The 115,343-nt window shown below is 45.9% G+C and carries 94 protein-coding genes, 4 tRNA genes, 6 rRNA genes and 1 riboswitch (2 of these 105 running past the window's edge); of the genes, 44 read left to right on the plus strand and 60 right to left on the minus strand.

Features of this window, described 5'->3' with window-relative positions; genetic code table 11:
• On the plus strand, positions 1–1,312 hold the 3' portion of the coding sequence (gene cpxA, locus OCU74_RS14920) for an envelope stress sensor histidine kinase CpxA (protein ID WP_087482847.1). The gene continues 92 nt to the left of window position 1, outside the view; only the last 1,312 of its 1,404 coding nucleotides appear in the window; its start codon lies off the left edge, out of view; the stop codon is at positions 1,310–1,312.
• Positions 1,313–1,424: 112 nt separating this feature from the next.
• Positions 1,425–1,901 (plus strand): tRNA (cytidine(34)-2'-O)-methyltransferase, encoded by a 477-nt coding sequence (locus OCU74_RS14925; RefSeq protein WP_087482846.1) that lies wholly within the window; start codon positions 1,425–1,427, stop codon positions 1,899–1,901.
• A gap of 21 nt (positions 1,902–1,922) precedes the next feature.
• On the opposite strand, the gene OCU74_RS14930 is transcribed toward OCU74_RS14925, so the two are convergent.
• Positions 1,923–2,399, minus strand: coding sequence for an FxsA family protein (locus tag OCU74_RS14930; protein WP_087482845.1), 477 nt, complete (start codon positions 2,397–2,399; stop codon positions 1,923–1,925).
• A 333-nt stretch (positions 2,400–2,732) separates the two neighbouring features.
• On the opposite strand from OCU74_RS14930, the gene OCU74_RS14935 reads away from it, so the two are divergent.
• The 3 genes from OCU74_RS14935 (at position 2,733) to OCU74_RS14945 (ending at position 7,169) form a co-directional block, all read left to right on the plus strand.
• A complete protein-coding gene (locus OCU74_RS14935; protein ID WP_234993644.1) occupies positions 2,733–4,613 on the plus strand; it encodes a GGDEF domain-containing protein in 1,881 nt (626 codons plus the stop codon).
• A 180-nt stretch (positions 4,614–4,793) separates the two neighbouring features.
• Positions 4,794–6,239 (plus strand): aspartate ammonia-lyase, encoded by a 1,446-nt coding sequence (gene aspA / locus OCU74_RS14940; RefSeq protein WP_087482843.1) that lies wholly within the window; start codon positions 4,794–4,796, stop codon positions 6,237–6,239.
• Between the two features lie 174 nt (positions 6,240–6,413).
• On the plus strand, positions 6,414–7,169 hold the full coding sequence (locus OCU74_RS14945) for a GntR family transcriptional regulator (protein ID WP_087482842.1): 756 nt from the start codon (positions 6,414–6,416) through the stop codon (positions 7,167–7,169).
• Positions 7,170–7,249: 80 nt separating this feature from the next.
• Here the strand turns inward: OCU74_RS14945 and OCU74_RS14950 are convergent, their stop codons facing one another.
• From OCU74_RS14950 to uxaC, 3 genes are all read right to left on the minus strand, one after another.
• Complete coding sequence (locus tag OCU74_RS14950) at positions 7,250–8,737, minus strand: UxaA family hydrolase (RefSeq protein WP_087482841.1); 1,488 nt, start codon at positions 8,735–8,737, stop codon at positions 7,250–7,252.
• A 9-nt stretch (positions 8,738–8,746) separates the two neighbouring features.
• Positions 8,747–10,207 (minus strand): tagaturonate reductase, encoded by a 1,461-nt coding sequence (locus OCU74_RS14955; RefSeq protein ID WP_200807794.1) that lies wholly within the window; start codon positions 10,205–10,207, stop codon positions 8,747–8,749.
• Between the two features lie 61 nt (positions 10,208–10,268).
• Positions 10,269–11,681 (minus strand): glucuronate isomerase, encoded by a 1,413-nt coding sequence (uxaC, locus tag OCU74_RS14960; protein ID WP_087482882.1) that lies wholly within the window; start codon positions 11,679–11,681, stop codon positions 10,269–10,271.
• 359 nt (positions 11,682–12,040) lie between these two features.
• Between uxaC and OCU74_RS14965 the strand changes: the two genes are divergently transcribed.
• From OCU74_RS14965 to OCU74_RS15005, 9 genes are all read left to right on the plus strand, one after another.
• Positions 12,041–12,568, plus strand: a complete 528-nt coding sequence (locus OCU74_RS14965) for a TRAP transporter small permease (protein ID WP_234993643.1) — start codon at positions 12,041–12,043, stop codon at positions 12,566–12,568.
• An 80-nt stretch (positions 12,569–12,648) separates the two neighbouring features.
• Positions 12,649–13,941, plus strand: a complete 1,293-nt coding sequence (locus OCU74_RS14970; protein ID WP_234993645.1) for a TRAP transporter large permease — start codon at positions 12,649–12,651, stop codon at positions 13,939–13,941.
• Positions 13,942–14,069: 128 nt separating this feature from the next.
• A complete protein-coding gene (locus OCU74_RS14975) occupies positions 14,070–15,032 on the plus strand; it encodes a TRAP transporter substrate-binding protein (protein WP_087482838.1) in 963 nt (320 codons plus the stop codon).
• Between the two features lie 176 nt (positions 15,033–15,208).
• On the plus strand, positions 15,209–16,978 hold the full coding sequence (locus tag OCU74_RS14980) for a protein-disulfide reductase DsbD (RefSeq protein ID WP_087482837.1): 1,770 nt from the start codon (positions 15,209–15,211) through the stop codon (positions 16,976–16,978).
• A gap of 203 nt (positions 16,979–17,181) precedes the next feature.
• Complete coding sequence (locus tag OCU74_RS14985; RefSeq protein ID WP_087482836.1) at positions 17,182–17,811, plus strand: response regulator transcription factor; 630 nt, start codon at positions 17,182–17,184, stop codon at positions 17,809–17,811.
• Between the two features lie 325 nt (positions 17,812–18,136).
• A complete protein-coding gene (locus OCU74_RS14990; protein ID WP_087482835.1) occupies positions 18,137–18,403 on the plus strand; it encodes a DUF4212 domain-containing protein in 267 nt (88 codons plus the stop codon).
• A 14-nt stretch (positions 18,404–18,417) separates the two neighbouring features.
• Positions 18,418–20,121 (plus strand): sodium:solute symporter family protein, encoded by a 1,704-nt coding sequence (locus OCU74_RS14995; RefSeq protein ID WP_087482834.1) that lies wholly within the window; start codon positions 18,418–18,420, stop codon positions 20,119–20,121.
• A gap of 543 nt (positions 20,122–20,664) precedes the next feature.
• Positions 20,665–21,783: a heparin lyase I family protein gene (locus tag OCU74_RS15000; RefSeq protein WP_087482833.1), complete on the plus strand. Its 1,119-nt coding sequence runs from the start codon at positions 20,665–20,667 to the stop codon at positions 21,781–21,783.
• A 26-nt stretch (positions 21,784–21,809) separates the two neighbouring features.
• Entirely contained in the window at positions 21,810–22,709 is a 900-nt protein-coding gene (locus tag OCU74_RS15005; protein WP_087482832.1) for a heparin lyase I family protein, read from the plus strand.
• A gap of 74 nt (positions 22,710–22,783) precedes the next feature.
• On the opposite strand, the gene OCU74_RS15010 is transcribed toward OCU74_RS15005, so the two are convergent.
• Positions 22,784–23,455: a 7-cyano-7-deazaguanine/7-aminomethyl-7-deazaguanine transporter gene (locus OCU74_RS15010; protein WP_087482831.1), complete on the minus strand. Its 672-nt coding sequence runs from the start codon at positions 23,453–23,455 to the stop codon at positions 22,784–22,786.
• A 352-nt stretch (positions 23,456–23,807) separates the two neighbouring features.
• Positions 23,808–25,091, minus strand: coding sequence for a dicarboxylate/amino acid:cation symporter (locus OCU74_RS15015; RefSeq protein WP_234993642.1), 1,284 nt, complete (start codon positions 25,089–25,091; stop codon positions 23,808–23,810).
• A gap of 421 nt (positions 25,092–25,512) precedes the next feature.
• Between OCU74_RS15015 and gmk the strand changes: the two genes are divergently transcribed.
• From gmk to recG, 4 genes are all read left to right on the plus strand, one after another.
• The gene (gene gmk, locus OCU74_RS15020; RefSeq protein WP_087482879.1) at positions 25,513–26,136 is read left to right on the plus strand and encodes a guanylate kinase; all 624 of its coding nucleotides are present in this window, start codon (positions 25,513–25,515) and stop codon (positions 26,134–26,136) included.
• A 113-nt stretch (positions 26,137–26,249) separates the two neighbouring features.
• Positions 26,250–26,522, plus strand: coding sequence for a DNA-directed RNA polymerase subunit omega (gene rpoZ, locus OCU74_RS15025; protein ID WP_087482830.1), 273 nt, complete (start codon positions 26,250–26,252; stop codon positions 26,520–26,522).
• 35 nt (positions 26,523–26,557) lie between these two features.
• A complete protein-coding gene (spoT, locus tag OCU74_RS15030; protein ID WP_087482829.1) occupies positions 26,558–28,672 on the plus strand; it encodes a bifunctional GTP diphosphokinase/guanosine-3',5'-bis pyrophosphate 3'-pyrophosphohydrolase in 2,115 nt (704 codons plus the stop codon).
• Between the two features lie 208 nt (positions 28,673–28,880).
• Positions 28,881–30,959, plus strand: a complete 2,079-nt coding sequence (gene recG / locus OCU74_RS15035; RefSeq protein ID WP_087482828.1) for an ATP-dependent DNA helicase RecG — start codon at positions 28,881–28,883, stop codon at positions 30,957–30,959.
• 69 nt (positions 30,960–31,028) lie between these two features.
• Here the strand turns inward: recG and envZ are convergent, their stop codons facing one another.
• The 4 genes from envZ to OCU74_RS15055 all read right to left on the minus strand — a co-directional run bounded on the left by envZ (position 31,029) and on the right by OCU74_RS15055 (position 34,030).
• On the minus strand, positions 31,029–32,339 hold the full coding sequence (gene envZ / locus OCU74_RS15040; RefSeq protein WP_087482827.1) for a two-component system sensor histidine kinase EnvZ: 1,311 nt from the start codon (positions 32,337–32,339) through the stop codon (positions 31,029–31,031).
• A 78-nt stretch (positions 32,340–32,417) separates the two neighbouring features.
• Positions 32,418–33,137 (minus strand): osmolarity response regulator transcription factor OmpR, encoded by a 720-nt coding sequence (gene ompR / locus OCU74_RS15045; protein WP_087482826.1) that lies wholly within the window; start codon positions 33,135–33,137, stop codon positions 32,418–32,420.
• A 92-nt stretch (positions 33,138–33,229) separates the two neighbouring features.
• Positions 33,230–33,709 carry a DUF4865 family protein gene (locus OCU74_RS15050; RefSeq protein WP_087482825.1) on the minus strand — a complete coding sequence of 160 codons (480 nt, stop codon included), beginning with the start codon at positions 33,707–33,709 and terminating at the stop codon, positions 33,230–33,232.
• A 12-nt stretch (positions 33,710–33,721) separates the two neighbouring features.
• On the minus strand, positions 33,722–34,030 hold the full coding sequence (locus tag OCU74_RS15055; protein WP_087482824.1) for a carboxymuconolactone decarboxylase family protein: 309 nt from the start codon (positions 34,028–34,030) through the stop codon (positions 33,722–33,724).
• Between the two features lie 101 nt (positions 34,031–34,131).
• Between OCU74_RS15055 and OCU74_RS15060 the strand changes: the two genes are divergently transcribed.
• Together OCU74_RS15060 and OCU74_RS15065 are read left to right on the plus strand one after the other, a co-directional pair.
• Positions 34,132–35,010, plus strand: coding sequence for a LysR substrate-binding domain-containing protein (locus tag OCU74_RS15060; RefSeq protein WP_087482823.1), 879 nt, complete (start codon positions 34,132–34,134; stop codon positions 35,008–35,010).
• A gap of 91 nt (positions 35,011–35,101) precedes the next feature.
• Positions 35,102–36,445 carry an aminotransferase-like domain-containing protein gene (locus tag OCU74_RS15065; RefSeq protein ID WP_087482822.1) on the plus strand — a complete coding sequence of 448 codons (1,344 nt, stop codon included), beginning with the start codon at positions 35,102–35,104 and terminating at the stop codon, positions 36,443–36,445.
• Between the two features lie 4 nt (positions 36,446–36,449).
• On the opposite strand, the gene OCU74_RS15070 is transcribed toward OCU74_RS15065, so the two are convergent.
• The gene (locus OCU74_RS15070; RefSeq protein ID WP_087482821.1) at positions 36,450–37,004 is read right to left on the minus strand and encodes a GNAT family N-acetyltransferase; all 555 of its coding nucleotides are present in this window, start codon (positions 37,002–37,004) and stop codon (positions 36,450–36,452) included.
• 571 nt (positions 37,005–37,575) lie between these two features.
• Here OCU74_RS15070 and OCU74_RS15075 point away from each other — a divergent pair.
• Together OCU74_RS15075 and OCU74_RS15080 are read left to right on the plus strand one after the other, a co-directional pair.
• Entirely contained in the window at positions 37,576–39,225 is a 1,650-nt protein-coding gene (locus tag OCU74_RS15075; RefSeq protein ID WP_159457478.1) for an RICIN domain-containing protein, read from the plus strand.
• Between the two features lie 259 nt (positions 39,226–39,484).
• Positions 39,485–40,921 (plus strand): 6-phospho-beta-glucosidase, encoded by a 1,437-nt coding sequence (locus OCU74_RS15080; protein ID WP_087482819.1) that lies wholly within the window; start codon positions 39,485–39,487, stop codon positions 40,919–40,921.
• A gap of 84 nt (positions 40,922–41,005) precedes the next feature.
• Here OCU74_RS15080 and OCU74_RS15085 read toward each other — a convergent pair whose 3' ends face one another.
• On the minus strand, positions 41,006–42,679 hold the full coding sequence (locus OCU74_RS15085; RefSeq protein ID WP_087482818.1) for a methyl-accepting chemotaxis protein: 1,674 nt from the start codon (positions 42,677–42,679) through the stop codon (positions 41,006–41,008).
• A 292-nt stretch (positions 42,680–42,971) separates the two neighbouring features.
• On the opposite strand from OCU74_RS15085, the gene greB reads away from it, so the two are divergent.
• Both greB and OCU74_RS15095 read left to right on the plus strand, forming a co-directional pair.
• On the plus strand, positions 42,972–43,451 hold the full coding sequence (greB, locus tag OCU74_RS15090) for a transcription elongation factor GreB (RefSeq protein WP_087482817.1): 480 nt from the start codon (positions 42,972–42,974) through the stop codon (positions 43,449–43,451).
• Between the two features lie 98 nt (positions 43,452–43,549).
• Positions 43,550–45,868, plus strand: coding sequence for a Tex family protein (locus OCU74_RS15095; RefSeq protein ID WP_087482816.1), 2,319 nt, complete (start codon positions 43,550–43,552; stop codon positions 45,866–45,868).
• Positions 45,869–45,963: 95 nt separating this feature from the next.
• On the opposite strand, the gene OCU74_RS15100 is transcribed toward OCU74_RS15095, so the two are convergent.
• Together OCU74_RS15100 and bioH are read right to left on the minus strand one after the other, a co-directional pair.
• Positions 45,964–46,440, minus strand: coding sequence for an ATP-dependent Lon protease (locus tag OCU74_RS15100; protein ID WP_200807792.1), 477 nt, complete (start codon positions 46,438–46,440; stop codon positions 45,964–45,966).
• Between the two features lie 153 nt (positions 46,441–46,593).
• A complete protein-coding gene (gene bioH, locus OCU74_RS15105; protein ID WP_200807795.1) occupies positions 46,594–47,358 on the minus strand; it encodes a pimeloyl-ACP methyl ester esterase BioH in 765 nt (254 codons plus the stop codon).
• Between the two features lie 86 nt (positions 47,359–47,444).
• On the opposite strand from bioH, the gene OCU74_RS15110 reads away from it, so the two are divergent.
• The 4 genes from OCU74_RS15110 to cysQ all read left to right on the plus strand — a co-directional run bounded on the left by OCU74_RS15110 (position 47,445) and on the right by cysQ (position 50,376).
• Entirely contained in the window at positions 47,445–48,146 is a 702-nt protein-coding gene (locus tag OCU74_RS15110) for a ComF family protein (RefSeq protein WP_087482813.1), read from the plus strand.
• 83 nt (positions 48,147–48,229) lie between these two features.
• Positions 48,230–48,817, plus strand: coding sequence for a Fe-S biogenesis protein NfuA (gene nfuA, locus OCU74_RS15115; RefSeq protein WP_087482812.1), 588 nt, complete (start codon positions 48,230–48,232; stop codon positions 48,815–48,817).
• 162 nt (positions 48,818–48,979) lie between these two features.
• On the plus strand, positions 48,980–49,558 hold the full coding sequence (nudE, locus tag OCU74_RS15120) for an ADP compounds hydrolase NudE (RefSeq protein WP_087482811.1): 579 nt from the start codon (positions 48,980–48,982) through the stop codon (positions 49,556–49,558).
• Complete coding sequence (gene cysQ / locus OCU74_RS15125) at positions 49,555–50,376, plus strand: 3'(2'),5'-bisphosphate nucleotidase CysQ (protein ID WP_087482810.1); 822 nt, start codon at positions 49,555–49,557, stop codon at positions 50,374–50,376. The genes nudE and cysQ overlap by 4 nt, the downstream gene beginning before the upstream one ends.
• Positions 50,377–50,387: 11 nt before the next feature.
• Here the strand turns inward: cysQ and OCU74_RS15130 are convergent, their stop codons facing one another.
• Genes OCU74_RS15130 through gspC form a run of 12 tightly spaced genes read right to left on the minus strand, consistent with a single transcriptional unit; the run spans position 50,388 to position 61,580 of the window.
• The gene (locus OCU74_RS15130; protein ID WP_143693314.1) at positions 50,388–51,152 is read right to left on the minus strand and encodes a type II secretion system protein N; all 765 of its coding nucleotides are present in this window, start codon (positions 51,150–51,152) and stop codon (positions 50,388–50,390) included.
• Between the two features lie 4 nt (positions 51,153–51,156).
• On the minus strand, positions 51,157–51,648 hold the full coding sequence (locus OCU74_RS15135) for a type II secretion system protein M (protein ID WP_143693312.1): 492 nt from the start codon (positions 51,646–51,648) through the stop codon (positions 51,157–51,159).
• 9 nt (positions 51,649–51,657) lie between these two features.
• On the minus strand, positions 51,658–52,869 hold the full coding sequence (gspL, locus tag OCU74_RS15140) for a type II secretion system protein GspL (protein WP_159457477.1): 1,212 nt from the start codon (positions 52,867–52,869) through the stop codon (positions 51,658–51,660).
• Positions 52,838–53,866, minus strand: a complete 1,029-nt coding sequence (gene gspK / locus OCU74_RS15145; protein WP_087482806.1) for a type II secretion system minor pseudopilin GspK — start codon at positions 53,864–53,866, stop codon at positions 52,838–52,840. The genes gspL and gspK overlap by 32 nt, the downstream gene beginning before the upstream one ends.
• Positions 53,853–54,491, minus strand: a complete 639-nt coding sequence (gspJ, locus tag OCU74_RS15150) for a type II secretion system minor pseudopilin GspJ (RefSeq protein WP_087482805.1) — start codon at positions 54,489–54,491, stop codon at positions 53,853–53,855. The genes gspK and gspJ overlap by 14 nt, the downstream gene beginning before the upstream one ends.
• Positions 54,469–54,831 (minus strand): type II secretion system minor pseudopilin GspI, encoded by a 363-nt coding sequence (gene gspI / locus OCU74_RS15155; protein ID WP_087482804.1) that lies wholly within the window; start codon positions 54,829–54,831, stop codon positions 54,469–54,471. The genes gspJ and gspI overlap by 23 nt, the downstream gene beginning before the upstream one ends.
• On the minus strand, positions 54,818–55,402 hold the full coding sequence (gene gspH / locus OCU74_RS15160) for a type II secretion system minor pseudopilin GspH (RefSeq protein ID WP_087482803.1): 585 nt from the start codon (positions 55,400–55,402) through the stop codon (positions 54,818–54,820). The genes gspI and gspH overlap by 14 nt, the downstream gene beginning before the upstream one ends.
• A 24-nt stretch (positions 55,403–55,426) precedes the next feature.
• Positions 55,427–55,876, minus strand: a complete 450-nt coding sequence (gene gspG / locus OCU74_RS15165; RefSeq protein ID WP_087482802.1) for a type II secretion system major pseudopilin GspG — start codon at positions 55,874–55,876, stop codon at positions 55,427–55,429.
• A gap of 46 nt (positions 55,877–55,922) precedes the next feature.
• Positions 55,923–57,146, minus strand: coding sequence for a type II secretion system inner membrane protein GspF (gspF, locus tag OCU74_RS15170; protein WP_087482801.1), 1,224 nt, complete (start codon positions 57,144–57,146; stop codon positions 55,923–55,925).
• Positions 57,146–58,648: a type II secretion system ATPase GspE gene (gene gspE / locus OCU74_RS15175; RefSeq protein ID WP_143693310.1), complete on the minus strand. Its 1,503-nt coding sequence runs from the start codon at positions 58,646–58,648 to the stop codon at positions 57,146–57,148. Before gspE ends, gspF begins: the two co-directional genes overlap by 1 nt.
• Entirely contained in the window at positions 58,623–60,650 is a 2,028-nt protein-coding gene (gene gspD / locus OCU74_RS15180) for a type II secretion system secretin GspD (protein WP_087482799.1), read from the minus strand. Before gspD ends, gspE begins: the two co-directional genes overlap by 26 nt.
• Before the next feature lie 33 nt (positions 60,651–60,683).
• The gene (gene gspC / locus OCU74_RS15185; RefSeq protein WP_087482798.1) at positions 60,684–61,580 is read right to left on the minus strand and encodes a type II secretion system protein GspC; all 897 of its coding nucleotides are present in this window, start codon (positions 61,578–61,580) and stop codon (positions 60,684–60,686) included.
• Positions 61,581–61,831: 251 nt separating this feature from the next.
• Here gspC and hslR point away from each other — a divergent pair, with 251 nt between their 5' ends.
• From hslR to OCU74_RS15205, 4 genes are all read left to right on the plus strand, one after another.
• Positions 61,832–62,218 carry a ribosome-associated heat shock protein Hsp15 gene (hslR, locus tag OCU74_RS15190; protein WP_087482797.1) on the plus strand — a complete coding sequence of 129 codons (387 nt, stop codon included), beginning with the start codon at positions 61,832–61,834 and terminating at the stop codon, positions 62,216–62,218.
• Between the two features lie 23 nt (positions 62,219–62,241).
• Positions 62,242–63,117 carry an Hsp33 family molecular chaperone HslO gene (gene hslO / locus OCU74_RS15195; RefSeq protein WP_087482796.1) on the plus strand — a complete coding sequence of 292 codons (876 nt, stop codon included), beginning with the start codon at positions 62,242–62,244 and terminating at the stop codon, positions 63,115–63,117.
• 342 nt (positions 63,118–63,459) lie between these two features.
• Positions 63,460–65,088 carry a phosphoenolpyruvate carboxykinase (ATP) gene (gene pckA, locus OCU74_RS15200; protein ID WP_087482795.1) on the plus strand — a complete coding sequence of 543 codons (1,629 nt, stop codon included), beginning with the start codon at positions 63,460–63,462 and terminating at the stop codon, positions 65,086–65,088.
• Between the two features lie 126 nt (positions 65,089–65,214).
• Positions 65,215–67,152, plus strand: coding sequence for an AsmA family protein (locus OCU74_RS15205; RefSeq protein ID WP_087482794.1), 1,938 nt, complete (start codon positions 65,215–65,217; stop codon positions 67,150–67,152).
• Between the two features lie 9 nt (positions 67,153–67,161).
• Here the strand turns inward: OCU74_RS15205 and OCU74_RS15210 are convergent, their stop codons facing one another.
• From OCU74_RS15210 to typA, 4 genes are all read right to left on the minus strand, one after another.
• Complete coding sequence (locus OCU74_RS15210) at positions 67,162–68,079, minus strand: bifunctional GNAT family N-acetyltransferase/hotdog fold thioesterase (RefSeq protein ID WP_087482793.1); 918 nt, start codon at positions 68,077–68,079, stop codon at positions 67,162–67,164.
• Positions 68,080–68,100: 21 nt separating this feature from the next.
• Complete coding sequence (gene dtd / locus OCU74_RS15215; RefSeq protein WP_087482792.1) at positions 68,101–68,535, minus strand: D-aminoacyl-tRNA deacylase; 435 nt, start codon at positions 68,533–68,535, stop codon at positions 68,101–68,103.
• The gene (locus tag OCU74_RS15220; protein ID WP_087482878.1) at positions 68,507–69,418 is read right to left on the minus strand and encodes a virulence factor BrkB family protein; all 912 of its coding nucleotides are present in this window, start codon (positions 69,416–69,418) and stop codon (positions 68,507–68,509) included. Before OCU74_RS15220 ends, dtd begins: the two co-directional genes overlap by 29 nt.
• A 230-nt stretch (positions 69,419–69,648) precedes the next feature.
• Positions 69,649–71,472, minus strand: a complete 1,824-nt coding sequence (typA, locus tag OCU74_RS15225) for a translational GTPase TypA (RefSeq protein ID WP_087482791.1) — start codon at positions 71,470–71,472, stop codon at positions 69,649–69,651.
• A 559-nt stretch (positions 71,473–72,031) separates the two neighbouring features.
• Here typA and glnA point away from each other — a divergent pair.
• From glnA to add, 4 genes are all read left to right on the plus strand, one after another.
• Positions 72,032–73,441: a glutamate--ammonia ligase gene (gene glnA / locus OCU74_RS15230; RefSeq protein WP_087482790.1), complete on the plus strand. Its 1,410-nt coding sequence runs from the start codon at positions 72,032–72,034 to the stop codon at positions 73,439–73,441.
• 315 nt (positions 73,442–73,756) lie between these two features.
• Positions 73,757–74,806 carry a nitrogen regulation protein NR(II) gene (gene glnL, locus OCU74_RS15235; protein WP_087482789.1) on the plus strand — a complete coding sequence of 350 codons (1,050 nt, stop codon included), beginning with the start codon at positions 73,757–73,759 and terminating at the stop codon, positions 74,804–74,806.
• Between the two features lie 128 nt (positions 74,807–74,934).
• The gene (gene glnG / locus OCU74_RS15240) at positions 74,935–76,338 is read left to right on the plus strand and encodes a nitrogen regulation protein NR(I) (RefSeq protein ID WP_087482788.1); all 1,404 of its coding nucleotides are present in this window, start codon (positions 74,935–74,937) and stop codon (positions 76,336–76,338) included.
• Positions 76,339–76,488: 150 nt separating this feature from the next.
• Positions 76,489–77,490 (plus strand): adenosine deaminase, encoded by a 1,002-nt coding sequence (gene add / locus OCU74_RS15245; protein ID WP_087482787.1) that lies wholly within the window; start codon positions 76,489–76,491, stop codon positions 77,488–77,490.
• 304 nt (positions 77,491–77,794) lie between these two features.
• Here the strand turns inward: add and OCU74_RS15250 are convergent.
• The 10 genes from OCU74_RS15250 to OCU74_RS15295 form a co-directional block, all read right to left on the minus strand.
• Positions 77,795–77,871 (minus strand) — tRNA-Asp (locus OCU74_RS15250).
• A gap of 92 nt (positions 77,872–77,963) precedes the next feature.
• Positions 77,964–78,079: ribosomal RNA gene (rrf, locus tag OCU74_RS15255) — 5S ribosomal RNA — on the minus strand.
• A gap of 81 nt (positions 78,080–78,160) precedes the next feature.
• A 23S ribosomal RNA gene (locus OCU74_RS15260) occupies positions 78,161–81,049 on the minus strand.
• Between the two features lie 318 nt (positions 81,050–81,367).
• A tRNA-Ala gene (locus tag OCU74_RS15265) sits at positions 81,368–81,443 on the minus strand.
• A 65-nt stretch (positions 81,444–81,508) separates the two neighbouring features.
• Positions 81,509–83,050 (minus strand): 16S ribosomal RNA (locus OCU74_RS15270).
• A gap of 361 nt (positions 83,051–83,411) precedes the next feature.
• Positions 83,412–83,527: ribosomal RNA gene (gene rrf / locus OCU74_RS15275) — 5S ribosomal RNA — on the minus strand.
• 81 nt (positions 83,528–83,608) lie between these two features.
• Positions 83,609–86,497, minus strand: a 23S ribosomal RNA gene (locus OCU74_RS15280).
• 317 nt (positions 86,498–86,814) lie between these two features.
• Positions 86,815–86,890 (minus strand) — tRNA-Ala (locus tag OCU74_RS15285).
• A 95-nt stretch (positions 86,891–86,985) separates the two neighbouring features.
• Positions 86,986–87,062: transfer RNA gene (locus OCU74_RS15290), tRNA-Ile, on the minus strand.
• Between the two features lie 62 nt (positions 87,063–87,124).
• Positions 87,125–88,666 (minus strand): 16S ribosomal RNA (locus OCU74_RS15295).
• Together the 16S, 23S and 5S rRNA genes with 4 tRNA genes alongside form the textbook arrangement of a ribosomal RNA operon.
• A gap of 560 nt (positions 88,667–89,226) precedes the next feature.
• Here OCU74_RS15295 and OCU74_RS15300 point away from each other — a divergent pair.
• A complete protein-coding gene (locus tag OCU74_RS15300; RefSeq protein ID WP_087481884.1) occupies positions 89,227–89,679 on the plus strand; it encodes an RNA recognition motif domain-containing protein in 453 nt (150 codons plus the stop codon).
• Here the strand turns inward: OCU74_RS15300 and murI are convergent.
• Together murI and OCU74_RS15310 are read right to left on the minus strand one after the other, a co-directional pair.
• Positions 89,633–90,442, minus strand: a complete 810-nt coding sequence (murI, locus tag OCU74_RS15305; RefSeq protein WP_087482040.1) for a glutamate racemase — start codon at positions 90,440–90,442, stop codon at positions 89,633–89,635. The two genes, OCU74_RS15300 and murI, sit on opposite strands and share 47 nt — an antisense overlap.
• Before the next feature lie 114 nt (positions 90,443–90,556).
• Positions 90,557–92,383 (minus strand): TonB-dependent receptor domain-containing protein, encoded by a 1,827-nt coding sequence (locus OCU74_RS15310; protein ID WP_143693253.1) that lies wholly within the window; start codon positions 92,381–92,383, stop codon positions 90,557–90,559.
• Between the two features lie 40 nt (positions 92,384–92,423).
• Positions 92,424–92,630, minus strand: a riboswitch (cobalamin riboswitch).
• 140 nt (positions 92,631–92,770) lie between these two features.
• Between OCU74_RS15310 and trmA the strand changes: the two genes are divergently transcribed.
• Entirely contained in the window at positions 92,771–93,880 is a 1,110-nt protein-coding gene (gene trmA / locus OCU74_RS15315; RefSeq protein ID WP_087481885.1) for a tRNA (uridine(54)-C5)-methyltransferase TrmA, read from the plus strand.
• Positions 93,881–94,278: 398 nt separating this feature from the next.
• Entirely contained in the window at positions 94,279–94,593 is a 315-nt protein-coding gene (locus OCU74_RS15320) for a hypothetical protein (protein ID WP_087481886.1), read from the plus strand.
• A gap of 237 nt (positions 94,594–94,830) precedes the next feature.
• Here OCU74_RS15320 and OCU74_RS15325 read toward each other — a convergent pair whose 3' ends face one another.
• Entirely contained in the window at positions 94,831–95,199 is a 369-nt protein-coding gene (locus tag OCU74_RS15325) for a YijD family membrane protein (protein ID WP_087481887.1), read from the minus strand.
• Positions 95,189–95,827: an HTH-type transcriptional repressor FabR gene (gene fabR, locus OCU74_RS15330; RefSeq protein ID WP_200807759.1), complete on the minus strand. Its 639-nt coding sequence runs from the start codon at positions 95,825–95,827 to the stop codon at positions 95,189–95,191. The genes OCU74_RS15325 and fabR overlap by 11 nt, the downstream gene beginning before the upstream one ends.
• A gap of 226 nt (positions 95,828–96,053) precedes the next feature.
• Between fabR and sthA the strand changes: the two genes are divergently transcribed.
• A complete protein-coding gene (gene sthA, locus OCU74_RS15335) occupies positions 96,054–97,454 on the plus strand; it encodes a Si-specific NAD(P)(+) transhydrogenase (RefSeq protein ID WP_087481889.1) in 1,401 nt (466 codons plus the stop codon).
• Between the two features lie 148 nt (positions 97,455–97,602).
• Here sthA and OCU74_RS15340 read toward each other — a convergent pair whose 3' ends face one another.
• The 3 genes from OCU74_RS15340 to OCU74_RS15350 form a co-directional block, all read right to left on the minus strand.
• Positions 97,603–98,421: a class I SAM-dependent methyltransferase gene (locus OCU74_RS15340; protein WP_390623631.1), complete on the minus strand. Its 819-nt coding sequence runs from the start codon at positions 98,419–98,421 to the stop codon at positions 97,603–97,605.
• Positions 98,422–98,525: 104 nt separating this feature from the next.
• Entirely contained in the window at positions 98,526–99,149 is a 624-nt protein-coding gene (lexA, locus tag OCU74_RS15345; RefSeq protein ID WP_087481891.1) for a transcriptional repressor LexA, read from the minus strand.
• A 78-nt stretch (positions 99,150–99,227) separates the two neighbouring features.
• Positions 99,228–99,590 (minus strand): diacylglycerol kinase, encoded by a 363-nt coding sequence (locus tag OCU74_RS15350; protein ID WP_087482042.1) that lies wholly within the window; start codon positions 99,588–99,590, stop codon positions 99,228–99,230.
• Positions 99,591–99,818: 228 nt separating this feature from the next.
• On the opposite strand from OCU74_RS15350, the gene plsB reads away from it, so the two are divergent.
• The gene (gene plsB, locus OCU74_RS15355; RefSeq protein WP_087481892.1) at positions 99,819–102,248 is read left to right on the plus strand and encodes a glycerol-3-phosphate 1-O-acyltransferase PlsB; all 2,430 of its coding nucleotides are present in this window, start codon (positions 99,819–99,821) and stop codon (positions 102,246–102,248) included.
• Positions 102,249–102,326: 78 nt separating this feature from the next.
• On the opposite strand, the gene ubiA is transcribed toward plsB, so the two are convergent.
• Together ubiA and OCU74_RS15365 are read right to left on the minus strand one after the other, a co-directional pair.
• Entirely contained in the window at positions 102,327–103,181 is an 855-nt protein-coding gene (gene ubiA, locus OCU74_RS15360) for a 4-hydroxybenzoate octaprenyltransferase (protein WP_087481893.1), read from the minus strand.
• Positions 103,178–103,723 (minus strand): chorismate lyase, encoded by a 546-nt coding sequence (locus OCU74_RS15365; RefSeq protein ID WP_087481894.1) that lies wholly within the window; start codon positions 103,721–103,723, stop codon positions 103,178–103,180. The genes ubiA and OCU74_RS15365 overlap by 4 nt, the downstream gene beginning before the upstream one ends.
• 165 nt (positions 103,724–103,888) lie before the next feature.
• On the opposite strand from OCU74_RS15365, the gene OCU74_RS15370 reads away from it, so the two are divergent.
• Positions 103,889–104,299, plus strand: coding sequence for a flagellar basal body-associated protein FliL (locus OCU74_RS15370; RefSeq protein WP_087481895.1), 411 nt, complete (start codon positions 103,889–103,891; stop codon positions 104,297–104,299).
• A 13-nt stretch (positions 104,300–104,312) separates the two neighbouring features.
• Here OCU74_RS15370 and glpG read toward each other — a convergent pair whose 3' ends face one another.
• The 6 genes from glpG to ftsY all read right to left on the minus strand — a co-directional run bounded on the left by glpG (position 104,313) and on the right by ftsY (position 109,909).
• A complete protein-coding gene (gene glpG / locus OCU74_RS15375) occupies positions 104,313–105,143 on the minus strand; it encodes a rhomboid family intramembrane serine protease GlpG (protein ID WP_087481896.1) in 831 nt (276 codons plus the stop codon).
• 32 nt (positions 105,144–105,175) lie between these two features.
• Positions 105,176–105,496: a thiosulfate sulfurtransferase GlpE gene (gene glpE / locus OCU74_RS15380; protein WP_087481897.1), complete on the minus strand. Its 321-nt coding sequence runs from the start codon at positions 105,494–105,496 to the stop codon at positions 105,176–105,178.
• Positions 105,497–105,889: 393 nt separating this feature from the next.
• On the minus strand, positions 105,890–106,744 hold the full coding sequence (gene rpoH / locus OCU74_RS15385; RefSeq protein ID WP_087481898.1) for an RNA polymerase sigma factor RpoH: 855 nt from the start codon (positions 106,742–106,744) through the stop codon (positions 105,890–105,892).
• A gap of 179 nt (positions 106,745–106,923) precedes the next feature.
• Positions 106,924–107,907 carry a permease-like cell division protein FtsX gene (gene ftsX, locus OCU74_RS15390; protein WP_087481899.1) on the minus strand — a complete coding sequence of 328 codons (984 nt, stop codon included), beginning with the start codon at positions 107,905–107,907 and terminating at the stop codon, positions 106,924–106,926.
• Positions 107,897–108,571 (minus strand): cell division ATP-binding protein FtsE, encoded by a 675-nt coding sequence (gene ftsE, locus OCU74_RS15395; protein ID WP_087482043.1) that lies wholly within the window; start codon positions 108,569–108,571, stop codon positions 107,897–107,899. Before ftsE ends, ftsX begins: the two co-directional genes overlap by 11 nt.
• Before the next feature lie 90 nt (positions 108,572–108,661).
• Positions 108,662–109,909, minus strand: a complete 1,248-nt coding sequence (ftsY, locus tag OCU74_RS15400) for a signal recognition particle-docking protein FtsY (RefSeq protein WP_087481900.1) — start codon at positions 109,907–109,909, stop codon at positions 108,662–108,664.
• 409 nt (positions 109,910–110,318) lie between these two features.
• On the opposite strand from ftsY, the gene rsmD reads away from it, so the two are divergent.
• Positions 110,319–110,921 carry a 16S rRNA (guanine(966)-N(2))-methyltransferase RsmD gene (rsmD, locus tag OCU74_RS15405; RefSeq protein ID WP_087481901.1) on the plus strand — a complete coding sequence of 201 codons (603 nt, stop codon included), beginning with the start codon at positions 110,319–110,321 and terminating at the stop codon, positions 110,919–110,921.
• Positions 110,922–110,945: 24 nt separating this feature from the next.
• Here the strand turns inward: rsmD and OCU74_RS15410 are convergent, their stop codons facing one another.
• The 5 genes from OCU74_RS15410 to OCU74_RS15430 all read right to left on the minus strand — a co-directional run bounded on the left by OCU74_RS15410 (position 110,946) and on the right by OCU74_RS15430 (position 114,868).
• Positions 110,946–111,533, minus strand: coding sequence for a YhgN family NAAT transporter (locus tag OCU74_RS15410; protein WP_087481902.1), 588 nt, complete (start codon positions 111,531–111,533; stop codon positions 110,946–110,948).
• A gap of 147 nt (positions 111,534–111,680) precedes the next feature.
• Entirely contained in the window at positions 111,681–111,923 is a 243-nt protein-coding gene (locus OCU74_RS15415) for a YecH family metal-binding protein (protein WP_087481903.1), read from the minus strand.
• A gap of 66 nt (positions 111,924–111,989) precedes the next feature.
• Positions 111,990–112,583: a lysoplasmalogenase family protein gene (locus OCU74_RS15420; protein ID WP_087481904.1), complete on the minus strand. Its 594-nt coding sequence runs from the start codon at positions 112,581–112,583 to the stop codon at positions 111,990–111,992.
• A gap of 861 nt (positions 112,584–113,444) precedes the next feature.
• Positions 113,445–113,816 carry a DUF4145 domain-containing protein gene (locus OCU74_RS15425; RefSeq protein WP_087481905.1) on the minus strand — a complete coding sequence of 124 codons (372 nt, stop codon included), beginning with the start codon at positions 113,814–113,816 and terminating at the stop codon, positions 113,445–113,447.
• 50 nt (positions 113,817–113,866) lie between these two features.
• A complete protein-coding gene (locus OCU74_RS15430) occupies positions 113,867–114,868 on the minus strand; it encodes an acyltransferase (RefSeq protein ID WP_087481906.1) in 1,002 nt (333 codons plus the stop codon).
• Between the two features lie 211 nt (positions 114,869–115,079).
• On the opposite strand from OCU74_RS15430, the gene OCU74_RS15435 reads away from it, so the two are divergent.
• Positions 115,080–115,343 carry the 5' portion of a Dps family protein gene (locus OCU74_RS15435; RefSeq protein ID WP_087481907.1) on the plus strand. The gene runs 207 nt beyond the window's last position, so only the first 264 of its 471 coding nucleotides appear in the window; the start codon lies at positions 115,080–115,082; its stop codon lies beyond the right edge, outside the window.

Consider the following 115,343-nt stretch of genomic DNA (forward strand, 5'->3'; position numbering starts at 1 on the left):
TCCCAGCCTTGATCCGAGAAAATCCAGAGATTTGCCCGGAGCCGAGCTTCACCGCCTGACCGAGGTCAAAGAGAATCTTGAGCTGACATTTGCCGGTGAACAGAATCTGGCCGTCATTCTGATGCAATTGTCCAACCGGGCAAACCGTCGCCCAAGACTTCATGGTGACGACCGGGATAGATATCATCTGTTTCTGACAGATATGGAGGGGAATATACTCACCCTTTCCGGAAATCAGGAAGTCAGAAGCCGGGCACTACAAAATTTTATTACTGGCATCGAATCTGTCGACCATCCTCAGCAACGACTTTATGGTCACTTCCTGATGACCGGGCCACTGCCGATTCAACTCGCCAACCGTTCCTTATTGTTATATGTCGCTTTTCCGGGAAACCGACCTCCACCTTTTTTCGTACGCCTGCTGGATAATCCTGTTTCTTTCTTACTGGTTGTCATGCTCATCAGCACCCCTTTACTGCTATGGCTGGCCTGGGCACTGAGCCAACCGGCCCAGAAACTGGCTCAGGCATCACAACGCGTTGCCCGGGGAGAATTTCAGGTCGATCACTCACTGGAACAGGGAACCGCTGAATTTCGTCAGGCCGGGAAGAGCTTCAATCATATGGTTGAAGCCGTCAATGGTATGATTTCCGGGCAACAACGGCTTCTGTCCGACATATCTCATGAACTTCGTTCTCCGCTCACGCGCTTAAGAATGGCAACCGCACTAGCAACCCGGAAGCAGGGAGAAAGTCCCGAACTGGAAAGAATTGATACCGAAGCTCAGCGTCTGGAACAGATGATCGGAGAGCTTCTGGAGCTTTCCAGAATGCAGCTCAACAGCCATATGAATCAGGAAATCCAGCCTCTTTCCAGTCTGTGGGAGACCTTACTTGAGGATGCCCTCTTCGAAGCGGAGCAAATGTCGAAAAAACTCACCTACACGGCTATTCCTGAACGCAAAATATCCGGAAACCCTCAGCTTCTGATGAGTGCTGTCGAGAATATCATCCGCAATGCTATCAACTATGGGAAAGACCAGATTCAGGTGACATTCCGCGATACGCCTCAGCAGTTGACTGTGATCGTAGAAGATAATGGTGAAGGCGTTCCGGACGATGAATTAGAAGATATTTTCCGGCCATTCTACCGAGTCTCGACGGCGAGAGACCGGCATAGTGGCGGTACAGGACTGGGTCTCGCGATTACCGAAAGTGCCATCCGGCAACATAACGGTCATATCGAGGCCAGCCGGAGTCCGATGGGCGGCTTGATGATAACTCTGACACTCCCGCTCAGTGATAAAACATGATGAGATAACCCTTCTGCGAAATTGCGCCCCCAGCCCCGAGTACACCACATTCGCATCCGGGACAGATTTGGGTATATACTTCCAGACCCCGAAAGTCACCAATGAATCCGTTATGTTTGAGATTGCCCTATACGAGCCGGAAATTGCACCAAATACCGGTAATATCATCCGCTTATGTGCCAACTGCGGAGCAACACTCCATCTGATTGAACCTTTAGGATTTGATCTGGAAGAAAAGAAAGTCCGCCGGGCCGGATTAGACTACCACGATCTGGCTCGAGTGAAGCGTCATCAAAACTATCCGGCATTTCTTGAATACCTGCAACAGGAACATCCGGTGCACCGGATCTTTGCCTGTACGACCAAGACAACTGGACATCACACCGATGCCAGCTTTCAGGAAGGCGATGTTTTACTCTTCGGTCCGGAAACCCGTGGGCTACCGGCAGAAGTGATTGATAACCTGCCGGCATCGCAACGTATCAGAATTCCGATGGTGCCGGATTCCCGCAGCCTTAACCTGTCGAATGCGGTTGCAATTATTGCATTTGAAGCCTGGCGGCAGATGGGGTTCAACGGCGCAGTGTAAACTCTTCAGCGCCGTTCAGGATTAATTCAATTTGTCATGCTTATCATGGTTGTCTTTACGATCAAACTCACCTTCATAAGTATTTCCCCGGTGATGCGACGTTTCATGCTCTCCGGGCCCGAACGGCTGCTGAAAATTACCCTGAACAGAGACTTTATCCATCAGTTTCCGGGCCAGTAAAGCCCGCGGCCCCGGCAGCAATACAACCATTCCCATCAGGTCGGTCAGAAATCCGGGCGTCAGCAACAATACACCGGCAACAGCCAGCAATACACCTTCGAGAATCTGTTGCGCCGGAAGTTCACCATCCTGTAATCGCTGTTGCATGGTCAACAACGTCTGTAATCCCTGACTTCGCACCAAAGAGGCACCGACAAACGCAGTAATCAGGACCAAACCAATCGTTGGCCATAATCCCAGAAACCCTCCAACCTGAATAAATAAACCGATTTCAATAATCGGAACGGCAATAAACAAAAATAAGATAAAGGGAAACACAGAGCCTCCTGTTATGGTTCCGGAAACCTGTCGAGTGTAACGAAATCCATCAACAAAGCCGACCCTTGTGTTTCACTTGCTTACTATTTTGAGAGATTCCCCGGCTTTGAAACGTCAGAAAGCAGACTTTCCCCGGGCCGTTTCTGGAATATCGGCTGGCGTTCATGGATTTTGTCATACACGATATAGCCTCTAAACTCACCAGAGGTGAACAAAATTTAACCGCAAAAGGTTCTGCACGCTCTGGCATCCTCACTAATCCTGATCTAAGTTTTAATAAAGAAATAGTCAGTTAGTCGCATAATGAACAGAGCCAAAAGAACAATAAAGAAAATGGTATTCCTATGGCTGGGTCTGGCAGTTATCCCTTTCGGATACTATCTCCACCTCAGCTATGAAGCACACCAGTTTTTTATTCGTCAGCTCGAAACTCAGAGTAAACAATATCTTGAACATGTCGATGCCAAAGCAACTCTGCTGAGCACCCGGATTCAACAAAACTTTTCCCAGCTCAGCCAGTCACCTCTGTTGCGTGACTTTGCAATCACAGGTAATCCTGTCTACCGCGATTACCTCAAGAACCAGTGGTATCTGACCGCTGCAAACGTGAAATTTTTCTACCAACTGCGTTATCTTAATAAACAGGGGAAGGAAATTATCCGTATCGACTATACCCCACAAATGAGCCATCCCTATATCGTGCCGGATAATGCGTTACAGAATAAAGGGAAACGGGATTATTTTTATTATGCGCAACGACTGGCTTCAGGAGAGCAGGGATATTTCGGTATCGATCTGGAAAGAGAGTTCGGTCAGTTGGTGATCCCATACAAACCCGGCTTCAGAATGATTTATCCTATCGATAATCAACAACAACGTCTGGGATACTTTATTGCTAACCTTGAAGTCCTGAGGCTCATTCAGGAAATCACATCCAATGACCTCGGCTACTCGATTGATTTTATTGACCAGAGTGGTTATTACATCCTCAGCGATAACAAAGAAAAACTTTTTGGCCGGCTGGTCAAAGAAAGAGAAAACTACAACCTTGCCTATGAAAATCCCAAACTCTGGGAATACATCCATCAGGCCTCCAAGCAGTCCGGCAGCTACCAGACACCCGAAGGTTTGTATGTCTTTCAGCCATTTCAGGCGTCACTATTTGGCAACGGTCATGATATGACTCTGCTGGCAATGTATCCTCAGTCACTCATCACACATGGTTTTGCTCAAAGAGACCGTGAAATCCGGACAGCAGCAACCACACTGTTCCTCTTTTTCGGTATCATTGCCGGTGTTTTTGCTCTGTTGTGGGAAGCTTATTTAAGAAACAGGCTGGAACAAACCTTCAATCAGGTTGTTCTTGATAACAGTGTTGCTGTCGCCCTCACGAATGCACAGCACATTATCCTCCGGGCAAACGTACGTTTTTGTGAACTTTTCAGTACCGAGCAATCAGAACTACAGGGAAAAAACATTCTCGACCTACAACCTTCTAAAGCTCAATATCACAATATTCTCAAACATCTCCGCACAACCGGTGAGTGGCAGGGTCAAGTCCATATCGGTGAAAACGATCCACCACATGTCTGTAAAGTGGAAGTCCGGGCTCTGGAAGGCACCGTCAGAAAAATCAGCCATTATGTTTATTCGTTCAGTGATATATCAGAGCATTACAATGCCATACTGGAACTCAAGGAGAGAAATGACCGGGACTTGCTGACTGCACTGTGGAATAAAAAGAAATTCAGTCAAACCCTGCTGCACTATTCAAGGTTACAGGAAAGATATGGTGATCAGCCTAAGAGCAGTCTGGCCATTATTGATATTGATAATTTCAAACGTATCAACGACACCTATGGGCATGCAATTGGTGATCAGGTGCTCCTTCGTCTCGCCAATCAGCTTCTCTCCATTTTACGCGATACTGATTTTGTCTCCAGAATCGGCGGTGACGAGTTTGCCGTTATCATTCAGCATGCCGATGTGAAAACATCGCAAAAATTGATGGTGCGAATCTGTCACGCCATCGAATCATGGCATGAATATGATACAACAGTCAGTATCGGTATTGCCGAAATCACGTCCAGTCACAACCAATCCTTCGTCAATGCAGATAAGGCACTCTATCGTTCTAAAAGAAAAGGAAAAAACTGTGTTTCTGCTCATGGAATCGAACAATTGACCGTTGTGCAAAACAATCAAAGCCAATAAAGTAGTCACCGGTAGTGAAAAAGGTGATCAAGTTACTTTTTTTATCCAGTAGACTCAGTATGATGTGCTACGCGTTTAGGTCGGATTTCCAAACGTTAACACTACCAGAATGGATTCTTTGAAGAATTAATCCCTATAAATTGATAACTACGAAGTTAAGTTACCTAAGGATCCTATACTATGGCTACCCTATCTGAAGCAGTCGCAGAAACCGCTACCCGTCTAGAAGAAGATTTACTCGGTGAACGTCATGTCCCTGCCGATGCGTATTACGGTATTCACACGTTACGCGCTATAGAAAACTTCAATATCTCCAATGTCACCATTTCAGATGTTCCTGAATTTGTTCGTGGCATGGTCATGACAAAAAAAGCGGCGGCACTTGCTAATAAAGAACTAGGAGTGATTCCAAAAGAGGTCGCATCATATATCATTCAGGCATGTGATATGATCCTCGAAACAGGGAAGTGTATGGATCAATTCCCGTCAGATGTTTTTCAGGGCGGCGCAGGAACTTCGGTCAATATGAATGCGAACGAAGTGATTGCCAACCTTGCTCTGGAACTGATGGGCAAAGAAAAAGGACAATACGATGTGATCAACCCTAATGATCATGTCAACAAGAGTCAATCAACCAACTGTGCTTACCCAACCGGGTTCCGTATTGCAGTATTTAATAGCGTACGAAAGCTGGTTAGTGCAGTGGGTTACCTCAAAGAAGCATTTGAAATCAAGAGCAAAGAGTTCGACAGCATCCTCAAAATGGGCCGCACTCAATTGCAAGATGCCGTACCTATGACTGTCGGTCAGGAATTCCACGCATGGGCGGTTACATTAAATGAAGAAATCCGGGCGCTGGAATATACTTCAAAGCTTCTGCTTGAAGTCAATCTCGGCGCAACAGCTATCGGTACAGGTCTGAACGCAGCAGAAGGCTATCAGGCTCTGGCAGTGAAACATCTGGCTGCGGTTACCGGATTAGATGTTGTTCCTGCAGAAGATCTGATTGAGGCAACATCTGACTGTGGTGCTTATGTAATGACCCATGGTGCATTGAAACGTCTGGCTGTGAAGCTGTCTAAAATCTGTAACGATTTACGTCTGCTTTCATCCGGACCAAGAGCTGGACTGAATGAACTGAATCTGCCGGAACTTCAGGCAGGCTCATCCATCATGCCAGCCAAAGTCAACCCGGTCGTTCCTGAAGTTGTCAATCAGGTTTGTTTCAAAGTACTGGGCAATGACAACACCGTTTCTTTTGCTGCCGAAGGCGGTCAGCTTCAGCTGAACGTAATGGAACCTGTGATTGGTCAGGCAATGTTTGAGTCAATTTCGATTCTGTCCAATGCATGTATTAATCTGCGTGATAAGTGTATTGACGGCATTACAGTCAACAAAGAAACCTGTGAGAACTATGTTTTCAACTCAATCGGTATCGTCACCTATCTGAACCCGTATATCGGACACCATGAAGGTGATATTGTCGGAAAAATCTGTGCTCAGACAGGTAAGAGCGTTCGTGAAGTCGTACTGGAACGCGGCCTGCTGTCCGAAGCAGAAGTCGATGACATTCTATCGGTAGAAAACCTGAGACATCCTCAATATAAAGCGAAACGTTACGAATAATTCTTCGTACTACGCCATACTGCGGTATCACCAGTGATACCGCAGTATCATCCCGTCTTCTGTTATCACACCCGCTTTTCACCCCTCGCCACGCACCCACGACAAACTTTATTAAGGCATCTGCCGCACACTATGTTAGACTAATTGGTATAACAAGTTGTAGACGATAGAAACATGGAACCAAACTGCAAGCTATACCAAAAAATCGCCAACCATTTTAAAACCGAAATCACTCAGGGTATTTATCAGGTCGGAGACATGCTCCCCGCAGAGCGCCTCATCGCCGAGCAGATGGAAGTCAGCCGGACGGTTATCCGGGAAGCGATGATCATGCTTGAAGTCGAGGGATATGTTGAAGTCAGAAAAGGCTCCGGTATCCGGGTCATCAATCGACAAATATTGCCAACGCCACCACTTACCGAATCGGTAACATCATTTCCCGACGCCAGCTTCATGCTGACATGTGGTCCCTTTGAGCTGTTGCAGGCCAGACAGTTATTTGAAAGTAACATTGCTGAATTTGCTGCAACACAGGCAACCAAACAGGATCTGGTCGCACTGATGAAAATTCAGGAACAGGCAAAACTGGATGACTACAGTCGGGATTCATACTGGGATAGCGAGTTCCATATTCAACTGGCACGCTGCACACAGAATTCAGTGGTCGTTTATGTGGCGGAAACCTTATGCAAGCATCGCGAAAATAATCCCTACTGGCAAAAACTTCACGAACATATTGAAGACAATCAGATTCGTAGCTGGTGCAGCGAACATGATGAAATCGTCAAAGCATTGGTACAGCGGGATCCGCAAGCAGCCAGACAGGCTACCTGGCAACATCTGGAGAATACCAAACAGATGTTGTTTGATGGTTCGAATGATGACTATGATCGCTTCCTTTTCTCCGAAAGCCCAATCACCACATTTTAAAACTGGTCATAATAATAACAGCATCAGTCCCTCTCGGGAGATGATGCTGTTATCGGACATGTTCTGAAAGCCAGAACATATCAGAGTGTAACGCCACTCTTAAACACAGCGATTTCACGAAAATCATTGTGCTCATTTCTTGTCTGCTCTCCACTGACGAAACGGGCAACCTGTACCACAAATTGTTCCAGAACGGTCGCCATAGGAACACCTTCAACCAACGTTCCGGCGTTAAAATCAATCCAGTGTGGCTTACGCCGGGCCAGATCGCTGTTGGTTGCCAGTTTCAGCGTCGGAACCGGCCCTCCGTATGGTGTTCCCCGTCCGGTACTGAATAACACCATGTGACAACCAGCCATGGCCAGTGCCGAGGTCGCAATCGCATCATTTCCCGGGGCACTGAGTAAATTCAGCCCCGGTTTCTGAATCCGTTCACCGTAACGAAGCACATCCATAACAGGGCTCTGCCCGGCCTTTTGCGTGCACCCGAGCGACTTCTCTTCCAGTGTTGAAATCCCGCCCGCTTTATTCCCCGGAGATGGATTCTCATAAATCGGTTGGTGATGATCGATAAAATACTGCTTAAAATCGTTAATCATGCTAACAGTCTGATCAAAGGTTTTCCGGTCAATACACCGCACCATCAGCAAATGTTCCGCACCAAACATCTCCGGTACTTCCGTCAGTACGGTCGTGCCGCCATGAGCAATCAGATAATCGGAGAAACATCCCAGTAACGGATTGGCGGTAATGCCGGAAAAACCATCCGAACCACCACATTCAAGACCGAAGCGGACCTCACTGAGGAAACCCGGCTGACGCTGATCCGTTAACATCCTGTCGTAGAGTTTTTTCAGCAACCCGACACCATATCCGACTTCATCGTCATGCTGCTGACAGACCATGAACTCGACCCGTTCCGGATCATAGTCATCCAGAGAAGCACGAAAAGCATCGATCTGATTATTCTCACAACCCAACCCAATCACCAGTACAGCCCCGGCATTAGGATGCCTGACCAGATTCTGCAACAGAATCTTTGTATTGTTGTGGTCTTCCCCGAGCTGTGAGCAACCATATTGATGGGTAAACACATGAACACCATCGATTGCCGAAAGATCAACTTCTGCCGCCAGTTGCTTTTTCATCATCTGAGCCATCGCATTCACACACCCGACCGTCGGAATGATCCATAACTCATTACGGATACCGACCTGACCATGATGCCGCCGGTAAATATCTACCGGTTGATTGGCAATAGCTGTTGTGACTGACTGAAATTCAGGCTGATACTGGTACTCATTGACCTGATCCAGATTGGTCCGGAGATTTTCCTGAGAAACATGTCCACCCTGTACAATATCTGTCAGTGTATGCCCAATCGGCGCCCCGTATTTCACGATCTGCTCTCCGGGACGGAAGGCTCTCAAAGCAACCTTATGTGCCTGTGGAATCCTCTCTTGCAGGGTAAATTCCAGTTCATCAATGTTAACCGTGAGGCCAGCATCCAAATCACACAGTGCGACAGCAACATTGTCATCCGGATGAATTCTTAACAGTGAACTCACAATTCCTCCTCAGGCATTTGCCAACGCTTCCCGCATTCCCATATGACAGATTCTTTCGACATGAGCAGCTACAGTTTCCGTAAGTCCGGGGACTTGAGTCAGGTCACATTCCCAGTGCTGGTGACAGCCGAGAACCCGTTCAACCAACGTGCGATAATCCGACTGCCCGACAGAAATCCGAGACCATTCAGAAGCAAAGAAGTCAATCCATTCTTGTTCATCATTGAGTGGAAATGCCGTTTCCTGACGCTCTCCGCGGTAAAAGACTATCAGCGCCGCCAGTGCAAAAGTCAGATAATGGGGCAACTTCCCTTGCTGCCGCTGAAAATTCAGAAGCTGAGGTAAAATCCGGGTCTTGAATTTACTCATGCTATTAAGAGCAATCGATAGTAACTGATGGCGGATATAAGGATTACGGAAGCGAGACTGTACATCCCGGGCAAAATCCTGTAATTCGTCGGCAGGCAATGTCAGTGTCGGAATAATCTCTGAGAAGATCACTTCCTCAAGATAGGCCGCCATCTGCGGGTCAGCCATGCTTTCGCCTACAGTCTCAAGTCCGGACAGAAATGCCACCGGCACCAAAGCGGTATGGGCACCGTTAAGAATCGCCACTTTCCGCTCTTTGTAAGGCTTTATATCCGCAACAACCCTGATGTTCAGAGCCTTTTCCGGAGGTAGCTGATCCAGACACAATTTCTCACTTAGCCATTGTGGTCCCTGAATCACAAACAGATAGAAATGTTCCGCACTCACCAGAAAGTTGTCCCGGTAATTCAACTGTTCCTCCAGTTGCGCAGCTTCTTCCCGCGGATACCCGGTCACAATCCGATCCACCAGTGTTGAACAGAATGTATTGGCAGTTTCGATCCATTCGCGAAACTCTTCCGGCAACTGCCAGTGTTTCGCGTAACGCAGAATGACAGATTTGAGGACTTCGCCATTGTAATCGATCAGTTCACAAGGAATGATGACCCAGCCTTTGTCTCCGGCTCCCGCAAAATGGTTAAAACGCTCCCACAGCATGCGAGTGAGCTTGGCCGGAAAACTTGCCGGAGGCGTATCTTCAATCTGATCGGATTCGACATACGCAATTCCGGCTTCTGTCGTATTAGAAAAAACAAACTGAATTTGCGGATTTTTCGCCAGCGTCAGCAACTGTGCAAAATCATGGTAAGCCGACAACTCTTCATTAATGGTATATATGACACGTGACTGAGAAACCGCGTGACCGGTGTCATCCAGTCCCCGGATCAGGGTCGTGTAAATCCCCTGCTGGGTATTCAGACTGGGCGGAACGTTACTGTCAATTGGCCGGATCACACTGACTCCCGAGTTCAGAGATGTACACTCGTTCAGTTGATCTATTTGCCAGTCGAGAAAAGCACGCAGAAAATTGCCCTCACCAAACTGGATGATTCGTGTAGGGTAAGAAGGGCCGGGAAAGTTCTCACGATTCAGCTGTTTCATTATATCTACCTGTATCTGGAGACAGCACCGACGTAACTGCCGGTACTGCCGAAAAAGGGCATTACCGACCGGTCATACCAAAATAGTTTTTCGCGTTGTGGTAACAGATATCAGACACAACATGGCTCAGGTGCTCAAAATCAGCCGGTAATTCACCATCTTCAACCCACTGACCAATCATCTGACATAAAATACGCCGGAAGTATTCATGCCGGGTATAGGAAAGAAAACTGCGGCTGTCAGTCAGCATTCCGACAAAACGACTTAACAAACCAAGTTGTGCCAGTTGCGTCAATTGACGTTCCATTCCATCTTTCTGATCGTTAAACCACCATCCGGAACCAAACTGGATCTTTCCGACCACACCTCCACCCTGAAAATTACCGCACATTGTCGCGATCACTTCGTTATCACGCGGGTTCAGGCAATACAGAATCGTTTTCGGCAACGCATCATCTCTGTCCAGTGCATTCAGCAAACGAGCCAGAGGCTCTGCAACCGGTGCGTCATTGATTGAATCAAACCCCGTGTCAGGTCCGAGCAGAGTAAACATTCGTTGATTATTATTTCTCAGGGCACCAATGTGGTATTGCTGTACCCAGCCCCGACGGGCATATTCCCGGCCAAGGAAAATCAGCACAGCAGTCTTAAACTGAGCCGCTTCCAATTCTGTAACTGGTCCACCAGCTAATCTTCGGGCAAGAATCTGATCCAGTTCAGATTCAGTGGCCTCAGCATAGCAGACTGTATCCAGCGCATGGTCACTGATACAGCAACCGTGATCGGCAAAATGTTGTAACCGCTTCATCAAAGCAGCACACAACGTCTGAAAATTATCAATCGATTCTCCGGAAACAGTTGCCAGAGTTTCAATATAGGCAGGAAAAGTCTCAAGATGGATGTTGAAAGCCTTATCCGGGCGCCAGCTCGGCAACATCTGTACCGGAAAATCGGCATCGGCGGCAACTTTGCGGTGCTCGCTCAGGTCGTCAACCGGATCATCGGTTGTACCAACCATTTCAACCTTCATCTTCTGCATGATGCCACGGGCACTAAATTCTGGTGTCGCCAGCATTTCATTGCATTCATCCCAAATTCGTTCTGCGGTCGATTCGTTCAGTACCACTCCAGTAATACCAAACGGTCTGCGCAATTCCAGATGAGTCCAGTGATAAATCGGGTTACCAATCGTAGCCGGAACCGTCCGGGCAAAGGCCAGAAACTTCTCTTTATCGGTTGCATCACCGGTACACAAACGCTCTTCAATGCCATTGCTACGCATTGCCCGCCATTTATAGTGATCACCTCGTAACCAGATGTCCGTCAGATTCTGAAAGCGATAATCCTCTGCAACTTGTCCGGGTGGCAAATGGCAATGGTAGTCGATAATCGGTAGCTCAGCGGCGACATCATGATAAAGACGTCTGGCAAACTCATTGTGCAAAAGAAAATTATCAGAAAGGAAAGTGGTCATCATCATCACTTAATTTGTTATACCAATTTAATTAAAAATACATGAAAGACGGTTTTGTTCAAACCTGAAAAGCATAAAAACCTCATTATATATTGAAATAGATCACATAAAATCATCATTCAAGATTATGTTTTGTAGTACAGATCCGATTTTTCTAAAGTTGTCATACAAAAAATGATGTTTTTTGATCTCCCCTTCATTTTTATTTCAACCAATATGTAATATATCTTACAAATAAATCACACCAATTGATAATTTTGATGATACAGATAATGAATTGTCGGTATCAGGGATAGTCTGAACAGCGATGTTCAGACGGGTGGCAGAAGATAGGCCGATGGATAAAGAGAGCTGTAGCAATGCTTGAACAAATCAATACATATATAGACAGAGGACTACGCCTGTTACTGACACTGTTCATGGCCGTCATGATCATTGCAGTGGTCTGGCAGGTTTTCACTCGCTTTGTACTTAATGATCCGGCTAATTTTACAGATGAACTATCACGCTATCTGCTGATGTGGATAGGGATTCTCGGTGGCGCGTATACCTTCTCGATTAAACGCCATCTGGCTTTGGAATTGTTACTGTCCCGGTATGAAGAACAAGGGAAACTCGTGTTAACGATTGTAACCAATCTGTTTGTTATTTTTCTTTCTAGCGTTGCCTTTATTTATGGTGGATATCTTTTAGTTTCATCAACCCTCAGTAACGGACAAATTTCTCCGGGAATCGCTATTGCCGGAAAACACCTGCTCGTGGGATACATTTATTTGGTTGTACCAATCTCAGGGGCGCTCATTACCTACTTCAGTCTTCTGGATATCTTGAAAGCGGTTTACCTCCTTGCAGGGAGTCGCACTCATAAAGTAAGCCACCTTTCGTAGCAGGATGATCAGTTATGACATTAATGGATTTATTATTTTCACAAGACTTTTTAGCCAGTGCACCGGATATATTTTACGATATGTTTCCAGTTCTTGTGCTGTTCGGGACACTAGCCGTACTACTGGTTCTCGGTGTCCCGATTGCTTTTTCCATCGGGATTGCAGCCTTCTTTACCATCTTTGTTGATTTTCCGGTAGATAAAGCAGCGGTTCTGGTTTCACAGAAACTGGCCAATGGACTCAACAACTTCGGGTTACTTGCCTTACCCTTTTTCATCGTTGCCGGTAACCTGATGAACCGGGGAGGACTGGCAAGCCGCCTCATCAATTTCGCCATGTTATTCGGTGGAAGACTGCCGGGCGCACTGTCACATGTAAACGTAATTGCCAATATGATGTTCGGGGCATTATCCGGTTCTGCGACAGCATCTGCCGCCGCAGTCGGCGGCATCATGAAACCATTACAGGAAAAGCATAAGTATCCGGCTGATTTTTCAACCGCAATCAATGTCTCATCCTGCCCTGCCGGCCTGCTAATCCCACCGTCGAACATTTTGATCCTTTATGCGCTGGTGAGTAGCACTTCCGTGCAATACCTGTTTATTGCCGGTTACATTCCGGGAATTCTCATGGGATTGGGGATAATGCTGGGGATCTTCTTACTCGGAAACAAATATGACATCCCGAGAGAAAACTATATTTCTCAGGAAAGAGCTAACAAAGTGATCTTTGATGCACTCCCAAGTTTAGGGTTGATCATCATTATTATGGGCGGAATACTAGCGGGAGTATTTACCGCAACAGAAGCATCCGCTATCGCGGTTATCTATAGCCTGCTCCTTGGTTTTGCCTACCGGGAACTCAAAGTCAAAGATCTTTTCCCAATTCTGGTCGATAGCGTCGTAACGACTTCTATCGTGCTACTGATGGTCGCCACTTCATCAGCAATGTCATGGTCGATGGCCAATGCCGATATTCCTGATTTCATCGCCGAATTTATTCTACAGGCTTCAAATAACCCCATCATGATTATGCTGCTGATGAATTTCATCTTACTGCTTATCGGCACGTTTATGGATATGACACCAGCAGTTCTGATCTTTACACCGATATTCTTGCCGATTGCCACGCAGATGGGAATCGACCCGATTCACTTCGGCATCATGATGGTATTTAACTTATGTATCGGCATCTGCACACCGCCGGTCGGAACCGCATTATTTGTCGGATGTAGTGTCTATGACACGACTTTAGGACAGGTCGTCCCCAAATTACTGCCTCTGTTCCTCATTATGATAATCACACTCACGATTGTCATTCTGGTGCCATCGCTATCTCTATGGCTACCGCATCTGGCGGGATACAACAGTTAGTAAGAACCTGGTAATCAGATCAGAACCGGCTAGTAACTAGATAAGAACTGCGGGCAGACAAAGAATCACGATAGCCCTGAGTCTGGGAGTGACCCAGAGAGCGACATGAAACAACATAGGACTGTGACATGAAAAAACTGAATCAACTACTCTTAGCTTGTACCGTTTCGGCACTAACCGGCGGTTATGTTCACGCGGCAACATTAAAGCTATCTCACACTTTACCAACCGAGCATCCGGTTCATCAGTCTCTGGAATCGTTTGCCAAAGAAGTGAAAAACCTGACGCATCTGCGGATCAAGATATATCCGAATGCAACCTTAGGTAGTGAGACTGAAAGCCTGCAAATGGTGCAAAATGGCGCGATTGCATTTACAAAAGTCAGTGCTGCAATTCTGAACACCTTTACTCCGGACTATAAGATTCTTTCTCTGCCGTACCTGTACCGGGATCGTGCCCAGTATGAAGCGGTACTCAACGGACCGATCGGTGAGCAGATTCTTGAGTCATCAAGAAAAGTCGGGTTCATTGGACTTGCTTTCCTTGATGCCGGCTCCCGTAGCTTTTATACCGACAAACCCATCAAAACACCTGCTGATTTAAAAGGATTAAAGATTCGGGTCCAGAATTCATCTCTGGCGATCGATACGATAAAGGCACTTGGAGCAACGCCAGTTCCCCTGCCATATGGTGAACTTTACTCCGCCATGCAGCAGGGAGTTGTCGACGGCGCAGAAAACAATATTCCTTCGTACTATTCATCACGCCATTATGAAGTGAAACAGGTCTTTTCCAGAGACGGACATACAACCGTGCCGGATGTCTTGATCGTATCGACCAGTACCTGGGATTCGCTGACGGACGAACAACGGAAAGGAATTCGTCAGGCAGCCAAAGAGACCGTCAAAATTCAGGAGGAGAACTGGAAAAATTATGTCAGCAAAGCAACTCAGGATCTGAAAAAACACCATGTAACATTTGTCGATAGTGACGTCCCCGCTTTCCAGGATGCGGTAAAACCGGTCTATGATCAGTTCCGCAAAAACAACCCGACACTGGTTCCGCTGCTGGAAAAAATTCAAGCCCTTTAATTGAACAAAATATCTCTTTTCTACACCGCTTCCTGAGAATGTCGTCAGGCATTCTCAGGCTTTTTTAGCTCTCAGTCCAATACTTGAGTATATCTGTCCGATATTTGAGTATACCTCTCGCATTCTCAGGAAAATTTGCGTTATGATGAAGTTATCCAGGTCAAAAATTTCTCTTTATGCGTACGATTTTTCTCATTTTGACATTGCTCATATCAGCCTTGTCTCCGCTTCAGGCACAGAAGTTCGATAATTCTTCTCCTTCCGTTTTTGCGCCTAGTCAAGAGCGATTCGTGACGGTCGATGAAGCTTTCCCTTTTCTGGCATATCAGCAAGGCAATCAGTTAACCCTGAGTTGGGAAGTAAAACCCGGCTACTATCTGTATCAACAACGTCTCAAATTCGATCCACAACAGGTCCGGATCGTTTCCACCAATATGCGTAACGGTGAGCCTCACCATGATGAGTTTTTCGGTGATGTGAATATCTATACCACACCACTTCAGGTAACGCTGGAACTGGCAGATGCCGGAGAAAATGCAGAAATTCAGGTCGGCTATCAGGGGTGTGCGGAAGAGGGATTCTGTTATCCGCCAGAAGTCCGGCACGTTCCGATCGCCCCACTCCCGGCTCCCACTGCAGCGCCGAAATCCACCGGAGTAACATTTCAGCCATTGCAGAAAACAGTCCCCCAGACAGAGCAGAACCGGCTAGCCAATTCACTGGGAGAAAATTTGTGGACTGTTGTCCTGTTCCTGTTTCTGGGTATCGGGTTAGCCTTCACTCCCTGCGTATTCCCCATGTACCCGATTGTCACCAGTATTGTTCTCGGTCAGAAAGATCTGAGTAAAAAACAAGCTTTTGGTCTGGCACTCATCTATGTACAAGGAATGGCCCTGACTTATACACTGCTCGGACTAGTTGTAGCGTCTGCCGGATTACAATTTCAGGCAGCATTGCAAAGTCCGGTGGTCCTTATAACGCTCAGCCTGCTTTTCATTCTGTTATCACTCTCTATGTTTGGCCTTTACACTATTCAGATGCCGGCATCATTGCAGACCTATCTGAATAATCTCAGTCAGCGTCAGTCCGGAGGCCGTCAATTGGGAGTGTTCGTTATGGGGGCAATTTCCGGACTGGTCTGCTCGCCCTGTACGACAGCCCCGCTTTCCGGAGCTTTACTCTATGTCGCCCAGACCGGAGACTTGATGGTCGGAGGAATTGCACTCTATCTGCTGGGTTTTGGCATGGGAATTCCGTTGATTATGATCGCGGTATTCGGACAGACTTTCCTGCCAAAATCAGGCCCATGGATGGAAAAAATCAAAGTTCTGTTTGGTTTTATTCTGCTCGCCGCCCCTATTTTTCTTCTGGAGCGGATCGTATCGGAATCATGGTCAACCGCGCTCTGGGCACTACTTGGCGTCAGCCTTTTCTTATGGATATTCCTGACTAGTCTTCGTTCGGCTGCCAGCACACTAAGAAAGACATTTCTGCTCGTACTTTCTCTGTCCGGGATTGCACTGTCTTTAACACCCGTTGCTCTGTACTCAGGAATAATTACTTCATCATCAGAATCCGCGGCTCTTTCCTTTGTCCGAATTCACAATGTGGATGAACTAAGGCAGCAGCTTGCTCAGGCAAAAGCCAGTCAACAACCAGTCATGCTCGACTTCTATGCCGACTGGTGTGTCGCCTGTAAAGAATTTGAAAAGTACACGTTTTCGGACCATACCGTACAACAGAAACTGGCAAATTACCGGCTGATTCAGGCAGATGTCACAGCAGACAACGCGCAGAACAAAGCCCTGCTGGATGAATTGAATGTACTTGGACTACCGACAATCAGTTTCTGGAATGCTTCCGGAAAAAGAATCACAGAAGCCCGAATTACCGGCTTTATGTCTGCGGATGAGTTTTTAGAGCACCTCACCTCATACGCACTTTGACACATAAACAACCAGAATAACTGGCACTGAATGGGCTGGAAACCCGGATAAATGATAATTTCATCAGCCCATGATGATGCGCTAATGCACTGAGATGCATTCAAAAAAGGGGATAGAGTTCAGAATTTTCGTGCTTCGATATTGTTCAAAAGTATAAACGGAACAATAATTTGGTTAATGACCTGTAAAAAGTACGAATTGTGATGGACTCGACCTATACCATTATCATCGCTGATGATCATCCACTATTCCGTAATGCCCTCTTTCAGTCTGTCCACATGGCAGTGAGTGGTGCAAACCTGCTGGAAGCTGATACGCTGGATGCTCTGCTCGCACTTCTGGCCAAAGAAGCAGACCCGGATCTGGTTTTACTCGATCTAAAAATGCCGGGAAGTAATGGAATGTCCGGTTTAATCCAGCTCAAAAACACCTATCCGGATTTACCGGTCGTTGTGATATCCGCCAGTGAAGAAACATCTGTCGTTGCTCAGGTAAAGAAACATGGCGCTTTCGGTTTTATTCCAAAATCCAGCGACATGCGAACACTGGTCAATGCGTTAAACAAAGTTCTCAATGGTGATCCCTACTTCCCCGAAGATCTGCCAGTCACCAATGAGGCAGCTAATGATTTAGCCGAGAAAATAGCAGCATTGACTCCGCAACAATATAAAGTATTGGGGATGTTGTCCGATGGTTTGCTGAATAAACAAATTGCCTATGAACTGAATGTTTCCGAGGCAACAATCAAGGCACACATGACCGCAATTTTCCGTAAGCTTGGTGTAAAAAACCGAACTCAGGCTGTGATTCTTCTGAATGAACTCAACGAATGATCCCAGACCATTTTACCTTCCTTGCTCAAAAAATCTGTCGTATTAAAGCACCTGATTTGTTTTGAATCCGGCTCAGACTAAGCTAATTACCTGAGAAATAACATACATTCTGTGTATATTTGTATATATACTTTTGGCTAATAATAATATCATTTAACATCTATTTTACATTCCTCCCTTTAGCTCATCCCAATTAACATACTGATTTAAATCAAAAACACTACCAGACTAAAGTTGCAAAGATCAAATAGCCACGACCTGCTATCTTGTACTGGTAACATTGTATTAACAAAATACATATAACAGAACGAGAAAGGAGACAGCTATGGCGTTTGAATCATCAGAACACGCACAAGCTTACTGGAAGGAAAATCTGGGAATCATGGGAACCTTACTGGCTATCTGGTTTCTGGTTTCTTATGGTGCCGGGGTTTTATTTGTAGATAGTCTGAACACAATTCAGTTCGGTGGGTTCAAACTCGGATTCTGGTTTGCTCAACAGGGGTCGATCTACGTCTTCGTCGCGCTCATTTTCATCTATGTCTGGCGTATGAACGCGCTCGACAAGAAATATAACGTCCACGAAGACTAACGGAGGAGTGACGTATGGATATTCAAACCTGGACATTTATCCTTGTTGGTCTCACCTTTGCCCTGTATATCGGTATTGCAATCTGGGCGAGAGCTGCTTCAACCAGTGAATTCTATGTCGCCGGTGGTGGTGTACATCCGGTCGCAAACGGTATGGCAACAGCCGCTGACTGGATGTCAGCAGCATCGTTCATTTCTATGGCGGGGATCATTTCTTTTATCGGCTATGACGGCGGTGTCTACCTGATGGGCTGGACCGGCGGCTATGTCTTGCTTGCACTTTGCCTCGCACCTTATCTACGGAAATTCGGTAAGTTTACGGTTCCTGATTTTATCGGTGATCGATATTACTCCAGAACCGCACGAATGGTGGCTGTATTCTGTGCCATTTTCGTCTCTTTCACCTATGTTGCCGGTCAAATGCGTGGGGTCGGTGTGGTCTTCGCCCGCTTCCTCGAAGTTGATATCAACATGGGAATTATCATCGGGATGGCAATTGTGTTCTTCTATGCTGTGATGGGCGGCATGAAAGGAATTACCTATACTCAGGTTGCTCAGTACTGTGTGCTGATTTTTGCTTTCTTAGTTCCTGCTATTTTCACGTCACTGATGATGACTGGTTCCCCTATCCCACAACTGGGATTCGGCTCAACGATCTCGGGAACAGACACCTATCTGCTTGACCGGCTGGACGGCCTGACTCAGGAACTGGGATTCACGGCTTATACTGACGGTTCGAAAAGTATGGTTGATGTGTTCTTTATCTGTGCAGCTCTGATGGTCGGAACCGCCGGATTACCACATGTAATTATTCGTTTCTTTACCGTACCGAAAGTATCTGATGCCCGCATATCTGCCGGGTGGGCGCTGGTATTTATTGCGCTGCTTTATACAACAGCACCAGCGGTTGCTGCATTTGCCCGGGTAAACATGATCAACACCATCAACGGACCGGATATGCAAGGCGTTCAGTCAGCTGATGCACCAAGCTGGTTTAAAAACTGGGAAAGCACCGGTCTGGTTTCATGGGAAGATAGAAACGGAGATGGACGGATGTTCTATGCCGGTGATGCCCGTAATGAAGTGAAAATTAACCGGGATATTATCGTACTGGCTTCACCAGAACTGGCAAAATTACCAAACTGGGTTGTTGCACTACTGGCAGCCGGCGGATTGGCAGCTGCACTTTCAACAGCAGCAGGATTACTTCTGGTAATCTCCACTTCGATCTCACATGACTTACTGAAAAAAGGCTTCAAACCGGATATGACAGACCGGCAGGAGCTGATGGCAGCAAGGTTTGGTGCCGCACTGGCTGTCATCGGTGCCGGTTATCTGGGAATCAACCCTCCGGGATTCGTGGCGCAGGTGGTCGCCTTTGCCTTCGGCCTTGCAGCGGCCTCCTTCTTCCCGGCCATTATTATGGGAATCTTCTATAAGAAGATGAATAAAGAAGGCGCGATCACCGGTATGCTTGCAGGTATTCTCTTTACGGCGGCGTATATCATCTACTTTAAGTTCGTCAATCCGGCGGCCAACACACCTGACAACTGGTGGTTCGGCATCAGTCCGGAAGGTATCGGAACTCTGGGTATGTGTCTGAACTTCGTTGTTGCTATTGCCGTGAATAAGTTTACGGCAGAAGTTCCTCACGATGTACAGGAAATGGTGGAATCGATTCGTTATCCGAAAGGAGCAGGTGCCGCACATGACCATTGATTTATGACCCGGCAGAGTGTGCTAGTTTCACACTGAAATTGCATGTAAATATGAAGCACTGAATATGAATATATTCAGTGCTTTTTCTTATATTTCAGTCTCACAATTGAGACTAAACCGTAAAAATTGTACACAAAAGCAAGATATTTGTTCAATAATTAATGTATGTGTAATTGATTTTGTTAATAATTACTGAATGAATATATCAATATATAATTAATTGCATATGATGCTGTTTCATTATTTTTAAACTTCCTTACAATCCGCATATGCATCTAGTATTGTCTCATAAATGAATTGTCGAATAACAATATAAAAAATAAGTTATTTCTTTATTTGTTTTTAATACCTATATGACATCCTGAACATATAGAAAAAGATTTTATAATTATTCAATTCCACTCTTATTATGGAAAATTCCATGATGAGCATATTTCTAGCCCACCGACCACTCATTCCAGATTCACACTGATGCAATAAGTGTACGCTGCTCAGGCGTACTTGAAGATCATCAACAACATAAAGAATGATAAGGAAATATATATGAAGAGTTATTCCTTAATAATTAAAACTCTCATCTTACTCTTGTTCACATCTGAGGCGAATGCATGGACAGAAGTCAGGGACTTCAACTTCGGCAAGTCTGGTGACATTGCGATCAATCCAACCTCTGGCTTTAATGATTTAGCAGGTGCTTCCAAAATTGTGAGACAGGACGACGGGAAACCAACGCTCGAAGGTCAGTCCGCCGTCGATATTCATGTCCGTAAAGGTGAAACCGGTTATGGTTCCTGGGGCGGAGACATGTACTTCCCTGAGTATATTCATAAAGGGGAAGAACTATGGCTGCAATTCTATCTTTACATTCCTGCTGACTATGAAATCGGCACACCAACAGGCTACCTCAAGTTCATTCGTTTACGTAATGTCATGCGCAGCCCGGGCAAGCCTCCAAAAGTGACCGGACATTTCGATCTTCTCTTTCAGAATCAGGGCTCAAGAGGCACCTTTGCCATGCTGAAAGAGGGGGAAAGTAATGTACTACGTATCGGTGATTCGGTATCACAGCCAATTCCCCGGGATGAATGGGTGAAATTCGAATTATATATCCGCCTCGATAATGTCCCGGAAAGCCAGGGGGGTACGGGTGTTGTCCGTTTCTGGATGAATGATGAACTGGTTGGTGAACGAAATGACATCATCACATTAGGAACATATGACCTGAAAACCAAAGAAGTATATGAAGATGCCTATTTTACCCGAGTCCTATTCTTTACCTACTGGAATAGAACGGCACCGAAAACCCAGTCTTTATATATGGACCATGTCTATATGACCAATGATACGACTCAGGTAAGAAACTTTGATGAAAACGGTAACCCATTCCTGGGAGAGATTCTCAACCCTGCACTCACGATTTCCTGGGATGCACCGGTAACCCGTACCGATGGCAGCGCGATGAATCCTGATGAAATCGGAGGTTATGAACTCCGTTATAAAGCGAAAACCGCAACTGAGTACACCTATATTCAGATTAAAGATACCAGCACCAGTCAATATCAGATTGCCGACATTGACGATCCTTCAGAGTATGTTTTCGAAGTCGCCGCATACGATACTCAGGGGATTTACAGCCGTTTTGTAAGCGCAAGCGTGAATTAATCTAAAAATATAATAAGGAAATATTTATGAAGACAAAGATTTATATTTTCATCAAAGCGTTTACCTTGCTGGTTCTCTCTTTTCAGGTTCTTGCCTGGACAGATACCCGGAATTTCAATTTCGGCAATGATGGGGATACCGCATATGATGCAAACGCTGGTTTTAATGATTTGGCTGGTGCGTCGAAGATTGTTAAACGAGGTAATGGCACTCCAACTCTGGAAGGATTCTCTGCGGCAGAAATTAATATTCGTCAGGGTGAAACAGGCTATGGCTCCTGGGGTGGCTCTATGTTCTTCCCTGAGTATATTCATCGGGGAGAAGAACTGTGGCTCCAGTTCTATGTGTATATTCCAGAAGATTACGTCATCAATACAGCTACGGGTTATCTCAGCCTGCTCCGACTGCGTAATATCATTGCCAGCCCGGATAAAACGAAGAAAGCGACAGGCTTCCTAGATATTATGTTCCAGAATCAGGACTCAACCCGAGGCACTTTTGCGGTTCTGAAGCAAGGAGAAAGCAGTGTCAAACGTATCGGCAACTCAGCATCACAACCGATTCCACGTGACCAATGGGTGAAACTTGAACTCTACGTTCATGCCGACAGCGTTCCTCAAAGCAAAGGTGGTCAGGGTATTGTCCGGTTATGGATGGATGATGAGCTGGTCGGTGAAGTGAGCGATATTGTGACACTTGGCATGGCAAACCTGAATACCAAAGAGCAATATGAAGATGGCTACTTTACCAGAGTGATGTTTTTCAGCTACTGGTTCGGTGGTGCTCCGAAAACCCAGAAGCTCTATATGGACCATGTTTTCATGACCAATGATGCCAATGTACCGGAATACCGTGATGCACAGGGTCATCTGTTCTTAGGTAAACGTCTTGCACGGCCAGTGATGGTTGCAGTGCAGGCAGACTAACGTTAAACAATGATTCAGCTTCTGCTCAGTTTTCTATTCAAAAATAGTGCAGAGGCTGAATCCTATCTTTTCACTCAGTTATTCACACCGACAACCGTAAACTCCGGATTGATCGCCGTCAGTTTCTTCACCAGATAGTTCAGCAGCATACCGTACATTGGTACAAACAGACCTAAACTAATCACCAGTTTAAATCCATAATCGACCATAGCGATTTCCTGCCAGTGTTGCGCCATAAACGGATCCGGACTTTGATAGAAAGCAATCCCGAAAAAAGCGACGGTATCTAATGCATTTCCGAACAATGTTGAACATGTAGGCGCGATCCACCACTGCTTTAACTGGCGTAGTCGATTGAAAACCTGTACATCTAAAACCTGTCCCAACAGATAAGCCATAAAACTGGCGATTGCGATTCGGGCCACAAACCAGTTCAGATGCGTCAGAGGATCGGTTCCCTGAAAGTGCCCTTCAAAAAACATCACCGACAACAGGTATGAAACAACCAATGCCGGTAACATCACCAGAAAAATAATCCGCCGGGCTAAAGATGCGCCAAAAATTCTGACCGTCAGATCCGTTGCCAGAAAAATGAACGGAAAAGTAAACGCACCCCAGGTCGTGTGATATCCCCAGACAGTAAACGGGATCTGGACCAGATAGTTGCTTGAAGCAATAATCAGCAAGTGGAATAAAACAAGATAGCTCAGCGCTTTACGCTGCTGTGCGATAGTAAAGTAATTCATGTTGTACCTTTTTCTTTTGGTTTGGGGTGAGGGAACCCAAATACAGTTTTCCGTAGCTTCCAACCCCAGTCTGTACGGACGAACTTCACAGGCTCAAAAGCGGGCGGCGATTATACAGCAATTCATACTGACTTCAAGATGAATAACATGGAAAGTATGGTGAAACACGATGAGGGAATAAGTAGATCAAGGGATAAGAGTGATCAATAGATAACAGTGATAGTGCTCTGGTCCGCCCCAGTGGGCGAACCGGAACACTTCACTAAATACAGACAGAAAACAGGCGATGTCTTTGACTGTAGCAATCAGCCCCTGCGCAGGTAGGTCTATGCAGGGGACAGAGATAAGATAATTATGAAAGTGAAGTAGCTGATTTCACTTCCTGTTCTTGTTCTCTTCCTTGTTCAGATGTTTGCTCTTGTCCTTGAGGATACTGAATTTCTTTTTCTGAAGCGCCAACCACAATAGAAGCGGCCAGGTCGCCAATCACGTTAATCGATGTTCTTGCCATATCCAATATGCGATCGATTCCCGCAATTAATGTTAAACCTTCTAAAGGCAGACCTACTGACGTCAATACAATCGACAGCATGATCAGGCCACCACCAGGAACACCGGCAGTACCGATCGCACCTAACGTTGCCGTCAGAATAATGGTTCCCATCTGTGCGAAGGTTAAATCAATGCCATAAACCTGAGCAATAAAGAGTGCACAAACTCCCTGATACAGAGATGTTCCCCCCATATTGATGGTTGCCCCTAATGGCAGTACAAAACTTGCAATCTTGTCCGATACGCCGAAGTTTTCCTTAATGGTACGGATACTGACCGGCAAAGTGCCCGAACTACTGGAAGTACTGAACGCAGTTGCAGCAGCAGGTAAGATGCCCTTCATGAACCGTAGTGGCGAGATTCCGGCAAATCCTTTAACGGTCAGTGCGTAGACCAGAGCCATCTGAATGACACAGCCAACATATACCGCAGCAATAACCTTAATCAGAGGAATCAGGACAGCTGCACCATTTGACGCGACCACAGGGACAATCAGGCCGAATACACCATACGGTGCCAACGACATGATAAAACCGGTAATTTTGTACATAATTTCAGCCACACTTTCGAAAAACGAAATGAATGGCTGGGCTTTCTTTTCAGGAAGAGACGTAGCACCCATCCCAAGAAACAAAGCGAAAGCAATAATTTGCAGCATATTGCCTTCAACGAGTCCTTTCAGTGGATTCTTAGGGATAATATTTAAAAATGTATCCACCAGACTCACACTTTCCACAGCTTTACCTGTTCCGCTGACCGGAATGGTTAATCCTGCTCCCGGCATAAAAATCGTTGCCAGAAACAGACCAATCGCCACAGCAAAAGCCGTTGTTAACAGATAGTAACTAAGTGTTTTTCCTCCGATTCTTCCCAATGTTTTGATGTCACCAATACTGGCGGCACCAACAATCAACGATGAAAATACTAAAGGGACAATTAGCATTTTGATCAGGTTGATGAATAACGTTCCGATGGGTTTAATATAGGTATTCGCAATATCCGGCGAACCCTGGAGAAGCAATCCAACCGCGACCCCTGCAGCAAGACCAATGAAGATTTTGGTGGTTAACTTCATTTTTTTCATGATGTTCCTCATTGTTTTTTATAGATGACATCGCCTGTTCATATCGTCTATAACTGCTTTTTTTATACGTCTACTAAAGTGGAACGATAGACTTGTCTATTGTATAGTTTGTGCTACACAAACTCGCGCGACATTATCACATTACTCAATAGCAAACCATGGCAGATTGTGACGAATCGGGGATTTTACACATTATTCCTCTTCAGCCAAACGATTCACTCAGAATAATCAACTGAACCTTATCCGGCATACTTGAGCAATCAGAACGGTTCGTGATACTCTTCGCCTCCATTTTCTGCCCGTATTTCTACTCAAATAAATCTCGGTATAACTTACACTATCGGTTTAAAATGAGTCAGACGGGTAAGCTGTCCGCTTTGTAATGATGTGTTAACTGATAGTAAGAGTGAAAATAGACATGATGGGTCAAGGTACGCTTTATATTGTTTCAGCTCCCAGCGGAGCAGGAAAATCCAGCCTGATTGCCTCCTTAATGGAGAAAAATCCGACCTATGCCATGAAAGTCTCTGTATCACACACAACCAGACAGCCCAGACCGGGGGAACAGGACGGCGTCCACTATCACTTTGTCGATAAAGCACATTTTAAAGACCTGATTGCCAAAGGTGAGTTTCTCGAATATGCAGAGGTCTTCGGGAATTATTACGGAACCTCTCAGGTCTGGATTGAAGAAACCCTGAACAAAGGAATCGATATATTCCTTGATATTGATTGGCAGGGCGCCCGGCAGATCCGTGAAAAAATGCCAGCGGCCCGCAGTATTTTCATTCTGCCACCTTCAAAAGAAGAGCTGGAGCGTCGTTTGAACGCCCGTGGGCAGGACAACGAAGACGTCATTGCCAAAAGAATGAGTGAAGCACAGTCAGAGACTTCTCACTATTCAGAGTATGACTACCTCATCATCAACGACGATTTTGATGTTGCATTGATGGATTTTAAAGCAATCATTCGGGCAGAAAGATTGAAGCAAGACAAGCAAGCTGCTAAATATAGCAGTATGCTGTCGGAATTATTGTCTGATTAACGAATGAGGCAATAAACCATCCGACGAAGTAACCCGTGAAGTTTACAATCTATTCCGTTCGGTTGTATAATTTCTGGTCATTTATAGATTTTTATTAACGATTTGGAGTTCTCATGGCACGCGTAACTGTTCAAGACGCAGTTGAAAAAGTTGGCAACCGTTTCGATTTGGTTCTTATTGCGGCACGCCGCGCTCGTCAGATGCAAACAGGTGGAAAAGATCCATTGGTGCCAGAAGAAAACGATAAAGCGACCGTTATCGCCCTGCGCGAAATTGAAGATGGTCTGATTACCAAAGAAGTTCTTGATGCACGTGAGCGTCAGGAGCAGCAAGAGCAGGAAGCCGCAGAATTGGCAGCCGTGAGCAGTATCGCTCACAACCGTTAATTCTTCTCTGGTTACACAACATACGGGCCTAAAATTTGTATCTATTCGATAGCCTCAAAGCCGTTGCCCAGGAATATCTGACAGAGCCTCAAATTGAGGCTCTGCGTCACTCTTATGTGGTTGCGAGAGATGCTCACGAGGGACAAACACGTTCCAGCGGAGAGCCTTACATTATCCACCCGGTCGCCGTAGCCCGGATTCTGGCAGAGATGCGTCTGGATCTGGAAACACTGCAAGCCGCACTTCTCCACGATGTTATCGAAGATACAGAAGTCACAAAAGAAGAGCTGGAAACGAAATTCGGAACGTCAGTTGCCGAACTCGTCGACGGCGTGTCGAAACTCGACAAACTTAAGTTTCGTGACCGCAAAGAAGCTCAGGCGGAAAACTTCCGCAAAATGGTGCTGGCCATGGTTCAGGACATCCGGGTCATTTTGATCAAACTGTCTGACCGGACGCACAATATGCGCACTCTCGGAGCTCTCCGTCCGGACAAGAAACGCCGTATTGCCAGAGAAACCCTGGAAATCTATGCACCGCTGGCACACCGTCTCGGGATTCATAACATTAAAGTCGAGCTGGAAGAACTCGGCTTTGAAGCACTCTACCCCAATCGCTATCGCGTGCTGAAGAATGTCGTCAAATCGGCACGGGGAAATCGCAAAGAGATGATCCAGCGTATCCACAGCGAGATCGAAGGCCGCCTTCAGGAAGTCGGACTCACCGCCAAAGTTGTGGGACGGGAAAAAAATCTTTTCTCCATCTATAACAAGATGAAAACCAAAGAGCAGCGGTTCCATAGTATTATGGATATCTATGCTTTCCGGATTATCGTTGATACTGCAGATACCTGTTATCGGGTACTCGGTCAGGTTCATAGCCTGTATAAACCGCGTCCGGGACGTATCAAAGACTATATTGCCGTACCAAAAGCCAACGGTTATCAGTCTATTCATACCTCAATGGTTGGTCCGCACGGTGTCCCGGTTGAAGTACAGATCCGGACAGATGACATGGACCAGATGGCCGATAAAGGGGTTGCAGCACACTGGTCTTACAAAGGCAACAGCGAACGCACCGGTACCACAGCTCAGGTCAAAGCCCAGCGCTGGATGCAAAGCCTGCTGGAACTACAACAAAGCGCCGGGAACTCATTTGAATTCATTGAAAACGTTAAATCCGATCTGTTCCCGGATGAGATTTACGTCTTCACCCCGAAAGGACGCATCGTTGAATTACCAGCGGATGCAACAGCCGTTGACTTCGCCTATGCGGTTCATACTGACGTCGGGAACACTTGTGTCGGAGCCCGGGTTGATCGAAATCCCTATCCGCTGAGTAAATCGCTGAAAAACGGCCAGACCGTAGAAATCATCAGTGCACCGGGCGCGCGCCCGAATGCAGCCTGGCTCAACTATGTGGTCACTTCCCGGGCCCGGACCAAAATTCGTCAGGTGCTGAAAACCATGCGCAGGGAAGAATCGATCACCCTTGGTCGGCGCTTGTTGAATCACGCACTTGGCGAACAGACAATTAACAGTATTGAACCGGAAAACATCCAGAAAGTCCTGTCCGAACTCAAAATGGAACAACTGGATGATATGCTGGCAGCAATTGGTCTGGGTGAACTAATGAGTATTGTCATTGCCCGCCGCTTGCTAGGCAACACTGACGATCTCACTGTCAATGAGAGTAACCGGCCGAAGCGGAAACTGCCGATTCGGGGAGCCGATGGTATTCTGCTGAATTTTGCCAACTGTTGTCATCCGATCCCGGATGATCATATTGTGGCTCATATTTCACCGGGAAAAGGTCTTGTCGTCCACCGCGAAACCTGTGCAAATGTACGGGGTTATCAACGTGAACCGGAAAAATATATGGCCGTCGAATGGTCCAATGATTACGAGCAGGAATTTATCACTGAGCTGAAAATCGACATGCTGAATCATCAGGGAGCACTGGCTGAATTAACCAATGTCATTTCTCAGACCGGCTCAAACATTCACGGCATTTCAACGGAAGAAAGAGACGGGCGTCTGTATACCATCACGGTATTACTGACAACCAAAGACCGGATTCATCTGGCAGGTATCATGCGTAGAATTCGCGTTATGCCTCATGCATTGAAAGTCCGCCGTAAGCGTAGCTAATCTCTCTTGCAGAAATCATCAACAGACATCCGGTCCGGATGTCTGTTTTCTGTCTTCGCGACAATTTACTTTCAGATGCCATGACCTTCTACCACAATTAATCGGTAAGAATGCGATCAACCTTGAACAAAAGCATAAAAAAACCTGTACAAAAAAACAGTTCAGTGGTTGAATATTTGACAACTCAATGCATTACGAACAATCGATCATGTCGCAATTGCTTTCAGCCATTCCGTTAACATCACTTTCAGGCGTCGGGGCCAAAGTCGCTGAAAAACTCAGCCGGATTGGCCTGAATAGCGTACAGGATCTCCTGTTCCACCTTCCCCTCCGCTATGAAGACAGAACCCGGGTTTACCCCATCGCCCAGCTCCATCCGGGTTTATGGTGTGCAACTCAGGGAGAAGTGATGCAGACCAATACGGTCTTCGGCCGCAAGAAGATGCTGACGGTTAAAATCAGTGATGGACATGGCTCACTGACATTGCGTTTTTTCAACTTTACAGCGGCGATGAAAAATAATTTTACCGAAGGGAAGTTTGTTCACGCCTACGGTGAAATCAAACGTGGCAGTATCGGTCTTGAAATCATCCATCCCGAATATAAATTCTACACACCGCAGAAACCCATCGATACAGAGGCCTGTCTGACCCCGGTTTATCCGACTACTGATGGTCTCAGGCAACTGACACTTCGCCAGCTCACCGATCAGGCTCTTGAGTTGCTTGATAAAGCCGCCGTACAGGAACTGCTGCCCGAAGGCCTGTATGATCACCAGATCTCTTTATCACATGCACTACACACTATCCATCGTCCCGCAGCTGATATCCAGCTGGAACTGTTTGATCAGGGGCGTCATCCGGCTCAGTTACGTTTAATCATGGAAGAATTGCTGGCACAGAATCTATCGATGCTGGCAGTCCGGCACCGAGGACAACAGGATCAGGCTCTGCCTCTTCCACCTGTCGAGAAATACAAGCAGCAGTTACTGGCACAACTTCCCTTCAGCCCGACCGGTGCTCAGGGTCGAGTGGTCCGGGAGATAGAATCCGATCTGGAAAAAACACATCCCATGATGCGACTGGTTCAGGGCGATGTCGGTTCAGGAAAAACGCTAGTTGCAGCCATGACAGCCTTACGGGCAATTGAACACGGTTATCAGGTCGCACTGATGGCACCGACAGAACTGCTGGCAGAGCAGCACGCGATCAATTTTGCCAACTGGTTCGAAAGTATGGGTCTGCGTGTCGGCTGGCTGGCCGGAAAACTGAAAGGGAAAGCCAGAGAGCAGGCTCTGGCTGATATCGCCTCTGGTGCAGTTCATATGGTGGTTGGCACCCATGCCTTATTTCAGGAACAGGTTGCTTTTCACCACCTCGCACTGGTAATTATCGATGAGCAACACCGGTTTGGCGTTCACCAGCGTTTGGAACTTCGGGAAAAAGGGGCCAAAGATGGCTGTTTTCCTCACCAATTGATCATGACCGCCACACCGATTCCCCGCACGCTGGCAATGACTGCCTATGCGGATCTGGAAACGTCAGTTATCGATGAACTTCCTCCCGGCCGAACACCTATTCAGACCGTTGCGATTCCGGACACCAAGCGAGATGATGTTATCGAACGGGTTCGCCATGCATGCCTGACAGAAGGAAAACAAGCTTACTGGGTTTGTACCCTGATCGATGAATCCGAGATTCTCGAAGCTCAGGCTGCTGAAGAAGTTACTCAACTGTTGCAACAACAGTTGCCGGGTGTGCGAATCGGTCTGGTCCACGGGCGAATGAAACCGGCAGAAAAACAGCAGGTGATGCAGGATTTTAAAGAAAACCAGCTTCATCTGTTGGTGGCTACGACAGTGATTGAAGTCGGAGTTGATGTCCCGAATGCCAGCCTGATGATTATTGAAAACCCGGAGCGGCTTGGTCTGGCCCAGCTCCACCAGCTCAGAGGCCGGGTCGGCCGGGGTTCCGTTGCCAGCCATTGCGTCCTGCTTTATCACCCGCCACTCTCGAAAACCGCCCAAAAACGACTGGGTGTCATGCGTGAAAGCAACGATGGCTTTATCATTGCCCAGCGCGATCTGGAAATCCGTGGTCCCGGAGAACTGCTTGGCACCAAACAAACCGGACTGGCTGATTTCAAAATTGCCGATCTGGTCCGCGATCAGCAACTCATTCCGGAAGTACAGCGTATCGCCCGGCATATTCACGATCGTTACCCGACCAATGCCGCTGCAATTATTGATCGCTGGCTTGGGGAACGAGATGTCTATGCAAAAGCATGAGAATCAAACTTTTTGCATCATACCCCAGAAACCAAAGAACGATGAATTATACTCTCCGAAAACGGATTCTTAACTTCGCTCACTCACCGGGAAACTAATCTGGACTTTTAAACCACCTTCGGAACGGTTGGTCATGGAAACACTGCCCTGATGCTGACTGACAATCCGCTTCACGATTGCAAGCCCAAGCCCAGAACCTTCGCTGCCCCGGGCTGAATCTCCCCTTGTGAACGGCTCGAATACCTTATCCATCTGAGCTTCACTAATACCTGGGCCATTATCTTCCACACAGATCCACACCAGACGACTATCTGCCGTCATCCCCGAGCTTACCTTAATCCAACCATTGCCATAACGCATTGCATTCACAATCAGATTACTCAGTGCTCGTTTTATCGCGATGCTGTGACCGAATGCCGGTTTGATCGGCTCAGCCAGTTCGGTGATGACTTCACCAATCCGGTCTCCGGGCTTCGCAACCTCCAGTATCAGATCATTAACAGCCACCGGTTGAAAAGTCTGCGCATCAATCGGTTTAAGATAATCCATAAACTGACTGATGATCTCATTACACTCTTCAGTATCACTGATAATTCCTTCTGCCAGATAACGGTCTTCAGGAGACATCATCTCGGTTGCCAGACGGATCCGTGTCAGTGGTGTGCGCAAATCATGGCTGATACCAGCCATCAACAGCGCCCTGTCCTCTTCCAGTGCCTGAATCCCTTTTGCCATTTGATTGAACGTCCGGGTAACAGAACGAATTTCTGAAGAACCTTTTTCAATCAACGGTGGCGGTATTTCCCCCCGACCGACAGCTTTTGCGGCTTTCTCCAGCCGGATTAACGGCCGGTTCTGCCAGCGAATAAATAACCAGCCACCAAATAAAATCAGGCTGGCCATCATCAGGCTATTCCAGAAGAGTGGCAGAAAGTCCTCTTCCTGCAATTCCGATAAAGGGATCCGGAACAACACTTCAGGAAGCGCATCGATCTTCATCCACAATACATAGCTATCAGCACCAAGACTCATCCGGACATCGGTCGGCGATCCCAGTTCATGACTCATTTCTTCACACATTAAATCAATCGACGTAGCCTGCTGATAAGCATCCTCCGCGCTACCATGTGCTGGGTGAACTGTCACACCCAACTTCTCCAGAACCTGACGTCGCATCAGGGCATTCAGTGGAATATCCTGACTCTTACCCATCGTATCATCCAGTACCAGTCGGATTTCATGGCTCAGAATTTTATTAAACTGTTGCAGACTTGGCAGTAGTGCATAGTGGAACACGGCGTAATAGGAGTAGAGCTGGTTAGCAACCAGTAAGACAAGAAAGAGTAAAATCGTCTGAGTAAAAGAGCTGCGGGCACGCATCAGTAAACTCCGGAATCATTGTAAAGCGCCAGAATCAACCGGCGTCTTACAATGTTAAGATGATCATAGGTCAATAAGTCAGGTCAACTGACCATCTGGAACAAAAACATATCCCAGTCCCCAAACCGTTTGAATATAACGGGGTTTCGCCGGATCGGTTTCCAGCATTCTACGTAAGCGGGAAATCTGTACATCGATAGAACGTTCCATCGCCGAGTATTCCCGTCCTCTCGCCATATTCATCAGTTTATCCCGAGACATCGGTTCGCGGGGATTGGAAACCAGCACTTTCAGCACCGCAAATTCACCGGAGGTCAGCGGCATAACTTCATCTCCCCGGAACATTTCCCGAGTCCCCAGATTAAGCCTGAACTCACCAAATTCAACCAATGATTCTTCAGCGCTCGGCGCTCCCGGCAGTTCAATCACCTGACGACGTAACACGGCTTTGATTCGCGCCAGCAGCTCCCGGGGATTAAAAGGCTTAGGCAGATAGTCATCGGCACCGAGTTCAAGCCCGGTGATGCGATCTTCTTCATCTCCTTTCGCCGTCAGCATCAGAATCGGTAACTGACTATTAGACTGGCGCAGCCGTCGACAGATGGACAGCCCATCTTCTCCCGGTAGCATTAAATCCAGTACCATCAGGTGGAAATTTTCACGAGCCAGTAAGCGATCCATCTGTTCGCTGTTCGCAACACTCCGGACTTGATACCCCTGATCCGAGAGATAACGCTCCAGCAACGATCGCAGCCGGGCGTCATCATCTACCACTAAAATCTTTTCACTCTCCTGCACGCATCACCTCTGTTCATCTGATACGAATTCTCTCATTTCAATGTATCACTATTTTTCTGCCGGGAGCGAAAAGAATTGTTAGCGTTTATGTCTTATCCGTGGGCAACATAACCGATCCGGTAATACTGACCACTGACCGCCGTTTCAAGTTGCTTCTCCAGCCAGTGAACCCGCAGAGATGTCCAGTCCCGACAGTCGAAGCCACACACGTCGCCTTCCGTGTCGGTGACCGTATCAAACAGAGCCAGCTTCCGGGAGTCATCCGGTAAGATCGGCGCCTTATCCAATAGCCAGGTCTTTACTTCAGGTCGGCCAAACTGCTCACATAATGCTGCAAAACCTTCACTACGGAGGAATCCTTGCATCGCTTGCGTATCCCGCCAGACATAAAACGGAGCATAACTATTGATGGCCGATGGATAATCCGCATCCTCTTTGACTGAAAAAAGAAATGCTTTAAACAGCAGACCCGGATAACCATCAAGCAGATGTCCTTTATCACGAATTCTGTTTTCAATAGATTCCATCGGATAGTCCGACGGCAGAATAATTTTATATTGCATGGCGATCATAATGGTTAACCCTCACTCTTTATTCAAACGATCCAGATTCAAACGATCCAAAGCCGTTACTGCGGCTGGCCAGCCGGCATAAAATGCCAGATGAGTAAATAATTCACCTAACTCAGCCTTACTCAGCCCGTTTTGCTCCGCCCGCTCCAGATGAAACGGTAATTGTTCACTTCTGCCCAATGCAGCCAGAACCGACAAGGTAATCATGCTGCGCTCCCGGGGATTCAGTTGCGGACGTTCCCAGATATCAGCAAACAGTATTGTTTCTGTAAGTGATTTCAGTCTGGGAGCGTATTGGAATATGTCATCGATAGATTGCATGGTTTACTTCTCCTCTTGAAATACAGCCTAATCGTGTCATGATTTAATAGAACTAAAAATCAAAACATTCAGGACTAATTATCCTGAATTTAAGGATAATCATGGCAAACTACCAGACACTGGACTTACAGGCTCTGCGCACTTTTGTACTGGGAATGGAACTGAATAATTTCGCTTTGGCAGCCAAACGGTTGCACCGTTCCACTTCCGCTGTCAGCGCTCAGTTAAAGAAACTGGAGGATCAGAGTGGATTAACACTGGTCAGAAAGGAAGGACGTCATCTGTTTCCAACCCCCGCGGGTGAGCAGCTACTCAGCTACGCCAGACGATTACTGGCTCTTAATGATGAAGCAATGCAAGCCATACAAGCGATTGACCTTGCGGGGCAAGTTCGTTTCGCGATGCAGGAAGACTTTGCTGAAGGTTTTCTTACCCGAATCCTTGGCAGCTTCAGCAGAGCTCATCCACTAGTTCAGCTTTCGACAACCGTTGCCAGAAATAGCACACTGATCTCAGGGATTCGTGAAGATCAATATGATCTTGCGCTGGCCTGGAATGGCGGAGCCAAAACTCCTTACTCGGAAACGGTGGCTGAAATCCCGCTACACTGGCTGGGTCAGCCGGGTTTCCCAGTAGCAGATATATTAGCGCAGGGCAAACCGCTGCCGTTGGTCATGTTCGCGCCACCATGCCAGATCCGCAACAATGCCATTCAGGCACTCGATGCAGCCAGAATACCGTGGCAGGTAACTTATACCAGCCACAGTTTACATGGTATCTGGGCAGCTCTGGAAGCAGGACTTGGCATATCGGCCCGCACCGCGCTTGCTCTGCCACCGTCGCTGACCATACTCAACACACTTCCACCTTTACCACAACTGAGTGTCAGCCTGCATCAATCACGGGAAGAAAGCCCTCAACCAGTTAAAAGGCTGATTGAAATCATCAGACAACAGCTGGAAAATATTCCGGCAGGATAGATAGTCGCGGTGTTTTCACGACACAAGTTTTCATTCCTCAAGGAGTCCAGTACACTAGGTCGCTGAGACTAAATGGAGCTATAGGTATTTTGTGAGCGAGGCCAAGTTTAAACAGATCGCCCAGACGATCATATCCAGAATTGTGGAAGGCCATTATCCACCGAATTCGAAACTCCCACCTCACCGGGTGCTGGCTGACGAACTGAATACCACGCCGGTCACAGTCGCCAAAGCCTACAAGCTACTGGCTGAACAAAACCGGGTCGAATCATTTGTTGGCCGGGGAACGTTTGTTTGCGGCGAATCCAGATTGTCACAGGCTATTCATGTTTCCGAGGACGAATCTGAATTCAACTTTTCTATTCTTCAGCCTTGTCTGAGCTATAACATCATGGCGTTGCAGGATGCATTTCAGAAAGCAGCAGGTCATATTACCCCTCAGTTGATCGGATATGCTGAATACTCAGGCCACCAGCAGCACCGGCAGGTCGGTGTACAATGGGCGGCTCAATATGGTTTGTCCGGAGGAACAACACAAAACACACTCCTGACTGATGGCGCCCAGAATGCCCTGTCTCTGCTCATTGAAGCACTCACTAAACCCGGAGACACCATTGCAGTTGAATCTCTCACTTATCCGGGAATTCTGGCGATTGCCAGCCTGATGAGACGTGAAGTTGTCGGTGTTGAGATGGATGAACACGGTATGATTCCTGAAGCCTTACAGCAAGCCCTGCAAACTGCCAGACCCAAACTCGTCATTGTTATCCCTTCACATCAGAATCCAACCGGGATCAACATGCCTCCTGAGCGCAGAGAGTCCATTGCCCGAATCATTCGTGATTCCCAGACATGGCTCATTGAAGATGATATTTATGGATTCCTGAATCCGGAACCTGTTCCGGCCATATGTAACTGGATTCCGGAACAAGGTTTCCATGTCACCAGCTTATCCAAAGCTATCAGTCCGGCACTACGCTGTGGATTTATCAAAGTCCCCGAGAGCCAAATCAGTACTATCAATGCACATATCCGGGCTGGTATCTGGCTTTCTTCTCCCTTTAATTATGAAGTTGCCGCAGAGCTGATGTCATCCGGTCAGGCATTTGAACTTGCGAAACAGCAGCAGTTGCTGGCACAGCAACGCCAACAGATTGTCCGGGAGATTTTACAGACAGAGACCTCATCTCAGCAGGGCTATCATGTCTGGCTCAGACTGCCACAACACTGGCCGCAGGAACGTTTCGTTTTAGAAGCCAGCAAACGTCATCTGATGGTCAGCAGTGGCAGCTACTTTGCCGTCCGGCAACCCACCGATCATATTCGGCTTTCGCTCATGTCGATCAATTCGGAACAGCGCCTTCGCGAAGGCTTGCACCAGTTGAAAGCCCTGATGGAGACAAATATGACAACCGAGTTCCCATTTCAGGTTTAGGCATTCACCGAACCATTTTTATCCAGCGGATGGCTGGTCTCTGACGGTGTTTCCCCAGACATTCATACTGACGGAATCCGATAGACTGTAGTAGCGCCTGAGAAGGCAGATTATCATGGTAGACATCTGCCAGAATAAAGTCGACGTCATGCTGCTCAATCAAAGACAGCAGTAAACCGACAGCTTCCCGGCCATAACCCTGCCCCTGAAACAGCGGTGTAATCCAATAACTGATAAATACTTCTTTTGCATGGACACCGTAAGCAACACTACCAATTAAGCCATGCTCCGTGTGCCAGACTCCGAATCGTCGGTCCTGATTAGACCCTTCTCCACGAATAAAAGAACAAGCGCGCTGTAGTGTATGGATCGGTTTCAGTCCCAGATTGTCCCAGACAGGTTTGGAGAACAACGTCAGTAAATAGTCAGCATCAGACAGTTGTAAAGCCTTGAGGTAAAGTATGCCGGTATGGTCAGCTTCCCTGCCGCAAGCACAAGTCTTGCGCTTGCGAAGCAATGGATGTCCGGTGACTGAATCACAAGCAAAAGCTTTCATCATGAGTTATTTCCTCATCAGAACGATCACAGTTACATTCTCACAGCAGATAAACATAAAATCTCCGGTCAATCGATTAAGACATCATAAAGAAAAGAGTCCTGTTACTTTACAATTACATTATTCACCCTCCGGACTCAGGAAGTTGTTGGGTTTCTATGATGAGTTGGTATTTTTAAATTACAGACAAATATCATACTGGCACATATCTCTCTCCAGTACAGGTTTTGTATAAAAGATGTCCAACATCATAAGATATTCCGCAGACAAATGTTTCAGAAAAAATGAAATACAATGCATATAAAAATAATTCTATTGAAATGAAACCGATATTTTCTATGCTAATTCACACCTTGAATAACTCGCTTGTTTTTTAAGCATTTTTTACTACTCTTTGCCCGCATTGTCGGTTATTTTTTAGGCACCCCTCGATGAGTGATGACACTACCAACAACAGCTCATCATTACTCATCAGCAGCATGATCATCCCGGGTACTCAACCAGAAGTATCCATCTAAATTCGCGATTTGATGGAATGGATTTACCGACACAAGCAAATGAGGATTTCAGAACAATGCGAAACTCCAAAAAAACGGGTTACCGTCTTACCACACTACTCTTTACCAGCCTGTTACCCCTTAGTCTGCCTCAGTTCGCTATGGCAGAAACTGTCCCTAATGGCACGATATCACCTATCGTTGATGTGAATTCCGGTTTATGTTTGGGTGTAAAAGGCTCATCAAACTCTTCCGGCGCGCAGTTACAGATCCAGAACTGTAATGGCTCAGACTATCAAAGATGGCAAGTTTCACTGGATTCATCAAACTGGGCAACGATCAAAAACGTTGGCAGTAACCAGTGCATTGATGTGACCGATGGCTCAGCCGAACCGGGTACAAACCTGCAACAGTGGGGCTGTAGCGGAGCAGATTATCAGGCCTGGAATATCAGTGCTCAAGGCAATGGTCAATATGCCATTATATCCAAATACAATGATTTAGCTGTCGATGTTTATGGAGCCAGAACAGACAATGGCTCACGGGTCGTACAGTACACATGGACAGGTGCCGATAACCAACGCTGGACATTCCCTGGCTCCGGTTCATCTTCCTCCGGTTCAACCAATACAACCAATACACCATTCGGGTTTGCAACAGGCACAACCGGTGGTGCCGGTGGTCAGGTTGTCACCGTATCCACACCAAGTCAGCTTGAGAATGCAATCAAGGGGAATGATGCGAAAATCATCCGGGTTAATGGCATCATTGATTTCCGTGGAACCCGCACCACTTCAGCAGGCTGTACTTACTCCGATAACTACTGTAGCTACAATGGAAAACAGGAAAAAATTCTCGACCGGTTAGGTTACTGTGATGGACGTAGCACCTACAACATTACCTATGATGCAGCCGGACCAAGTGGTATGCGTGTCGGTTCAAACAAAACCATTATCGGTGTCGGTTCAAGATCAGGTATCAAAGGCAAAGGATTCTATCTTCGCGATGGCGTCTCCAATATCATCATCCGTAACCTGTCTATCACTGACATCAATGACGGACTGATTTGGGGCGGCGATGCAATCACTGTGGATAATGCCAGCCGCATCTGGATCGATCATAACTATATTGCCCGCATCGGACGTCAGATGCTGGTAACCGGCTGGGGCACAGCAAAACAGATGACCGTATCAAATAACTATTTTGATGGTACAACAGATTACGGCCACTACTGTAATGCTAAGCACTACTGGACAATGCTTCTCATCGGTGAAAACCAAAGTATTACTCTGGCAAACAACCGTATCAGAAACACATCCGGACGTGCGCCGAAGATCGATAGCGGTATTGTTCATATGGTGAACAACTACTTTGATGGCAACTATGCCGGTGGCCTGAGTGGTGGTGATACAAACATCATTATGGAAGGAAACTACTATACACGTTCCAGTGGCTTCTCTCCGATTGATCAAGTGAAATCAGGAACACTATTTGCTCCACTCAGCTCAACTCTCGGACAAGCAAATTCCAGCTGTTCAAATGTACTCGGCCGCTCCTGTGTCGAAAACTACGATGAAAACGGACAGAAAAAATTTGCCATCAGCGGTAACGTTATGAGTGCAGTCAACTCAAACGGTAGCTGGCGCTCAGGAGTCAGAGCAACAAGACCGGTCAGTACTTCTGCGGTACGTAGCTTCAACTTTGGTCCTCAGGGCAATATTAACTAAGGCAAGCTCAATTCAACTGAACATCACTGCGATGTCAGACTCCACCTCAGCAGACCACATATCTGCTGAGGTGTTTTCTATTCTGTGTCCGCACATTTGAGCCTGTTTTCTTTTCCCGCAGTTACAGCAATCTCTTCAGACAGGTGAATTAGCAGCCAAAATGGAACCGGTTACAGAAACCGGTTCCATTCAGGACTCAATTCTTCTATACTGAGTCCCGACAGATGACAAATTCATATGAAAACAGAGGTATAGACGAATGGGACAGAATAAGTTTCCGGATAATTTTCTGTGGGGCGGCGCAGTCGCAGCTCATCAGGTTGAAGGTGGATGGGATCAAGGCGGCAAAGGCCCGAGTATTGTTGACGTTTTGTCAAAAGGTGCTCACGGGGTTGATCGCATCATTACCGATGGCATCGAAGCCGATATCATGTATCCGAATCATGAAGCCATCGATTTCTACCATCGTTTTAAAGAAGATATCGCCCTGTTCGCCGAAATGGGGTTTAAATGTTTTCGCACATCAATCGCCTGGACACGGATCTTTCCGAACGGTGATGAAGAAACACCGAATGAAGCTGGTCTGCAATTCTATGATGAATTATTCGACGAGCTGCTCAAATACAATATTGAGCCGGTTATTACTCTGTCTCACTTTGAGATGCCACATCACTTAGTGAAAACATATGGTGGCTGGCATAACCGTAAAGTCGTTGATTTCTTTGTACGTTTCAGCGAAGCCGTCATGAGCCGCTATCAGAAGAAAGTGAAATACTGGATCACCTTTAACGAAATCAACAACCAGATGAACTGGAAATATCCACTATTCGGCTACTGTAACTCTGGTGTGATTTATCCGGAATTTGACCACCCTGAGCAAGCGCTGTATCAGATTGCTCACCATCAGTTTGTTGCCAGTGCGAAAGTTGTGAGTCTCGGCCACAAAATCAATCCGGATTTCCAGATCGGCAGTATGATCCATATGATGCCGATTTATCCGGCTACCTGTAAACCTGAGGATATGTTGCTGGCTCAGGAAATCATGCGCCAGAAATACTTCTTCAGCGATGTACAAATTCGCGGTCACTACCCGCACTATATTAAGAAAGAGTGGGAGCGCAAAAACATTACCGTTGAAATGCACCCGGATGATGAAGCAACACTTCAGGCCGGTTGTGCCGATTATCTGGCAATCAGCTACTACATGACCAACATTATTGAAGCTGAAGATCAGAAAAACGATTCTGAAAACGTATTTGGCGACAAAACAAAACTTAATCCTTATCTGAAAGCCTCAGAATGGAGCTGGCAGATTGATCCTGCGGGCCTGCGTTATGCGCTTTCCGAACTGTTCGAACGGTATGAAAAGCCAATCTTCATTGTCGAGAATGGCTTCGGTGCAGTAGACCAGCCAGAAAATGATGGCCTTGTGAATGATGACTATCGAATCACCTATCTTGGCGAACACATCAAAGAAATGAAGAAAGCCATCACTTTAGACGGTGTTGATGTGATGGGTTACACACCCTGGGGTTGTATCGACTGTGTATCTTTCACTACCGGCGAGTATAAAAAACGTTATGGTTTCATCTATGTGGACCGCCATGACGACGGTAGCGGAGACTTTTCCCGTTCGAAGAAGAGAAGTTTCGACTGGTATAAGACCGTTATTTCCTCGAACGGAGAAACTATCTAACCGAGGTCTCATTCAATCTCTTTTTCCACATTGAAAAAACCGGTCTGAATACAGACCGGTTTTTATATCAGCTCGTCCCGCTCGTTAAACCGTAAACCGATCGACTAACGACTTCAGTTCTCTGACCTGATGACGCAGGTCGTCACTCCCTTTACGGTTTTCGTCCGCCACACCGGCAACCTGTGAACTCTGATCTGAGATAATGACCACCCGTTCAGAAATTTCCTGACCAACCTGACTCTGTTCCTCAGTTGCTGTAGCAATCAGGGTATTCATATCCATAATCATACTGACTGAATTCAGGATCTCTGTCAGAGCACGACTTGCCAGATTAGCTTTTGTCACCGTATCTTCACTTTGAGTACGACTATCCTGCATGGACTGTACCGCTTCATGGGTCGCGTCTTTCAACTGTTCGATAATGCCATGAATCTCTCCGGTACTTTCCTGTGTCCGGCTGGCAAGTTTTCTGACTTCATCAGCAACAACCGCAAATCCCCGGCCCTGATCTCCGGCCCGGGCAGCTTCAATCGCCGCATTCAGTGCCAGTAAGTTTGTCTGTTCAGCAATGTCCTGAATCACATCCAGAGATGAGGAAATACCTTCCACATTGTGCTCCAGTTTATCCATGACCATGCCGGCAAACTCTAATTTTTCAGCTAATACGGCTACGGAATCAACTGCAGATCCCACTGTTTCCATCGCTTCTTTGGCTTTTTCATCAGCAGTTTCAGCAGCAGTTGCAGCACCGGATGCATTCTGTGAAATCTCCCGGGCAGTTGCCGTCATCTCAGTCACAGCTGTTGCAACCTGTTCGGTTTCTTCTCTTTGCGTACTTGATAAATGATCAACCTGGTTGGCTCTGCCAAGTATCTGCTCCGTTTCTTCACCAATCACATCACTACTGGCTCTCAATTGGCGGATAATATCCTGCAGATTAGCAACAAACTGGTTGAAGTTCTGACTCAACGCCGCATATTCAGGGATCTGATAAGCTTCCATCCGAGCGGTCAAATCGGCATCGCCACTGGCGAACATTTCAATAGAATGATCAAATCTTTTCAGTGGCAGCAAAATACTGCGGCTAATCAGCAACGTAAAGACAGCCACAAGGCAGACCATCCCGCCACCCACAGAGATCATCCACCACAGACCTTTTTTCATTTCCTGATCAGAAATTGATGCCATCTGTTTAGTGGTTGCTTCTACATCATCGATATAGAAACCCGTACCGATGATCAAATCCCACTGGGGTTCGTAAACAGAATAACTGAGTTTTTCACTGGCTTCTTTCTCGCCGGGTTTCGGGAAGAAATAACTTGAATATCCTCCGCCCTCATTCTCTTTCGCCTGACGAATCAGATTCTGGATCAACAGATTTCCTTTCACATCTTTCAGATCCCAGAAATTTTTACCGATTCCGGATTTCGATTCACCCATAAAGATACGAACACCTTTACTGTTATACCCAAACACATAACCGCTCTTACCAAAGTGAATCCGGGACAATTCATCAATGACCTGTTGCTGATCAGCCTGACGAGCTTTTAATGATGCCAGAGAGGAAGTCACAATATCGATGTACGATTTTAACTCCGATCTTTTTTGTTCAGAGAGTTGCTGATGAATCAACTGCTGCTGGGTATGGTTGAGTGTTGAGATTTGCTTGTATGCGATAAACATCATCCCTAAGGTGATGCATAACAGGGGAATCATTGAAAGGGCATAAACCCGGAATTTAATCGTTAGTTTGGACATAACACTTTCCTCAGTATCCATTCTGACAAAAGCCTATGACGTCGCAGTGAAAGTGTTATTTTTATCGTTTCACAAAAGTATACTACCTCATGAAATACATTGTTATTGTCAGTTTTGTCACACTGCCGCACAACAGTGATATATTAAAGATAGATGAATATTGAGTAATACGACATCATTGACTACCGTAAATTTTTGGTCACATTACACAAACAGCCATTAACCTTTCTGCTGTTTTTCGCTAAGGTATCAGCCCATCAATGAAACACTCGCAGAACCAATCCAGCCGCTTATGAAAACAAATCTGATTACCCGTGAAGGCTATAATCGCCTCAAACAAGAGCTCGATTTTCTCTGGCGGGAAGAACGCCCGGAAGTCACCAAAAAAGTAACCTGGGCTGCCAGTCTGGGAGACCGCAGTGAAAATGCAGATTACCAGTACAACAAAAAGCGCCTCAGAGAAATTGATCGCCGGGTCCGTTACCTGAGAAAACGTCTGGAGCAGGTCAAGATCATCGATTATTCACCACAGCAGGAAGGAAAAGTGTTTTTTGGTGCCTGGGTCGAAATTGAAAATGACACGGGTGAGATAAGACGATTCCGGATTGTCGGGCCGGACGAAATCTACGGCGACGTTAAAGACTATATCTCCATCGATTCCCCCATGGCCCGGGCCCTGCTTAAAAAAGAAACTGATGATGAATTCACCGTTGAAACCCCACAAGGCCCGAAAGAGTGGTTCATCAACCAAATCGAATATACTCAGGATTAGATACATTGATCTGGAAATCCCGGAGCGTTGCCCCCATATTTGCTGATATTATTATCCGCCCCTGATGGCGGATGAGCTAACTAAAGAGAAGAACACGGATGAGCCAAGCTATCTGTCATACTATCGCTTCAGAGCTGAATGTCCGCCCTGAACAAGTTATTGCTGCTGTTAACCTGATTGATGATGGTAGCACCGTACCATTCATTGCCCGTTACCGGAAAGAAGTCACCGGCGGGTTGGATGATACCCAGTTGCGAACACTGGATTCGCGCCTCTCCTACTTGCGGGAAATGGATGACAGACGTCAAACCATTCTGAAATCAATTCAGGAGCAGGGAAAACTGACCTCTGAGCTGGAGCAGGAAATTCTTCAGGCTGACAGTAAAACCCGTCTGGAAGATCTCTATCTTCCGTACAAACCTAAACGCCGGACAAAAGGTCAGATTGCTATTGAAGCCGGTCTGGAACCGCTAGCCGATCAGTTATGGGAGCAACCTCAAACATATCCGGAAGATGCGGCACAGGCGTATCTTAATCCCGACAAAGGGATTACCGATACAAAAGCTGCTTTAGACGGTGCCCGCGCGATTATGATGGAACGCATCGCCGAAGATGCCAACCTGCTGGAAAAGCTACGTCATTATTTGCTCAAACATGCCGTACTGGTCTCAAAAGTGATCGACGGAAAAGCTCAGGAAGGAGAAAAATTCAAAGACTACTTCGACCATCAGGAGCCCATTAGCAAAGTCCCGTCACATCGGGCGCTTGCGATGTTACGTGGTCGTAATGAAGGGATTCTGTCACTGGCGCTCAACGCTGATCCGGAACAGGAAGAAGGTGGTCGCGGCTCTTACTGTGAAACACTGATTGCTCAGCACTACAAACTTCACCTCAGTGATGCTCCGGCTGATTCATGGCGTCAGCAGGTTATTAGCTGGGCATGGCGCATCAAAGTATCCATGCACATGGAAACCGAATTAATGTCGGCCATGAAAGAACGAGCCGAAGTTGAAGCGATTGATGTATTCGCAACGAATCTGAAAGACTTGTTGATGGCTGCCCCGGCAGGACCACGGGCAACACTGGGACTGGACCCGGGTCTGCGTACCGGCTGTAAGGTGGCTGTCGTTGATGCAACTGGAAAAGTACTGGCGACAACAGCTATCTATCCTCATCAGCCACAGAAACAGTATGAAAAATCAATTGAGATTATTGGTAGTCTGATTCGTCAGTTCAATGTTGATCTGATTGCTATCGGTAATGGGACGGCTTCCCGAGAAACCGACATGTTTGCAGCAGATCTAATCAAACGCGGTAACCTGAAAGTACAAAAAATTGTGGTCAGTGAAGCCGGCGCATCGGTGTACTCTGCATCGGAACTGGCAGCCAAAGAGTTTCCTGATTTGGATGTATCGCTGCGCGGGGCGGTTTCTATCGCCCGGCGTTTACAGGATCCTCTGGCAGAATTAGTGAAGATCGACCCGAAATCAATCGGTGTTGGCCAGTATCAGCATGATGTGAATCAGTCACTGCTGGCAAAACGTCTGGATGCCGTCGTCGAAGACTGTGTAAATGCGGTTGGTGTAGATGTCAATATGGCTTCTCCGGCACTGCTGACCCGGGTCGCAGGATTATCGGCGACACTCGCTGAAAATATCGTTGCTTTCCGTAACGAAAACGGCCGCTTTGAAAGCCGGAGCACGCTGAAGAAAGTTCCACGCCTCGGTCCAAAGGCTTTCGAACAGTGTGCCGGATTCCTGAGAATTATGAACGGGAAAAATCCGCTTGATGCTTCGGCCGTTCACCCGGAAGCATATCCGGTTGTTTCAGCCATTGCGAAGAATAATCAGCAGGAAATGAAATCACTGATCGGCAATACGGAATTCCTCAGAACCCTGAATGCGAGGGATTACACCGATGATCACTTTGGCCTTCCTACTGTGACCGATATTATCAAAGAGCTGGATAAACCCGGCCGGGATCCACGACCTGAATTTAAAACAGCAACATTTGCCGATGATATCCATGAGATCGCTGATCTGGAGCCAGGAATGGTTCTCGAAGGGGTTGTCTCCAATGTCGCCAACTTTGGTGCATTTGTTGATATTGGTGTTCATCAGGATGGACTTGTCCACATCTCTGCATTGACGGACCGGTTCGTTTCCGATCCGAGAGAAGTGGTCAAAGCCGGAGATATTGTTAAAGTAAAAGTCATGGAAGTAGATGTCGCGAGAAAGAGAATCGGCCTCTCAATGCGCCTGTCAGATGAACCCGGTCAGGCCAGTCGCCCGGCAACACGTAATCAGACATCTTCCCGCGCCTCTCAACCTCAGAAGAAGACACGCCGTGAAGCTCCGGCGTCAAATAGTGCCATGGGCGGAGCATTTGCTGCGGCCTTCGCCAAAGCCAAAAAATAACCGTACTGCACGTCTTATCTCCACAAAAAAACGCCCACTTCCGCAGAAGTGGGCGTTTTTATTAAAGCAATATTGCCTGCCACAGTAAAATACGGCTACAACACTGCTATCACTTCCGAAGGTGTGTTTGGAGCAATGGCATGTCCATAATGATATTTAATCACAGTCCGCCTTCGCGCCATCTTCCCTTCGGTTATCGCAGCATCAATGATGTGTTTGGGTAACCGGAACCGTATTGCATAGCCTTTGCCCTGATCTTTACTGTAGGTCGATAATGCCAGCAATCTGAAAAGCCGCTCAAGCTCATTTTGAGCTTCTTCCGCATGGGAAGAATCAATCTCCTGTTCCTGATCTGAATCAATCTCATACTGAGGATGCTCCGCCGGTTCCCAGGAAGATCGCTTGCGCCGCTTATCATCGGTTTTCAACCGACGCTCTGCGTTGGTCTTTTCCAGTTGTACGGTTGGTACGACAGGTTCTCTGACACGATTATCATGTTCAGCCTGTTCCGTCTGCACATTCACCGATGGGGCGATAAGTGGCACACTTATATTATTTGGTGACACAATCATTGCCGAAACCTCCTTCAGCATCGCCCAGCCCATCCGGTTTTCTGAGAAACCTGATGAGTTAGAACCTATATCGACTCAACCATTTAAACATTTAGCAACAAATGGTGATATTTTAAACAATATGACAGAATACTGACATTCGCCAAACTTTGCCTACTGACTGAACAGCAAGATCTGCTGACAAAAGTGCTCGGTTTCCGTCATAAAAGGCGCATGCGAAGACTGTGTAAAAATATAGCATGTACTATCCGGAGCCAGAGTATCCAGCTTCCCGGCAATTTGCACTGGAACTAAACCATCCAGCCGGCCATAAAGACGAAGCATCGGCACAGAAATTTCAGCCATCTGTGCTCGAAAATCGACATCAGCCAGCATTTTCAGTCCAGCCATCAATGCTTCCGGTTGCGGTGCCGGACGGGAGAGCACCATTTTTTTCAATTGCTTCACATCCTGCCGGGCTGTTGGACTTCCCATCGCCTGAAGTGCCATGAAACGCTCGATGGTAAGCTGAAAATCGTCGACCAATTGTTCAGTAAAAGCAGTCAAGACCTGAGGTTGAATTCCTTTCCAGCCTCTTTCCGCAGAAAACTTTGGAGAACTGGCGACTGTCACCAACTTACTCACATAATCGGCGTGATGCAGTGCCATATGCGTTGCCACCAGCCCACCCAGTGACCACCCAACCCAGATTGCATTTTTCGGTGCCTGCTCAATCAGCAGCCCGGCAATTTCTTCCAGTGTTGCGGCATGTGTATGTGCGCTATGCCCATACCCCGGTAAATCAACCACATGAACCCGATAGGTCTGTTTCAGGATCTCAACAGTGTTATGCCAGACGGCACCATTCATTCCCCATCCATGAACCAGAACTAAGTCGCTCCCGTTTCCTTCAACCTGCCAATACAAAGATGCAGTCATGTTCACATTATCTCCAACAAAACTCATACATTTGTCGATCATCTCTCCGGCATAATCTCACGACTCGGTTTATGGATGATCAACACATGTTATATCAACGAATCAAACAAACTCTTTTTAGCAGCGTTCCCCGACTATGTGCGTTATGTGGACTTCCTCTAGCATCCGGAGAATATGACTGGTGCGGCACCTGTCTGTCATACTTTCAACCGACACCCCGTTGCACACGATGCGGTCTGCAGATGCCATTTTCAACACCGCAGTGCGGGCGCTGTCTCAAATCCCCACCACTCTGGAACCACCTCTATTGCCTTGGTGATTATGCCTATCCTCTGACTCAAATGATCCATCAGATTAAATACGGGCGTCAGTTTTGGCATATTGATTCCCTTGCTGCTCTTCTGGCTAAATCTATTCCTTCTCCGGCACCGTTGCTCCTCCCTGTACCAATGCACTGGCAACGCTATCTGCATCGGGGATTCAACCAAAGCACCTTACTCACACACAGTCTTAGCCGACATCTGGGTGTCGCCTGTCAAACCAGACTACTACAACGTATCCGCTCAACACCACCACAGGAAGGACTACATAAAACTGAAAGAGAAAATAACCTGATGCAAGCATTTACTTTACGCAGTTTACCACCAGTCAGGCATGTCGCTATTGTTGATGATGTGGTAACGACCGGCAGTACCGTCAGTCAGTTATGCCAATTATTACTTGAAGTTGGAGTCGAATACATTGATATTTATTGCTTATGCAGGACTCCTGAATATCACAATCAATAATTACCGTAAAAAGGATTGGATCTCTGATTTCTCAGGAGTAAAATGGTGAATTAATAGCCTACAAATTTACTCAGGTATTCGTCGTGTCAAATTCTATTACTATTACTGAATCCGCCCAGGAACATTTCGTCAAACTTCTCGCGCAACAACCGGAAGGAACGAATATCCGGGTATTTGTTGTCAATCCCGGAACTCAAAATGCTGAGTGTGGTGTTTCTTACTGCCCTCCGGAAGCCGTAGAGACAGCTGATACTGAAGTCTCGTTTCCGGGATTCTCTGCTTATGTTGATGAACTAAGTCTGCCATTTCTGGAAGATGCCGTTATCGACTTCGTTACTGACAAAATGGGTTCTCAGTTAACGTTGAAAGCACCTAATGCAAAAATGAGAAAAGTTGCTGATGACGCCCCATTACTGGAACGGGTCGAGTATGCCATCCAGACTCAGGTCAATCCGCAGCTGGCCGGTCACGGTGGTCATATCCAGTTGCTGGAAATAACAGAGGACGGTGTTGCGATTATTCAGTTCGGTGGTGGCTGTAATGGCTGCTCAATGGTTGATGTCACGCTGAAAGAAGGGATTGAAAAAGAGCTGCTGGAACAATTTTCCGGTGAGTTGAGTGCGGTGAAAGATTCCACAGAGCATGATCGCGGGGAACACTCGTACTACTAATTTGTAAAATATGGTATGTCAGAAAAGTCGATGTCATGGCATCGACTTTCTATTATGTGACTTTTGTTGGTAAAACTACTGTGAATATCGACAGACAAGTGTTTTCATCCCTATAAGTTTTTTCATATAGTTAAGCTATAGATATCACGGAGGAGTATCGGCATGACGTCCAAGCAGAGTCCTGAGATCCTGAGCATCACAACTGTTGCCAAATCGCGCCTTTTTACTGTGGAATCTCTGGATTTACGTTTTTCAAACGGTGAAGAACGGACCTATGAACGTATGCGTCCCAGTGGACGCCACGCTGTGATGATGGTTCCTGTCACTGCTCAGGGAGATATTCTTCTGGTCCGAGAATTCGCAGCCGGGACACAACGCTACGAGTTAGGCTTTCCGAAAGGATTGATTGATCACGGAGAAAGTGCAGAAGAAGCAGCTATACGCGAGCTCAAAGAAGAAGTGGGATTTGGTGCCAACAACCTGACCTATTTAAAGGAAGTCGTGCTTGCACCTTCTTATTTTTCGGGTCATATGACACTGTTCATCGCGCAGGATCTCTATCCTGAACAGCTCGTCGGCGACGAACCGGAACCGTTAGAAGTGATTCGCTGGCCTCTGTCTCAGGCCGAGGAACTTCTGACACATCTCGATTTTTGTGAAGCCCGAAGCGTAACGGCTCTTCTCCTGACCTTACGTTATATGAAACAGAATAACCTACTCCCGGAGGCAAACGCACTATGAACCGGGATCACTCACACTTATTACCTCAAGTTATTGAAATTGCCCGCTCTGCCGGGCAACTGATTCTGGATTACTACCAAACAAAATCCTATGAATCATTTACAAAGTCCGATGAGACACCAGTGACCAGTGCAGATTTGGCAGCTCATAAATTTATTACGGAAAAGCTTAAGTCTTTAACACCATCTATCCCGGTACTTTCCGAAGAAGCTGCAGATATCAGTCTGGAAAAACGTTCAGAATGGTCACAATACTGGCTAGTCGATCCACTGGACGGAACTCAGGAGTTCATTGCCCGTAGCGGAGACTTTGCCACAATCATTGCTTTGGTCGAAAATAATCAGCCGGTATTGGGAGTTGTTTACGGCCCCGTATCCGGAGTCACTTATTACGCCTGCCGGGGCAAAGGCGCCTGGAAAATACCAGACATGTCAGAAAGTCTGCGGATCCGTACCCATCACCACGAATTTCCCGGACAATCGATCTCTATCGCAATCAGTCGTCGTCAGAATATCAACTGGATAACAAACCGTCTGAGTCCTGCATGGAATTACGATCTCATTCCGCTCGGTTCGGCAGCATTAAAAGCCTGCCTCGTTGCAGAAGGGGCTGTTGACTGCTATCTGAGACTGGGGCCAACTGGAGAGTGGGACACTGCAGCAACGCAATGTATTGTTGAAGAAGCAGGAGGAAGGATCCTCAGTACCCAGTTATCACCTCTTTCTTACAATCTCAGAGAAACACTGGAAAACCCCAATTTCATTGTAATCGGGGATCCTAATCTTCCCTGGAAAGATATTTTAATGCATAAAGGTTAACCCCAACCCATTCAGTTGGGGAGCCTTCCGTTCGACTGAAATGAATAACGCCCTTCAGCATCGGTCGATGCATGTGTCTGGATCCACTGACTGAACAATCTGGGGAAATGAGCACTGGGTTTCACCCACCCTTGCAGCTGATAGTCCTCTTTCGGTGTCAGTGTCACTGAGTACTCACTCTGCACCATATCTGATAGTTGCTGGCCTTTCAGGCTAATCTGACTATCCTCACACGCGAGCCGGGCTGAAACTTTTTCCAGTGGCACCGATTGAGCCAACATAGATATCTGTGCGTTCGTCCAGGTGATCTCTCCCTGAGCCTGAGCACAAAACGGTGAACGATACCGATAATTCTGGATCACAACTTTAAAAGCACCTTCCGCATTGACCGGAACCGGTAAGTTCATATTTTCTGCAACAACCCGGGCCGGAGCAGAAAGTGATAAATTCCGTACATAAATCCCGGTGAAGCCAATTCCGACTTCCCCCGTACCTCTTAGGGCCGATTCATGGCGCTTTCCTAATGCAACATTCGCAGAAATATTCCCTGTAAATATAGCAAGAGGACGTAACTTCCATGCCAGTGAACCCAAATCATGATTCATCCACCTGGCGGACTGAACCTCTCCCTGCCATAAAGTACCCCCGACACCACTTAAAGATAACTCTCGGGGCTGAGGAATAAATTTTAAAGCCATACTTGCCGGTAAGTGGACGAGAACACTGACCACAAACACAAAAACCAAACCAACGACATACATAATTTTTATCTTCACTTTTTTAACCTCGAATGAATTCCAGGCGTTTTACTTCTATCATGCCATTTTTCTCAGCCCTATCAATATCCATCACCATAACCCGAATACCGTATTGCCGGCGCAAAAAAGCCAGCCAATCGATAAATTGGTTAAACGAAACTGGTTCAATCCAAATTTGTAGCCCTGAAGACTTAGGCTGCATCCGGATCAGCTGGATCCCAAATTTACTGGTAGAACCTGCAACAGCCTGATTCAAAGGTTCTTCAGAAACAGTTGTATCGCCCCGTCCCCGTAGCTGAATCAGCAGATCTGCCTGTTCAGTGACCCACGCCAGTAAATTTTGTTCCGATGTTAATCGGTTTTCAGCCAGAAGACTTTGTTCTTGCATCGGGCGAACAATACCGCCATATAATAACGCCAGTACACTTAAACTTACGGTGGCCAGTAATAATCTCTGCTCTCTGGAGGACAACGTCTTCCACCAGCTATAGCAACGATTCACCCATAGATTCATACCGTTCACCTACTTATTCTTTAAGATGAAAGACCCAGAAACCTGATTATTATCCCGGTTCAGTGGTCCCTGCTGTACATCAAACTGCTCAGACAGTTTTTGTCGGGTTGCTTCGAATGCCTGAAAATCAGCACCCTGCACATCAATACGGATATCTTCCCGCATCCCATCATAGTGAATACGCTGAAGCTGAATCCCCTGAATACTCCCAATCGTCTCAGCTAACGAGGTAAATAGGGACAACGCAGCATCTTTCCCTTCACCACCAGACAATTTATTAATCTCATCCGTGATCTGCCCCTTCAGATAACTGACTGTCGGAATCCGATGCCGATCCGGGAACAGGGTTCTGAAAATATGCTCACTTTCAGACCTCAGTGCCGTAGCCTCCTGAGACATTCGCCGGATATCAACCGTGTGGTCAATAAACAACAATGTAATTAAAGCAGCCAGAGCAATGAGACAACCTCGCCAAATCTGCCAGTATTTCATCCAGGAAGAGGACTTCTTAAAGGCACCGGTCAATAATGTCATCGGGCTGCTTAATGCGCCCCGGTACAGAAGTACTTCAATTGAATCAACCAGCTTCTCTGTCCAGACTTGTGTAGTTGACTCTCCCAGCTCAGGTACGCGACTATAAGATGTTACGGCCAGTTCCGGGCTTTCCTCATCTTGTTCATCCACCTGAGTAAATATCGGCATCCATGACTGCTCAATACAGACACCGGAAAATTGCCCCTGCCGTATTAACCATTCATTTCCTAACTGAACTGCCGTTGCATTCTCTTCAGCAGGCAAAGCCAGAACATCCGGCAGAACATTCTCAACCTGTAGTCCAGAAGCTTCAAACTGCTCCAGAATACAACTCAGCCAGTCGCGATCCACGGCTGCCGTATATACCCGGTCATCCTGTTTCGCCAATACGGAAAAGTGCAACGTCTCTACATCTTGCGCCAACTCATCTTCAACCAGATAAGGCAACATTTTTTCATATTGACGCGCACCTCCAGCCGGTAATGTGACAGTTTTCATCACCACATCGGCCCCGGAAAGCAGTACAATCACAGGCCTTCCCTCAGCATGAGGAACCAGCTCATCAAGTTCGGTCCAGGATGCAATTTCTCCAGATCTCTCTATCGTTGTCGCATGCTCTGCACCGATCCACCAATGTGCTTTGGCTTGTGGTTGCTTACTCAGCCGGACGAGCAGATATTCGCTCACGCTCTCCTCCATAGCGACGGCGAATGACCGTCACATCTTTTCTATCTTTACTAAACATTAAACTCCGCACCCTCACCCGGGCATCATCGACCATAACCTGAGCGTCTAACTCGAAATAATGGCTGTCGACACCAAGATACCCGGTTGCGTATGATTTTACAGTCTCATCGACACCACTCAGCTCTCCCTGCTCCAAAAAGTCATCTAAGCTGCTCCATCCGGAATAAGGACGGTTTTCAATCAACTGAGCTGCAGCCGACGAACTAAGATAAGGGTAAAACATTGCAGCTAAAATATTTGCCTGTTCTACAGAAAGTGTATTGACGTTTAGCCGCCACTCCTTAGTTGGTAAAGCACATAAGTAAGGAATGCTTTTCATCATGATTTTACCGCTGACACCTTGTACTGCTCTTAATTCGTCAACATCGGCCAACAAACTGTCAGGTGCATCATATGCCGGTGACATCGACTCATAAAAATTATCTTCTACACCACTGGTTGTATTAATCGAACGATTTGTATCAATAAATTCCCAGATAGAGTTTGCGGCGATCTCTGCCTGATAACTATCGCTTTCCACTGACTCAATCAAATGCTGTAGCGTCTGAATCAGATAAGGTGTTCCCGTATCGGCAGGATTCCACTCAATCCCAGACAGGACATTCACATTCAGGCAAGACTGCATATCCCGAATGCTTCCTTCAACAGTCCCGAAATCCAACGGATATTCTTTATCTTTCACAGCCCAGGGCTGACTCAGATTCACAGCTTCATCATCATCTTCATAACTCTGCTCAATCGCCGATTTCGCTAATGCTTCTACCCCCAGACTATACCAATAAGCCTGCTGATATCTGAGTTGATTCCCGGAACGATGATACTGAGTGAATAAGCGTTCCGACATCGTAGCAGCAATAGAAACCATCATTGCCAGTAACAGCAACACAATGATCAGGGCAACGCCGCGTTGTTTTCTCAACGATCTAATCGGATACATTTGATAAACTCAGTTCACTTCCGGCAACCAGATAAATCCGCTCAATCTGTCCGTAATCTTTCAGGGTCAGTTTCACACTGATCGCTTCAGGCAAAACACCTTTATCTTCCCAGCGTTCAACCCATTGGTGATTGCGATATAAACGGAAACTCATCGATTCAACCTGGGTCAACAATGGCCGGCCAATGCCGTTATCACCAGCCACTGTATCGGGATAACGCCACCAAATCCTTTCCAGACGATCTTCGATCAGACGGTACCCAACTTTCATAATATCTCCGCGGGGAAACTGCATTTGGGGATTCACCCAGCCATGGCGGGTAAAAAGAATTCCAACCCCCTCTGAAGATAACAATCCATCTTGCATCCACAGCAACTGAGCACCAGGTTCTTCTCCCTGATTGCGAAACTGACGGGACGCCATCTGGCGGAAATCACTATCCATGACCGCCAGTGCTTTCTGTATTTCTCCCAGACGTATCTCACTCTCTTTACTCACGACATTACTGCGCTGAACCTGATTCAGAACCTGATAAGCAGCCATCGTCAGACTCGCCAGAATTGCCAGAGCCACCAGCACTTCAATTAAAGTAAACCCCTGATTACGATGCTTCATTTGCAACATAACTTCTGACAACAACAACCGATGGGCCAGACTTCGTTTGGGAGACACTGACATCAAATGCTTTCAGCAAATCATCAGAAGTTTCAATCAATGTCACTTTCCAGTACCAGGTGTTTCCAGCCATTTCTTCAGTTCCTTCCTGAGCAGCCAATGTTTCGGGAGCAAGCATGATACGAGCCATCTGATTATCAGCGACCATCGCTGCAAACATCTTTTCTTCCAGCGTCTGTACGGTATTCACATGCTGGCTGACCGCTTTGATTATACTGATCGACGCTGTCGCAAAGATTGCCAATGCAATCAGCACTTCCAGCAATGTCATTCCCTTAGCTTGCTTCATCATCATTTTCCGATGGTGTCTGAATATGAAGTTCGCCATCTTCAGCTGTGGCAACCAACCACAGCGAGTCCGGCGTAGAATCAGCCCAGAACTGAATAGAAAAAGGAGTAACATCACCACTGGAAAGGATAAAGACCTGTGGTGGCGGTATCGGCTTCTTGTCATCGTCTTCCGGGAAATCCATCTCTTCAAACAACGATTCCTGACTGAAAAGCCGCTCCGGATTATTCCAGACACCGCCTCCCGGCTCAAAGCGAAAAGAAATACCTTCCTCAGCAGTCAATACACCGTTTATCTCTGATGTCGATTCAAGTGGCTTCCAGCCCTCTCCCGAGAGCATCAGAAAACGGAATTCATGTTTCTTTTCATCCACATAAAGACCGTAAGTTCTCCCACTAAAAATCGCATCTTCACTCAAAAGCTGTAATCGCTGATAGAGTCGTTCAGCAGTCTGTTGTACATCATCCTGAGAACTATCAGGTAAGGACATCACCACGACCATACTGCCGAGTGATATCACCACCAAAACCAGCATAATCTCTAGCAGAGTAAAACCACGATGGTATTTCATGAGCGCTATTTACCCAGGTAGCCGTTACTGGAAGTCAAGCAAATTCCAGTTACCAATATCGCTATTATTTCCGTCACCGCCTTCCTGACCATCGGCGCCATAGCTAAAGACATCGATCTTGCCCTTATCACCAGGACTCAGATACTGATAGTCATTGCCCCATGGGTCTTGCGGAAGACGTTTGATATAACCACCATCACGATAATTACGAGGCTCCGGATTAGATGGCTTCTCAACCAAGGCTTCCAGCCCCTGATCTGTTGTCGGGTAAACATTATTATCCAACCGGTACATATCCAGAGCATTCTCCAGAGAAACAATGTCAGCAATCGCTTTTTTCTGATCGGCTTTCTCTTTATTACCTAACAGATTCGGCACCACAAAGCTCGCCAGCAATCCAAGAATGACGATTACAACCATCACTTCCAGCAAAGTAAAACCAGCTTGTTTGCTCATTTGCTTTCTTATTTTCATTCCTACTCCAACATTCACGTTTTCTTAACCAATGAACAGCTAAAACTTAGCGTGTCATCAAATTATTCATTTCTAAAATCGGCATCAGGGTTGCCATCACGATAAATAAAACCAATCCAGCCATTAATGCAATCAACATTGGTGTAAACAAACCCAAAGCAATATTGACTGTCGCTTCAAACTGTTCATCCTGATTATCCGCAGCACTAATCAACATTTTTTCCAGCTCACCACTCTGTTCCCCACTGGCAATCATATGTAGCATCATCGGAGGAAAGAGCTGAGTCTGTTGCAAAGACTTCCGGATGCTGGCACCTTCCCGGACAGATTCCGCAGCTTCCTGTACTTTTTGCTTCATGTAGGTATTCTCAACGACATCTTTAGCAACGATCATTGCATCCAGAATCGGGATACTACTAGAAGAACAAATTGCCAAAGTCCGGGCAAAACGAGAGGTATTCAGCCCCCGAACAATTTTCCCTATCATCGGAACACTCATTAGCCTGCGATGAAAAGCAAATCGGATATGTGGCCGTTTTAAAGCAGACTGAAGCAACGCCCATCCGCCTAACACCAGTAGTAAGACCAACCAGCCCCATTCCTGAACAAAATGGCTCATATTTAACAAGAGTTGGGTTGATGCCGGCAGTGTTTGTCCCATCTGAATAAACTGTCCTACGATTTTCGGCACAACTGCAGCCAGAAGAAAAGCAACAATCGTAACCGCAAAAACAACCAGAACAATTGGATAGATCAAGGCCTGCAACAACTTTGATCGCATCTTCTGCCGGTTTTCGGTATAGCTGGCCAACCGGCTCAAAATCATATCCAGATGCCCGGATTTCTCACCGGCAGAAATCATTGACCGGAACAGGCTATCAAAAATGTGCGGATAGTCCGCCATACTGTCGGCTAATGTAAACCCTTCTGTCACTTTCGCTCTGACCCGGGTCAGAACACTGCGAATCCGCGGTTTTTCCGTCTGTTCTATGACGGCCTGCAAGCATGACTCCAACGGCATCCCAGACTGTATCAACGTAGACAACTGCCGGGTCAGTAAAGCCAGATCCGTCGCCCGGATCCCTCTTTTCCAAGTGGTAGCACTATTCTTGGTCTGACTATTTTTCTGAACCTGTGTCGCTTCAACGGCAATTGGTGTCAGTCCCTGCTCCTTCAAACGCTGGCGGACATGACGAGCACTATCTCCTTCGATCACGCCTTTCTTACGTTTACCTTTGAGATCGAGTGCCTGATATTCAAACGCAGCCATCAAACCTCCTCAGTCACCCGTAACACTTCTTCAAGTGTCGTGACACCAGCCCGAACCTTATTCAGTCCATCCATACGAATACTCGGACATGATTCCCTGATCCGTTCTTCAATCGCCTGCTCACCGGCTTCGGTGTGAATCAGTGACTTGACCTTTTCATCAATCACCAACAGTTCGTGAATCCCGGTTCGTCCCCGATACCCTTTGAAATGGCACTTTTCACAACCTTTCGGCGCATATAACGTCAGACTTTCATCTTCCTGCAAATCAAACAGATTGCGCTGTTCTTTCTCTGCTTCAAATGGCTGCTTACAATCCGGACATAAGGTACGGACCAAACGCTGAGCCAGAACACCAACCAGAGATGAAGAGACAAGAAATGATTCGATGCCCATATCTCTCAGACGCGTCACCGCACCTATCGCAGTGTTTGTATGCAATGTTGACAACACCAGGTGGCCAGTCAGAGAAGCCTGAACGGCAATCTGTGCCGTCTCCAGATCCCGGATTTCTCCAACCATCACGACATCGGGATCCTGACGCAAAATTGCTCTCAGCCCGCGGGCAAATGTCATATCAACTTTTGGGTTCACCTGAGTCTGACCAATACCATCGATATCAAACTCAATTGGATCTTCAACGGTCAGAATATTTTTCTCATTCCGATCCAATTCCTGTAAGCCGGCGTAAAGTGTGGTCGATTTACCAGAACCTGTTGGTCCGGTAACCAATAAAATCCCATGTGGTCGTTGCAGAAGCTCCCTGAATCGAACAAAAATCTGCTCCGTCATACCCAAACTGTATAAATCCATTTGGGTAGCATTTTTATCTAAAATACGCATCACCACACGCTCGCCATGAGATGACGGCATTGTAGACACACGAACATCCACAGCCCGGCCACCGATTCTCAAAGAAATACGACCATCCTGAGGCACCCGTTTCTCCGCAATATCCAGCTTTGCCATAACCTTCACACGTGAAACCAGCAGCGGTGCTAATTTACGGCTCGGAGATAAAACTTCCCGCAACATACCGTCAACCCGGAAACGGATCGACAATGATGTTTCAAAGGTTTCAATATGGATATCAGAGGCTTCTTCTTTGATAGCCTCACTCAACATGGCATTAATCAGTTTGATAATTGGAGCATCGTCATCAGAATCCAGCAGATCCTGATTATTTGGTAATTCTTCAGCCAGTGCGAAGAAATCGTCACTGTCAGCACCTAAGTCTTCCATCAGTTGTCGTGTTTCAGAAGTATCACGCTGATAGACCTGAGTTAACTTTGATTCAAATTCCGATTCAGAAAGAGCCACCAGCTCAAATGACTTCTGCAAGACCCGTCGTGCCTCGGCTAAAGCTGAAATTGACGCTGGTTCAACATAATAAAGACATGGCGTATCCTCCTCATGCGAGGCATCAAACACTAACTTATACCGGCTTGCAAAACTAAAAGGTAAACGCTGCACAACTCTACTCCTGTTCCTGAGGAACCTGATCGAGAAATGCCTTTAATTCTGCCGGATAATGGATCTGCGAATCGAATGTAGGTAATACCGGTGTTTTCTTATCACCCATCAATTTCAGACCTCTTTCCGCTTTGACAAGCTGTTCAGCACGAATAAAGTTATACTTCCGCTGAGTCACACCATCGGCGGTAACGCCATCCCGGATAATTGTCGGCTTAATGAATACCATCAGGTTGCGTTTCTCAACTTTGGTACTGGTTGAGCGGAACAAATAGCCCAACAGAGGAATATCACCAAGCAACGGTACTTTCGAATCACTTTCCTGAGTCCGCTCGTCAATCATTCCACCTAAAACCAGCATCTGACCGTCTTTCACCATGACCGATGTATTCAACTGACGTTTAGCAAACCGCACATCAACCGCACCGTCAGCAGCCAGAACATTCGAAACTTCTTGCTCAATATTAAGCAGAACCGAATCACCCTCGTTAATCTGAGGAACAACTTTTAATTTGATACCAACTTCTTTCCGATCGACAGTCTGGAAAGGATTATCGTTCCCTGAACTTGAAGTCGCACCAGTCAATACAGGCACTTCCTCTCCAACAACAAAAGAAGCCTCACCGTTATCCATCACAGTAATACTGGGTGATGACAGAATATTTGAGCTGGAATCATTCGAGACAGCGCTAATCAAAGAGGTCCAATCGCCCATGACAATGCTCACTGCCGCACCTTCAACACCACTCAAAGCATCAGACAATGAGCTGTAGTCTCCGGATTCTGTCGTCGTGTAAGGTCGCCGATTACCATTATTATCTGTGTAATATTCGGTACTGACCTGATCTTTGGCCTCTTCAAGACCGACCATCACATCACCAATAGAAGCACCGCTATTACCAAACTGAATTTCCGAACCACTCTCAATCGAGCCCCATTGCACCCCAAGATTAATCCCTTCACCTTCGGACATTTCGACAATCAGTGCTTCAATTAAAACCTGGGCCCGGCGGATATCCAACTGGCTAATTACGTCCAGTAGCGGCTTCATAATATCCTGTGGAGCACTCAATATCAGAGAGTTGGTATCTTTGTGAGCTGCGATCGTGACATCAGTGCGGCTTGACGTAGAAGCTTTCTGATCCCCCTGTTTCTCCGACTGAATATTATCGGAAACACCTTTCAGGACATCGACTAAATCTTCAGCTTTGGCATATTTCAGATAAACAACCCGGTGGTTACTTTTCGTCGCCATTTCAACATCCAGACGTTTAATCAGCCGTACGATTCTTTTCCGGACTTTCGGATCTCCGGAAATCAGAATCGAATTGGTACGATCATCAGCAACCAACTGAGGTTGTAAAATTTGAGGTAGGTTTCTCGTTTCTTTATTTGTATCCAGCGCACTCACAATCCGGACAATTTCCGGAGCAGAAGCATTTGTCAGCGTGACAACATCAATATCCGTATTTCCGGCCTGATCAACCCGCTCAATAATCTGAGCCAGACGATCGACAACGGCTGAGCGTCCGGTCAGCAGGATAATATTGGCCGGTTCATAATGAACAACATTACCAGCTCCGGCATTGTTCACTAACTGACGCAACAAGGGAGATAGTTCTTTTACGGAAACATTATGCACCGAAACCACTCGGGTAATTACACTATCTGCATCCGTATTGCTACTTGAATCCAATACCGGAATAGCTGATGTTTTTGCATCTTTGGATTTAATAACTTTCAGAACACCATTGTCCATCTCAACAACAGCAAAGCCATATACTTCCAGAACGTTCAGAAAGAAACCGTAGTATTGGTCATCATTGAGTGTGTCATAACTGCGCACATCAATTTTTCCCCGGACCGAAGGATCGACAATAATTGTTTTGTGTAGGTTACGACCAACGATGTTAATAAATTCTTGAATATCTGTGCCTTTAAAATTGACGCTGTACTCATTCGCTAAAGCTGCCGGAGAAAGAATCAAACTCCCTAGTAGCAACCATGCGCTTTTTTTTAGCCAATACTTCACGTCTTCACTCCCTCAATGCCTAGTGACGCTGCATTAAAATTGAATATATATATCATGAGTCTGCCCATCTCTCTCCACCGTAATTTTTACGTCCGATAGGTCTGATAGAACTTTGGTGATGTCAGGCATTGCATTTTCCTGCCTTAAGTCAACATCATTCAGTCTGATGGCAATATCACCATTCTGTAATCCTACAGAACGAAATAACTCCGGTGAACGTCCGGGGCTCAAACGATAGCCGATGATATCATCATCACGTTTCATCTGAGATAAACGAACATACTGAAATAAAACCTGAGGATTATCCGCAATCTCCTGTTTTATTTCATCCAGCCGTTCCGACTGAGTACTACGTTCTCCGCTCTCATAATTGACAAAATCATCCGGAGCCGGGGCTGGTTCTGAAGGATGAATCTGAGCTCTGGTCGTATCAAGACGACTATACTCAACATCTTCCAGCATCAGTGTTTCATCTCTTCCCGCGTTACGAATAATGACACGGTCATTAAAAACCGACTCCAATGTGACCCGAGTACCCTCAATCCGTTCTTTCAATCCGTAAGTTGCCTGTACGCCCTGAAAAGCGATTATGGCAAGATCTTCTCTGTTATTATCACTAACTACAACACCGACAAGTTTCAGATTTAACTTTGTTTTCGGTGCATTCACGGCAGTCTCACGAACAACTGTTTTTTCACTCTGTTTTTGTACTTCACCAAAAAGTTTTTTGTTTTTCACAAACTGTCCGTCAAAAACATCAACTGAACCATGCTGTTCCAAAGATGATGGTTTCCATGAGGCAACCTGAACTGTCTCAAACGGCGCCCAGACAAGCTGTCCGAATACCCAGACAGCTCCCAGCCATATCCCAACAGAGACAATGGTACTGAGCAATGGTTGATAATGAGTGAAAGAACGCAATAAAGACATGAATAATGCAGGTACTGAGTTCTTTAGTGTGTCAACTTGTGGCAATCTCTAACCCTTTGAATTTATCCCTGATTAATCGGCATAACAGATCATATCACGCCGTATTAAAACCCTGACTAATATAACATACCCGATTCACTATCCACTGTTTTATACTCAAATTTCATCATTTTCTTGAAAACCTAGGGATAAACCACCATTTATCCCTCTGTTATTGAGTAAAACAACATATTCAAAGGACGATTTTCACTATGAGTTCTACCGGAGAGCTGATACGGCTAGATAAATGGCTCTGGGCTGCACGATTTTATAAAACCCGTTCAATTGCCAGAAATATGGTTGACGGCGGTAAAGTCCATTATAATGGGCAACGGACTAAACCAAGTAAAATCGTAGAAGTCGGAGCGATCATCACGCTTAGACAAGGGCAAGAAGAAAAAGTTGTCATCGTTGACAAAATATCAGGCCAACGCAGGGGAGCACCTGAAGCACAGACGCTGTATACAGAAACAGCAGAAAGCATTCAGAAGCGGGAAGCTCATGCAATGCAGCGGAAGCTCAATGCACACAACCCGAGTCCGGAGAGACGCCCTGATAAAAAACAACGACGCGATATAATCAAATTTAAACATCAATAGAGAACAAAGCTGGAGTTTCCTTCATGGCAAGCAATATGTTAAACCGCTACCTGTTTGACGAATTATCGGTACGTGGTGAGCTGGTACAACTGGATGAAGTTTATCAACAAGTCGTTTCCAGTCAGGAATATCCGGCCCCAATTCAGGCTCTGCTGGGAGAGTTGCTTGTCGCAACCACGCTTCTCACTGCCACACTTAAGTTTGAAGGAGCAATTACAATACAACTTCAGGGTGACGGCCCGGTATCTCTTGCCGTCATCAACGGTAATCACGAGCAGAATGTTCGTGGTGTTGCCCGGTGGGAAGGTGAAATCCCTGAAGATGCGACTTTGTGCCAGTTGATGGGAAAAGGCTATCTAGTGATTACTATCGACCCGGACAAAGGGGAAAGATATCAGGGTATTGTTGCTTTGGAAGGCGATCGGTTAGCCGATGTTCTCGAGACTTACTTCGAACAGTCAGAACAACTGAAAACACGTCTATGGATTCGGACCGGACAGTCGGAAGATAAACTCAATGCTGCAGGAATGCTCCTGCAAATCATCCCCGATGGCACAGGCTCTCCTGAAGACTTTGAACATCTGGAGCAGTTAACCGACACCATCACCGATAATGAGCTCTTCTCGCTGGAAGCCAATGAATTACTTTACCGACTGTACAATCAGGAAACCGTCCGGCTTTTTGAACCACAACCGGTTACTTTCCGTTGCGGATGCTCCCGCCAACGTAGCGGGGCAGCAATCATTGCGATTTCAGAAGAAGAAATCCGGGAAATGCTGGAAAAAGATCCCATCATTTCACTCCATTGCGAATATTGCGGCACAACCTATCAGTTTGACGAAAATGAGATCAAAGAGTTACGTTACCGCTCGCTGGATCAAAACAAAACCATTCATTAATTCTCGCCTATTATTAAGCAATTTTTCCATTCTTTAAGCCAGTTTAAAAACTGGCTTTATTGATACTTATACAACATAAAACACTGCCTTTCCGTATAAAACTCAACATATTATCAACACTTAATTTTCATAAATTAATAATTTCTCTCACCTAGTCTAAACTATCTTGTATAAGTTAAAATAACTTGCCCAGATATGTGACGAAACACTTAAATGCTCACTGGAAATGTGGATATTTTTTGAACCATCTCCCTGTTTTCGATGGTCCTCGTTGCTAGCATGGTGTACAGATTACATAAAAAATTCTTACAAAATCTCTACAATTCCTACAAAGGAGCACCTATGACCGTAATGGAACAAATAAAGGCTGCAAACATGGATCTTACCTCTTATGGCATCACTGATGTGACCGAAGTTATTCATAACCCGAGTTATGATCAGTTATTCGAGGAAGAAACAGCTTCTCACCTAGAAGGCTATGAAAAAGGAGTCTTAACCGAACTAGGCGCAGTGGCTGTTGACACCGGTATTTTCACCGGCCGTTCCCCGAAAGATAAATACATTGTGAAAGATGACACCACGAAAGATAATTTCTGGTGGACCTCCGACACCGTAAAAAATGATAACAAGCCCATTTCTCAGGCTGTCTGGGATGACTTGAAAGGACTTGTCACCAAACAACTGTCGGGTAAACGCTTGTTTGTTGTCGACGGCTATTGTGGCGCAAACCCCGATACCCGCCTTTGTGTCCGCTTCATCACAGAAGTCGCCTGGCAGGCTCATTTTGTGAAGAATATGTTCATTCGTCCAAGTGACGAAGAGCTCGCAACATTTGAACCAAACTTTGTGGTGATGAATGGCGCTAAATGTACCAACCCTAACTGGGAAGCTCACGGTCTGAACTCTGAAAACTTCACCGTATTCAATCTAACGGAAAAAATGCAATTAATCGGCGGCACCTGGTACGGCGGTGAAATGAAAAAAGGCATTTTCGCCATGATGAATTACTTCCTGCCGCTGAAAGGAATTGCAGCAATGCACTGCTCAGCTAACATGGGAAAAGATGGTGATGTTGCGGTTTTCTTCGGTCTGTCCGGTACAGGGAAAACCACACTATCAACAGATCCGAAACGAGCTCTGATTGGTGATGACGAGCACGGTTGGGACGATGATGGTGTCTTTAACTTTGAAGGTGGATGTTATGCAAAAACCATCAAGTTATCTAAAGAAGCCGAGCCGGACATTTACAACGCGATTCGCAGAGATGCGCTGCTTGAGAACGTCACTGTCCGTACTGATGGTACCGTAGATTTTGATGATGGTTCTAAAACAGAAAATACTCGTGTTTCCTATCCGATCTATCATATCGATAATATCGTCAAACCAGTATCGAAAGGTGGACACGCCAGCAAAGTAATCTTCCTGTCTGCTGATGCGTTTGGTGTATTGCCACCGGTTTCTAAGCTCACTCCTGAGCAAACCAAATACCACTTCCTGTCTGGTTTTACAGCAAAACTAGCAGGTACTGAACGTGGCATTACAGAACCGACACCGACTTTTTCAGCCTGCTTTGGTGCTGCATTCCTGACATTGCATCCAACCAAATATGCAGAAGTTCTGGTCAAGCGAATGGAAGCAGTCGGCGCTGAAGCTTATCTGGTGAATACTGGTTGGAATGGCACCGGAAAGCGTATTTCCATTCAGGACACCCGAGCGATTATTGATGCGATCCTTGACGGCTCCATTGAAAAAGCTTCGACTAAAACTGTGCCAATCTTTAACCTTGAAATCCCGACATCACTACCAGGTGTAAATCCGGATATTCTTGATCCTCGTGACACCTATGTTGATGCTCTGCAGTGGGAAAGCAAAGCCAAAGATTTAGCTTCTCGTTTCGTGAAAAACTTTGACAAGTATACCGATAACGATGAAGGTAAAGCACTGGTTTCTGCCGGACCACAAGCGGATTAATATCACCGAAAAGATATCAACAAGCCCCTATTTTCAGGGGCTTTCTTTCTAACCACACGAATTTTGTTGAAGCAAATCGATTTTTGTTCCAATCTGTTAGACCGAATTAACCGATGGTCTTAAAAGATGAAAGCTGGCGTGATCCGGGTATTCCTCGTATGTATTCTGCTACTCCTGACGTGTATCACTCTCGGGATTATCATCATTCAGTCGCCCTATATAACACCAGTAACCCAATGGCTGATTCAAAAAACCTGGCTTCCGACTTTTCATACCAGACAAGTCAGTTACCAGTACCCATATCATCTGCAGTTCGAGCAGGTAACGTTTGACCAGGAAACATCTCCGATTCAGACACTGGACATCTGGATTAATCCCTATCAAAGCCATATAAGTCAGCTTGTGTTGGATAGTGTGCTCCTCGATGGCATAACACTAACCAGCAGAGACATTTCTCTGCTGACAGACATTCCCAGAGTTAAGCTCAATCAATTAGCCATTCGCAACATGTCTGTGACTACAGCAGATGATCTGGCTATTCACGGCCTTAATATACAGATCCAGAATCCGGACTGGTATCAGGCGAATACTTCGATACCATACGGAGATATCCAGCTTCATGCAGATCAGGTGATATGGCAGGGGGAAACCCTAACCGATTTACTGATCACCGGTAGTTACCAGCCTCAAAATAGTCAGATTCACAGCCTCTCAGCCAAATGGCGTGGCACATCACTTTCACTACAGGCAGAAACAGACGGACACCGCTGGTCTATCAATAACCTGACAGCAGAGAAAGTGAATTTATCCCGATCGCAACTCAACCAGCTGGAATATAAATTCGGAGATGTCATCCGCAAACATATTCAACGAATTGACCGGCTCGATCTTTTAAACAGCCAGTTGACTACCCCTCGTATCCGGTTAAACAATTTTGACTTATCCGTATCAGATTTATCTCTGAATAAACCTGATTTCATCTGGGGACAAACACATGCTGAAGTTTCACTGGATGCGGAAAGCCTTTCTCTTGACGAGCTCATGTGGGTAGAACCGAGCATAAGTATTAGTCTTACCCCAGAGAAAATGGATATTGACGATTTCAGTGCAAAATTTATGGATGGACAGCTTCACGCTTCCGGAGAGATTACACCGGAAACAGCCAAAATTCGTGATCTCCAGATCCAAGGAATTAAAGTCTTTATCGAAGCGGGTTCGGAACCTGATTTAACCTGGCTGAAATCACTCATCCCGCCACTGCAACGAGTCGAGGTCGAACAGTTAAAAATCCGGAACAGCCAGATCATCCAATTAGCCCATCAACCCTATTGGCAATTATCGGGTATTAATACCGATGTAGATCATGCATTACTGCTTGACCATCAGAGGTGGGGGTTGTGGCAGGGCTCTGCCAGAATCTCAGTCAATAATCTCAGCTATGACAAATTCATTGCATCTCAGGGGTTGGTAGAAATGCACAACCAACAAGATACCTGGATTCTTGACCGGCTCTTTGTGCCTTTTTCCAAAGGATATCTGGCCGCTAAAGGTCAATGGCAATACGGCCAGAAAGGTGCACCATGGCAATTTTCAGTGGAAACCGACAGTCTTCCCCTGAATCTAATCAGGCAACTTCCTTTCCATATACAGGGATTAGCCGATATTTCCGGCTCAGCACAAGGGTTGTCCGGAGATTCTGTGATTCTTAGCCACACGCTGAGCGGATTATTAAATATTGATATCCGGGACGGTCAGCTTCAACTTCCGGGGACAAAAGAGCAGCCCAGTGATTTTATGGTGCACTCTATCGAAGTATCAGGAGATCGCGGACAAATTTCCATCCCTGAGATTCAGTTGAAAACGAATAACCTGAAAGCGACAATCAGCGGAGCCTGGGATCTGACTCAGTCGAAAGAAGGAGCTTTAACCTTATCCGTCAAAGACGGGGAAAAGCAGACACTCTACAATTTACTTGATCCGGCAAAAGCTGATTCTTCTGCGACAGATTCGCCTGAAACGGATTCATCTAAAACGTCACAGGAAAAGTCAGCAAATGAGCCATGAGCTCAATGTCTATTTCCCAATCAATGCCTTATAGTTCGGTATTAACATGTATGTACCGATGAACTGAACTGCGGGGTCATCGCCACTCTTGATGGTGACATTGACAATAATGCGTGCTTTACGGCCAGACTCTAATCTATCCAGATCCCCGCTAATATCGTCCAGCGACGTCACAGCAACCGGGTTATCCAGTACTGGCTGACGATAACGGATACGGCTATCCACCAGCACAATATCACCGTAGAGACTACGTTCACGCATCAGCAGCCACGCCATTCCCCATCCGGTTAATGTCGCCAACGTAAAAGCAGAACCAGCAAACATCGTATTATGTGGATTCATATTTGGATTTATCGGCGCACAACATTCAAACTGATAACCAGTGTACTGATTGATTTTGATCCCCATTTTTTCACTAATCGGAATCTGACTTTCCCAGCGTTCCTGTAACTCGGTACACCATTGTGGTTTACGCTGAACATTAGCCATTGGATCAAGTTTTTTCACCATCTGCTGATGTCGGACAGGCCCTCGTTCGTCACTCAGTTCACCTCGACGTTCGAAGCCGTTTTTTTCATAAAAAGCAATAGCATCTTCTCTGGCATTACACACCAGACGCTTCGCGCCATCCTGACGGGCAAGAGATTCCAGCGTAACGAGCAGCAATGAACCCATTCCCCGATTACGCCGGTTGGCTTTTACTGCCATATAACGGATTTGCCCTTCACAATCTGGGGTAATATATAAACGCCCAACGGCCATCGGCCGCCCCCGGCTGTCAACAATCATCCGATGGTGACTCATCGGATCATATTCGTCCCGCTCTGATCCCTGAGGCAGATGCCACGGTTCCCGTAGCATCTGCCATCGAAACAGATAATATTTATTCACCTGATTCTCAGTTTGGGGACTAATAATCTTAAACATGAATTGTTCCTGTATTATTTCCTAAACCTGTAGCCAGAAGGTCACCGGCCCGTCATTCACCAATGACACTTTCATATCTGCGGCGAACCGTCCTCTTTCAGTCGGGAGAACCTGTGCACACTGATCAGAAAAATAGTCATATAACCGTTCAGCATCTGCCGGATCTGCACCACGAGAAAAACCGGCCCGTGTACCTTTTTTCGTATCAGCCGGTAATGTGAACTGCGAGACAACCAAAACCTTCCCACCAACTTGCTGAACATTAAGATTCATCTTTCCCAGATCATCTTCAAATACCCGGTAGGTTGTCACACGTTCAACCAAACGCCTGGCCTTAACCTCATCGTCACCCTTCTCAACCCCTAGCAATACCAATAATCCTTTCCCGATATCACCAACGACAGTACCGTCAACAACAACGGATGCTTCACTTACCCTCTGAATCAGTGCGATCATCGTTTTTTCCTTTTTCTACATATTTCTCAACCGAATTGTCCGATTTTAACATGTCTTCATGCCAGGAATCATACTCTCCTAAAGAAGCGGTAACCTCAGCCCCCAGTAATACAATTAACCAGGAAAAATAAACCCAGATAAACAGGATTGGGATAGCAGCCAATGCACCATAAATAACCTGATAGGACGGGAAGTGGGTAATATAAGCAGTGAAACCTGATTTACTGATTTCAAAAAGTAATGCAGCAATCAAAGCTCCAGATAATGCATGTCTCACCCGAACCTTCTTATTCGGTACCAGTACATATAATCCGGTAAAAGCAGCGAAAGAAAGCAGAAAAGGTAATCGTCTGAGCAGCCACTGTGAAAAACCATGCAATGTTTCATTTGATACCAGATTCAATGACGCAATGTAAGAGGTCACCGCAAGGCTGGCCCCGACCAGAAGAGGTCCCAGTGTCAGAACCATCCAGTACATAGAAAAAGAGAAGACCCAGCGACGTTTCTGATGAACCCGCCAGATGTAATTCAATGTTTTATCGATGTTAGAGATCAGCGTCAACGCAACAATAAATAAAAATAAGCCACCGAATGCAGTCATCTTACTGGTGTTGGAAACAAAATCGTGTAACGCCTGATTCACTGCCTCTCCGGCCGCCGGGACAAAATGGGTAATGACAAATGTTTGGATTACCTCACCGGCATCGTCAAAAATAGAAAAAGCGGATAACACAGACAGAAGAACTGTCACCATCGGTACGAAAGACAGTAAAGAAATATAAGCCAGATATCCCGCATTTACCTGAATACGGTCATGAATAATCCGCCGCCACAGATAACGAGAAAAAGCAGTAACAGAGACCATGATTTGTTGAGTATTCATATTCAATACCGAGACCTCATCAGCATGATGCAATGATCCTTAACTTTACTTAATTCAGGGAATGTTGACCTAGAGAATAGTTCATTCTCACAACATCAATGCCGCAGGAATATGCATTTAGATTAACAGACTAGCAAGATATTAACAGCGTGGCTATCTCATATCCCGGATAAAAAAGGCGGAACAAAGTTCCGCCTTTTATCAGACAACGCTCACATTAGTGCTTATTTTTAGCTGCGATTCGCTCTCTTACGATCATTCTCTGTCAGATGTTTTTTACGAATCCGAATACTAAGTGGTGTAACTTCCACTAATTCATCATCATCGATGAACTCGAGTGCCTGCTCCAGAGTATATTTGATAGCCGGAGAAAGAACCTGAGCTTCATCAGTACCTGAAGCCCGAACGTTGGTTAACTGCTTTCCTTTCAGACAGTTTACTGTCAGATCATTAGAACGATTGTGAATACCAATCACCTGACCTTCATAAACTTCATCCGCGTGTTCAGCAAATAATCGACCACGTTCCTGCAAATTAAACAAAGCATAAGTCAGCGCTTTGCCCGTAGCATTAGAAATCAGCACACCATTGTTACGTTGACCAATAGAGCCGCCTTTGTGAGGACCATAATGATCAAACGTATGATAAAGGAGACCAGAGCCGGAAGTGAGCGTCATAAACTCAGTTTGGAAACCAATCAGTCCACGTGATGGCATCACGAAATCCAGACGAACACGACCTTTACCATCCGGAGACATGTCTTTTAGCTCACCTTTACGTATGCCTATATTCTCCATGATACCGCCCTGGTGTTCTTCAAGAACATCAATAGTTACGGTCTCAAATGGTTCCATCAACTGACCATTTTCTTCTTTCAGAATAACTTCCGGACGCGAAACTGCCAGCTCAAAACCTTCACGGCGCATGTTTTCAATCAGAATTGATAAATGCAGTTCACCCCGGCCGGAGACTCTGAATTTATCCGGGTCATCGGTTTGCTCAACCCGAAGCGCAACGTTATGGACCAGTTCTTTCTCCAAACGCTCCAGAATATTACGCGAAGTGACAAACTTCCCTTCTTTACCGGCAAACGGAGAAGTATTTACCTGGAAGGTCATGGTAACTGTCGGCTCATCTACTGAAAGCGCAGGTAGAGCATCTATCTTATTGACATCACAAATCGTGTCCGAGATTTTCAGTTCACCCAAACCAGTAATCGCAACGATATCTCCCGCAGTTGCCTGTTCAACATCATGCCGTTCCAGTCCCATATAACCGAGAACACTTCCGACTTTTCCGTTTCTCTTCTTACCGTCTGCACCAATAATGCTCACTTGCTGGTTTGGTCTTACCGTACCACGAGTCACCCGGCCGACACCGATAACACCGACATAAGAGCTGTAGTCAAGCTGAGAGATTTGCATTTGCAACGCACCATCAAGATCAACTGATGGTGATGCAACATTGTCTACGATAGTCTGGAAGAGAGGTTCCATATTCTCACCTTCTTCACCTTCTTCCAGCGTCGCCCAGCCATTGAGTGCTGAAGCATAGACTACCTGAAAATCAAGTTGCTCATCGGTTGCACCAAGATTGTCAAATAAGTCAAATACCTGATCCATAACCCAGTCCGGACGAGATCCCGGCCGGTCGATTTTGTTAATAACAACAATAGGTTTCAGGCCATGATCGAATGCTTTCTGTGTCACAAAACGAGTCTGAGGCATAGGGCCATCCACAGCATCGACGATCAGCAATACTGAATCGACCATTGACATAATCCGTTCAACTTCACCACCAAAATCGGCGTGTCCCGGAGTATCAACGATATTAATGCGGAAATCATTCCAGAGAATTGCAGTATTCTTCGCCAGGATAGTGATCCCACGCTCTTTCTCAATATCATTCGAGTCCATGACTCGTTCTTCAACTTCACCGCGAGACTGCAAAGTTCCGGATTGTTGTAATAGCTTATCAACTAAGGTAGTTTTACCGTGGTCGACGTGTGCAATGATCGCAATATTTCTTAATTTATCAATCTGTGGTGTTGTCATGGATTCATCATCACTTTCAAAGTTCAGTTCCCACCTTTTCCGGGCTTGTTTGGCATAACCGGATACGGGATTAAAAAAACGCTCAATAATGTACCAGATTTTGAAGAAATGCCCAGAAATATGTGATCTAAAACAAGCGTATTTCTCTTCCCGGTACTCTTTCTCTGTATTTATTCAGTTTAGTCTCAGAAATTCTTTATATAAAAAGAACACTGTTCAGAAATCCTTCATTACGAAAAAGACGGAAAAACCATCAAATGCTGTTTGACAAATTGCCTATTCATAGGGCTGAATAGAGGAGAGTTTGGCAAGTATTGGTGCAATCATATTTTTAACGCACCATAATAGTGCAAGGCGCAAATCATTTTAGTGCAATGGTTGGTAACAGAGAACTCATTGTTTTATCAAGACATTGAATTAAAAGGATTTTTAATTGTGGCACGATTTTGGCTAACGAGTTTGTTAGCTTCGGTTAACGTGATGAACACAAAGTTAATTGATGCTTAACCTAAACCGAATCGCGCTTTTATCGATTATTTAACACTGGAGGTTGTCCAAGATGTCAGTAGAAAATGTTCTATCGCTGATCCAAGAAAACGAAGTTAAGTTTATTGATTTACGCTTTACAGATACAAAAGGTAAAGAGCAACACGTTTCTATTCCTGCTCACCAAATCGATGCAGACTTCTTCGAAGAAGGTAAAATGTTCGATGGTTCATCTATTGCCGGCTGGAAAGGAATTAATGAATCTGACATGGTCCTGATGCCAGATGCCTCAACTGCTGTTTTAGATCCATTCACAGAAGATGCAACGCTGAACGTACGTTGTGACATCTTAGAACCTGCTACAATGCAGGGTTACGACCGCGACCCTCGCTCTATCGCAAAGCGTGCTGAAGAGTATATGCGTTCTACAGGTATTGCCGACACTGTTCTGTTCGGTCCTGAGCCAGAATTCTTCCTGTTTGACGATGTCAAATATTCATCTGATATGTCCGGTTCTTTCTACAAAATTGATGATGTAGAAGCTGCATGGAACACCGGTTCAGATTTCGAAGGCGGAAACAAAGGTCACCGTCCAGGAGTTAAAGGTGGTTACTTCCCTGTAGCTCCGGTTGACTCTTCTCAGGATATCCGTAGCGCAATGTGTCTGATTATGGAAGAGATGGGACTTGTTGTTGAAGCTCACCACCATGAAGTTGCGACCGCAGGTCAGAACGAAATCGCTTGCCGTTTCAATACATTGACTACAAAAGCAGATGAGATTCAGATCTATAAGTATGTGATTCACAACGTTGCTCATGCTTTTGGAAAAACAGCGACATTCATGCCTAAACCACTTGTTGGAGACAACGGTTCAGGTATGCACTGCCACCAATCTCTGGCAAAAGATGGCGTTAACCTGTTTGCTGGTGACAAATACGGCGGTCTGTCTGAAACAGCACTGTATTATATCGGTGGTATCATCAAACATGCACGTGCAATCAACGCTTTTGCAAACGCATCAACGAACTCGTACAAACGTCTTGTTCCTGGATTCGAAGCACCTGTTATGCTGGCTTATTCTGCACGTAACCGTAGTGCATCTATCCGTATCCCAGTGGTACCAAGCCCTAAAGCACGTCGTATCGAAGTTCGCTTCCCAGATCCAACAGCAAACCCATATCTGGCTTTTGCGGCAATGCTGATGGCTGGCCTTGACGGGATTAAGAACAAAATCCACCCTGGAGATGCAGCAGATAAAGACTTGTATGATCTTCCAGCAGAAGAAGCAGCACAAATCCCAACTGTAGCTGAGTCTCTACAACAAGCTCTGGAAGCTCTTGATGCAGACCGTGAATTCCTGACTTCAGGCGGTGTATTCTCAGATGACTTCATCGATTCATATATCGCTCTGAAAGCGGACGATGTAACCCGTCTGAATATGACAACTCACCCAGTTGAGTTCGAATTGTACTACTCTGTATAAATTCGTTTTTCAACTCTCGAATTGAAGCTCGCCATCAGGCGGGCTTTTTTTTTACTTACCCAATATTACTTATTGAAATATCAAGATAAATCTTTACATGAACCTCACAGATAAAGGGCATATCAGGCAAGATAATTGCATTCATCTCTATAGTAATAAACCATGGCTACAGTCGTCATGAAATCGTGCTCAACGCGCTGTGATTCGCCTGATTTCAGGGATAAGAGACTTGTATTTATCACTCAGTTAGCCATACTCATTCTATTAACGCACCATTTTTGTGCATTGCATTATTTTGGAACATGGTGATAATTCATGAGTAGTGAACTCAGTACAACAATATTAAACAATATTGTGACATCCACACTAATACTGGATGAGTCCTTGTGTGTCCGCTATGCGAATCCCTCGGCAGAACAGTTATTTTCACAGAGTGCAAAGCGTATTATTAACCAACCTTTGTCCAATTTGATCCAACATGCCTCTCTGGACCTGGCGTTGCTTTCACAACCTTTGCAAAGTGGTCAAAGTATTACCGACAGCGATGTAACATTCGTTGTTGACGGAAAACCACTCATGCTTGAAGTCACTGTGAGTCCACTAACCTGGCAGAAACAGCTAATGCTATTGGTTGAAATGAGAAAGATAGGTCAGCAACGCCGCCTGAGTCAGGAACTGAATCAACATGCCCAGCAACAGGCAGCAAAACTACTGGTTCGGGGCTTAGCTCATGAGATCAAGAATCCATTGGGAGGGCTTCGTGGTGCCGCCCAACTATTGGAAAGAATGCTCCCGGACCAAAGCCTGACTGAATATACCCAGATCATCATAGAACAAGCGGACCGACTCCGGGCCTTAGTTGATCGATTACTTGGTCCACAAAAGCCGGGAAAAAAATGTTCTGAAAACTTACATCTAATCCTGGAGAAAGTACGCCAGTTGGTCGAACTGGATGCCAGTTCTCACCTCGTTATCGAACGTGATTATGATCCAAGTTTGCCCGATATCATGATGGATACCGACCAAATTGAGCAGGCATTACTGAATATTGTCAGCAATGCTGCACAAATTTTGTCATCACAACCTCATGGAAAAATCACACTTCGCACCAGAACAGTGCATCAGGCCAATATCCATGGGCAAAGGCACAAGCTTGTTGCACGAATTGAAATCATTGATAACGGCCCGGGGATTCCAAATGAGTTACAAGATACGCTTTTCTACCCGATGGTCAGCGGAAGAGAAGGTGGCAGCGGGCTCGGACTGTCAATCTCCCAGAACTTAATTGATCAGCACAATGGCAAGATAGATGTTGAAAGCTGGCCCGGTCGGACTGCTTTTACAATATATCTTCCGATAAATTGAATCATTGTCGGTTAACTAAGATTTTATACACGAAATAATATTTACGAATGAAGTAACTATTTACGGAACAAAGAACTTTTACCGCTTAACAAACGTTAGTGACAGATGCTGTTTGAGGAATACTGATTATGAGTAAAGGATACGTATGGGTTGTCGATGACGATAGCTCTATTCGATGGGTGATGGAGAAAACCCTGTCTTCAGCGAACATCAAATGTGAAACTTTCTCTGATGCAGAAAGTGTACTGATGGCTTTGGAAAGAGAATCCCCTGACGTATTAGTATCCGATATCCGTATGCCCGGAATCGATGGAATCGAACTATTGAATCAAGTTCACACCCGCTCGCCGGATCTACCTGTGATCATCATGACAGCTCACTCGGATCTGGATGCTGCAGTCAATGCATACCAAAAAGGAGCTTTTGAATATCTTCCCAAGCCCTTTGATGTTGACGAAACCCTGACTTTAGTAGAACGAGCCATCGCCCATGGGCAGGAACAGAGAAAAGAGCAGTCTGGCCGACTGGCAAATACCGATGAAACACCAGAAATTATTGGTGAAGCTCCAGCCATGCAGGAAGTTTTCAGAGCAATAGGACGTCTTTCCCGTTCTTCAATTTCTGTTCTGATCAACGGTGAATCAGGTACGGGTAAAGAGCTGGTTGCTCATGCGTTGCACCGCCACAGTCCCAGAGCTCAAAAGCCGTTTATCGCCTTGAATATGGCTGCGATTCCAAAGGATCTGATTGAATCAGAGCTATTCGGTCACGAGAAAGGTGCATTTACTGGTGCGAATAATGTCAGACAAGGCCGATTTGAACAGGCCAATGGCGGCACGTTATTTCTGGATGAAATTGGAGATATGCCCCTTGATATCCAAACACGATTACTACGTGTATTAGCCGACGGACAATTTTATCGTGTCGGGGGACATTCAGCGATAAAAGTCGATGTCCGAATTGTTGCTGCGACGCATCAAAACCTTGAGAAACTGGTTCATCAGGGGAAATTCAGAGAAGACCTCTTCCATCGTCTGAATGTCATCCGGATTCATATTCCTGCGCTCAGAGAACGACGACAAGATATTGAGAAGCTGACGAAACATTTCCTCGCTCTGGCAGCGAAGGAGCTTGGCGTTGAAATGAAAACCTTGCATCCAAAGTCACTGGAAATATTAAATCGACTGGATTGGCCTGGGAATGTCCGTCAACTCGAGAACATGTGCCGCTGGCTCACTGTCATGGCCAGTGGAACTGAAGTCCTGCCAAATGATTTACCTTCAGAGCTTCTTGCAGAGAAGAAAAGTGTAGAATTTGACAGTGACACTAGCTGGCAGAAGCAACTGGAAGCTTGGGCGAAAACAGCCTTATCCGCAGGAGAGACTGATCTACTCTCTTATGCTTTACCTGAGTTTGAAAGAATTCTTCTGGAAGCTGCATTAAATCATACCAACGGTCATAAACAGGATGCGGCAAAAGTTCTGGGATGGGGGCGCAACACGCTGACCAGAAAGTTGAAAGAGCTTTATTGAGTTCTCCTCAATTTTTCAATATCAAATCATATGTGACTACTTCTTCACCCAATGAAGTAGTCACTACTGCTCATCAGCTGACATATCTTGTTCGGCTCCTTATACTAAGCAAACCTTACCCCGGACAAATGTGTTACAAAGGTGACCAGCATGATCGATCCCACTCTTCCACTTACTGATTTACACCGCCATCTTGATGGGAATATTCGTCCTCAGACAATTCTGGAACTAGCCAGGCAGTTTAATATCTCTCTGCCAGCAAATAATCTGGAGCAGCTACGTCCTCATGTACAAGTTCTTGATAACGAACCCTCGCTTGTTGCTTTTCTGGCAAAGTTAGATTGGGGAGTTTCCGTATTGGGAGATCTTGAGGCATGCCGGCGTATTGCGTATGAAAATGTGGCAGATCTCTTACGGGCTGGTATTGACTATGCGGAACTGAGATTTTCTCCCTACTATATGGCAATGAATCATCAACTACCACTCGGAGGTGTTGTCGAAGCTGTTATTGATGGTGTTCAAGCTGGCAGCAGAGATCTTAATGTTCAGGTGAACCTGATTGGTATTATGAGCCGAACCTTCGGGACGAAGGCCTGCCAAGAAGAATTAACAGCAATCCTGACACAGAAAAAACATATGGTCGCTATCGATCTTGCCGGAGATGAGTTAGGTCATCCGGGTGAACAGTTCATTTCCCATTTTCAGCAAGTCCGAGAATCAGGCTTGCATGTAACCGTACATGCCGGAGAAGCTGCCGGTTCAGAAAGTATCTGGCAGGCTATCCAAGAATTGGGAGCAACCCGGATAGGGCACGGCGTGAAAGCTATCAATGATCCAAACTTAATGGAATACATGGCGAAACATGGAATCGGAATTGAATCCTGTTTAACTTCGAATATTCAGACCAGTACTGTTGATTGCTTAGAAAAACACCCGATTAAAACATTTCTGAAATATGGAATTCCTGTCTGCCTCAATACTGATGATCCTGCTGTTGAAGGTATTGAATTATTACATGAGTATGAAAGTGCAGCGCCCAAAGCTGGTCTATCACCTGAGCAACTGAGAGAGATACAAAACAATGGACTTGAACTAGCTTTTTTATCTGATAAAGAGAAGCAAAAGATCAGACAGCATGCACTCTCTAAGTAATATTTAAACCAAATCACCATTTGCAGGGATTCATTGTTCCCTGCTCTTCTCCCTATAACTCCACATATATTTCATCCAGTAAAACTTCCCTAATCGGACAACAGTGGACTAACAGTTTCAGTGGGTATCAGAGTCTGAGGCCAACATATTAGTCTGGAAATAGATTCAGAATGGATAGCCGTAGTTGTAAAGTTGGTCAGCGTAGAAACCGGTGTAAGCAGGCTGAAACCTTTGGGGCAAAACAACAGAAACCAGTAGTCCCGACGTAAAAAAGCCCCAGTCTTGCAACTGAGGCTTCAATAAGTGGCGGAGCGGACGGGACTCGAACCCGCGACCCCCGGCGTGACAGGCCGGTATTCTAACCAACTGAACTACCGCTCCACTTTTCAATCTGTCTGCTAAATCAAGTCTAATGCAACAGCTGCTTCATTTAGCTCGGTTCTCATCTTCTCAAAGACAAAAACATAATGTAAGCCTGGCGATGACCTACTCTCACATGGGGAGACCCCACACTACCATCGGCGCTGTTTCGTTTCACTTCTGAGTTCGGCATGGAATCAGGTGGGTCCAAAACGCTATGGCCGCCAGGCAAATTCTTTTAATCCGGAAAGCTGTATTCTCAAATCCACAACCAAGTCTCTTCAGAGCCCTAAAACCCCTTCGGTGTTGTATGGTTAAGTCTCACGGGCAATTAGTACAGGTTAGCTCAATGCCTCACAGCACTTACACACCCTGCCTATCAACGTTCTGGTCTCGAACAACCCTTCAGGACACTTTAAGTGCCAGGGAAGACTCATCTCAGGGCTCGCTTCCCGCTTAGATGCTTTCAGCGGTTATCGATTCCGAACTTAGCTACCGGGCAATGCGATTGGCATCACAACCCGAACACCAGAGGTTCGTCCACTCCGGTCCTCTCGTACTAGGAGCAGCCCCCTTCAATCTTCCAACGCCCACGGCAGATAGGGACCGAACTGTCTCACGACGTTCTAAACCCAGCTCGCGTACCACTTTAAATGGCGAACAGCCATACCCTTGGGACCGACTTCAGCCCCAGGATGTGATGAGCCGACATCGAGGTGCCAAACACCGCCGTCGATATGAACTCTTGGGCGGTATCAGCCTGTTATCCCCGGAGTACCTTTTATCCGTTGAGCGATGGCCCTTCCATTCAGAACCACCGGATCACTATGACCTGCTTTCGCACCTGCTCGAGCCGTCACTCTCGCAGTCAAGCGGGCTTATGCCATTACACTAACCTCACGATGTCCAACCGTGATTAGCCCACCTTCGTGCTCCTCCGTTACTCTTTGGGAGGAGACCGCCCCAGTCAAACTACCCACCAGGCACTGTCCTCAACCCGGATTACGGGCCTAAGTTAGAACATCAAACATACAAGGGTGGTATTTCAAGGTCGGCTCCACAATCACTGGCGTGACTGCTTCAAAGCCTCCCACCTATCCTACACATGTAGGCTCAATGTTCAGTGCCAAGCTGTAGTAAAGGTTCACGGGGTCTTTCCGTCTAGCCGCGGGTACACTGCATCTTCACAGCGATTTCAATTTCACTGAGTCTCGGGTGGAGACAGCGTGGCCATCATTACGCCATTCGTGCAGGTCGGAACTTACCCGACAAGGAATTTCGCTACCTTAGGACCGTTATAGTTACGGCCGCCGTTTACCGGGGCTTCGATCAAGAGCTTCGCATACGCTAACCCCATCAATTAACCTTCCGGCACCGGGCAGGCGTCACACCGTATACGTCATCTTACGATTTTGCACAGTGCTGTGTTTTTAATAAACAGTTGCAGCCACCTGGTATCTGCGACTCCCGTCAGCTCCATCCGCAAGGGACTTCACCATCAGGAGCGTACCTTCTCCCGAAGTTACGGTACCATTTTGCCTAGTTCCTTCACCCGAGTTCTCTCAAGCGCCTTGGTATTCTCTACCCGACCACCTGTGTCGGTTTGGGGTACGATTTCTTGTGAACTGAAGCTTAGAGGCTTTTCCCGGAAGCATGGCATCAATGACTTCACTACCGTAGCAGCTCGACATCGTGTCTCAGCCTGTTGTGGAACCGGATTTGCCTAATCCCACAGCCTACGCACTTGAACCTGGACAACCGTCGCCAGGCCCACCTAGCCTTCTCCGTCCCCCCATCGCATTCACAACAAGTACGGGAATATTAACCCGTTTCCCATCGACTACGCCTTTCGGCCTCGCCTTAGGGGTCGACTCACCCTGCCCCGATTAACGTTGGACAGGAACCCTTGGTCTTCCGGCGAGGAGGTTTTTCACCCCCTTTGTCGTTACTCATGTCAGCATTCGCACTTCTGATACGTCCAGCATGCCTTACAGCACACCTTCAGCCGCTTACAGAACGCTCCCCTACCCAATATGATAAATCACATTGCCGCAGCTTCGGTTTACAGCTTAGCCCCGTTACATCTTCCGCGCAGGCCGACTCGACTAGTGAGCTATTACGCTTTCTTTAAATGATGGCTGCTTCTAAGCCAACATCCTAGCTGTCTGAGCCTTCCCACATCGTTTCCCACTTAGCTGTAATTTGGGACCTTAGCTGGCGGTCTGGGTTGTTTCCCTCTCCACGACGGACGTTAGCACCCGCCGTGTGTCTCCCGGATAGTACTTACTGGTATTCGGAGTTTGCAAAGGGTTGGTAAGTCGGGATGACCCCCTAGCCTTAACAGTGCTCTACCCCCAGTAGTATTCGTCCGAGGCGCTACCTAAATAGCTTTCGGGGAGAACCAGCTATCTCCGGGTTTGATTGGCCTTTCACCCCTAGCCACAAGTCATCCGCTAATTTTTCAACATTAGTCGGTTCGGTCCTCCAGTTGATGTTACTCAACCTTCAACCTGCCCATGGCTAGATCACCCGGTTTCGGGTCTATATCCAGAGACTAAGCGCCCAGTTAAGACTCGCTTTCGCTACGGCTCCCCTATACGGTTAACCTTGCCACTGAATATAAGTCGCTGACCCATTATACAAAAGGTACGCAGTCACAGGACAAAGCCTGCTCCTACTGCTTGTACGTACACGGTTTCAGGTTCTATTTCACTCCCCTCACAGGGGTTCTTTTCGCCTTTCCCTCACGGTACTGGTTCACTATCGGTCAGTCAGGAGTATTTAGCCTTGGAGGATGGTCCCCCCATATTCAGACAGGATATCACGTGTCCCGCCTTACTCGATTTCACTTAAGCAGCGCTGCCGGTTACGGGGCTGTCACCCTGTATCGCGTGCCTTTCCAGACACTTCACCTGACGCTGCCTATGCTTAAGGGCTGGTCCGATTTCGCTCGCCGCTACTTTCGGAATCTCGGTTGATTTCTTTTCCTCGGGGTACTTAGATGTTTCAGTTCTCCCGGTTCGCCTCATTAACCTATGGATTCAGTTAATGATACATGCTTATGCATGTGGGTTTCCCCATTCGGAAATCTCAGACTCAAGTGGCTCTTACTGCCTCATCTGAGCTTATCGCAAGTTAGTACGTCCTTCATCGCCTCTGACTGCCAAGGCATCCACCGTGTACGCTTAGTCACTTAACCATACAACCCGAAGAAGTTTCAGATTGCACTGTCAGCAACCAAAGTTGTCTCTCATTGATTTACATGAGCGAGAGACTGGTTTTGCCGGACTCAATTGAATACATACATTAAATGTATTCCAAGAACACTTGATTGTGTTGGTCTTTCTCTTTCGAGAAAGTATTGAGAACTTTTACAAGTAATCTGTTGTTTCTTTAAAAAACAACCATTACTTTGTCAGCTTTCCAAATTGTTAAAGAGCAAGATTTTACTTCATTCAAAGCAAAACCATTTCTAAATATTCTCTTTCTTAACACTCTAAAAAAGAACACTTAAAGATGGTGGAGCTATGCGGGATCGAACCGCAGACCTCTTGCATGCCATGCAAGCGCTCTCCCAGCTGAGCTATAGCCCCACTAAAATCTCTTCTCTATAAACCAAATCAATCTGTGTGAACACTCATACAACAACATCTTTACGTAAGGAGGTGATCCAGCGCCAGGTTCCCCTAGCGCTACCTTGTTACGACTTCACCCCAGTCATGAACCACAAAGTGGCAAGCGTCCTCCCGAAGGTTAAACTACCTGCTTCTTTTGCAGCCCACTCCCATGGTGTGACGGGCGGTGTGTACAAGGCCCGGGAACGTATTCACCGTAGCATTCTGATCTACGATTACTAGCGATTCCGACTTCATGGAGTCGAGTTGCAGACTCCAATCCGGACTACGACGTACTTTTTGGGATTCGCATGCTCTCGCGAGTTAGCTGCCCTCTGTATACGCCATTGTAGCACGTGTGTAGCCCTACTCGTAAGGGCCATGATGACTTGACGTCGTCCCCACCTTCCTCCGGTTTATCACCGGCAGTCTCCCTGAAGTTCCCGGCCTAACCGCTGGCAATCAAGGATAAGGGTTGCGCTCGTTGCGGGACTTAACCCAACATTTCACAACACGAGCTGACGACAGCCATGCAGCACCTGTCTCAGAGCTCCCGAAGGCACACCAGAATCTCTTCCGGCTTCTCTGGATGTCAAGAGTAGGTAAGGTTCTTCGCGTTGCATCGAATTAAACCACATGCTCCACCGCTTGTGCGGGCCCCCGTCAATTCATTTGAGTTTTAATCTTGCGACCGTACTCCCCAGGCGGTCTACTTAACGCGTTAGCTCCGAAAGCCACGACTCTGGGTCACAACCTCCAAGTAGACATCGTTTACGGCGTGGACTACCAGGGTATCTAATCCTGTTTGCTCCCCACGCTTTCGCATCTGAGTGTCAGTATCTGTCCAGGGGGCCGCCTTCGCCACCGGTATTCCTTCAGATCTCTACGCATTTCACCGCTACACCTGAAATTCTACCCCCCTCTACAGTACTCTAGCCTGCCAGTTTCAAATGCAACTCCGAGGTTAAGCCCCGGGCTTTCACATCTGACTTAACAGACCACCTGCATGCGCTTTACGCCCAGTAATTCCGATTAACGCTCGCACCCTCCGTATTACCGCGGCTGCTGGCACGGAGTTAGCCGGTGCTTCTTCTGCAGCTAACGTCAAAGAACAGCTCTATTAAAACTATCCCCTTCCTCACTGCTGAAAGTACTTTACAACCCGAAGGCCTTCTTCATACACGCGGCATGGCTGCATCAGGCTTGCGCCCATTGTGCAATATTCCCCACTGCTGCCTCCCGTAGGAGTCTGGACCGTGTCTCAGTTCCAGTGTGGCTGATCATCCTCTCAGACCAGCTAGGGATCGTCGCCTTGGTGAGCCCTTACCTCACCAACTAGCTAATCCCACCTGGGCATATCCTGACGCGAGAGGCCCGAAGGTCCCCCTCTTTGGTCCGTAGACATTATGCGGTATTAGCCATCGTTTCCAATGGTTATCCCCCACATCAGGGCAATTTCCCAGGCTTTACTCACCCGTCCGCCGCTCGACGCCGAGAAAGCAAGCTTTCTCTCGTTTCCGCTCGACTTGCATGTGTTAGGCCTGCCGCCAGCGTTCAATCTGAGCCATGATCAAACTCTTCAATTAAAAGTTTTTTTGAAGCTGAAGCTTCGGCTCAATGAATACTGTTCGTCTTACATAAATGTAAGACTGAATTGACTGTGCTGAACTTCAATTCCCGAAAGAATCTCGGTTCGGTTGGTCACTCGTATCATTGATAAAATCTTTTGGATGTTTATCGACGAGTGCCCACACAGATTGATTGGTCTATATTGTTAAAGAGCTTTGCTTTCAGTGCCTTAGCACCTTGGCAGGAGGCGTATAATACGCTACCTACTTCGAAAGTCAACATAAAACTTTCATCTTTCTGAAAAGCTTTATGGTGACCTGCTTCCTGAAGAAGCAAGCATGTTTCCGGGTTTATCTCAACCTGAAAACGATAATTAAAGCCTGGCGATGACCTACTCTCACATGGGGAGACCCCACACTACCATCGGCGCTGTTTCGTTTCACTTCTGAGTTCGGCATGGAATCAGGTGGGTCCAAAACGCTATGGCCGCCAGGCAAATTCTTCTAATCCGGAAAGCTGTATTCTCATATCCACAATCAAGTCTCTTCAGAGCCCTAAAACCCCTTCGGTGTTGTATGGTTAAGTCTCACGGGCAATTAGTACAGGTTAGCTCAATGCCTCACAGCACTTACACACCCTGCCTATCAACGTTCTGGTCTCGAACAACCCTTCAGGACACTTTAAGTGCCAGGGAAGACTCATCTCAGGGCTCGCTTCCCGCTTAGATGCTTTCAGCGGTTATCGATTCCGAACTTAGCTACCGGGCAATGCGATTGGCATCACAACCCGAACACCAGAGGTTCGTCCACTCCGGTCCTCTCGTACTAGGAGCAGCCCCCTTCAATCTTCCAACGCCCACGGCAGATAGGGACCGAACTGTCTCACGACGTTCTAAACCCAGCTCGCGTACCACTTTAAATGGCGAACAGCCATACCCTTGGGACCGACTTCAGCCCCAGGATGTGATGAGCCGACATCGAGGTGCCAAACACCGCCGTCGATATGAACTCTTGGGCGGTATCAGCCTGTTATCCCCGGAGTACCTTTTATCCGTTGAGCGATGGCCCTTCCATTCAGAACCACCGGATCACTATGACCTGCTTTCGCACCTGCTCGAGCCGTCACTCTCGCAGTCAAGCGGGCTTATGCCATTACACTAACCTCACGATGTCCAACCGTGATTAGCCCACCTTCGTGCTCCTCCGTTACTCTTTGGGAGGAGACCGCCCCAGTCAAACTACCCACCAGGCACTGTCCTCAACCCGGATTACGGGCCTAAGTTAGAACATCAAACATACAAGGGTGGTATTTCAAGGTCGGCTCCACAATCACTGGCGTGACTGCTTCAAAGCCTCCCACCTATCCTACACATGTAGGCTCAATGTTCAGTGCCAAGCTGTAGTAAAGGTTCACGGGGTCTTTCCGTCTAGCCGCGGGTACACTGCATCTTCACAGCGATTTCAATTTCACTGAGTCTCGGGTGGAGACAGCGTGGCCATCATTACGCCATTCGTGCAGGTCGGAACTTACCCGACAAGGAATTTCGCTACCTTAGGACCGTTATAGTTACGGCCGCCGTTTACCGGGGCTTCGATCAAGAGCTTCGCATACGCTAACCCCATCAATTAACCTTCCGGCACCGGGCAGGCGTCACACCGTATACGTCATCTTACGATTTTGCACAGTGCTGTGTTTTTAATAAACAGTTGCAGCCACCTGGTATCTGCGACTCCCGTCAGCTCCATCCGCAAGGGACTTCACCATCAGGAGCGTACCTTCTCCCGAAGTTACGGTACCATTTTGCCTAGTTCCTTCACCCGAGTTCTCTCAAGCGCCTTGGTATTCTCTACCCGACCACCTGTGTCGGTTTGGGGTACGATTTCTTGTGAACTGAAGCTTAGAGGCTTTTCCCGGAAGCATGGCATCAATGACTTCACTACCGTAGCAGCTCGACATCGTGTCTCAGCCTGTTGTGGAACCGGATTTGCCTAATCCCACAGCCTACGCACTTGAACCTGGACAACCGTCGCCAGGCCCACCTAGCCTTCTCCGTCCCCCCATCGCATTCACAACAAGTACGGGAATATTAACCCGTTTCCCATCGACTACGCCTTTCGGCCTCGCCTTAGGGGTCGACTCACCCTGCCCCGATTAACGTTGGACAGGAACCCTTGGTCTTCCGGCGAGGAGGTTTTTCACCCCCTTTGTCGTTACTCATGTCAGCATTCGCACTTCTGATACGTCCAGCATGCCTTACAGCACACCTTCAGCCGCTTACAGAACGCTCCCCTACCCAATATGATAAATCACATTGCCGCAGCTTCGGTTTACAGCTTAGCCCCGTTACATCTTCCGCGCAGGCCGACTCGACTAGTGAGCTATTACGCTTTCTTTAAATGATGGCTGCTTCTAAGCCAACATCCTAGCTGTCTGAGCCTTCCCACATCGTTTCCCACTTAGCTGTAATTTGGGACCTTAGCTGGCGGTCTGGGTTGTTTCCCTCTCCACGACGGACGTTAGCACCCGCCGTGTGTCTCCCGGATAGTACTTACTGGTATTCGGAGTTTGCAAAGGGTTGGTAAGTCGGGATGACCCCCTAGCCTTAACAGTGCTCTACCCCCAGTAGTATTCGTCCGAGGCGCTACCTAAATAGCTTTCGGGGAGAACCAGCTATCTCCGGGTTTGATTGGCCTTTCACCCCTAGCCACAAGTCATCCGCTAATTTTTCAACATTAGTCGGTTCGGTCCTCCAGTTGATGTTACTCAACCTTCAACCTGCCCATGGCTAGATCACCCGGTTTCGGGTCTATATCCAGAGACTAAGCGCCCAGTTAAGACTCGCTTTCGCTACGGCTCCCCTATACGGTTAACCTTGCCACTGAATATAAGTCGCTGACCCATTATACAAAAGGTACGCAGTCACAGGACAAAGCCTGCTCCTACTGCTTGTACGTACACGGTTTCAGGTTCTATTTCACTCCCCTCACAGGGGTTCTTTTCGCCTTTCCCTCACGGTACTGGTTCACTATCGGTCAGTCAGGAGTATTTAGCCTTGGAGGATGGTCCCCCCATATTCAGACAGGATATCACGTGTCCCGCCTTACTCGATTTCACTTAAGCAGCGCTGCCGGTTACGGGGCTGTCACCCTGTATCGCGTGCCTTTCCAGACACTTCACCTGACGCTGCCTATGCTTAAGGGCTGGTCCGATTTCGCTCGCCGCTACTTTCGGAATCTCGGTTGATTTCTTTTCCTCGGGGTACTTAGATGTTTCAGTTCTCCCGGTTCGCCTCATTAACCTATGGATTCAGTTAATGATACATGCTTATGCATGTGGGTTTCCCCATTCGGAAATCTCAGACTCAAGTGGCTCTTACTGCCTCATCTGAGCTTATCGCAAGTTAGTACGTCCTTCATCGCCTCTGACTGCCAAGGCATCCACCGTGTACGCTTAGTCACTTAACCATACAACCCGAAGAAGTTTCAGATTGCACTGTCAGCAACCAAAGTTGTCTCTCATTGATTTACATGAGCGAGAGACTGGTTTTGCCGGACTCAATTGAATACATACATTAAATGTATTCCAAGAACACTTGATTGTGTTGGTCTTTCTCTTTCGAGAAAGTATTGAGAACTTTTACAAGTAATCTGTTGTTTCTTTAAAAACAACCATTACTTTGTCAGCTTTCCAAATTGTTAAAGAGCAAGATTTTACTTCATTCAAAGCAAAACCATTTCTAAATATTCTCTTTCTTAACACTCTAAAAAAGAACACTTAAAGATGGTGGAGCTATGCGGGATCGAACCGCAGACCTCCTGCGTGCAAGGCAGGCGCTCTCCCAGCTGAGCTATAGCCCCATCGCGGCATATTGCAAATTTTCTTATGCAAGGCAAGTTATGAGGAAGCATATCAATAATATGCGACGAATAACTTAACACAGCAGAAGGAAATTTGGTGGGTCTGAGTGGACTTGAACCACCGACCTCTCGCTTATCAGGCGAACGCTCTAACCACCTGAGCTACAGACCCAAAATCTCTTCTCTATAAACCAAATCAATCTGTGTGAACACTCATACAACAACATCTTTACGTAAGGAGGTGATCCAGCGCCAGGTTCCCCTAGCGCTACCTTGTTACGACTTCACCCCAGTCATGAACCACAAAGTGGCAAGCGTCCTCCCGAAGGTTAAACTACCTGCTTCTTTTGCAGCCCACTCCCATGGTGTGACGGGCGGTGTGTACAAGGCCCGGGAACGTATTCACCGTAGCATTCTGATCTACGATTACTAGCGATTCCGACTTCATGGAGTCGAGTTGCAGACTCCAATCCGGACTACGACGTACTTTTTGGGATTCGCATGCTCTCGCGAGTTAGCTGCCCTCTGTATACGCCATTGTAGCACGTGTGTAGCCCTACTCGTAAGGGCCATGATGACTTGACGTCGTCCCCACCTTCCTCCGGTTTATCACCGGCAGTCTCCCTGAAGTTCCCGGCCTAACCGCTGGCAATCAAGGATAAGGGTTGCGCTCGTTGCGGGACTTAACCCAACATTTCACAACACGAGCTGACGACAGCCATGCAGCACCTGTCTCAGAGCTCCCGAAGGCACACCAGAATCTCTTCCGGCTTCTCTGGATGTCAAGAGTAGGTAAGGTTCTTCGCGTTGCATCGAATTAAACCACATGCTCCACCGCTTGTGCGGGCCCCCGTCAATTCATTTGAGTTTTAATCTTGCGACCGTACTCCCCAGGCGGTCTACTTAACGCGTTAGCTCCGAAAGCCACGACTCTGGGTCACAACCTCCAAGTAGACATCGTTTACGGCGTGGACTACCAGGGTATCTAATCCTGTTTGCTCCCCACGCTTTCGCATCTGAGTGTCAGTATCTGTCCAGGGGGCCGCCTTCGCCACCGGTATTCCTTCAGATCTCTACGCATTTCACCGCTACACCTGAAATTCTACCCCCCTCTACAGTACTCTAGCCTGCCAGTTTCAAATGCAACTCCGAGGTTAAGCCCCGGGCTTTCACATCTGACTTAACAGACCACCTGCATGCGCTTTACGCCCAGTAATTCCGATTAACGCTCGCACCCTCCGTATTACCGCGGCTGCTGGCACGGAGTTAGCCGGTGCTTCTTCTGCAGCTAACGTCAAAGAACAGCTCTATTAAAACTATCCCCTTCCTCACTGCTGAAAGTACTTTACAACCCGAAGGCCTTCTTCATACACGCGGCATGGCTGCATCAGGCTTGCGCCCATTGTGCAATATTCCCCACTGCTGCCTCCCGTAGGAGTCTGGACCGTGTCTCAGTTCCAGTGTGGCTGATCATCCTCTCAGACCAGCTAGGGATCGTCGCCTTGGTGAGCCTTTACCTCACCAACTAGCTAATCCCACCTGGGCATATCCTGACGCGAGAGGCCCGAAGGTCCCCCTCTTTGGTCCGTAGACATTATGCGGTATTAGCCATCGTTTCCAATGGTTATCCCCCACATCAGGGCAATTTCCCAGGCTTTACTCACCCGTCCGCCGCTCGACGCCGAGAAAGCAAGCTTTCTCTCGTTTCCGCTCGACTTGCATGTGTTAGGCCTGCCGCCAGCGTTCAATCTGAGCCATGATCAAACTCTTCAATTAAAAGTTTTTTTGAAGCTGAAGCTTCGGCTCAATGAATACTGTTCGTCTTACATAAATGTAAGACTGAATTGACTGTGCTGAACTTCAATTCCCGAAAGAATCTCGGTTCGGTTGGTCACTCGTATCATTGATAAAATCTTTTGGATGTTTATCGACGAGTGCCCACACAGATTGATTGGTCTATATTGTTAAAGAGCATCTAGCGCTGGGCTTATCGCCTCGGCTAGGGGTGCGTATCTTACGCCTTTCGAAAATCAAGTCAACACATATTTGCCAGTATTTTCTAGATTTTCTTTGACCTTCAGCTTGCCGTTTTCAGACACTCTCTGTCGGTGAGGCGGCATTATAGGGAACAAATAACTTGTAGCAAGTGATTTTTTAACTTTTTCTTTCGTTTGCTCAAAAAGGAATCAAAAACCTTTTAAATAATGTTACAACCTTTGAGGATTATCACAGCAATAGGTTGGAAAAACACCATACATAAACGTAAGATTCATGTATCTGTTCTATTTTGTTTATGTATTCATCTTTCTTATTTAATTGATAAGTAGTATTCCAATATGAATTTGACTAAATCTCTTTTATGGCTTGCCGCATTTGCTGTGTTAGGTGCTATCGCTCTTTCTCAGTTGGCAATTCCCGCGGTTGTTGCTTTTCTGATTGGACTTGCAGGTGCAACCCTTATTTTTATCCTCACCTCACAAACCACATCTTCTCGCCAACAATCACAGATGGCGACAACAACGCTATATGTCGGCAATCTGCCTTACAAAGCAAATGAATCAAATGTGAAAAGCCTATTTTCACAATACGGCGAAGTATTTGCAGTCCGTTTAATGAAAGACAAGCGGACCGGGAAGCGGCGTGGATTTGGTTTTGTCGTCATGCCCGACGCCGAAGCTCAAAAAGCCATTACTCAACTCAATGAGTCCAGTTATATGGACAGAACCCTAAAAGTCCGGGTTGCTAACGATCCGAAAAATCCGGAATCGGAAAACGTTCAACTCGATTAAATCCCCAACCTGAAAGGATCTGATTCAGTGCCTTCTCTTTAAATGGGAAGGTACTGGAAAATATCCGGTGCTTTCCCGGAATATGTCGACACATTAGTGGTGAAACCAGGCTCTCAACTCTTTTAGCAATTGCCTTCCCCGAATCAACTAAAACGACCTCATTTCCCAGCACCTGCTGAATTTCACCTCTCAACAATGGAAAATGAGTACATCCAAGTACAGCAACATCAACTCTTCCCCGGACTGGCTGGAGAATATGGCTCAATTGTTCCATATCAACAGAATCACCCCGTAATTTATGTTCAGCGATATCAACCAACTCAGTCGATCCCAGCAGATATACTTCTTTATTACAGGAAAAATCACGGATCAGTTCATGCGTATATGGGCGTCGGATAGTCGCAGGAGTTGCGATAAGACCGACAGATTTTCGGGCCAGATTGCAGGCAGGCTTAATGGCGGGAACAACACCAACTACGGGAATGCTTAGTTTTTTGCGTAATGTAGGGAGGACGATCGTACTCGCGGTATTACAGGCGATCACGACTAAATCAATATCCATTTCCGTCACGATTGACGTAACTAAGGTTTCAACCCGGCTCAGTAATTCTTGCTGTGATAACTCTCCGTAAGGATAACCCTCGTTATCAAACAGATAGAAATAGTTATGATTAGGGAGTAAACGATGGATTTCCCGATAAACCGACAACCCGCCGACACCGGAATCAAAGAGTAGAATATTAGGAACTAGTGAGGACACGATAACAACATTGAACAACAGCAAGCTAGAGAATAAGTTGCATCATACGCTTTCAATGTTTTTTGGCAATAACAATGGATTTATGAGAAAGCCGCCAGTATAGGCGGCCCATAACGATCAAAAATCATACGACATGTTTAGATAGTATTCTCTATCTGCCGTGTTATAACCAAGCGCTGTCTGATAATCTTTGTCAAGCAAATTAGCTACTTTAGCACCGACTTTCAATCCATTATCAAATAAATAAGAAGTCGCCACATCAACTAAACCGTAGCCCCCCATCACTTTGCTGTTACTGGCATCATCATATCTTTTTCCCTGAAACAAATAACTCAGATTAATTTGCCATTGTTCAATTCGATATTCGGTATCCCACTTCACATTATGTCTCGCCCGTCGCCTTAGTTGCTGACCCGTCGCACTATTCTTAGCATCCAGAAAATCATATGCAATAGTATGATAGAAGTTCCCTGTATCAAACTCCGACACAAATTCAATACCTTGTATCTCTACTTTGTCTACATTCTCATTTGAAGAACTATCGATCATGTTTTTGACAAGACTTCTATAAGCAGCAAGGCGAATATCCGCATTTTGATAAGTTCCTTCGAATGCAAGTTCACCTGTTTTTGTGTCTTCAGGAACAAGTAATGGATTTCCGGAATAACAACCAAAGGATCCAAAACATTGAGTAGGCCAGTAGAGCTGATTAAATGTTGGTGCTTTGAAAGCTTCGCCATAACTAGCCGTGATTCGGAAATCATCCGAGAAACGATAAGCAGATGCAATTTGACGAGTTGTCACATAGTTGTAGGTACTACTCTTATCTCGTCGAATATTACCCTCGGCAGAAAAATCCCCCAAGGATAAATACCCGCCAATATATCCAGCAATATTTCTTCGCTTATCATTAATATATTCGACTGAACCGTTATCAACACGATCACGATACCAATCTACACCACCTGTAACTACAAGTGCATGACTTAACTTATACTGGTTATCCCATGACAGTGTATCCCGATTGGTACTGATCGTATTTGGTGTTGCCCCCTGCCCATGAGTTTCGGCCGAGTCTTGATTCGTTGCAATAGTAAAATGACTTTGATAGTTCTGATCTGTCTTATATTCTGTAACCAGACCAATATTGTATAAGTCGCTATCTGTCTGGTCTGCTCCGTTAGATGATCGTCCGTAGTCATAATCAGAATCTTTTCTCTGATAATACCCATTAAATTTTAAAGTGAATGAATCAGATATATTCTTGCCTGCATCAGCCAGAATATATTGAGAAAGAACCCCATCATTATCAGAATCATAGGTGTTAGTACTATCAGACTTCACATCAAATCCATCATTCTGTTGATGTGTAATCGACATGTTTAGCCAGCTACTTTCATCAGCTGTAGAAAAATAAGCATTAGTATCGAAGTAATGATGGCTTCCCACTGATGTCGAAACACCTGCCCTGTTATTCGGTGATGCAGTAGTAATCAAATTAACAACACCGCTTACAGCATCAGAACCATAAACTGCAGCACGCGGGCCCCGAAGCACTTCGATTCTCTCGATACCTTTCAGTGGGATTGCGGATAGATCAGTTGCTCCGGTAGTGGCACTACCAATGCGAATACCGTTAATGAGAAATAGCGTATTTTTAGATGAGCGTCCCTGTAAATAAAGCTCCGAGCTTTGTCCAATCCCTCCCTGATTAACAATTTGAGCATTGGGCAAACGTTTCAAAACTTCAATCAAAGATGTCGCTTGAATTGCATCAATATCCTGTTTGGTAATTACTTCTACAGGTTCAATCGTCTCTTGTATTTTCTGTTCAAACCGATTAGCCGTAACAACCATAGTCTCTGTATTTGAACTGTCTGCGTAAGAATAAAAGGCACAAGGAAGCTGCGATACCACTGCTATCGCTAAAGTTGTTTTTTTCATTGTTATATCCTGAATTCGCGTTAATCCGACCGGGTTTGCAATGTTGTCCCGGCTGTTGGCAGGTCTTCGGACTTAAGAATATGATCGCAATAATACGACGGCCGAAACCTCGACTTCCCACATAAAATGCAGTGTCTAGGGAGATTTAGTCTTCTATTTACCGCTGCGCGTCAGTTCTGGATTTACACCAGATTCCCTTTTAAGCTCTTAACAGATTGTTAACAGCACCAACAGGACGCTGATAATATTGATACCTGTCACATTTGTCCAGTGTCAGAAAGCTGCTTATAGTATGCTGAATTTAATACAAGGGGCTGGACTTCTGGTCAGGTTTGAATAAAATCTGCGCTCTTTGATTGTTCGCTCTGTGTGTAAAAAGGTAATACGATGGCTACTCTTGATGTAAATCCCGAACGCTACCAATCTCAGTTGAAAGAGAAAGTGGCCCGGCTTACCAACATGTTTTCTGAATTTCAGATGCCAGAGCTGGAAATCTTCGAATCTCCAGAGCAACACTACCGAATGCGTGCCGAATTCCGGGTCTGGCACGAAGGTAGCGACCTATACTACATCATGTTTAATCAGGAAACCCGACAAAAATACCGTGTAGATCAATTCCCGGCAGCAAGCCAACTTATCAATCAATTGATGCCAGCACTGATAGAACATATCCGGGACAACGATATCCTGCGCCACAAACTGTTTCAGGTTGATTTTCTATCGACTCTCAGTGGTGAAATTCTTGTGTCATTACTCTACCACCGCCAGATCGGCCAAGAATGGGAACAGGCGGCACAGATTCTGCGACAACAGCTACAGCAACAAGGCTTTAATCTCAACTTAATCGGACGAGCCCGTAAGATCAAAATGGTATTAGACCGGGATTACGTGATCGAAGAACTTTCGGTTCACGGTCAGAAATATATATATCAGCAAGTTGAAAACAGTTTTACCCAACCAAACGGACGTGTTGCAGAAAAAATGCTGGAATGGGCGGTTGATTGTACTCGGGGCAGTCAAGGTGATCTGCTGGAACTCTACTGTGGAAATGGTAATTTCTCGCTAGCACTGGCGCAAAACTTTAACCGCGTACTAGCAACTGAACTCGCTAAGCCCTCAGTCGACTCTGCGCAATATAACATTGCTGCCAATAAGATAGATAATGTACAGATCATTCGAATGTCCGCCGAAGAATTTACTCAGGCAATGGAAGGACAACGTGAATTCCGTCGTTTGAAAGATGCCGGAGTCGACTTGAAAAGCTACCAGTGTGAAACGATTTTTGTCGATCCACCCCGCTCCGGTATGGACATCGATACCTGTAAAATGGTGCAAAAATACCCGCATATTCTTTATATCTCCTGTAACCCAGAAACACTCAGAGAAAACCTTTCCGTTTTGAGTGATACACATCGTGTCAGCCGGTTTGCTCTCTTTGATCAATTTCCATTTACCCACCATATGGAAGCTGGCGTACTGCTAGAGCGCATTAAATAAAGGGTTTAAGAGATCTTCATCATTCAAAAACCACTACAGGGTACGGGGACGGTAATAATTCTCAAAAACCTGTCTATCTTCGCTGACGACACCAAACTGCAAGCAACCTTCAATTGCTGAATGAAGATTCGTTGCTGCCTGTAATCCTGCATTAAGACAATGTGTCCGTAAAATCTGGGTAGAACCCACTTGTCATTAGTTGACCTATTTTTGCTAATGGTTGATTATGTGCTTAATTTTATATTCCGTTAGATAAGCTCAGTCTGTAGTTGTCGTTTTATTTATATAATTTTGTGAGATAAAACAGATTGATATGAGTGGGAATGACTGTATTTTCTGACAGATTTATACCGATAATATCTGGTTAAAAAAACACTGTTATAGCTGAGGAGGTATCAGTGAAGAAATTGATTTGGTTAGTCATGTTGTTGATAAGTGGAAGTGTTTATGCAGATGCAAGTCTTCCACCACAAACAATATCAAGAATAGAGACCGGTTGGGGAAGTGAAGGCCTCTATTTATCCTTTGCTGAAAACAACAAAGTAGAAGGTTGTACTAACTCCAGAGTTCGTTTTGAACGTGATCACCCAATGCTAAAGGACATACTGTCCATTGCTTTATCTGCGTTCCATGCGGGTAAAAAAGTTCAAGTAAGAGTTTCCGGCTGCCTGGGTGCAGACCATAAAGGTATCGCGATAGCAGTTGTTCAGTAACTTTATAACAATCCATTTAAGCAGAAACACGTAAGTCTGGCAAAAAACGCCGGGGTAAACGTTATGTTTCCAGAGAAAATCAGAGATGAAACTGCTGAATTTGATTAACGAGCTCGATGTGTCAGATACAGACTATTGGTATGATTCAGGTCAGAAGCTGGTGTGAATAACCTAATAAAGTAAGATAAAAAAACGAGCCATTTGGCTCGTTTTTTTATTCATCTCATCACTGATGAGTTAACTCTTTCCCCAGTATCCCATCTTTCGGGCAATCCAGATCATCAAAAGCAATACGACAATAATCGCTACAAAATTGGACCCGGAATCAGGATACTGTGCTTTTACAAATGCAGAATGACCGAAAGCACCAACGAAGAAACAGGCCAAACCAACCATCGGGAAATCTTCCGACACAGGATGGCGCAGGTACTCCTGATAAAGCGCCTGAACAGCTAATACCAACGCAATCCAGGGGAAAATGGAAAAAGACACTTCACTCATCGTGATTGAAGACAGAATGGCATCACCACACATGCCCACAACAAAAGCAAGAATCAGGTTCTTCCGCTCCGCAGTATATTGAGAGCGATTCATTTTATTCGACATTATCAACTCCATCTATCTGTTGACGTTTACGTGCAATGCGATAGCTGCCTGCACCTTTAGCAATCATCCTCAATTGAATAATTAATCGTTCAGCTAGTTCATCCCGTTCACTTTTATCCAGATCCATGGCTTCTGCACCGGAGCTGAACACCAGCGTCACAGAAGCTTCAGCCTGAGCTGCTGCAATCTCACGTTCGATCCCATTCAGGACCAGATATTCTGTCAGCTCCGCAGAAAAATGCTGTATCTCTCTTGCGACTGCGGCACGAAATTCATAAGAAGTTCCGGAGCGTTCTCTCAGCAATAAACGGAAAACATTGGGGCTGTCTTCAATAAATTCCATGAAAGTCTCTACCGAAGTCCGAATCACGCTTCCTTTAGTTGCAATCCTTTGTCTGGCCTGACGCATGAGCTGACGCAGTAATAAACCACCTTCATCAACCATCGTCAGTCCCAACTCATTCATATCATCGAAGTGTCGGTAAAATGATGTCGGAGCAATCCCGGCTTCTCTAGCAACTTCTCTCAAACTCAAACTGGAAAAACTCTGTTGAGCACTCAATTGACGAAATGCTGCATCAATTAATGAACGACGGGTTTTTTCTTTCTGTTGAGCACGAATTCCCATGAAGCACAATCCCTAAATCACTACCAAAGAGCGCCTTACTATAACGCGAATTATCTTTTTATCGATAGACAATATTCTATCAGGTATATAATTGTCTATCCGAACTGATTTCATCAGTGTATCAGCGATCATTATCACTGATCAGTCGGCAGAACAGAGACACGGGCAAACAATGCGTTACAATATAGCTACCGAAAAAAAGAACGAATATTCATCAGGAAGTCATATGTCACAGACTCATCATTTCGATGCCATAGTCATCGGCAGTGGTCCCGGCGGTGAAGGTGCCGCGATGGGACTGACAAAAGCAGGCCTCAACGTAGCAATCGTTGAAAAAGAGCAAAGTGTCGGCGGCGGATGTACCCATTGGGGAACTATTCCATCAAAAGCATTAAGACATGCAGTCAGCCGTATCATCGAATTCAACAGCAATCCACTTTTCTGTCACAACAACACCAGCCTGCATTCAACATTCTCAAGTATCCTCAATCACGCCAAATCAGTCATAGACAAACAAACCCGGTTACGACAAGGGTTTTATGATCGTAATAAATGTACCCTGCTTTTTGGTCTGGCCCGGTTCGTGGATAGCCATACCATAGAAGTCATTCAGCATGATGGCAGCAAAGAATGCTACTCTGCCGACAAGTTTGTTATTGCAACAGGCTCCACACCTTATCGCCCTCATGATGTCGATTTTAATCATCCCCGGATATACGATAGTGATTCAATCCTGAGCCTTGCTCATGATCCCAGACATATTCTGATCTATGGTGCCGGTGTTATCGGGTGCGAATATGCGTCAATCTTCCGTGGACTTGGGGTGAAGACGGATCTCATCAATACCCGGGACCGTTTGCTGTCTTTTCTGGATAACGAAGTCTCCGATGCGCTGTCATATCACTTTTGGAACAATGGTGTTGTTATTCGCAATGACGAAACCTATCAGCGAGTTGAAGGCTGCCAGGACGGTGTGATTGTTCACCTGAAATCCGGGAAAAAGATGAAAGCAGATTGCTTACTCTATGCAAATGGGAGAGCCGGAAACACTGACAAGCTGAATCTGGAAGTGCTGGGATTAACCGCTGATTCCCGGGGACAACTGGCAGTAAATCAAAGCTACCAAACCGAAGTTGAACATATCTATGCAGTTGGTGATGTGATTGGTTACCCCAGCCTCGCCAGCGCAGCATATGATCAAGGCCGCTTTGTCGCGCAAACTATTGCATTCGGAGCAAGCAACCACCAGTTGATTGAGGATATTCCAACCGGAATATATACCATTCCAGAAATAAGTTCAGTGGGAAAAACGGAACAGGAACTGACCAACGCTAAAATTCCTTACGAAGTCGGACGTTCTTCATTTAAACATCTGGCCCGGGCGCAAATCGCCGGAACCGATGTCGGTAGTCTGAAAATCCTTTTTCACCGGGAAACCAAAGAGATCCTTGGTATCCATTGCTTTGGTGAGCGTGCCGCTGAAATCATCCATATCGGCCAGGCCATCATGGAACAGAAAGGAGAAGCTAACACCATTGAATATTTCGTCAATACGACCTTCAACTATCCAACAATGGCTGAAGCGTATCGGGTCGCAGCATTAAACGGGCTGAACCGCCTCTTCTGATTCGTAAGTAACTTTAAATCTATCAGGGTCGCTGACCATGCGGCCCAATCTCCCCCATTGATACCGGAAAGCTGAAACTGAGGGCAAATTGTATAAAGCAGCCAGGTTAAGAATGCTTCGCAACATCAGAACAGGCTGATGTGATATTTCACCAATAGATATGAACGACAACAGGAGTATAACGGAATTTGAATGTGGTCAGGTGACAAACCAGACGCTGCCATATTTTCCACCTTCGACACGGGAAATCCAGTGGTGAAAACGTACGGACACCTTTTGCCCAGGGAAGAGCACTCAGCACAGCGTTTCCAGGAGAAGCAAAACCATGTTGGTAAAAGCCAGCACCCAGTTTCTGCCCCAAACGAGTCCCACTTTTATCTCCTGCAAGTAGCAGACATGCATGAGCATGAGGGAAACTCAACCCCAGTGCTCTGATAAAATGGGAAATACTCTCAGTCTGAACACTAAGCAGAGCATGCTCACAAAGGATCAAAAGCGGTGCAGATTCCGGGATAACCACAGTCTTCAACCATGCCAGAGAGTCAACGCTACCATTCATATGCTGGTACCGCTCGCTGGGATGAAATAACTTCTGCCGCCAAATCAGATTCTCAGAAATGTCCACTTCAATCCAGTGACAACGCCCGTTATCCACCCGGTAAAACCGGGTATCCAAACCAGCGCCGACATTGATAATCCAAGCATCAGGATATATTGAGAGAAAATCCCGAACCTGCCGATCACAGATCTGAGTCAGGGTTACATGTAGTAATTGCTTTTGATCGATATTACCATCCAGACAATCCGGTGCAACGTGACAGGATAAACAAGCCTGTGCTGCTATCGGATCATAGATCAATCCATCATCCGCTAAACTTTCCCGGCTCCGAAACCAGAGGGGCTGAACTAAATGAGTGGGAATTTGATAGCGTTTTATATGCTTCCGGCAATAATGCGGCATTATCATCGTCCTCTCTGTCGAGAATCAGATGATAATGAATATCAATTCGAATTACAAGTTATTGAGAAGAACTCTCAACAACTAATTGTGTATGCTGCACCTTCTATGCACTACATCCAGTCGGTATTACGAATAATCCCGACAGCAATTCCCTCGATGTTCAGTTCCTGACAAGTGAGATCAACTTCAATTGGAGAAAATTCTTCATTCTCAGCATGGAGTAAAACTGTAGATCCCCGTTGTTCAAGCCGCTTCACTGTCACATCATCTTCTACACGAGCGACAACTACCTGACCATTTCTGACATCCTGAGTTTTATGAACAGCCAGCAGATCACCATCCATGATCCCAATATTCTTCATACTCTCGCCATGAACCCGGAGTAGGAAGTCAGCCTGAGGCCTGAACATTTCAGGATCAACCTTATAATGAGCCTCGACATGCTCCTGAGCTAAAATTGGCTCACCGGCAGCAACTCGCCCAATGAGTGGCAATCCTTCATCTGCCGGATCGTTGGCAGAATCGATCAGAATCCGTATTCCGCGAGAAGCTCCCGGAACAATTTCAATCACCTGCTTACGAGCAAGGGCCTTTAAATGCTCTTCGGCAGCATTAGCAGAACGAAATCCCAGCTCTTTTGCAATCTCAGCACGGGTTGGCGGCATCCCGGTATCTTCAACCCGACTTTTGATCAGATCAAAAACCTGTTGTTGGCGTGGTGTTAAAGGCTTCATAATTCACCTGTCTTTTTATACAGTCAACTGTGAGTATATCCAGTATTCTGATAAATGAAAAGTGAATCTTTCAAACAGTTAGAATGCAAAGATATCGATCCAGATATAAAGTGATATCAGGATAGCGATCAATACAGCAGCAGATCCCATATCTTTCGCCTGGCCTGCCAGTTGGTGATGTTCAAGGCCGATTCGATCCACAACAGCCTCAATTGCACTATTCAACAATTCAACGATCAGTACAAGCAACAAAGAAGATATCAGAAGCAAACGCTCTATCCGGGTTACATCACTAAACAGTGCCACTGGTATCAAAACAATACATGCGATTAATTCCTCCCGAAAAGCGGCTTCGCCGAGAACCGCTGCACGAATTCCCTGGTAGGAATATTTAGTTGCATTGAGTATACGAGTAAGGCCTTGAGCTGGTTTCTTTTGCATAAATTTTTCCGGTAATTTAATTTCAGTGCAGACCGACAGACAGCAAAGAAGTTCCATGACTTTGGCATCAAAGTCCTGTCGCAGCACACAAAAAATAGTCGTGAATAAGTAAAAGGTTTCCCCTATTTCTGTTATTCTAAACCACATTCAGGCAACCATGTTGAGATGATTTGTATCGTTGCGATATGGTACCTATTTTGTTATTCATTCTTGAGAGTCCGAACCTTTATGTCAGTCCGACAGTCAGTATCACGTTCATTGTTAACTATCCCTGTTTCTGTATTTACAAAGGGTACGGTTGTTCCTGCCGATCCAATTGCCGATCATCATATCGATCTGGAAAAACCGATCGTCTATGCACTACCGTTTCAGTCGACAGTCGACCTTTTAACTTTGAAGAAACAGACTGAAAAACTGGGGCTGCCGGATCCGTTTCAACCTCTGGAAATTGATGGTAAGAAATTAACCCGCTATATCTTTATTGCTTCCCGACCGACATTAATTCATAGCGACGAATATGTTCCGAGAGGATCCGTCACGCAATTTACTGAGCTTTTAGCGCTTCATCAGGATAATCCTCAACTCGATATTCAGCTCCTGCCGACTTCTGTACTTTGGGGCAGAAAGCCTGGCCGTGAAAAACAAAATCAGGGAAAGGCCTATCTCGAACCGATGAACGGGCCACAGAAGGCAAAAGCAGTCCTGCTTGCAGGACGAGACTGCCTGGTCCGCTTCAGCCCAGTCGTTTCACTCCGCTATATGGCAGATAATCATGGTACGGATGCAGCGATTGCTCATAAAGTTGCCAGAGTCGCCCGAATTCACTTTTCACGTCAGAAACTTGCAGCATCCGGACCTCAGTTGCCGGAACGCCAAGTTTTATTCCAGCGTCTGATGCAGTCACAGGCGATTCGCCATGCGATTAATGACGAAGTAAAAACCAAGAATGTTTCCCGTAAGAAAGCCCAGAAAGAAGCATTGAAAATACTGGACGAAATTGCAGCCAACTTCTCTTATTCTTTAGTCCGGAAAAGTGATCGATTGCTGAAATGGTTATGGAACCGGATCTATCAGGGAATTCATGTCCACAATGCAGCCCGGGTCCGCCGACTGGCACAGGACGGTCATGAGATTGTTTATGTGCCCTGCCACCGCAGTCATATGGACTATCTGCTTTTATCTTACGTGCTATACCACGAAGGAATGGTACCGCCACACATTGCTGCCGGTCTGAATCTGAATTTCTTCCCGGCAGGGCCACTTTTCCGACGTGGCGGCGCTTTCTTCATCCGGCGTAGTTTTAAAGGTAACAAACTTTATTCCACAGTATTCCGGGAATATCTTGCAGATCTGTTCACCAAAGGCTATTCCGTTGAATATTTCAGTGAAGGCGGACGTTCCAGAACCGGGCGTTTGCTCCCGGCTAAAACCGGCATGCTGGCAATGACGATTCAGGCAATGTTAAGAGGACTCAACCGTCCCGTAACATTAGTTCCTGTATATATTGGCTATGAGCATGTTATGGAAGTCTCGACATATGCCAAAGAGCTCAGCGGGAAACAGAAAGAGAAAGAAAATGCAGGGCTGGTTCTGAGAACCATTCGCAAACTTAAAAACTTTGGTCAGGGATATGTGAATTTTGGCGAGCCAATTCCACTTAATCAATTTCTGAATGAAGAAGTTCCAGACTGGACGAAAGATATCGACCGGGTTGGAAGCAGCCGTCCTCAGTGGCTCACTCCGGTAGTGAATCAGTTAGCAACAAAGATGATGACGCACATCAACGATGCGGCAGCAGCCAATGCAATGACTTTATGTGCCACGGCCTTGCTCGCATCACGTCAACGGGCGCTTGCCAGAGAAAATCTGGTCAAGCAGATCGATTGTTATCTTGAGCTTCTGCGCAATGTACCTTATTCAGAAAGTGCAACAATTCCGGCAGAAAGTGCCGATGCATTAGTACGTCATGCCACTTCTCTGGACAAATTTCTGATCGAATCCGATAGCATTGGAGAAATCATCTCTCTGGATCGCCATCAGTCGATCCTTATGACCTACTATCGGAATAACATCATCCATTTACTGGCTCTGCCATCTCTCATCGCTCAGATACTGGTCAGCCATCAGTCATTGTCGATAGAAACACTACGAGATTATGTTGCTCTTATTTATCCGTTTATCCGTCAAGAACTGTTCCTGAGTTATCAGGCTGAAACACTGAACGACCACATTGATGCCTATTTACAGGAACTACAGCGTCAGGAGTTGATCCAGAGTGAAGATGAGATTGTGGCTATTAACCCAGCCAGAACGCAGGTCCTGATTTTACTGGGAAGAACCATTTCCGAAACATTACAGCGCTATGCCATCACATTTAATCTATTGGTCTCCAAACCGGATATGGGCAAAAGTGAACTGGAAAAAAACAGTCAGGAAATCGCCCGCCGTCTGGGACGACTTCATGGCATTAATGCACCGGAATTCTTTGATAAAGGTGTATTTGCTGCATTGATGACGACACTGAAACAGCAGGATTATCTCAATCATGATCAGCAGTTCCATGCAGAAAAATGCCAACAACTCTCCGAGTTAATGTTCACATTACTTTATCCGGAAATTCGGTTAACCATCAGAGAAAGTACCTATCTGGTTGATTGATCTTTTTAACTGCGGAAACACAAAAGGCATCCTCCGGATGCCTTTTCTTGTATGGCGATTGTATTTTTTAATGTCAATTCACCATACCGAGACCAATAGACCGATAGTAATGACCATTCCAACATAGTTATTGTTCAGAAATGCATGCAGGCACAGAGTCCGATCACGATGGCGAATCAGGTGTTGCTGATACACAAATAGACCACTAACCACCAGAACACTCCAGTAAAAAGCGGATCCAAGCTGATACATCACACCCACACCGATCAGCATCAGTAATGTTATCAACTGAAGAATACCGATAATCAGCTTATCAAAACGACCAAACAGGATAGCTGTCGACTTCACTCCGATTTTTAAATCATCTTCCCGGTCAACCATCGCATACTGCGTATCGTAAGCAACAGTCCAGAAAGAATTAATCAGAAAAATGAACCACACAACTCCCGGTAAACTGTTTGACTGTGCAGCCCAGGCCATTGGGATCGCCCAGCTAAATGCCATTGCCAGAAAAATTTGGGGCAGATTCGTATAGCGTTTCATAAAGGGGTAAATGAATGCCAGGACAATTGCAGCAAAAGAGAGCTGAATCGTCAGTTTATTCATTGTCAGTACTAAAGAGAAAGAAACTAGTGACAAAATGAGGAACAATCCGACGGCTTCCTTCGCACTAACAAGGCCTGCCGGCAGAGGGCGTGAGCTGGTCCTCTGCACATGCCCGTCAACATGACGGTCAGCAAAATCGTTAATCACACATCCGGCTGAACGCATTAAAACAACACCGAGCACAAACACAAACAAAACGTTCAGGTCCGGAACACCTTCCGCAGCAAGTATCAATGCCCATAGGGTCGGCCATAGCAACAGCAGTGAACCAATGGGACGATCCATTCGCATCAACTGCCAGTATGCTTTTACCTTTGATACTGTCATTCCATGTTCTCCTTCACGTATACCGGTGCTTCAGGTAAAAATAATTCTGTAACAAGCATAGGCTGATGTTCCATCCATAGCCTTGAGCGACGAGCCCACAATACGCCATTTTCAGTATCCACTTTTGCGACCTGTAACTCATCTCTTCGGACGTATTGCGCCTGAAAGACAAAATCACCCAGAGGATGAGATCCCAGCTTGAAAACATTGTCTGACAAATCACTATTCATCAGTTGAGGAATCAAGGTATGACCGATCACCCATGGAGAATCATCCCCTGAAAGGAGTACCTGACGTAACAGACAACGCTGAGGAGCGTGCAATAGATCAGTCTCTTTCTCTGAAAAAAGTGAAATGTCTGCCCAGTCATTATATAAAACTTCAACAGATAACTCTCGGCAGTGCTTCTTCATTAACAGAGAAAGCGAGCCCTGCTCTTGCAACCATTGTCTGACCAGAGGGCTCGGGAAACAAAAATTTTCGCATTTCTGCCAGGTTATCTGGTTTAATAGCGATAGATAAGGCGAAACTAATTGATGCATACTACTATTTTATGTGAGTGCCTTTGTGATTGCATAATATCCTGATTAGGGTATTGTTTTGAATCAAATGTCGAAGGCTGTCAATTTTGTTACCAATGAGTAAACTATTGTAACAAGACCAAAGCAATTCGAATATCATCAACCTTTGTCAGATATAACATTATTATGCTGAAACGTTATTTAGCCCTCATCATTTTCATGACAGGCCTGTTGTCTGCCTCTCCCGGCTATACAGCAGAAGATGCAGAAGCTCCCAAACTTGCGTATTTTACGCTGGAGCCTGACTTAACCACCAACTTCTTTACAAAAGGTAAAGAACTTGGCTACATTCAGGTTCGCATCGAGATCATGGTTGCCAGTAGCGCCGACCTTTCCATCATCGAAAAACACCAGCCCCTGATTCGGGATACTGTTGTCGAACTGATGGGTAAACAAACCGAAGATACGGTAAAATCTCTTGCCGGACGGGAAGATCTGAGGAAAACACTGGTGAAAAAAATCAATGACCTGCTACTCCCGGAAACAGGACGAGCCATTGTTGCTGATCTGCTCTTCACTAAGTATATCTATCAGTAGCGACATTGCCGCCTTAATCTGCTAAACGACGGGATTCGTAAAATCCGAGTCCCGCACCGATCAGCAATCCAGCAACATGGGCACTATTTGCAATGGGCATGAAGGGCTGGATAAAACCGATGACCAGCCAGACCAGCATGAAACCAAGTAATGGTTTTTGTATTGATAGCTCCAGCTCAGGCTTCTTCCAGCCGACTATCCAGAGAAACCCAACTAACGCATATACAACGCCGGACAAACCACCAAAACCCGGTCCATCAACCCAATACTGAACAATACCGGAGCCGGCAGATGACAGTACCAACAGCGTTGCCAGTTTCCATGCTCCCAGACGCTTTTCAATATCTCCTCCCAGAAACCACCACCATAACAAATTAAAAATGATATGCAGTATGGAGAAATGGAGAAATGCCGGAGTTACCCAACGCCAGATTTCCCAGGTTTGACTCTGGGATGCGGGAAAGTGAAACAAATCAAATATCGTTTGCTGCAACCCCAGACTCTGAAGGATAAATATAACCACACATAGTCCCATAACCCCTAACGTCATGTGACCAGCTTTTGCCTGAAGAAGTTGTAAAACACCAGGAGAACGATAATGAAATGAAGGTTTATGCCTGCTATCCGTCGCCCAGGATGCTGCGCTATATTTAGTATCTCCGGGATTCTGCAAAAACAGTTTCAGTTCTGCCTCAGTTTCATATAAATCGTCATCTTTGAGCAACCACAAACAAAACTGCCCTTCAGCTTCCGGCATCATCGCAATTTCAATACGTTTTAAAGCCATATAATCGATAAATGCCTGCCCCAAACGGGGATTATCGATCGTAATCAGACGAATCATATGTGAGTCTCTTTTCTACGCCGGACAACCTATTACTGAGAAATAACGGGCAAACTGGCTCTCTGCCAGGCTTCAAAACCACCATCAATACTATATACCTGCTCAAATCCCTGATTAATAAGATATTGTGCTGCTCCCTGACTACTGACACCGTGATAGCACATCACCAGCACCGGATGCTCATAATCTACATCAGCCATAAATTGATTCATGGTATCGTTAGTCAGATGAAATGCAGACTCGGCATGTGACACAGCAAAGGCCTGAGGGTCACGAATGTCGACCAGAGTTGCTCCTAGCTCTTGCATCATGTTCAGTGCACCCTGAACATCAATGTGTTGAAATTGCTCCATAATTTATCACTCTTGCACTCTATAGATGAATCTTATTGTAACCTATTCAACGTACTATCAGTACAGTCGAATGGCAAGGTTATCCACCACTGATCAATTTTGCATCATCAGTGGATAAATCTGTGGATTGTGTTGATAAAGTAGCAATGAGAGAAAAGATCCACAATATGTAGTGATGATCTTTATTTTGTTGTGTGTAAGAATCATGATATCCCCAAATGGATATACTAGATCAGCACTTGATAACTACGACTCACCCACCTTAACTGAATCATTTGAACACAGACTTATCCACAGGCAACTACTCTCACTGTCGCACAATTTTGGATCAAAAATAAAAACCGGGATCACTGGGATCCCGGTTCTTAAAATTTCACTTTGCGGAGAAAATCCTTACATTTCCCCGACAGCATCCCGCAATTTCTTCATGGCATTTTTCTCCAACTGACGGATACGCTCAGCAGAAACACCATAATTATCCGCTAAGTCCTGCAAAGTCGCCTTTGGTTCATCCAACCAACGAGAACGCACAATGTGCTGACTACGTTCATCCAGACTTGATATCGCCAGAGATAAACGATGGTTGGTATGCTGTTCCCAGTTCGTACTTTCCAGATTCTCAGCAACATCAGAACTTTTATCTTCCAGATAAAGTACCGGTGCGGAAGCAGAGTTACTGTCATCATCATCGACAGACATGTCAAAAGTTGCATCCTGAGCAGCCAGACGCGATTCCATCTCACGGACTTCAGCTGGTTCAACTCCCAGCTCTTTGGCTACAGTTTCAACTTCACTGTGATTAAACCAACCCAGACGCTTTTTCGACTTTCTTAAATTAAAGAAAAGCTTCCGCTGCGCTTTGGTTGTGGCAATTTTTACGATACGCCAGTTGCGTAGAACATACTCATGGATTTCAGCTTTAATCCAGTGCACAGCAAACGACACCAGACGAACACCGACTTCGGGATTAAAACGCTTCACCGCTTTCATCAAACCGATATTACCTTCCTGAACCAAATCAGCCATTGGTAATCCGTAGCCGGAATAGCCACGAGCAATATGAACGACGAAACGAAGATGCGACAAAATTAAACCTTTCGCAGCCTCAATTTCACCTTTGTAGTGTAGTCGTTCCGCAAGCTCACGTTCTTCTTCTGCACTCAACATAGGATAGCTATTTACAGAACGGATATAGCTGTCCAGACTATCTTGTGTAACAACTGCTATTGGATACGTTTGGTTTGTCATTCAATTCCTCATCAATCTCTGACTAAGAGTTTATTCAACCTATCGTCGGGACTCTGTCGCTCTACAGCCAAGTCCAACCGATACAGATAAACAATTTTCCGCAGGAAGTCAAGCTTCCACCGTTATAAGTTGCATATGACAACACAAGTTTCATACCACAGGTGTAAGACACACATTCTCTATACAGGTTCAATTTCTTTCAGATGACGCTGTGCAGATAACTTGGCAGCAACACAACTCAGTAACGTGCCAATCATTAATAATAAGAGAGACTCATCCCAGCCCAGCCCCAGAAGACGGAAACGGCTGTCGTAAAGTGTTGCCAGTTCACTCACTGCACCATTAAATAATATAGTCAGAAAAGCGGTAAACAACCATGCAATCACAGAGCCGAGAAAACCAAACCACATTCCTGAATACAGGTAAGGCCGTAAAATAAAAACATCAGTTGCCCCAATCAGTTTCATAGTTTGAATTTCTTCCTTATTTGCCAGTACGTTAAAACGTAAAGTATTCCCGACAATCAGAAATACGGCAGCAAACATCAACAATGAAAGGCTGACCACAACCATAGTCGCCAGATTTTTAATTGCATCCAACCGTGTCAGCCAATCTTCATCAAGACGAACATCCGTAACATCCTGTTCACTCTGAAGCTCCCTTGCCAGTTGTTTGACTTCAGACTGACTCGTCACAGCCGGCGTAATCACCAAAACTCCGGGTAATGCATAGTCATCCAATAAACTGATTGCCTGTTCAAACCCAGCGTGTTGACTCATCTCTTCCAGCCCTTTCTGGGGAGAAATATATTCAACCTTACCAACGCTCTGACGAACTTCAATTTCGTCTTTCAACACCATCACCCGGGCTTCCGGTGTTCCTTCCTGCAGATAAACGCTGATTTGAGCAGGTGTCGCCACATGCCCGGCAACAGATGCAACATTTTTACTAAACAGATACAGACAAGCAGGCATTGTCAGAGCCATTGAGATCACTGCCAGAGTGAGAAGATTCCCCAAAGGCCTTTGCTGCCAAAGGGCAAAAAAGGAAGACTTAGCCTGTTTGTAATGTATCGTCAGAAAACGATCACGGGGAGGACGTTTCTGCTGATCCCTTTTTTTCTTCAAATTGGAGGTTCGCCTGTTCTTCGGCTTAGTGGCCATAATCTTCAACCTCACTTAAGAAACCGTGATTTAACTCAAGGTGGCGATATAAAGGCCGGGAATTAACCAGACTGATATCATGTGTCGCAAGCAATATGGTCACACCAGCCCGGTTAAACTCTTCAAACAAGCGAAGAATCCGATTGGATAAATCCGGATCCAGGTTCCCAGTCGGCTCGTCAGCAAGCAACAAGGTCGGCCGATTCACAACCGCTCTGGCGATTCCGACCCGTTGTTGTTCCCCTCCGGATAGTTGGCTGGGTAAACAACGGATCTTATCCAGTAATCCGGTTTTATCTAAAGCCGCAGAAACCCGCCGCTTAATTTCATTTTCAGAGATCGATTCAATCCGCATCGGCAGTGCCACGTTATCGTATACACTTCGATCCATTAACAAACGATGATCCTGAAATACAATGCCGATGTTACGCCGCAAAAACGGAATATCCCGGTTAGGGATTCGGGTAATGTCATGTCCATTAAAATGAATACGCCCGTCAGTGGGACGCTCGATAGCACAGATCAACTTCAGTAATGTGCTTTTTCCTGCACCTGAATGTCCACCAACAAATGCCATTTCCCCACGACGGAGGTAGAAGTCGACTTTCTGTAAAGCCTGTCGCCCTCCCCGATAGGCTTTACTCACCTGCTGAAATCTGATCACTCGTTTGCCCCCTTTCTCAAGCATAATCCATGTTTGCCGTCCGACAGCAAACTTTGCTATAAAATAAGCAACTTATTCATTCCAGCTAAACTACTCATCCCGACTAAATAACGCTTCAATAAATTCTTCAGTCTGAAAAGGACGCAGATCATCGATCCCTTCACCAACACCAATGAAACGGATCGGTATCTTAAATTGATCAGCAATTGCAAAAATAACCCCACCTTTGGCTGTACCATCCAGTTTTGTCAGCGTAATCCCCGTCACAGGAGCCACCTCACTGAACAACTTGGCCTGACTGATGGCATTCTGACCGGTACCGGCATCCAATGTCAGCATAATTTCATGAGGAGCCGAATCGTCGAGCTTCTTCATCACCCGCACAATTTTCCGCAATTCTTCCATCAGGTTGCCTTTATTCTGCAAGCGCCCTGCGGTATCAGCGATCACGACGTCAACACCACGGGCTTTCGCAGCCTCAATAGTGTCATAAATAACTGATGCACTATCAGCCCCGGTATGTTGGGCAATAACCGGAACCTGATTACGTTCACCCCAAATCTGAAGTTGTTCCACAGCAGCAGCACGGAAAGTATCCCCAGCGGCCAGCATGACCTTCTTCCCTTGCATCTGATACTGCTTGGCCAGCTTACCAATGGTGGTTGTTTTACCGACACCATTCACACCAACCATCAAAATAACATAAGGTGTTTTATGCTCATCAATCACTAAAGGCTGTTCGACATGCGAGAGAATTTCTCCCATCTCTTCTTTCAACAACCCGTATAAAGCTTCCCCGTCCTTCAACTGCTGCCGGTTCGCTTTTTCCGTCAGGTTTTCAATAATCTTAAGCGTCGTATCCATGCCGACATCAGCAACTAACAACTGCTCTTCAAGTTCTTCAAAAAGATCGTCATCGATCTTTTTACCTTTAAACAGACCAAAAAAGCCTGCACCGATATTCGCTTTTGTCCGGCTAAGGCTTCTTTTCAAACGGGCGAAAAAGCCTTCTGTCGGTTTTTCCTGCTCAGCCACTCTGACCAGCTGAGGAACTTCCGGAACAGGTTCTTCATCCGTTTCTTCCTCAGCAGTGGTAACCGTGGTCTCAACGACTTCGTCCTCAGTCTCATCCACCAGCAGTTCAGCCTCAGGGTTTTCTTCCTGGTCAGACTCATTTTCATGTGTCGCAATTTCTTCCGCAGACTCACTTATCTCCGGGACATCTTCACCCACAACTGTCGAGGCAGAAGCTTCAGCTACCTCATCCTTTTCATGAGAAGCATCTTCATCACCAAAACCAAGCCATGACAGCAGGCCGCGTTTCTTTTTTTCTGTCATCTGGAAATATCCTGAATCTATTCATTTGTTCAAAAAGTTGTATACATCGATTTAAGCCACAGATTGACTCTGGCTCAAGTCACTGCCTTGCCTCAACACCAGATGATTCTCGCTGAAACAGTATTTTGAGATCATTTAAGTATCATACCAGTTCCAATCATGACGTCATCTTATTGCGCGACTATCCCTAATACTCTCCCGGCAAGGCTCCTGTGAAAAAATATTCAGCTCGTTAGTACCATTCTTTCCGCTGAAAATTTACGCTCTACAGGAAAGAAAAATGACAAAGCAGTGAAAAATATCAACTCAGACTGGTAAACTTCGCCATTATAAGATTCGTATCTTCACCCGCCTGCAAATAAAACATACGGGGCGGCTATATTAACACTTTATTTTCGGTCAAAAAATCATGGGAAAACATCGCCAGCCAAACAAGTCACAAAAAAAAGACAAATCGGGCTTCATTCGGATTATTAGTGGATTGTGGAAAGGCCGGAAACTTCCTGTCCACGACGCTGAAGGCCTGAGACCAACGACAGACAGAGTGAAAGAAACTCTCTTCAACTGGCTGGCAACTGATCTTCCCAAAGCCCGGTGCCTGGATTTGTTTGCGGGTTCAGGCAGTCTTGGCTTTGAGGCAGCATCACGTCAGGCTGAGTTTGTGACCATGATTGAGAAAAATCCTGATGCTTTGCGGCAACTGAAGCAAAATCAGCAAACACTGTCAGCCAGTCATCTGCAAATTGTTCAGGCAGACACGCGTATTTATCTCGCTCAGACGCCACCGGCAGAACCCTACGACATCGTTTTCATCGATCCACCATTCCGGCAAGGATTACTGGAAGAGACACTCCATTTACTGGAACAAGGTCAATGGCTGCATGAAAATGCACTTATTTATATAGAAAGCGAAAAGGAATGGCCTGTTTCGACCATCCCGCCGTCCTGGAAACTCCACCGGGAGAAAGTCGCAGGCCAGGTCTGTTACCGTTTATTCCAGAGAAATGCATAAAGACCGTATATCCAAATGACTGGCTTAGCCAGTCATATAGCTCTTGATACCATCCAGAAACATCTGTGTCGAAACCATAACCAGCAATAATCCCATCAAACGTTCCACAGCCTTCAGACCTTTCTCTCCCAGAATCCGGTGGAAGAAATCATAAAACATCAAAATAAAAGATGTCCCTGTCCAGGCCAGAAAAACAGCTAAAGCCAGTTCGCCTAAATGGTTCGGAAATTGTGATGAAAACACCAGCAATGATGCGATCAGGGAAGGGCCGGCAATCATCGGGATCGCCATTGGTACAATGAAAGGTTCTTCCCCGGCAGCCAGGCCAGTAATTGAGCCGGCACTGGGAAAAATCATCTTGATCGCAATGATAAACAGGATCACGCCCCCGGAGATACTCAATGTCTCCGGAGCTACCTTCAGAAACCCAAGTATATTTCTACCGGCAAACAGAAAAATCATTAAGATAAGAAGCGCAAAAAGCAGCTCTCTCACCAACACAATACGCCGCCGCTTCGGATCCAAGTGTTTTAATATTGCCAGCACAATCGGGAGGTTGCCTAGCGGGTCCATAATCAAAAACATCATGGTCGCTACGGATAGAATTTCCATACTCAGATCTCAGACGATTTATCAAAAAAATGAAGTATAACAACCTGAAAGAAAGATTTCGATGCCCGGATTGCCCCATCGAGAATACCTGTACACAGGAGTTTACCGCCGGAGAACAGCCCGAAACGAAGCCGGATACCGCCAATTCTAATGGGAGTGGGAACAAATTCGTCCTTCATTCAACATCCAGAGGCCAGAGTCTTCAATGATCTTCTGCTTTGCTTCGAAAAACAGCAACAGACTATCCACATCAAAACCGGCCAACTTGCAAGTCCGGAAGCGAGCCTCCGAGCCGTAGGTTTGCTGAATTTTCTCTTTCAGTTCAGCTTTACTCATAGGAGCTTCGCGCAACAAGTCTAAAACCTTGTGAGCATGAATTTCAGTAGCCACTTTTATTTCTCCACATAAAAACGTTCACTGTAAAACGCTTGCTGATTGATAGCGAATATCACGCCATCAAGAGTGATAGGGTAAGAGCGAAACAACCAGCAGACATAAAGCCAGCAGAAATCCGGCAGTAGTCAAAAACGAAACCTCACCTTGTTTTTTCTGACCAGGATAGACCATGACCCGGAAAAAAACCGTAAACCATAAAGCTGCACCAACGAAAGCCTCCCAGGAATCCCAGCTTCGGACCTGAAGCCACCATTCACTGGCAGACCAAATCAAGCCGAGCAATCCTATCCCCAAAACGGCAACTACCGTCATGCGTGTATCGATATAAGGCAGGAAAAGCAAATATAAGACGATGCCGATCGCGATCAATGTGATCGGTAACCACCATTGAATCGGATGAACAATATGCTGCCAGTAAGCCAGACTGAAAGCCACACAACTCAGCAGAAAAGAAAAAAAAGATAAGCGAGCCCGAGTCTGACCGATGAAGGACCAGCTAAAAATCAGACAACCACATAATGCCACCGAACTCCAGACGACAGAGGCTGTCGATTCCGGTGTCAAACCCCACATTAATACCAGTAATACAGTGGTGCAAATCAAAACCAGATAAAAAGAGAGTCTGGTTTGGTGACCAACATGGCTTTCCTGCATACAAACTACCCTCGAGTTGAACAGATGCTAGTTTATAGCCGTTTTATGAGAAATCCACCGGCGCTTTCAAAAACTTGGATCTGAGTAAGGTAGTAAATTCATCCTGTATAAAAACGAGTCAACATCGATAAGAATGGATACATTATCAAAAATCATCAGACAAACCGACTTTCTCAGATAAAAACATTGTACAAATGAATTGAATCAGAGATAAAATCGTATAAACAGTAAAAAAACAGAATCAATAAATCCATAATAAACAGACGATTAAATAACATTAGTTATGTAAAAACCTCATAACCATGCCTCATCAATAAATAATAGAAAAAAATCACGTCAGACCTCTTACAAGCTCTTGCTAAAGACATACAGCTGATAACTATTATCAAACATGTTGTTAGTGAGACTCACTTTTTGAGAAATAAATACCAAAAACACCAGAACCCAAGGTAAATCACCAAAAGAAACAAGCGCAAATAAACACCATTTAAATATTTTTTATTTTTCAAATAAAATCAAAAAGTTAATTAAGATTTTACAACAAGAAACCCATAACGCACAAAGAACATACAGCTAAAATACTCACAAAAAACCGACAAATAGATGTCATATCAGTAAACTAAACATACCTTTTCAAAGATTTTACAAAATGAATTTGATCAATCCTGAAAAAATGCTATTCTGTATAAATATTAGCTAACCAGATATAGGAGCAGTGTTATGATCACTTCATCTCAAAAGCAGGGGCTTGTCATGATTGCAGTAATTCTCGGCCTTATGACGCTGCCTCTGTTTTACTGATATACTGACATACAAGAAAAGGGACGCATTAGCGTCCCTTTTTCTTTTCTATTTAATTAATTATTCAAATAATTTAGAAGAAACAAACTCCCAGTGTATGTAGTACACACCGAGTGCAAGTAAAGTAATAATCATCATCAAAGAAATTGCGGCTCGCCAGATAAAACGACCACTTCTGGGAGTCAACTCTTTCATACACTCATCATAGACTTCCAGAAATGACTCACAGTCATCCAATGAATAATCTGCTTCATGAAGCAGCTTGTTACGGATTGTCGCAATATATCTCAGCTTCTTGATGACATCATGTGGTAACCGATCTTCACAGCTTGATATCAACTGATGCAATCCACGTCCTTCAGCGTGGTACTGAACACGGAGTAGATGCTCCAGTTTTCGTGTTCTGATAATAACTTTCTCAATTTCTGACATGGCGACCCTCTCGATTTCTCCTGATATCCGGATAACCTTCGATCCTGATACTATGGCAGCAGCCATCTTGTCAACCGGAAACGAGCACATATCCAACTCATCACCAAAGCCCCGACATAACTAATTATAATCCATAATGGGATCACCCAAAGCGGATGCCCGGAATTTAACGCAAAAGCATGCATTGGCCATAGAATGAGTGGGTGAAGAATGTAGATACCTAAGCTATAGCGACTCATAAAACGAACAGCATTCTGGTAAACCGGAGACAAACGAGCGCCCCACTTTCTGCATATAACGAACACCATCCCGGATATAAGTATCGTATTCAGTGTCTTATATGACAGCCATCGTTTTACCGTATATGCCTCAGCTTCAACACTCAAATGAATCACCATATAAACCGTCACGATCAAACTGATGATTCCCAGTAAAATCCAGAGACTGGGATGTACATCCTCTCTGGAGAGGAAATATCCCAACAAGAGATAACCGGAATAAAGCCATAGAGTTGCAGACCAAATACCATCCCAGTAAAACAGGTATGCAACTGAACTAATCATCCATAGCAACAAATACCCCTGAACGAACCATCCGTGCTCTCTGACAGCCCAGTGAAACACAGGAACCAGAAAATACAGGGGAATAAAGTAATAAAAAAAGCCAAGATGATAGTATGTTGCTTCGTTCATCATCTCTGACAATCTCATCTTTACTGTCTCGGCATCAAAACCGCTGGCATTCCAGCCTGACAGGTATGCATAAAAAACCGACCAGACCAGAAATGGGACAACCACTTTCAGGACTCTGCGCTTAATGTAATATTTCCATTCAAACGGACGCGGATCACCGACTAAAAGTGCTCCTGAAACCAAAATAAATACCGGAACAGCCCAACGGCTAATCCCATTTAACCCGGCAGCAACCGCCCAATGGTCAAAAGGAATCACACCGAATTGGTGACGAAATGGTCCCAAGACATGAATACCAACAACAAATAACGCTGCCAGACAACGCAGCAAATCAAAATAGAAAACCCGCCCGGGAGCCATCGCATATCTCCTTTTCTCTTCCGGTGACTCTAGCGATATCTCGATCCTGTACAACAATCTGTGGTTATATTTTGTTCAGGCTGATGTCAGAACTTCACTTTGATAGGTATCATCAATTAATAAAATAAATTTAACCGAATTTATCTTATTAATTATGCTACGTATGATGAATCTAATTCAGAAAGAATACAGATGAATCGTGAGGTGTCCTATGAAAACGAACGTAATTGGGCTAGACAATACCGCCAGCCAAAAACTTGCTACATCCTTAAATCAGTTACTCGCAAACTATCAGGTATTCTATATGAATGTCCGGGGTTATCACTGGAATATCAAAGGACCTGAGTTTTTTGAACTTCATGTAAAATTCGAAGAAATATACACTGACCTACTGATTAAAATCGATGAGATTGCCGAGCGGATTCTGACTCTGGGAAGTACACCTCTCCATACTTTTAGTGATTACGTCACTCGC

Origin of the sequence: Vibrio mangrovi (genome assembly GCF_024346955.1) — a bacterium.
Taxonomy (GTDB): domain Bacteria; phylum Pseudomonadota; class Gammaproteobacteria; order Enterobacterales; family Vibrionaceae; genus Vibrio; species Vibrio mangrovi.

What these genes read in the sequence shown, in the direction of transcription:
- OCU74_RS14925 (WP_087482846.1), top strand. Translation starts at nt 1,425, where the DNA reads ATGTTTGAGATTGCCCTATACGAGCCGGAAATTGCACCAAATACCGGT.
- OCU74_RS14935 (WP_234993644.1), top strand. Translation starts at nt 2,733, where the DNA reads ATGGTATTCCTATGGCTGGGTCTGGCAGTTATCCCTTTCGGATACTAT.
- aspA (WP_087482843.1), top strand. Translation starts at nt 4,794, where the DNA reads ATGGCTACCCTATCTGAAGCAGTCGCAGAAACCGCTACCCGTCTAGAA.
- OCU74_RS14945 (WP_087482842.1), top strand. Translation starts at nt 6,414, where the DNA reads ATGGAACCAAACTGCAAGCTATACCAAAAAATCGCCAACCATTTTAAA.
- OCU74_RS14955 (WP_200807794.1), bottom strand. Translation starts at nt 10,207, where the DNA reads ATGAAACAGCTGAATCGTGAGAACTTTCCCGGCCCTTCTTACCCTACA.
- uxaC (WP_087482882.1), bottom strand. Translation starts at nt 11,681, where the DNA reads ATGACCACTTTCCTTTCTGATAATTTTCTTTTGCACAATGAGTTTGCC.
- OCU74_RS14965 (WP_234993643.1), top strand. Translation starts at nt 12,041, where the DNA reads ATGCTTGAACAAATCAATACATATATAGACAGAGGACTACGCCTGTTA.
- OCU74_RS14970 (WP_234993645.1), top strand. Translation starts at nt 12,649, where the DNA reads ATGTTTCCAGTTCTTGTGCTGTTCGGGACACTAGCCGTACTACTGGTT.
- OCU74_RS14975 (WP_087482838.1), top strand. Translation starts at nt 14,070, where the DNA reads ATGAAAAAACTGAATCAACTACTCTTAGCTTGTACCGTTTCGGCACTA.
- OCU74_RS14980 (WP_087482837.1), top strand. Translation starts at nt 15,209, where the DNA reads ATGCGTACGATTTTTCTCATTTTGACATTGCTCATATCAGCCTTGTCT.
- OCU74_RS14985 (WP_087482836.1), top strand. Translation starts at nt 17,182, where the DNA reads ATGGACTCGACCTATACCATTATCATCGCTGATGATCATCCACTATTC.
- OCU74_RS14990 (WP_087482835.1), top strand. Translation starts at nt 18,137, where the DNA reads ATGGCGTTTGAATCATCAGAACACGCACAAGCTTACTGGAAGGAAAAT.
- OCU74_RS14995 (WP_087482834.1), top strand. Translation starts at nt 18,418, where the DNA reads ATGGATATTCAAACCTGGACATTTATCCTTGTTGGTCTCACCTTTGCC.
- OCU74_RS15000 (WP_087482833.1), top strand. Translation starts at nt 20,665, where the DNA reads ATGAAGAGTTATTCCTTAATAATTAAAACTCTCATCTTACTCTTGTTC.
- OCU74_RS15005 (WP_087482832.1), top strand. Translation starts at nt 21,810, where the DNA reads ATGAAGACAAAGATTTATATTTTCATCAAAGCGTTTACCTTGCTGGTT.
- OCU74_RS15010 (WP_087482831.1), bottom strand. Translation starts at nt 23,455, where the DNA reads ATGAATTACTTTACTATCGCACAGCAGCGTAAAGCGCTGAGCTATCTT.
- OCU74_RS15015 (WP_234993642.1), bottom strand. Translation starts at nt 25,091, where the DNA reads ATGAAAAAAATGAAGTTAACCACCAAAATCTTCATTGGTCTTGCTGCA.
- gmk (WP_087482879.1), top strand. Translation starts at nt 25,513, where the DNA reads ATGGGTCAAGGTACGCTTTATATTGTTTCAGCTCCCAGCGGAGCAGGA.
- rpoZ (WP_087482830.1), top strand. Translation starts at nt 26,250, where the DNA reads ATGGCACGCGTAACTGTTCAAGACGCAGTTGAAAAAGTTGGCAACCGT.
- recG (WP_087482828.1), top strand. Translation starts at nt 28,881, where the DNA reads ATGTCGCAATTGCTTTCAGCCATTCCGTTAACATCACTTTCAGGCGTC.
- envZ (WP_087482827.1), bottom strand. Translation starts at nt 32,339, where the DNA reads ATGCGTGCCCGCAGCTCTTTTACTCAGACGATTTTACTCTTTCTTGTC.
- OCU74_RS15050 (WP_087482825.1), bottom strand. Translation starts at nt 33,709, where the DNA reads ATGATCGCCATGCAATATAAAATTATTCTGCCGTCGGACTATCCGATG.
- OCU74_RS15055 (WP_087482824.1), bottom strand. Translation starts at nt 34,030, where the DNA reads ATGCAATCTATCGATGACATATTCCAATACGCTCCCAGACTGAAATCA.
- OCU74_RS15060 (WP_087482823.1), top strand. Translation starts at nt 34,132, where the DNA reads ATGGCAAACTACCAGACACTGGACTTACAGGCTCTGCGCACTTTTGTA.
- OCU74_RS15070 (WP_087482821.1), bottom strand. Translation starts at nt 37,004, where the DNA reads ATGATGAAAGCTTTTGCTTGTGATTCAGTCACCGGACATCCATTGCTT.
- OCU74_RS15075 (WP_159457478.1), top strand. Translation starts at nt 37,576, where the DNA reads ATGCGAAACTCCAAAAAAACGGGTTACCGTCTTACCACACTACTCTTT.
- OCU74_RS15080 (WP_087482819.1), top strand. Translation starts at nt 39,485, where the DNA reads ATGGGACAGAATAAGTTTCCGGATAATTTTCTGTGGGGCGGCGCAGTC.
- OCU74_RS15085 (WP_087482818.1), bottom strand. Translation starts at nt 42,679, where the DNA reads ATGTCCAAACTAACGATTAAATTCCGGGTTTATGCCCTTTCAATGATT.
- greB (WP_087482817.1), top strand. Translation starts at nt 42,972, where the DNA reads ATGAAAACAAATCTGATTACCCGTGAAGGCTATAATCGCCTCAAACAA.
- OCU74_RS15095 (WP_087482816.1), top strand. Translation starts at nt 43,550, where the DNA reads ATGAGCCAAGCTATCTGTCATACTATCGCTTCAGAGCTGAATGTCCGC.
- OCU74_RS15100 (WP_200807792.1), bottom strand. Translation starts at nt 46,440, where the DNA reads ATGATTGTGTCACCAAATAATATAAGTGTGCCACTTATCGCCCCATCG.
- bioH (WP_200807795.1), bottom strand. Translation starts at nt 47,358, where the DNA reads ATGACTGCATCTTTGTATTGGCAGGTTGAAGGAAACGGGAGCGACTTA.
- OCU74_RS15110 (WP_087482813.1), top strand. Translation starts at nt 47,445, where the DNA reads ATGTTATATCAACGAATCAAACAAACTCTTTTTAGCAGCGTTCCCCGA.
- nudE (WP_087482811.1), top strand. Translation starts at nt 48,980, where the DNA reads ATGACGTCCAAGCAGAGTCCTGAGATCCTGAGCATCACAACTGTTGCC.
- cysQ (WP_087482810.1), top strand. Translation starts at nt 49,555, where the DNA reads ATGAACCGGGATCACTCACACTTATTACCTCAAGTTATTGAAATTGCC.
- OCU74_RS15135 (WP_143693312.1), bottom strand. Translation starts at nt 51,648, where the DNA reads ATGAATCTATGGGTGAATCGTTGCTATAGCTGGTGGAAGACGTTGTCC.
- gspK (WP_087482806.1), bottom strand. Translation starts at nt 53,866, where the DNA reads ATGTATCCGATTAGATCGTTGAGAAAACAACGCGGCGTTGCCCTGATC.
- gspJ (WP_087482805.1), bottom strand. Translation starts at nt 54,491, where the DNA reads ATGTTGCAAATGAAGCATCGTAATCAGGGGTTTACTTTAATTGAAGTG.
- gspI (WP_087482804.1), bottom strand. Translation starts at nt 54,831, where the DNA reads ATGAAGCAAGCTAAGGGAATGACATTGCTGGAAGTGCTGATTGCATTG.
- gspH (WP_087482803.1), bottom strand. Translation starts at nt 55,402, where the DNA reads ATGAAATACCATCGTGGTTTTACTCTGCTAGAGATTATGCTGGTTTTG.
- gspG (WP_087482802.1), bottom strand. Translation starts at nt 55,876, where the DNA reads ATGAAAATAAGAAAGCAAATGAGCAAACAAGCTGGTTTTACTTTGCTG.
- gspF (WP_087482801.1), bottom strand. Translation starts at nt 57,146, where the DNA reads ATGGCTGCGTTTGAATATCAGGCACTCGATCTCAAAGGTAAACGTAAG.
- gspC (WP_087482798.1), bottom strand. Translation starts at nt 61,580, where the DNA reads ATGTCTTTATTGCGTTCTTTCACTCATTATCAACCATTGCTCAGTACC.
- hslR (WP_087482797.1), top strand. Translation starts at nt 61,832, where the DNA reads ATGAGTTCTACCGGAGAGCTGATACGGCTAGATAAATGGCTCTGGGCT.
- hslO (WP_087482796.1), top strand. Translation starts at nt 62,242, where the DNA reads ATGGCAAGCAATATGTTAAACCGCTACCTGTTTGACGAATTATCGGTA.
- pckA (WP_087482795.1), top strand. Translation starts at nt 63,460, where the DNA reads ATGACCGTAATGGAACAAATAAAGGCTGCAAACATGGATCTTACCTCT.
- OCU74_RS15205 (WP_087482794.1), top strand. Translation starts at nt 65,215, where the DNA reads ATGAAAGCTGGCGTGATCCGGGTATTCCTCGTATGTATTCTGCTACTC.
- OCU74_RS15210 (WP_087482793.1), bottom strand. Translation starts at nt 68,079, where the DNA reads ATGTTTAAGATTATTAGTCCCCAAACTGAGAATCAGGTGAATAAATAT.
- dtd (WP_087482792.1), bottom strand. Translation starts at nt 68,535, where the DNA reads ATGATCGCACTGATTCAGAGGGTAAGTGAAGCATCCGTTGTTGTTGAC.
- OCU74_RS15220 (WP_087482878.1), bottom strand. Translation starts at nt 69,418, where the DNA reads ATGAATACTCAACAAATCATGGTCTCTGTTACTGCTTTTTCTCGTTAT.
- typA (WP_087482791.1), bottom strand. Translation starts at nt 71,472, where the DNA reads ATGACAACACCACAGATTGATAAATTAAGAAATATTGCGATCATTGCA.
- glnA (WP_087482790.1), top strand. Translation starts at nt 72,032, where the DNA reads ATGTCAGTAGAAAATGTTCTATCGCTGATCCAAGAAAACGAAGTTAAG.
- glnL (WP_087482789.1), top strand. Translation starts at nt 73,757, where the DNA reads ATGAGTAGTGAACTCAGTACAACAATATTAAACAATATTGTGACATCC.
- glnG (WP_087482788.1), top strand. Translation starts at nt 74,935, where the DNA reads ATGAGTAAAGGATACGTATGGGTTGTCGATGACGATAGCTCTATTCGA.
- add (WP_087482787.1), top strand. Translation starts at nt 76,489, where the DNA reads ATGATCGATCCCACTCTTCCACTTACTGATTTACACCGCCATCTTGAT.
- OCU74_RS15300 (WP_087481884.1), top strand. Translation starts at nt 89,227, where the DNA reads ATGAATTTGACTAAATCTCTTTTATGGCTTGCCGCATTTGCTGTGTTA.
- OCU74_RS15310 (WP_143693253.1), bottom strand. Translation starts at nt 92,383, where the DNA reads ATGAAAAAAACAACTTTAGCGATAGCAGTGGTATCGCAGCTTCCTTGT.
- trmA (WP_087481885.1), top strand. Translation starts at nt 92,771, where the DNA reads ATGGCTACTCTTGATGTAAATCCCGAACGCTACCAATCTCAGTTGAAA.
- OCU74_RS15325 (WP_087481887.1), bottom strand. Translation starts at nt 95,199, where the DNA reads ATGTCGAATAAAATGAATCGCTCTCAATATACTGCGGAGCGGAAGAAC.
- fabR (WP_200807759.1), bottom strand. Translation starts at nt 95,827, where the DNA reads ATGGGAATTCGTGCTCAACAGAAAGAAAAAACCCGTCGTTCATTAATT.
- sthA (WP_087481889.1), top strand. Translation starts at nt 96,054, where the DNA reads ATGTCACAGACTCATCATTTCGATGCCATAGTCATCGGCAGTGGTCCC.
- OCU74_RS15340 (WP_390623631.1), bottom strand. Translation starts at nt 98,421, where the DNA reads ATGATAATGCCGCATTATTGCCGGAAGCATATAAAACGCTATCAAATT.
- lexA (WP_087481891.1), bottom strand. Translation starts at nt 99,149, where the DNA reads ATGAAGCCTTTAACACCACGCCAACAACAGGTTTTTGATCTGATCAAA.
- OCU74_RS15350 (WP_087482042.1), bottom strand. Translation starts at nt 99,590, where the DNA reads ATGCAAAAGAAACCAGCTCAAGGCCTTACTCGTATACTCAATGCAACT.
- plsB (WP_087481892.1), top strand. Translation starts at nt 99,819, where the DNA reads ATGTCAGTCCGACAGTCAGTATCACGTTCATTGTTAACTATCCCTGTT.
- ubiA (WP_087481893.1), bottom strand. Translation starts at nt 103,181, where the DNA reads ATGACAGTATCAAAGGTAAAAGCATACTGGCAGTTGATGCGAATGGAT.
- OCU74_RS15365 (WP_087481894.1), bottom strand. Translation starts at nt 103,723, where the DNA reads ATGCATCAATTAGTTTCGCCTTATCTATCGCTATTAAACCAGATAACC.
- OCU74_RS15370 (WP_087481895.1), top strand. Translation starts at nt 103,889, where the DNA reads ATGCTGAAACGTTATTTAGCCCTCATCATTTTCATGACAGGCCTGTTG.
- glpG (WP_087481896.1), bottom strand. Translation starts at nt 105,143, where the DNA reads ATGATTCGTCTGATTACGATCGATAATCCCCGTTTGGGGCAGGCATTT.
- glpE (WP_087481897.1), bottom strand. Translation starts at nt 105,496, where the DNA reads ATGGAGCAATTTCAACACATTGATGTTCAGGGTGCACTGAACATGATG.
- rpoH (WP_087481898.1), bottom strand. Translation starts at nt 106,744, where the DNA reads ATGACAAACCAAACGTATCCAATAGCAGTTGTTACACAAGATAGTCTG.
- ftsX (WP_087481899.1), bottom strand. Translation starts at nt 107,907, where the DNA reads ATGGCCACTAAGCCGAAGAACAGGCGAACCTCCAATTTGAAGAAAAAA.
- ftsY (WP_087481900.1), bottom strand. Translation starts at nt 109,909, where the DNA reads ATGACAGAAAAAAAGAAACGCGGCCTGCTGTCATGGCTTGGTTTTGGT.
- rsmD (WP_087481901.1), top strand. Translation starts at nt 110,319, where the DNA reads ATGGGAAAACATCGCCAGCCAAACAAGTCACAAAAAAAAGACAAATCG.
- OCU74_RS15410 (WP_087481902.1), bottom strand. Translation starts at nt 111,533, where the DNA reads ATGGAAATTCTATCCGTAGCGACCATGATGTTTTTGATTATGGACCCG.
- OCU74_RS15420 (WP_087481904.1), bottom strand. Translation starts at nt 112,583, where the DNA reads ATGCAGGAAAGCCATGTTGGTCACCAAACCAGACTCTCTTTTTATCTG.
- OCU74_RS15425 (WP_087481905.1), bottom strand. Translation starts at nt 113,816, where the DNA reads ATGTCAGAAATTGAGAAAGTTATTATCAGAACACGAAAACTGGAGCAT.
- OCU74_RS15430 (WP_087481906.1), bottom strand. Translation starts at nt 114,868, where the DNA reads ATGGCTCCCGGGCGGGTTTTCTATTTTGATTTGCTGCGTTGTCTGGCA.